Annotated in this window: 106 protein-coding genes, 1 pseudogene and 1 riboswitch (2 of these 108 cut by a window edge); of the genes and pseudogenes, 52 read left to right on the plus strand and 55 right to left on the minus strand. The window is 61.9% G+C overall.

Annotated features, from left to right (window positions below; all coding sequences use genetic code 11):
* Both proC and Q8X51_RS10275 read right to left on the minus strand, forming a co-directional pair.
* On the minus strand, positions 1-698 hold the 5' portion of the coding sequence (gene proC / locus Q8X51_RS10270; RefSeq protein WP_027606092.1) for a pyrroline-5-carboxylate reductase. 121 nt of this gene lie to the left of the window's left edge; only the first 698 of its 819 coding nucleotides appear in the window; the start codon lies at positions 696-698; its stop codon lies beyond the left edge, outside the window.
* A gap of 33 nt (positions 699-731) precedes the next feature.
* Positions 732-1,418, minus strand: coding sequence for a YggS family pyridoxal phosphate-dependent enzyme (locus tag Q8X51_RS10275; protein ID WP_065923850.1), 687 nt, complete (start codon positions 1,416-1,418; stop codon positions 732-734).
* Positions 1,419-1,475: 57 nt separating this feature from the next.
* On the opposite strand from Q8X51_RS10275, the gene Q8X51_RS10280 reads away from it, so the two are divergent.
* On the plus strand, positions 1,476-2,510 hold the full coding sequence (locus tag Q8X51_RS10280) for a type IV pilus twitching motility protein PilT (RefSeq protein WP_065923849.1): 1,035 nt from the start codon (positions 1,476-1,478) through the stop codon (positions 2,508-2,510).
* Positions 2,511-2,588: 78 nt separating this feature from the next.
* On the opposite strand, the gene Q8X51_RS10285 is transcribed toward Q8X51_RS10280, so the two are convergent.
* The gene (locus Q8X51_RS10285; protein WP_027606089.1) at positions 2,589-3,224 is read right to left on the minus strand and encodes a C40 family peptidase; all 636 of its coding nucleotides are present in this window, start codon (positions 3,222-3,224) and stop codon (positions 2,589-2,591) included.
* A gap of 250 nt (positions 3,225-3,474) precedes the next feature.
* On the opposite strand from Q8X51_RS10285, the gene Q8X51_RS10290 reads away from it, so the two are divergent.
* Positions 3,475-3,903, plus strand: coding sequence for an NINE protein (locus tag Q8X51_RS10290; RefSeq protein ID WP_027606088.1), 429 nt, complete (start codon positions 3,475-3,477; stop codon positions 3,901-3,903).
* A gap of 126 nt (positions 3,904-4,029) precedes the next feature.
* Here Q8X51_RS10290 and Q8X51_RS10295 read toward each other — a convergent pair whose 3' ends face one another.
* From Q8X51_RS10295 to gshB, 7 genes are all read right to left on the minus strand, one after another.
* Entirely contained in the window at positions 4,030-5,301 is a 1,272-nt protein-coding gene (locus Q8X51_RS10295; protein ID WP_407693679.1) for a dihydroorotase, read from the minus strand.
* Positions 5,298-6,302 (minus strand): aspartate carbamoyltransferase catalytic subunit, encoded by a 1,005-nt coding sequence (locus tag Q8X51_RS10300; protein ID WP_027606086.1) that lies wholly within the window; start codon positions 6,300-6,302, stop codon positions 5,298-5,300. Before Q8X51_RS10300 ends, Q8X51_RS10295 begins: the two co-directional genes overlap by 4 nt.
* A gap of 24 nt (positions 6,303-6,326) precedes the next feature.
* A complete protein-coding gene (gene pyrR / locus Q8X51_RS10305; protein WP_065923847.1) occupies positions 6,327-6,833 on the minus strand; it encodes a bifunctional pyr operon transcriptional regulator/uracil phosphoribosyltransferase PyrR in 507 nt (168 codons plus the stop codon).
* Positions 6,834-6,916: 83 nt separating this feature from the next.
* The gene (ruvX, locus tag Q8X51_RS10310; protein ID WP_005792259.1) at positions 6,917-7,354 is read right to left on the minus strand and encodes a Holliday junction resolvase RuvX; all 438 of its coding nucleotides are present in this window, start codon (positions 7,352-7,354) and stop codon (positions 6,917-6,919) included.
* Positions 7,354-7,923: a YqgE/AlgH family protein gene (locus tag Q8X51_RS10315; RefSeq protein WP_027606084.1), complete on the minus strand. Its 570-nt coding sequence runs from the start codon at positions 7,921-7,923 to the stop codon at positions 7,354-7,356. The genes ruvX and Q8X51_RS10315 overlap by 1 nt, the downstream gene beginning before the upstream one ends.
* Positions 7,924-8,011: 88 nt before the next feature.
* On the minus strand, positions 8,012-8,917 hold the full coding sequence (locus Q8X51_RS10320; RefSeq protein ID WP_065923846.1) for an energy transducer TonB: 906 nt from the start codon (positions 8,915-8,917) through the stop codon (positions 8,012-8,014).
* 77 nt (positions 8,918-8,994) lie between these two features.
* A complete protein-coding gene (gshB, locus tag Q8X51_RS10325) occupies positions 8,995-9,948 on the minus strand; it encodes a glutathione synthase (RefSeq protein WP_065923845.1) in 954 nt (317 codons plus the stop codon).
* A gap of 240 nt (positions 9,949-10,188) precedes the next feature.
* Between gshB and pilG the strand changes: the two genes are divergently transcribed.
* From pilG to Q8X51_RS10355, 6 genes are all read left to right on the plus strand, one after another.
* Positions 10,189-10,596: a twitching motility response regulator PilG gene (gene pilG, locus Q8X51_RS10330; RefSeq protein WP_027606081.1), complete on the plus strand. Its 408-nt coding sequence runs from the start codon at positions 10,189-10,191 to the stop codon at positions 10,594-10,596.
* 46 nt (positions 10,597-10,642) lie between these two features.
* Entirely contained in the window at positions 10,643-11,008 is a 366-nt protein-coding gene (gene pilH / locus Q8X51_RS10335) for a twitching motility response regulator PilH (protein WP_014720320.1), read from the plus strand.
* 12 nt (positions 11,009-11,020) lie between these two features.
* Positions 11,021-11,545, plus strand: a complete 525-nt coding sequence (locus Q8X51_RS10340; protein WP_065923844.1) for a chemotaxis protein CheW — start codon at positions 11,021-11,023, stop codon at positions 11,543-11,545.
* A complete protein-coding gene (locus Q8X51_RS10345) occupies positions 11,542-13,593 on the plus strand; it encodes a methyl-accepting chemotaxis protein (protein WP_065923843.1) in 2,052 nt (683 codons plus the stop codon). The genes Q8X51_RS10340 and Q8X51_RS10345 overlap by 4 nt, the downstream gene beginning before the upstream one ends.
* Positions 13,594-13,690: 97 nt before the next feature.
* Complete coding sequence (locus tag Q8X51_RS10350) at positions 13,691-19,510, plus strand: Hpt domain-containing protein (RefSeq protein ID WP_065946513.1); 5,820 nt, start codon at positions 13,691-13,693, stop codon at positions 19,508-19,510.
* The gene (locus Q8X51_RS10355) at positions 19,503-19,958 is read left to right on the plus strand and encodes a chemotaxis protein CheW (RefSeq protein ID WP_137212363.1); all 456 of its coding nucleotides are present in this window, start codon (positions 19,503-19,505) and stop codon (positions 19,956-19,958) included. The genes Q8X51_RS10350 and Q8X51_RS10355 overlap by 8 nt, the downstream gene beginning before the upstream one ends.
* Before the next feature lie 164 nt (positions 19,959-20,122).
* Here Q8X51_RS10355 and Q8X51_RS10360 read toward each other — a convergent pair whose 3' ends face one another.
* Complete coding sequence (locus Q8X51_RS10360; RefSeq protein ID WP_407693678.1) at positions 20,123-20,410, minus strand: HigA family addiction module antitoxin; 288 nt, start codon at positions 20,408-20,410, stop codon at positions 20,123-20,125.
* Between the two features lie 14 nt (positions 20,411-20,424).
* Positions 20,425-20,703 carry a type II toxin-antitoxin system RelE/ParE family toxin gene (locus Q8X51_RS10365; RefSeq protein WP_065923839.1) on the minus strand — a complete coding sequence of 93 codons (279 nt, stop codon included), beginning with the start codon at positions 20,701-20,703 and terminating at the stop codon, positions 20,425-20,427.
* 560 nt (positions 20,704-21,263) lie between these two features.
* Between Q8X51_RS10365 and Q8X51_RS10370 the strand changes: the two genes are divergently transcribed.
* The 10 genes from Q8X51_RS10370 (at position 21,264) to madM (ending at position 28,945) form a co-directional block, all read left to right on the plus strand.
* Entirely contained in the window at positions 21,264-21,524 is a 261-nt protein-coding gene (locus Q8X51_RS10370; RefSeq protein ID WP_065923838.1) for a DUF6124 family protein, read from the plus strand.
* A gap of 291 nt (positions 21,525-21,815) precedes the next feature.
* Positions 21,816-23,486, plus strand: coding sequence for a malonate decarboxylase subunit alpha (mdcA, locus tag Q8X51_RS10375; RefSeq protein WP_065946510.1), 1,671 nt, complete (start codon positions 21,816-21,818; stop codon positions 23,484-23,486).
* Positions 23,487-24,320, plus strand: coding sequence for a triphosphoribosyl-dephospho-CoA synthase (locus Q8X51_RS10380; RefSeq protein ID WP_065923836.1), 834 nt, complete (start codon positions 23,487-23,489; stop codon positions 24,318-24,320).
* Entirely contained in the window at positions 24,320-24,619 is a 300-nt protein-coding gene (locus tag Q8X51_RS10385; RefSeq protein ID WP_065923835.1) for a malonate decarboxylase subunit delta, read from the plus strand. Before Q8X51_RS10380 ends, Q8X51_RS10385 begins: the two co-directional genes overlap by 1 nt.
* A complete protein-coding gene (locus tag Q8X51_RS10390; protein ID WP_065923834.1) occupies positions 24,612-25,454 on the plus strand; it encodes a biotin-independent malonate decarboxylase subunit beta in 843 nt (280 codons plus the stop codon). Before Q8X51_RS10385 ends, Q8X51_RS10390 begins: the two co-directional genes overlap by 8 nt.
* Complete coding sequence (gene mdcE / locus Q8X51_RS10395; RefSeq protein WP_065946509.1) at positions 25,451-26,221, plus strand: biotin-independent malonate decarboxylase subunit gamma; 771 nt, start codon at positions 25,451-25,453, stop codon at positions 26,219-26,221. Before Q8X51_RS10390 ends, mdcE begins: the two co-directional genes overlap by 4 nt.
* Positions 26,215-26,811: a malonate decarboxylase holo-ACP synthase gene (locus Q8X51_RS10400; RefSeq protein ID WP_407693677.1), complete on the plus strand. Its 597-nt coding sequence runs from the start codon at positions 26,215-26,217 to the stop codon at positions 26,809-26,811. The genes mdcE and Q8X51_RS10400 overlap by 7 nt, the downstream gene beginning before the upstream one ends.
* The gene (gene mdcH, locus Q8X51_RS10405; RefSeq protein ID WP_407693676.1) at positions 26,808-27,707 is read left to right on the plus strand and encodes a malonate decarboxylase subunit epsilon; all 900 of its coding nucleotides are present in this window, start codon (positions 26,808-26,810) and stop codon (positions 27,705-27,707) included. Before Q8X51_RS10400 ends, mdcH begins: the two co-directional genes overlap by 4 nt.
* A 67-nt stretch (positions 27,708-27,774) precedes the next feature.
* On the plus strand, positions 27,775-28,179 hold the full coding sequence (gene madL / locus Q8X51_RS10410; RefSeq protein ID WP_027606068.1) for a malonate transporter subunit MadL: 405 nt from the start codon (positions 27,775-27,777) through the stop codon (positions 28,177-28,179).
* Position 28,180: 1 nt separating this feature from the next.
* Positions 28,181-28,945: a malonate transporter subunit MadM gene (madM, locus tag Q8X51_RS10415; RefSeq protein ID WP_027606067.1), complete on the plus strand. Its 765-nt coding sequence runs from the start codon at positions 28,181-28,183 to the stop codon at positions 28,943-28,945.
* A 19-nt stretch (positions 28,946-28,964) separates the two neighbouring features.
* Here the strand turns inward: madM and Q8X51_RS10420 are convergent, their stop codons facing one another.
* The gene (locus Q8X51_RS10420; RefSeq protein ID WP_065923829.1) at positions 28,965-29,885 is read right to left on the minus strand and encodes a LysR family transcriptional regulator; all 921 of its coding nucleotides are present in this window, start codon (positions 29,883-29,885) and stop codon (positions 28,965-28,967) included.
* A gap of 144 nt (positions 29,886-30,029) precedes the next feature.
* On the opposite strand from Q8X51_RS10420, the gene trhA reads away from it, so the two are divergent.
* The gene (gene trhA, locus Q8X51_RS10425; protein ID WP_027606065.1) at positions 30,030-30,647 is read left to right on the plus strand and encodes a PAQR family membrane homeostasis protein TrhA; all 618 of its coding nucleotides are present in this window, start codon (positions 30,030-30,032) and stop codon (positions 30,645-30,647) included.
* Here trhA and Q8X51_RS10430 read toward each other — a convergent pair.
* Positions 30,642-31,544, minus strand: a complete 903-nt coding sequence (locus Q8X51_RS10430) for a LysR family transcriptional regulator (protein ID WP_065947840.1) — start codon at positions 31,542-31,544, stop codon at positions 30,642-30,644. The genes trhA and Q8X51_RS10430 overlap by 6 nt on opposite strands.
* Positions 31,545-31,653: 109 nt before the next feature.
* Here Q8X51_RS10430 and Q8X51_RS10435 point away from each other — a divergent pair, with 109 nt between their 5' ends.
* The 3 genes from Q8X51_RS10435 to Q8X51_RS10445 are packed head-to-tail and all read left to right on the plus strand — an operon-like array spanning position 31,654 to position 34,190.
* Positions 31,654-32,901 carry a D-amino acid dehydrogenase gene (locus Q8X51_RS10435; protein WP_065947839.1) on the plus strand — a complete coding sequence of 416 codons (1,248 nt, stop codon included), beginning with the start codon at positions 31,654-31,656 and terminating at the stop codon, positions 32,899-32,901.
* 10 nt (positions 32,902-32,911) lie between these two features.
* Positions 32,912-33,262, plus strand: coding sequence for a RidA family protein (locus Q8X51_RS10440; RefSeq protein WP_065947838.1), 351 nt, complete (start codon positions 32,912-32,914; stop codon positions 33,260-33,262).
* Positions 33,263-33,287: 25 nt separating this feature from the next.
* The gene (locus Q8X51_RS10445) at positions 33,288-34,190 is read left to right on the plus strand and encodes a transporter substrate-binding domain-containing protein (RefSeq protein ID WP_065947837.1); all 903 of its coding nucleotides are present in this window, start codon (positions 33,288-33,290) and stop codon (positions 34,188-34,190) included.
* 44 nt (positions 34,191-34,234) lie between these two features.
* Here the strand turns inward: Q8X51_RS10445 and Q8X51_RS10450 are convergent, their stop codons facing one another.
* Both Q8X51_RS10450 and Q8X51_RS10455 read right to left on the minus strand, forming a co-directional pair.
* Positions 34,235-34,954 (minus strand): 16S rRNA (uracil(1498)-N(3))-methyltransferase, encoded by a 720-nt coding sequence (locus Q8X51_RS10450; protein ID WP_407693675.1) that lies wholly within the window; start codon positions 34,952-34,954, stop codon positions 34,235-34,237.
* Positions 34,955-34,991: 37 nt separating this feature from the next.
* The gene (locus Q8X51_RS10455) at positions 34,992-36,398 is read right to left on the minus strand and encodes an adenosylmethionine--8-amino-7-oxononanoate transaminase (RefSeq protein WP_065923823.1); all 1,407 of its coding nucleotides are present in this window, start codon (positions 36,396-36,398) and stop codon (positions 34,992-34,994) included.
* A 272-nt stretch (positions 36,399-36,670) separates the two neighbouring features.
* On the opposite strand from Q8X51_RS10455, the gene Q8X51_RS10460 reads away from it, so the two are divergent.
* Entirely contained in the window at positions 36,671-37,222 is a 552-nt protein-coding gene (locus Q8X51_RS10460; protein WP_065923822.1) for a cytochrome b, read from the plus strand.
* A 32-nt stretch (positions 37,223-37,254) separates the two neighbouring features.
* Positions 37,255-37,833, plus strand: coding sequence for a YceI family protein (locus tag Q8X51_RS10465; RefSeq protein ID WP_027606057.1), 579 nt, complete (start codon positions 37,255-37,257; stop codon positions 37,831-37,833).
* A gap of 312 nt (positions 37,834-38,145) precedes the next feature.
* On the opposite strand, the gene Q8X51_RS10470 is transcribed toward Q8X51_RS10465, so the two are convergent.
* The 5 genes from Q8X51_RS10470 to ahcY all read right to left on the minus strand — a co-directional run bounded on the left by Q8X51_RS10470 (position 38,146) and on the right by ahcY (position 44,709).
* Positions 38,146-40,038 carry a DEAD/DEAH box helicase gene (locus Q8X51_RS10470; protein WP_137212369.1) on the minus strand — a complete coding sequence of 631 codons (1,893 nt, stop codon included), beginning with the start codon at positions 40,036-40,038 and terminating at the stop codon, positions 38,146-38,148.
* Between the two features lie 221 nt (positions 40,039-40,259).
* Positions 40,260-41,051, minus strand: coding sequence for a substrate-binding periplasmic protein (locus Q8X51_RS10475; protein WP_323146191.1), 792 nt, complete (start codon positions 41,049-41,051; stop codon positions 40,260-40,262).
* A 63-nt stretch (positions 41,052-41,114) separates the two neighbouring features.
* Positions 41,115-42,197, minus strand: a complete 1,083-nt coding sequence (locus Q8X51_RS10480; RefSeq protein WP_330215113.1) for a hypothetical protein — start codon at positions 42,195-42,197, stop codon at positions 41,115-41,117.
* Positions 42,198-42,281: 84 nt separating this feature from the next.
* On the minus strand, positions 42,282-43,127 hold the full coding sequence (metF, locus tag Q8X51_RS10485; RefSeq protein WP_065925508.1) for a methylenetetrahydrofolate reductase [NAD(P)H]: 846 nt from the start codon (positions 43,125-43,127) through the stop codon (positions 42,282-42,284).
* Positions 43,128-43,299: 172 nt separating this feature from the next.
* Positions 43,300-44,709: an adenosylhomocysteinase gene (gene ahcY / locus Q8X51_RS10490; protein ID WP_053128057.1), complete on the minus strand. Its 1,410-nt coding sequence runs from the start codon at positions 44,707-44,709 to the stop codon at positions 43,300-43,302.
* Positions 44,710-44,730: 21 nt separating this feature from the next.
* A riboswitch (S-adenosyl-L-homocysteine riboswitch) is annotated at positions 44,731-44,837 on the minus strand.
* A 198-nt stretch (positions 44,838-45,035) separates the two neighbouring features.
* Between ahcY and Q8X51_RS10495 the strand changes: the two genes are divergently transcribed.
* Both Q8X51_RS10495 and Q8X51_RS10500 read left to right on the plus strand, forming a co-directional pair.
* Positions 45,036-45,440, plus strand: a complete 405-nt coding sequence (locus Q8X51_RS10495; RefSeq protein WP_065925501.1) for an acyl-CoA thioesterase — start codon at positions 45,036-45,038, stop codon at positions 45,438-45,440.
* Positions 45,441-45,516: 76 nt separating this feature from the next.
* Positions 45,517-46,407: a formate/nitrite transporter family protein gene (locus Q8X51_RS10500; protein ID WP_065925500.1), complete on the plus strand. Its 891-nt coding sequence runs from the start codon at positions 45,517-45,519 to the stop codon at positions 46,405-46,407.
* 55 nt (positions 46,408-46,462) lie between these two features.
* Here Q8X51_RS10500 and Q8X51_RS10505 read toward each other — a convergent pair whose 3' ends face one another.
* On the minus strand, positions 46,463-47,752 hold the full coding sequence (locus Q8X51_RS10505) for a cation:dicarboxylate symporter family transporter (protein ID WP_407693674.1): 1,290 nt from the start codon (positions 47,750-47,752) through the stop codon (positions 46,463-46,465).
* Positions 47,753-47,786: 34 nt separating this feature from the next.
* A complete protein-coding gene (locus Q8X51_RS10510) occupies positions 47,787-48,200 on the minus strand; it encodes a VOC family protein (RefSeq protein ID WP_407693673.1) in 414 nt (137 codons plus the stop codon).
* A 93-nt stretch (positions 48,201-48,293) separates the two neighbouring features.
* Here Q8X51_RS10510 and Q8X51_RS10515 point away from each other — a divergent pair, with 93 nt between their 5' ends.
* A complete protein-coding gene (locus Q8X51_RS10515; RefSeq protein ID WP_065925498.1) occupies positions 48,294-49,181 on the plus strand; it encodes a LysR family transcriptional regulator in 888 nt (295 codons plus the stop codon).
* Positions 49,182-49,201: 20 nt separating this feature from the next.
* On the opposite strand, the gene Q8X51_RS10520 is transcribed toward Q8X51_RS10515, so the two are convergent.
* Complete coding sequence (locus Q8X51_RS10520) at positions 49,202-50,437, minus strand: cation:proton antiporter (RefSeq protein ID WP_065925497.1); 1,236 nt, start codon at positions 50,435-50,437, stop codon at positions 49,202-49,204.
* A gap of 189 nt (positions 50,438-50,626) precedes the next feature.
* Between Q8X51_RS10520 and Q8X51_RS10525 the strand changes: the two genes are divergently transcribed.
* Positions 50,627-51,013, plus strand: coding sequence for an MAPEG family protein (locus Q8X51_RS10525; protein WP_065925496.1), 387 nt, complete (start codon positions 50,627-50,629; stop codon positions 51,011-51,013).
* Between the two features lie 128 nt (positions 51,014-51,141).
* On the opposite strand, the gene mltA is transcribed toward Q8X51_RS10525, so the two are convergent.
* Positions 51,142-52,338: a murein transglycosylase A gene (gene mltA, locus Q8X51_RS10530; protein ID WP_065925495.1), complete on the minus strand. Its 1,197-nt coding sequence runs from the start codon at positions 52,336-52,338 to the stop codon at positions 51,142-51,144.
* Between the two features lie 127 nt (positions 52,339-52,465).
* Between mltA and Q8X51_RS10535 the strand changes: the two genes are divergently transcribed.
* Positions 52,466-52,915, plus strand: a complete 450-nt coding sequence (locus Q8X51_RS10535; protein ID WP_065947513.1) for a c-type cytochrome — start codon at positions 52,466-52,468, stop codon at positions 52,913-52,915.
* Between the two features lie 6 nt (positions 52,916-52,921).
* On the opposite strand, the gene Q8X51_RS10540 is transcribed toward Q8X51_RS10535, so the two are convergent.
* From Q8X51_RS10540 to Q8X51_RS10560, 5 genes are all read right to left on the minus strand, one after another.
* On the minus strand, positions 52,922-53,317 hold the full coding sequence (locus tag Q8X51_RS10540) for a DUF1090 domain-containing protein (protein ID WP_065947512.1): 396 nt from the start codon (positions 53,315-53,317) through the stop codon (positions 52,922-52,924).
* A 66-nt stretch (positions 53,318-53,383) separates the two neighbouring features.
* Positions 53,384-55,045, minus strand: a complete 1,662-nt coding sequence (ligB, locus tag Q8X51_RS10545; protein ID WP_137212374.1) for an NAD-dependent DNA ligase LigB — start codon at positions 55,043-55,045, stop codon at positions 53,384-53,386.
* Positions 55,046-55,140: 95 nt separating this feature from the next.
* A complete protein-coding gene (locus Q8X51_RS10550; protein ID WP_065925491.1) occupies positions 55,141-55,491 on the minus strand; it encodes a hypothetical protein in 351 nt (116 codons plus the stop codon).
* Between the two features lie 213 nt (positions 55,492-55,704).
* Entirely contained in the window at positions 55,705-56,895 is a 1,191-nt protein-coding gene (metK, locus tag Q8X51_RS10555) for a methionine adenosyltransferase (protein ID WP_407693672.1), read from the minus strand.
* A 19-nt stretch (positions 56,896-56,914) separates the two neighbouring features.
* Entirely contained in the window at positions 56,915-57,910 is a 996-nt protein-coding gene (locus Q8X51_RS10560) for an ArsR/SmtB family transcription factor (protein ID WP_027606041.1), read from the minus strand.
* A gap of 272 nt (positions 57,911-58,182) precedes the next feature.
* Between Q8X51_RS10560 and tkt the strand changes: the two genes are divergently transcribed.
* The 6 genes from tkt to fba all read left to right on the plus strand — a co-directional run bounded on the left by tkt (position 58,183) and on the right by fba (position 64,528).
* Complete coding sequence (gene tkt / locus Q8X51_RS10565; RefSeq protein ID WP_407693671.1) at positions 58,183-60,180, plus strand: transketolase; 1,998 nt, start codon at positions 58,183-58,185, stop codon at positions 60,178-60,180.
* Positions 60,181-60,318: 138 nt separating this feature from the next.
* Positions 60,319-61,374, plus strand: a complete 1,056-nt coding sequence (gene epd / locus Q8X51_RS10570; RefSeq protein ID WP_065947508.1) for an erythrose-4-phosphate dehydrogenase — start codon at positions 60,319-60,321, stop codon at positions 61,372-61,374.
* 17 nt (positions 61,375-61,391) lie between these two features.
* Positions 61,392-62,555, plus strand: coding sequence for a phosphoglycerate kinase (locus Q8X51_RS10575; RefSeq protein WP_027606038.1), 1,164 nt, complete (start codon positions 61,392-61,394; stop codon positions 62,553-62,555).
* A 29-nt stretch (positions 62,556-62,584) separates the two neighbouring features.
* On the plus strand, positions 62,585-62,812 hold the full coding sequence (locus tag Q8X51_RS10580) for a hypothetical protein (RefSeq protein WP_027606037.1): 228 nt from the start codon (positions 62,585-62,587) through the stop codon (positions 62,810-62,812).
* Between the two features lie 60 nt (positions 62,813-62,872).
* A complete protein-coding gene (locus Q8X51_RS10585) occupies positions 62,873-63,205 on the plus strand; it encodes an MliC family protein (RefSeq protein ID WP_027606036.1) in 333 nt (110 codons plus the stop codon).
* 258 nt (positions 63,206-63,463) lie between these two features.
* Entirely contained in the window at positions 63,464-64,528 is a 1,065-nt protein-coding gene (fba, locus tag Q8X51_RS10590; protein ID WP_407693670.1) for a class II fructose-bisphosphate aldolase, read from the plus strand.
* 121 nt (positions 64,529-64,649) lie between these two features.
* On the opposite strand, the gene Q8X51_RS10595 is transcribed toward fba, so the two are convergent.
* Positions 64,650-64,922, minus strand: coding sequence for a hypothetical protein (locus tag Q8X51_RS10595; protein ID WP_407693669.1), 273 nt, complete (start codon positions 64,920-64,922; stop codon positions 64,650-64,652).
* A 243-nt stretch (positions 64,923-65,165) separates the two neighbouring features.
* Between Q8X51_RS10595 and Q8X51_RS10600 the strand changes: the two are divergent.
* A pseudogene (locus Q8X51_RS10600) lies at positions 65,166-65,284 on the plus strand (fructose-1,6-bisphosphate aldolase); the annotation flags it as partial.
* Positions 65,285-65,341: 57 nt separating this feature from the next.
* On the opposite strand, the gene Q8X51_RS10605 reads toward Q8X51_RS10600, so the two are convergent.
* A complete protein-coding gene (locus tag Q8X51_RS10605) occupies positions 65,342-65,635 on the minus strand; it encodes a fructose-bisphosphate aldolase (RefSeq protein ID WP_407693668.1) in 294 nt (97 codons plus the stop codon).
* A 656-nt stretch (positions 65,636-66,291) separates the two neighbouring features.
* On the minus strand, positions 66,292-66,957 hold the full coding sequence (locus Q8X51_RS10610) for a polysaccharide lyase family 7 protein (RefSeq protein ID WP_065925486.1): 666 nt from the start codon (positions 66,955-66,957) through the stop codon (positions 66,292-66,294).
* Between the two features lie 308 nt (positions 66,958-67,265).
* On the opposite strand from Q8X51_RS10610, the gene Q8X51_RS10615 reads away from it, so the two are divergent.
* Genes Q8X51_RS10615 through Q8X51_RS10625 form a run of 3 tightly spaced genes read left to right on the plus strand, consistent with a single transcriptional unit; the run spans position 67,266 to position 70,231 of the window.
* Positions 67,266-69,371, plus strand: coding sequence for a putative bifunctional diguanylate cyclase/phosphodiesterase (locus Q8X51_RS10615; protein ID WP_065925485.1), 2,106 nt, complete (start codon positions 67,266-67,268; stop codon positions 69,369-69,371).
* A gap of 43 nt (positions 69,372-69,414) precedes the next feature.
* Positions 69,415-69,915: a M48 metallopeptidase family protein gene (locus tag Q8X51_RS10620; protein WP_065925484.1), complete on the plus strand. Its 501-nt coding sequence runs from the start codon at positions 69,415-69,417 to the stop codon at positions 69,913-69,915.
* A 19-nt stretch (positions 69,916-69,934) separates the two neighbouring features.
* Positions 69,935-70,231 (plus strand): winged helix-turn-helix domain-containing protein, encoded by a 297-nt coding sequence (locus Q8X51_RS10625; protein ID WP_065925483.1) that lies wholly within the window; start codon positions 69,935-69,937, stop codon positions 70,229-70,231.
* 22 nt (positions 70,232-70,253) lie between these two features.
* On the opposite strand, the gene Q8X51_RS10630 is transcribed toward Q8X51_RS10625, so the two are convergent.
* Positions 70,254-70,706: a GNAT family N-acetyltransferase gene (locus Q8X51_RS10630; protein ID WP_065925482.1), complete on the minus strand. Its 453-nt coding sequence runs from the start codon at positions 70,704-70,706 to the stop codon at positions 70,254-70,256.
* A 201-nt stretch (positions 70,707-70,907) separates the two neighbouring features.
* Between Q8X51_RS10630 and Q8X51_RS10635 the strand changes: the two genes are divergently transcribed.
* Positions 70,908-71,645, plus strand: a complete 738-nt coding sequence (locus Q8X51_RS10635) for a substrate-binding periplasmic protein (protein ID WP_065947505.1) — start codon at positions 70,908-70,910, stop codon at positions 71,643-71,645.
* 26 nt (positions 71,646-71,671) lie between these two features.
* Here Q8X51_RS10635 and yccS read toward each other — a convergent pair whose 3' ends face one another.
* The 10 genes from yccS to betI form a co-directional block, all read right to left on the minus strand.
* Positions 71,672-73,855 carry a YccS family putative transporter gene (gene yccS, locus Q8X51_RS10640; RefSeq protein WP_065947504.1) on the minus strand — a complete coding sequence of 728 codons (2,184 nt, stop codon included), beginning with the start codon at positions 73,853-73,855 and terminating at the stop codon, positions 71,672-71,674.
* A gap of 219 nt (positions 73,856-74,074) precedes the next feature.
* The gene (locus tag Q8X51_RS10645; protein WP_407693667.1) at positions 74,075-75,253 is read right to left on the minus strand and encodes an NAD(P)/FAD-dependent oxidoreductase; all 1,179 of its coding nucleotides are present in this window, start codon (positions 75,251-75,253) and stop codon (positions 74,075-74,077) included.
* Positions 75,254-75,435: 182 nt separating this feature from the next.
* Positions 75,436-76,773: an ATP-dependent RNA helicase DbpA gene (gene dbpA, locus Q8X51_RS10650; RefSeq protein ID WP_235865629.1), complete on the minus strand. Its 1,338-nt coding sequence runs from the start codon at positions 76,771-76,773 to the stop codon at positions 75,436-75,438.
* Positions 76,774-76,903: 130 nt separating this feature from the next.
* The gene (gene mdtD, locus Q8X51_RS10655; RefSeq protein ID WP_065925478.1) at positions 76,904-78,331 is read right to left on the minus strand and encodes a multidrug transporter subunit MdtD; all 1,428 of its coding nucleotides are present in this window, start codon (positions 78,329-78,331) and stop codon (positions 76,904-76,906) included.
* 36 nt (positions 78,332-78,367) lie between these two features.
* Positions 78,368-79,258: an alpha/beta fold hydrolase gene (locus tag Q8X51_RS10660; RefSeq protein WP_027606025.1), complete on the minus strand. Its 891-nt coding sequence runs from the start codon at positions 79,256-79,258 to the stop codon at positions 78,368-78,370.
* A 220-nt stretch (positions 79,259-79,478) separates the two neighbouring features.
* Positions 79,479-80,795, minus strand: a complete 1,317-nt coding sequence (locus tag Q8X51_RS10665; protein ID WP_407693666.1) for a TldD/PmbA family protein — start codon at positions 80,793-80,795, stop codon at positions 79,479-79,481.
* Positions 80,795-82,237 carry a TldD/PmbA family protein gene (locus tag Q8X51_RS10670; protein ID WP_330215105.1) on the minus strand — a complete coding sequence of 481 codons (1,443 nt, stop codon included), beginning with the start codon at positions 82,235-82,237 and terminating at the stop codon, positions 80,795-80,797. The genes Q8X51_RS10665 and Q8X51_RS10670 overlap by 1 nt, the downstream gene beginning before the upstream one ends.
* Positions 82,238-82,442: 205 nt before the next feature.
* Positions 82,443-84,146, minus strand: coding sequence for a choline dehydrogenase (gene betA / locus Q8X51_RS10675; RefSeq protein ID WP_065925474.1), 1,704 nt, complete (start codon positions 84,144-84,146; stop codon positions 82,443-82,445).
* 163 nt (positions 84,147-84,309) lie between these two features.
* Positions 84,310-85,782 carry a betaine-aldehyde dehydrogenase gene (betB, locus tag Q8X51_RS10680; RefSeq protein WP_065925473.1) on the minus strand — a complete coding sequence of 491 codons (1,473 nt, stop codon included), beginning with the start codon at positions 85,780-85,782 and terminating at the stop codon, positions 84,310-84,312.
* Between the two features lie 110 nt (positions 85,783-85,892).
* Positions 85,893-86,486 carry a transcriptional regulator BetI gene (betI, locus tag Q8X51_RS10685; RefSeq protein ID WP_053128113.1) on the minus strand — a complete coding sequence of 198 codons (594 nt, stop codon included), beginning with the start codon at positions 86,484-86,486 and terminating at the stop codon, positions 85,893-85,895.
* A 390-nt stretch (positions 86,487-86,876) separates the two neighbouring features.
* Here betI and Q8X51_RS10690 point away from each other — a divergent pair, with 390 nt between their 5' ends.
* The gene (locus tag Q8X51_RS10690; protein WP_242001078.1) at positions 86,877-88,811 is read left to right on the plus strand and encodes a BCCT family transporter; all 1,935 of its coding nucleotides are present in this window, start codon (positions 86,877-86,879) and stop codon (positions 88,809-88,811) included.
* A 110-nt stretch (positions 88,812-88,921) separates the two neighbouring features.
* Here Q8X51_RS10690 and choV read toward each other — a convergent pair whose 3' ends face one another.
* The 3 genes from choV to Q8X51_RS10705 form a co-directional block, all read right to left on the minus strand.
* Complete coding sequence (gene choV, locus Q8X51_RS10695) at positions 88,922-90,100, minus strand: choline ABC transporter ATP-binding protein (protein WP_065925471.1); 1,179 nt, start codon at positions 90,098-90,100, stop codon at positions 88,922-88,924.
* On the minus strand, positions 90,097-90,942 hold the full coding sequence (gene choW / locus Q8X51_RS10700) for a choline ABC transporter permease subunit (RefSeq protein ID WP_065925470.1): 846 nt from the start codon (positions 90,940-90,942) through the stop codon (positions 90,097-90,099). The genes choV and choW overlap by 4 nt, the downstream gene beginning before the upstream one ends.
* Positions 90,943-91,011: 69 nt before the next feature.
* Positions 91,012-91,959 carry a choline ABC transporter substrate-binding protein gene (locus Q8X51_RS10705; protein WP_027606017.1) on the minus strand — a complete coding sequence of 316 codons (948 nt, stop codon included), beginning with the start codon at positions 91,957-91,959 and terminating at the stop codon, positions 91,012-91,014.
* A 415-nt stretch (positions 91,960-92,374) separates the two neighbouring features.
* Here Q8X51_RS10705 and Q8X51_RS10710 point away from each other — a divergent pair, with 415 nt between their 5' ends.
* Both Q8X51_RS10710 and Q8X51_RS10715 read left to right on the plus strand, forming a co-directional pair.
* The gene (locus Q8X51_RS10710; RefSeq protein ID WP_407693665.1) at positions 92,375-93,751 is read left to right on the plus strand and encodes an L-serine ammonia-lyase; all 1,377 of its coding nucleotides are present in this window, start codon (positions 92,375-92,377) and stop codon (positions 93,749-93,751) included.
* 451 nt (positions 93,752-94,202) lie between these two features.
* On the plus strand, positions 94,203-95,306 hold the full coding sequence (locus tag Q8X51_RS10715; protein WP_065925468.1) for a GlxA family transcriptional regulator: 1,104 nt from the start codon (positions 94,203-94,205) through the stop codon (positions 95,304-95,306).
* Positions 95,307-95,349: 43 nt separating this feature from the next.
* Here the strand turns inward: Q8X51_RS10715 and Q8X51_RS10720 are convergent, their stop codons facing one another.
* The 6 genes from Q8X51_RS10720 to Q8X51_RS10745 all read right to left on the minus strand — a co-directional run bounded on the left by Q8X51_RS10720 (position 95,350) and on the right by Q8X51_RS10745 (position 100,488).
* Entirely contained in the window at positions 95,350-95,613 is a 264-nt protein-coding gene (locus Q8X51_RS10720) for a hypothetical protein (RefSeq protein ID WP_065925467.1), read from the minus strand.
* 246 nt (positions 95,614-95,859) lie between these two features.
* Entirely contained in the window at positions 95,860-97,020 is a 1,161-nt protein-coding gene (locus tag Q8X51_RS10725) for a gamma-butyrobetaine dioxygenase (RefSeq protein ID WP_065925466.1), read from the minus strand.
* Positions 97,021-97,029: 9 nt separating this feature from the next.
* Entirely contained in the window at positions 97,030-97,506 is a 477-nt protein-coding gene (locus Q8X51_RS10730) for a thioesterase family protein (protein WP_065925465.1), read from the minus strand.
* Between the two features lie 13 nt (positions 97,507-97,519).
* Positions 97,520-98,485 carry an L-carnitine dehydrogenase gene (locus tag Q8X51_RS10735; protein ID WP_407693664.1) on the minus strand — a complete coding sequence of 322 codons (966 nt, stop codon included), beginning with the start codon at positions 98,483-98,485 and terminating at the stop codon, positions 97,520-97,522.
* 83 nt (positions 98,486-98,568) lie between these two features.
* Positions 98,569-99,456 carry a 3-keto-5-aminohexanoate cleavage protein gene (locus tag Q8X51_RS10740; RefSeq protein ID WP_065925463.1) on the minus strand — a complete coding sequence of 296 codons (888 nt, stop codon included), beginning with the start codon at positions 99,454-99,456 and terminating at the stop codon, positions 98,569-98,571.
* Positions 99,457-99,543: 87 nt separating this feature from the next.
* Positions 99,544-100,488 carry a choline ABC transporter substrate-binding protein gene (locus Q8X51_RS10745; protein WP_027606008.1) on the minus strand — a complete coding sequence of 315 codons (945 nt, stop codon included), beginning with the start codon at positions 100,486-100,488 and terminating at the stop codon, positions 99,544-99,546.
* A 193-nt stretch (positions 100,489-100,681) separates the two neighbouring features.
* On the opposite strand from Q8X51_RS10745, the gene Q8X51_RS10750 reads away from it, so the two are divergent.
* The 3 genes from Q8X51_RS10750 (at position 100,682) to Q8X51_RS10760 (ending at position 103,529) form a co-directional block, all read left to right on the plus strand.
* Complete coding sequence (locus Q8X51_RS10750) at positions 100,682-101,626, plus strand: GlxA family transcriptional regulator (RefSeq protein WP_027606007.1); 945 nt, start codon at positions 100,682-100,684, stop codon at positions 101,624-101,626.
* 68 nt (positions 101,627-101,694) lie between these two features.
* Positions 101,695-102,870 carry an AAA family ATPase gene (locus tag Q8X51_RS10755; RefSeq protein WP_407693663.1) on the plus strand — a complete coding sequence of 392 codons (1,176 nt, stop codon included), beginning with the start codon at positions 101,695-101,697 and terminating at the stop codon, positions 102,868-102,870.
* 230 nt (positions 102,871-103,100) lie between these two features.
* Positions 103,101-103,529 carry a hypothetical protein gene (locus Q8X51_RS10760; protein ID WP_065925461.1) on the plus strand — a complete coding sequence of 143 codons (429 nt, stop codon included), beginning with the start codon at positions 103,101-103,103 and terminating at the stop codon, positions 103,527-103,529.
* Positions 103,530-103,535: 6 nt separating this feature from the next.
* Here the strand turns inward: Q8X51_RS10760 and Q8X51_RS10765 are convergent, their stop codons facing one another.
* Together Q8X51_RS10765 and Q8X51_RS10770 are read right to left on the minus strand one after the other, a co-directional pair.
* Positions 103,536-103,952 (minus strand): DUF3010 family protein, encoded by a 417-nt coding sequence (locus Q8X51_RS10765; RefSeq protein ID WP_407693662.1) that lies wholly within the window; start codon positions 103,950-103,952, stop codon positions 103,536-103,538.
* Between the two features lie 41 nt (positions 103,953-103,993).
* A complete protein-coding gene (locus Q8X51_RS10770; protein WP_027606004.1) occupies positions 103,994-104,395 on the minus strand; it encodes a lysozyme inhibitor LprI family protein in 402 nt (133 codons plus the stop codon).
* Positions 104,396-104,616: 221 nt separating this feature from the next.
* Between Q8X51_RS10770 and Q8X51_RS10775 the strand changes: the two genes are divergently transcribed.
* The 6 genes from Q8X51_RS10775 to etfB form a co-directional block, all read left to right on the plus strand.
* The gene (locus Q8X51_RS10775) at positions 104,617-105,594 is read left to right on the plus strand and encodes a dipeptidase (protein WP_010207105.1); all 978 of its coding nucleotides are present in this window, start codon (positions 104,617-104,619) and stop codon (positions 105,592-105,594) included.
* Between the two features lie 52 nt (positions 105,595-105,646).
* Positions 105,647-106,177, plus strand: a complete 531-nt coding sequence (locus Q8X51_RS10780; protein WP_074847795.1) for a DUF5943 domain-containing protein — start codon at positions 105,647-105,649, stop codon at positions 106,175-106,177.
* Positions 106,178-106,192: 15 nt separating this feature from the next.
* A complete protein-coding gene (gene dgcA / locus Q8X51_RS10785) occupies positions 106,193-108,253 on the plus strand; it encodes a dimethylglycine demethylation protein DgcA (protein ID WP_407693661.1) in 2,061 nt (686 codons plus the stop codon).
* Between the two features lie 156 nt (positions 108,254-108,409).
* A complete protein-coding gene (gene dgcB, locus Q8X51_RS10790) occupies positions 108,410-110,353 on the plus strand; it encodes a dimethylglycine demethylation protein DgcB (RefSeq protein ID WP_407693660.1) in 1,944 nt (647 codons plus the stop codon).
* Positions 110,353-111,573 carry an electron transfer flavoprotein subunit alpha gene (gene etfA / locus Q8X51_RS10795; protein ID WP_407693659.1) on the plus strand — a complete coding sequence of 407 codons (1,221 nt, stop codon included), beginning with the start codon at positions 110,353-110,355 and terminating at the stop codon, positions 111,571-111,573. Before dgcB ends, etfA begins: the two co-directional genes overlap by 1 nt.
* 10 nt (positions 111,574-111,583) lie before the next feature.
* A protein-coding gene (gene etfB / locus Q8X51_RS10800) for an electron transfer flavoprotein subunit beta (RefSeq protein ID WP_065947490.1) crosses the window boundary here: on the plus strand, positions 111,584-112,068 show its 5' portion. The gene runs 286 nt beyond the window's last position; only the first 485 of its 771 coding nucleotides appear in the window; it begins with the start codon at positions 111,584-111,586; its stop codon lies beyond the right edge, outside the window.

Below are 112,068 nucleotides of genomic sequence, written 5' to 3' on the forward strand. Positions count from 1 at the left end.
CCGGGGGAGGTGACGCGACGGCGCAACTCGGCAGCGTCCACTTCACTGGAGACAGCCATTTTCGCGGCGCCCAGGGCGGTTTGCTCGGCCAGTTGCTCGGCGACTTGCTGTGGCAGGCCCAGTTTCACGCCGGCGGCGGTCATGGCCTCGATCAGCAGGAAGAAGTAAGCCGGGCCGCTGCCCGACACGGCGGTGACCGCGTCCAGTTGCTGCTCCTGTTCCAGCCACAGGGCGATGCCCACGGCGGACAGCAGTTCCTGGGCTTGGTCACGTTGCTCGGCGGTCACCTCGTGGGTGGCGTACAAACCGCTCACACCCTGGCGCAGCAGCGCCGGGGTGTTGGGCATGCAACGCACGATCGGTTGCGCGCCGAGCCAGTTGTTCATGCTGGCGCAGGTGATACCGGCGGCGATCGACACCACCAGTTGGTGTGGCTGAAGGCTTGGGCGCAGGCTTTCGCACACGGCCTTCATGGCCTGTGGCTTGACCGCCAGCACGATCACATCGACACCTTGGATGGCTTCGGCGTTATCGGCGAAGGTTTCGATACCGTGCTCGGCGCTGACGCGGGCACGGGTCTCGGCGCCCGGATCGCTGGCGCGGATCTGCGCCGCTTCCAGGCCTTTGGCCCGCAGGCCGCCGATCAGGCTGGCCGCCATGTTGCCGGCGCCGATAAAGGCAATACGCGTGTTGCTCATGACAGGTCCTTACTTAGATGGATGTCAGCCATTTCATGGCTGGCCGTAGTCGCGGGCGCCAAACAGGGCGGTACCGATCCGCACCCAGGTGGCGCCTTGGGCGATGGCCGACTCAAGGTCGTGGCTCATGCCCATGGAAAGTGTGTCGAGCGGCAGGTTCAGGTTGTTTTGCAGGTCGCGCACGCTGGAAAACGCGGCGTCTTGTTCGGCCCGATCGTCCGTCGGCTCGGGAATCGCCATCAAGCCCCGCAGCTTCAAGCGCGGCAGGGCGCTGATGGCGTTGGCCAGGGCCGGCAGGTCGGCGGGGGTGCAGCCGGACTTGCTGGCCTCGCCACTGACATTGACCTGGATGCAGATATTCAGCGCAGGCAGGTCCACCGGGCGTTGCTCGGACAGGCGTTGTGCAATTTTGAGACGGTCCACGGAATGCACCCAAGCGAAATTCTCGGCGATGGCGCGAGTCTTGTTCGATTGAATGGGGCCGATGAAGTGCCAACTCAAGGGCAGGTCGGTTAATTCGGCCTGCTTGCCCAGGGCCTCCTGCAGATAGTTTTCGCCAAAATCACGCATCCCGGCGGCATAGGCTTCACGCACGGCTTGGGCGGGTTTGGTCTTGCTCACGGCCAGCAGGTGGATGCTGTTTGCGTCACGTTGCACGGCGTCGGCTGCGGCGCGGATGCGCTGGCTAACCTGGCCGATGTTGTCTGCTATCGTCGACATTCAAGATGCGCCCGTGGATATGGAGTCCGCGGCATTCTACTGGAAATGGAAAGCCCTATGGATATCACTGAATTACTGCAGGCCGGCGTGCGTCGCGGCGCTTCCGACCTGCATCTGTCGGCCGGTATGGCGCCTATGCTGCGTATTGATGGTGAGGTCTGGCCGTTGGATTGGCCGGTGCTTTCACCCCCGCAAGTAGCGGATTTATTGAGCCCGTTGCTCAACCGCTACCAACAAAAGGATTTCGAAACATCTCTTGAAACGGATTTTGCCTTCGAGTTGCCGGGCGTGGCGCGGTTCCGGGCGAACGTATTCCAGCAGGATCGCGGCATGGGCGCGGTGTTTCGCACCATCCCGGCCGAGGTCCAGAGCCTGGAAAACCTCGGCCTGGGGGAAGTGTTCCAGCGTATCGCCCAGCTTGCGCGCGGCCTGGTGCTGGTGACGGGCCCCACCGGCTCCGGCAAGTCCACTACCCTGGCGGCGATGATCGATTACCTCAACCAGCATCGGCGCCAGCACATCCTCACGCTGGAAGACCCCATCGAGTTTATCCACACGCCGAAAACCGCCCTGATCAACCAGCGCCAGGTGCATCGAGATACCCATAGTTTCTCGCTGGCCTTGCGTTCGGCGCTGCGCGAAGACCCCGACGTGATCCTGGTGGGCGAACTGCGCGACCTGGAAACCATCCGCCTGGCCCTGACGGCGGCTGAGACCGGGCATCTGGTATTTGGCACCCTGCACACCACCTCGGCGGCAAAGACCGTGGACAGGCTGGTGGACGTGTTCCCGGCGGGGGAAAAGGCCATGGTCCGCTCGATGCTGTCGGAGTCGTTGCAGGCGGTGGTGTCCCAGGTGCTGGTCAAGAAGGTTGGCGGCGGGCGGGTGGCGGCCCATGAAATCATGCTGGGCACGCCGGCTATTCGTAACTTGATCCGCGAAGACAAGGTGGCGCAGATGGTCTCGGCGATTCAGACCGGCGGCGCGTTGGGCATGAAGACGTTGGATATGAGCTTGAAGGCGTTGGTCACGGAAGGCGTGATCAGCCGGGAAGAGGCGCGGGAGAAGGCGAGGGTGCCTGGGGATATCTGAGGGGTGTGGACGACACACATCAAATGTGGGAGGGGGCTTGCTCCCCTCCCACATGTACTACTGCATTCCAGCTTCAGATCAGCGTTGTACTACCCGCAAGGTATTCTGCTCTTTCGGCAGAACCCGCTTGGCAATCACGTAGTTCTTGTCCCAGAACGGCTTTTTCAGCGTGTCGATGCTGACCGACTTGCCACGGCGCGGTGCGTGGATGAAGCGGTCGTTGCCCAGGTAGATGGCTACGTGGTTCACCTGGCGGCTCTTCAGTTTGAAGAACAACAGGTCACCCGGTTTCAGGTCCTTGCGCTCAACCTTCTGCCCATGACCGGCGGCCATGGCGTTGGAGGTGCGCGGCAGATCCACGGCCGCTACGTCGTTAAACGCATATTTCACCAGGCCGCTGCAGTCGAACCCTTTACTTGGGCTGCTGCCGCCCCAACGATAAGGAGTACCGAGCACGTTTACGGCGCGGCTGAGGACGGTGCTGCTTTGCCTGGTGTTGACTGCCATCAGGCCTGGAACTGCTTTACCGTGGGCCTTGCTCAGTTGAGTCGGGCGGCTGACGGTCGGCTTTGCCGATTTGGCAGTGCTGGGCGCGCTGTGGACTTTAGGGGTGAAACCGTTGACGTTCGGAAGTCGTTGCTCACGATTGGTGGCGTGGGCGGCCAGTGGCATTAATAGGCAAATGGTTAGCCATGTCTTTAAAAATGGTCGCATTAGGCGTGGCTCTTATGGGTTTGCGCGCAACTTTATAACAGCTTTTTGTGTCGTTCTCAGGCCGTTTGTCGACTGAACCTTGGGGTCAAACTCAGGAAAAACGCGACGATTCGCCGCGATTGTCCTACACAAGTCAGGTGGCATAAGGCTTTCAGGGGAGGGAAGATACCATTTGCCGTACGTCGGGCGCCTGTAAAAAAGTCACAAAGAAAGTGAAAAAATTTATCTATCGAAGCAAAAGAGGTACTCCATGAACACCTATCAACAGGTTGGTCCGCAGCAAGACACCCACAGCAAGGTGATCGGTTACCTGCTCTGGATTTTCGGGTTTACCGGGGCCCATCGTTTCTATTACGGCAAACCGGTCACTGGAACGATCTGGTTTTTCACCCTCGGCTTGCTGGGGATCGGCTGGCTGATCGACCTGTTCCTGATTCCGGCCATGGACCGTGAAGCGGACCTGCGTTTTACCGCTGGGCCTATCGAATACAACGTGGCGTGGATTCTGTTGGCGTTTCTGGGGGTGTTCGGCGTGCACCGCATGTACCAGGGCAAATGGATCACCGGCCTGATCTACCTGCTGACCGGCGGCTTGTTCCTGGTGGGAGTGCTGTATGACTTCTGGACCTTGAATACCCAGGTTTCGATCCGCAATGCCGAGCGCAACGGCGGCCGCTAGATCATAAATAACCTGTAGGAGCGAGCTTGCTCGCGAAGAACGTTAACGATAACGCAGCGCTATCAGGTAGCCCGCATTGTCTATTCGTTCTTCGCGAGCAAGCTCGCTCCTACAGGTTTTAGTGGCTCAAGCCTGATAGCTGATGCGCCCGTCCACCAAGGTGTAGCGCACGCTCGTCGGCAGGCTATGGCCGATGAACGGGCAGTTTTCACCCTTGGACAGCCAGTGCTCGCCCGCAACCGTGGAGCCGGCCGGATCAAACAGCACTAGATCTGCCGCCGCCCCCACCGCCAGCTTGCCCGCCGGCAGGCGCAAGGCCTCGGCCGGGCCTGCGCTCAGGCGCGCCAGCAGTGTCGGCAGGTCCAGCAAACCGTCTTCCACCAACGTCATCGCCAGCGGCAGCAACAGCTCCACGCTGCTGATGCCCGGCTCCGTCGCGCCGAACGGCGCCAGCTTGGCATCGCGCTCATGGGGCTGGTGGTGGCTGGAAATCGCCGAGATCACCCCCGATTTCACTGCCGCACGCAAACCGTCACGATCGGCCAGTGTGCGCAGCGGCGGTTGCACGTGGTAAAGGCTGGAGAAGTCGATCAGCGCCTCATCCGTCAGCAGCAACTGATACAACGCCACGTCTGCCGTCACCGGCAGGCCACGGGCCTGGGCCTGGGCGATCAGGGCCACGCCCCGGGCGCTGGTCAGTTGGCTGAAGTGCGCACGCACGCCGCTTTGTTCCACCAGCAGCAGGTCACGGGCCAGGGCTACGGTTTCAGCGGTTTCCGGAATGCCCGGCAAGCCGAGGAAGCTGGCGACCGCACCTTCATGGGCCAGGCCGCCTTCGGCCAGGTCGCGGTCCTGGGAGTGGAAGATCACCGTCAAGTCGAAGGTGGCCGCGTATTCCAGGGCGCGGCACAGGGTGCGGGTGCTGCGGAAACTCTCCAGGCCGTTGCCGAACGCCACGCAACCGGCATCGCGCAGGGCGATCAGTTCGGCGAGTTGTTCGCCTTCCAGGCCTTTGCTCAGGGCGCCGATGGGGAACACTTTGCAATTGCCGGCCTCACGGGCACGGTCGAGGATCAGCTCGGTCACGGCCGACGTGTCGAGCACCGGCTTGGTGTGCGGTGGGCAGCACAGGCTGGTGACGCCACCGGCTGCGGCCGCGCGGGTCTCGCTGGTGATATTGCCTTTGCGGCTGAAGCCCGGCTCGCGCAGGGCGACGTTCAGGTCCACCAGGCCGGGCGCGGCCACCAGGCCTTTGGCATCGATGGTCTCGCTGGGGCTGAAAGCACCGGGCGCGGCGCCGATGGCGATGATCCGGCCGGCCTCCAGGTGCAGATCGGTAACCTGATCCAGGCCACTGGCCGGATCGATGACTCGGGCGCCGAGAATGCTGAGCTTCACTGGGCCTTCTCCTGCTCGAATTGACGTTGCGCGGTTTGTCCGCTCATGGCCATGGACAACACCGCCATGCGCACGGCGATGCCATACGTGACCTGGTTGAGAATCACCGACTGGCTGCCGTCGGCCACCGCCGACTCAATCTCCACGCCTCGGTTGATCGGCCCCGGGTGCATCACGATGGCGTCCGGCTTGGCGCCGGCCAGGCGTGCGGTGGTCAGGCCGAACAGGCGGTAGAACTCGCCTTCGCTCGGCAGCAGGCCACCCGACATGCGTTCGCGTTGCAGGCGCAGCATGATTACCACGTCCACATCCTTGAGGCCTTCGGTCATGTCGGTGTAGACCTTCACGCCGTATTGCTCGATGCCGATGGGCAAGAGGGTTTTCGGTGCGATCACGCGGATGTCCGGGCAACCCAGGGTTTTCAGGGCCAGCATGTTCGAGCGTGCCACCCGTGAGTGCAGGATGTCGCCGACGATGGCCACCGAGAGGTTTTCGAAGCTGCCCTTGTGCCGACGTATGGTGAGCATGTCGAGCATGCCCTGGGTCGGGTGGGCGTGACGGCCGTCGCCGCCGTTGATGATCGCCACCTGCGGGCACACGTGCTCGGCAATGAAGTGGGCGGCACCGGAGTCGCCGTGGCGCACCACGAACATGTCGGCGGCCATCGCTTCCAGGTTGCGCAGGGTGTCGAGCAGGGTCTCGCCCTTGCTCGCCGACGAGGTGGACACGTTCAGCGTGATCACGTCGGCCGACAGCCGTTGGGCCGCCAGTTCAAAGGTGGTCCGTGTACGGGTGGAGTTCTCGAAGAACACGTTGCAGATGGTCTTGCCGCGCAGCAACGGGACTTTCTTCACCGCCCGGCCGCCAACCTCGAGGAACGAGTCGGCGGTGTCGAGGATTTCGGTGAGCAGTTCGCGGGGCAAACCGTCGAGGGACAAGAAGTGTTGCAACTGGCCCTGAGCATTGAGCTGCAGCGGGCGCTTGGCATCTAGAGGCGTCATCGCGGGGACTCTTTACAAGGCGGTTTAAAGGGCAAGGTCTTGCAGTTCGAGTTCGAGCGGCGTGGGACCGGACAATTTTACTCGCTGGCTGGCCTCAAGGGACAGCGTGGCGCCAACCACGTCCGGGCTGATGGGCAGTTCGCCTGCGTCCAGGTCCAGCAGGCAGACCAGGGTGATGCTGGCCGGGCGCCCGTAATCGAACAATTCATTCATGGCGGCGCGGATGGTACGGCCGCTCATCAGCACATCGTCGATCAGCACCAGGTGCTGGCCTTCAATCTCGAACGGCAGGGCAGACGGGCGCACTTGCGGGTGCAGGCCGTTCTGGCTGAAGTCGTCGCGGTAGAAGGACACGTCCAGGGTACCCAAGGGTGAGTCGCTGCCCAGTTCGTCCAGCAACGCTTGGGCGACCCACACACCGCCGGTGCGAATACCGATAAAGCGCGGTTCGCTGATGCCACGGTGTTCCAGGTGCGTCTTGAGGCTAACCGCCATCTGGCGGATCAGTTCGGCGGGGTTTGGCAGGCTCATGGTGGCTCCTTCAAGGCCTTGCGCGGCGGAGGCGACGACAAGGTCCGGGCTCAAACGTAAGAAGACGCGGCAAGCCGCGTCAGTCAGGATTCAAATAAAGCAGTGTTTTCGTCCAGCCAGCCCTGTAACAACAAGGCGGCGGCGATGGCGTCCACCGGGTTATCGCGGTAGCTGCCTTTCTGGCCGCCACGGTCGCGGCGTTCGCCCTTGGCTTCAAAGGTGGTCAGGCGTTCATCGTGGGTATAGAAGGGCAGGTTGTAGCGGCCGTTAAGACGGCGGGCGAACTTTTCGGCGCGCAGGCACATGTCGCTGGGGGTGCCGTCCATGTTCAGGGGCAGGCCGACCACTACGGCATCGGGCTTCCACTCTTTGATCAGGGCTTCGACCTGGTTCCAGTCCGGTATGCCGTTCTGGGCCTTGAGGGTGCACAGCTCGCGGGCTTGGCCGGTGATGACCTGGCCGACCGCTACGCCGATCTGCTTGGTGCCGTAGTCAAAGCCGAGGATCAAACGCAAGGCCATCAGGCGTGCCCCGCCTGGCTGGTCAGCAGGCTGAGGTTGACCCGCAGCTTGGCCGCGGCGGCTTCCAGGCGCAGTTCGCTTGCGGTGTTGAACAGGATGTCGGCATCGAACGGGCAGGTCAGCCAGGCATTGCTGGCCAGTTCGGCTTCCAGCTGCCCGGCTTCCCAGCCGGCGTAACCCAGGGTGATCACACTTTGCTCAGGGCCCACGCCGTCGGCGATGGCGAACAGCACGTCCTGGGAGGTGGACAGCGAGACTCCGTCCAGGTCCACCGTGGCCTGGAACTTCGGCCCGGTGGGGTGCAGCACAAAGCCGCGATCGGTCTGCACCGGCCCGCCGATGTAGATCGGCACGCCCTGGCAACGGGCCGGCGGGTCGACCTCCGGACGCAGCTGTTCAAGGATATCGGCCAGGTTCAGCGCCTGCGGGCGGTTCACCACCAACCCCATGGCACCATTGGCCGTGTGCTCGACGATGTAGGTCAAGGTCTGCGCAAAGTTCGGGTCGGCCATATGGGGCATGGCGATCAGGAATTGGTGCTTGAGGTAGGTCGGGCTGACATTTTTCATGTCCGCTAGTGTGGCGTTGGAGGGGCGAACTGACAAGCTGGACGTGACCCGAATACAGTGCTGTCGGCTTTTCTGTAGGACGGCGCGTTCAGTTGCTGGAAAGGCGATCACCCTTGGCAAACTTCCAGGTGCGGATGATTTCCAGGCGGTCCACATCGTTCAAGTCCCCGGTAAACGGGGCAAAGGGCGCGGCCAGGCGCACGATGCGTTGGGCCGCCTGGTCCAGCAGCGGCTGACCGGACGACTCCAGCACCTGCACTTCATATAAGGTGCCGTCGCGGTTGATCGACACCAAAAGACGCAAATTGCCGTAGATCTGCTGGCGCCGTGCCTCTTCCGGGTAGTTGAGGTTACCGATGCGCTCGACCTTCTTACGCCACTCGTCCTTATACCAGGCGCCCTTGTCGCGCATGGTCGAGGCGGCGTTCAGGCGGTAAATGCGTGGGCGCTTGGCGTAAAGCTGTTGTTCATGGGCCAGTTCGGCTTCCAGGCTGGAGATTTCGTCGGACAGTGTCGAGCTGTCGAACGTCGGTGCCGGCTTCACGGGCTCGGGTTGCGGCTCGGTCTTGGTTTTCTCGCGCTGGACCGGGGCTTTTTGCGGCTTGGGTGCGACGGTGGTCACCGTGGGCTTGGGCGTGGCCTGTTTGACTTCAGGCTTGGGCGCCGGCGGCGGTGTGACCTTATTGACCTTGTTGTCCTGGAAGGGCGCCACTTCGGTGGTCTTGGGGATCGCCTTCTTGTCCAGGGTGCCACTGCCCTGCTGGTTGTCCTGGGCGATAAAGTCCGCCTTCTCGGGCTTCTTTTCGCTCTTGAACGTGGCGAGAGTGATTTCCAGGGTCTTGGTGATCTGCTTGGGCTCGACCATGGTGAAACCCACGCCGAGGATCAAGGCCAGGTGAATCAATGCCGCAAGAAACAGGGTAAATCCGAGCCGATCAGCCGGGCGCACGCCGCTGTGGGAGAGTTCGGAGGGCAGATCGGACGGGAGTGTCATGACAAGAAAACCAACATCGCGCGTTTCACAGGTCGGGCATGATAGCGCAATGTTGGTGTGTGTCCGGCTGTTCTATATCACTTGGCCTGCAGCTTGCGTTCGATGGCGGCCATCAACATTTCGCCGATGTTCGTGCCAAATGCGTTGTCGATCTCGCGAATGCAGGTCGGGCTGGTGACATTGATTTCGGTGAGGTTTTCCCCAATTACGTCAAGGCCTACAAACAGCAAACCCTTTTCCCGCAGGGTCGGGCCAACTTGGCTGGCGATCCAGCGGTCTTTGTCGGACAACGGCCGCGCTTCGCCTCGACCGCCTGCCGCCAGGTTGCCACGGGTCTCGCCTGCCGCCGGAATACGCGCCAGGCAGTAATCCACCGGCTCGCCGTCGATCATCAGGATGCGTTTGTCGCCGTCCTTGATCGCCGGCAGGTAGGCCTGGCCCATGATTTGCTGGGTGCCCAGGGCGGTCAGGGTTTCGAGGATCACCGACAGGTTCGGGTCGCCGGCGCGGTGACGGAAGATCGAGGTGCCACCCATGCCGTCCAGCGGCTTGAGGATCACATCGCCGTGCTTGGCGGCAAATTCACGCAGCACGTCGGCACGACGGCTGACCACGGTGGGCGGTGTGCACTGCGGGAACAACGTGGCGAACAGCTTTTCATTGCAGTCACGCAGGCTTTGCGGCTTGTTGACGATCAGCACGCCGGCACGTTCGGCCTGCTCCAGCAGGTAGGTGGAGTAGACGAACTCCATGTCGAACGGCGGGTCCTTGCGCATCAGGATCACGTCGAGGTCGCTCAGGGGGCTGTCGATTTCGTCCTGCAGTTCGAACCACTTCTCGGGGTTGGCAAACACCTGCAGCGGGCGCATGCGTGCACGGGCCTCGCCGTCGCCCTGGTAAAGGTCGCGCTGCTCCATATAGAACAGGCTCCAGCCGCGGGCCTGGGCGGCCAGGAGCATGGCCAGCGAGCTGTCCTTTTTATAGGAAATGCTGGCGATAGGGTCCATGACAATGCCGACGCGAACGCTCATGGGGGATTTCCTCTAGCAAAATTGGGGCACATAAAAGTGGCGTCAGAGTGGCGCTGCGGCTGTTGTGGGTCAAGGAAAAACCACCGGGCGGGTGCCTCGATAGATTGCTCCCCGAGACTGTGCTAAAAAGACTGCCACGGCGCAGCAGCCCTTGAATTCCAAGGCCTGCGGCGCTCATCCTGTGCAACATCAGGCAGTACACACCGAAAACCGATTCGCTGTGGCGATGGTAGAGCAGATATGGAACAGCATTCCAACGCCTTGAGAGTGATGGTGATCGACGATTCGAAAACGATCCGCCGCACCGCCGAGACGCTGTTGAAGAACGTGGGCTGCGATGTCATCACGGCCATCGACGGTTTCGATGCCCTGGCCCGGATTGTGGATCATCACCCGCACATTATCTTTGTCGACATCATGATGCCGCGCCTGGATGGCTATCAGACCTGCGCCCTGGTGAAGAACAACCCGGTGTTCAAGTCGATCCCGGTGATCATGCTGTCCTCCAAGGACGGTCTGTTCGACAAGGCCAAGGGGCGCATCGTGGGTGTCGATCAGTTTTTGACCAAGCCTTTCAGCAAGGAAGAACTGCTGAGTGCGATCAAGGCCTATGTGCCCGGGTTCGCCGCAGTGGAACAAGCACACTGACGCCGCCTCACAAGGGCCGGCGCCGACCAATGTAGTGGGGAAAACCATGGCACGTGTTCTGATCGTCGACGATTCGCCGACCGAAATGTACAAACTGACCGGCATGCTGGAAAAGCACGGCCACCAGGTCCTCAAGGCCGAGAACGGCGCCGACGGCGTGGCCCTGGCCCGCCAGGAAAAGCCTGACGCCGTGCTGATGGACATCGTGATGCCGGGCCTCAATGGCTTCCAGGCCACCCGCCAGCTGTCCAAGGAGCCGGAAACCAACGGCATCCCGATCATCATCATTACCACCAAGGATCAGGAGACCGACAAGATCTGGGGCGCACGCCAGGGTGCCAAGGATTACCTGACCAAGCCTGTGGACGAGGAAACCCTGATCGCCACCCTGAACAAGGTGCTGGCCGGCTGACGGCACGCCATCATGACCGAGTCGCAAACCGCCTTCGAGTTGTTGCTGGACATCGACCGCCGCTGCCGCCTGCTGGCCGCCGACCTGCCATCCCAGGAAACCCGCCTGCAACGCTGGAGCGGGATTGGCTTTCGCCTGGGGCAGCATTGGTATGTCGCGCCCATGGGCGAAGTCGCCGAAGTCCTGCATGAGCCGCGTTGCACTTTAATGCCCGGGGTCAAGGCCTGGGTCAGGGGTGTTGCTAACCTGCGCGGGCGTTTGCTGCCGGTGATGGACCTCGGCGGCTTCCTTGGCCTTGAGCTGTCCAAGGCGCGCAAGCAACGGCGGGTGCTGGTGGTGGAATACAACGATCTGTTTGTCGGGCTGTTGGTAGACGAGGTGGTGGGGATGCAGCATTTTGCACAAGACGCCTTGCTGGCGAGCCCCAGCCCCGGCGCGCCATTTATCCAGGGCCAATTCGACGGCGAGCCGCTGTGGCAGGTCTTCAGCCCCTTCGCCCTGGCCCAGGCCCCTGGCTTCATGGATGTCGCCGCATGACCACCGCTACTACGCCCAAACCCCAGGCCGGCTCGCGCAGCCGTTCACAGATCATCGTGCTGTTTATCGCGCTGATCGTATTCATCATGCTGCTGTTCGCCAACTTTGCTTACCTCAACACCCAGTCCACCTACGACAAGCAGTACATCGGCCACGCCGGTGAACTGCGCGTGCTGTCCCAACGCATCGCCAAGAACGCTACCGAGGCCGCCGCCGGCAAGGCCGCCGCATTCAAGCTGTTGGGCGACGCGCGCAACGATTTTGCCCAGCGCTGGGGTTACCTGAAAAAAGGCGACCCGGAAACCGGCCTGCCCGCTGCGCCCAGTGCGGTCCGCGCCGAAATGCGCGCGGTGCAGACGGACTGGGAAGCGCTGTTGAAAAACACCGACGCGATCCTCGCCAGCGAACAGACCGTGCTGTCCCTGCACCAAGTGGCCGCGACCCTCGCCGAAACCGTACCGCAATTGCAGATGGAGTCGGAAAAGGTCGTCGACATCCTGCTGCAACGCGGCGCGCCGGCCAGCCAGGTGGCCTTGGCCCAGCGCCAGTCGCTGCTGGCCGAGCGTATCCTGGGCGCGGTCAACACGGTGCTGGCCGGTGACGAAACCGCCGTCCAGGCCGCCGACACCTTTGGCCGCGACGCCAATCGCTTCGGGCAGGTGCTCAATGGCATGCTCAACGGCAACCCCGGGCTGCGCATCACTCAGGTAGAAGACCGCGATGCCCGCGCGCGGCTGGCGGAAATCGCCGAGTTGTTCGAGTTTGTCTCCGGCTCCGTGGATGAAATCCTCGAAACCTCGCCGCAGTTGTTCCAGGTCCGCGCCTCGGCGAGCAATATTTTCAACCTGTCGCAAACCCTGCTCGATGAAGCCTCGCACCTGGCCACCGGTTTTGAAAACCTCGCCAGCGGACGCAGCTTCGACACCATCGGCGGCTATGTGCTGGGCCTGTTGGCGCTGGCCTCGATCATCCTGATCGGACTGGTGATGGTGCGCGAAACCAACCGCCAACTGCACGAGACCGCCGAGAAGAACGAGCGCAACCAGAACGCGATCATGCGCCTGCTCGATGAAATCGAAGACCTGGCCGACGGCGACCTCACCGTGACCGCCTCGGTGACTGAAGACTTCACCGGCACCATCGCCGACTCCATCAACTATTCCGTGGACCAGCTGCGCGACCTGGTGGCCACCATCAACCTCACCGCCGGGCAAGTGGCGGGTGCCGTGCAAGAGACCCAGGCCACCGCCATGCACCTGGCCCAGGCCTCCGAGCATCAGGCCCAGCAGATCGCCGAAGCCTCCACCGCGATCAACCAGATGGCCCAGTCCATCGATCAGGTGTCGGCCAACGCCGCCGAATCATCGGCGGTGGCGGAACGTTCGGTGGAAATCGCCAACAAAGGCAACGAGGTGGTGCACAACACCATCCACGGCATGGACAACATTCGCGAACAGATCCAGGACACCGCAAAGCGCATCAAGCGCCTGGGCGAGTCGTCCCAGGAGATTGGCGACATCGTCAGCCTGATCGACGACATTGCCGACCAGACCAACATCCTCGCCCTCAACGCCGCGATCCAGGCGAGCATGGCCGGTGATGCCGGACGCGGCTTTGCGGTGGTGGCCGATGAAGTGCAGCGGCTGGCCGAACGTTCGTCGGCGGCCACCCGGCAGATTGAAACCCTGGTGCGCGCGATCCAGGCCGACACCAACGAAGCCGTCATCTCCATGGAACAGACCACCACCGAAGTGGTGCGCGGTGCACGGCTGGCCCAGGACGCCGGGGTGGCGCTGGAAGAGATCGAAGGCGTATCGAAAACCCTGGCCGCGCTGATCCAGAGCATCTCCAACGCAGCGCAGCAACAGACCTCATCGGCGGGACAGATCTCCCTGACCATGAACGTGATCCAGCAGATCACCACGCAGACGTCATCGGGCTCCACCGCTACCGCCGAAAGCATCGGCAACTTGGCGAAGATGGCCAGCCAGTTGCGCAGGTCGGTGTCGGGTTTCACCCTGCCAGCGGCCAAACAGGCTGATGATTGAAATGCAGTCAAAATGTGGGAGGGGCTTGCCACCTCCCACACTCGATCTCCATTGGCTTTGAGATCCAGGCAACCCACGAATTCTAAGCGGAGCAGTTATGGTTGATCGGCACGACTACGTGGCCCTCGAATGGGTCAAGGGCGACATTGCCGAAACCCTGAAACAGGCCCGTTCGGCGCTGGATGCATTTGTCGAGACCCACGACGATGGCGTGATCAGCCAGTGCCTGGACGCTATCCACCAGGTGCATGGTGCGCTGCAAATGGTCGAGTTCTACGGCGCGGCGCTGCTGGCCGAAGAGATCGAAGAACTGGCCCTGGCGCTCCAGGCCGGGCATGTCGGCCAGCGCGAGGAAAGTATCCGCCTGCTGCAACAGGCCCTGGGCCAACTGCCGTTGTACCTTGACCGGGTGCACAGCGCTCGCCGTGATTTACCGCTGGTGGTGCTGCCGCTGCTCAACGACCTGCGCAGTGCCCACGGCGAAAGCCTGCTGTCGGAAACCAGCTTGTTCAGCCCGCAACTGCTGTCGATTGCGCCGCTTCCCGATGACGCCCTGGCTCAACGCGCGCCGGCCGACCTCCAGGCGCAACTGCGCCAGTGGCATCAACTGTTGCAGCAAGCCCTCGCCGGGCTGCTGCGTGAAGACCACGGGCCGAGCAACCTGGAAGATATGGCGCGGGTGTTCGCGCGCCTTGAGGCGCTGTGCCAGGGCGCGCCGCTGTTGCCGCTGTGGCAAGTGGCGTCGGCGCTGGTCGAGGGCATGCTCACCGGCGTAGTCGCCAACAGCCCGGCGCTGCGCAGCCTGCTCAAGGCCAGCGACAAGCAGCTCAAGCGCCTGCTGGCACAGGGCATCGGCGGGATCAACCAACCCGCACCGGATGAACTGCTCAAGAGCCTGTTGTTTTACGTCGCCAAAGTCACCCGACCGACCCCGCGCATGCAGAGTCTGAAAGAGCGCTACAGCCTGGATGAGGCCTTGCCCGACAGCACGGTGGTGGACGCCGAACGCGCGCGCCTTGCCGGGCCGGATCGCAACGCCATGGGCTCGGTGCTCGGTGCGTTGTGTGAAGAGTTGGTCCGGGTCAAAGAGCGCCTCGACCTGTTCGTGCGCAGCGACCGCCAGCACACGAGCGACCTCGACGCGCTGCTGGCGCCCCTGCGACAGATTGCCGATACCCTCGCGGTGCTGGGGTTTGGCCAGCCGCGCAAAGTCATCATCGACCAGCTGGCCGTGGTATTGAGCCTGGCCCAGGGGCATCGCGAGCCCAACGATGCGGTGTTGATGGACGTCGCCGGCGCGCTGCTCTATGTGGAAGCCACGCTGGCGGGAATGGTCGGCACCGTCGAGCCGGAAGGCCATGAAGAGAGCCGCCTGCCCACCACCGACCTGACCCAGATCCACCAGTTGGTCATCCGCGAATCCTGCCAGTGCCTGCAGCAAGCCAAGGAGCTGGTGATCGACTGTATCGAAGCCGATTGGGACCGCCAGCGCCTGGAATCCCTGCCGGAACTGCTGAGCCAGGTGCGCGGCGCGCTGGCGATGATCCCCTTGCCCCGCGCGGCAAGCCTGATGCGCGGTTGCACCGATTATGTCGACGAACAGTTGATGGTCAACGACAACCCGCCGTCGGAGGTACAACTGGGGCATTTCGCTGACGTGATCAGCAGCCTGGAGTATTACCTCGAACGCATGCTCCAGGACCCGGACGCCGCCGGTGAACGGGTGTTGGAAATGGCCACCCAAAGCCTGGCTGCGCTGGGCTACCTGCCTGCCGAAAAACCCTGGCGCCAGGCGCTGGCAGCACCCGATGGCGCGCTATCGAGCGAGGTTGCGCCCAGCCAGTCGCAGTTCGACGCACTGGCCAACCCCACTTCGGGCCTCAATCCGCCGGCCTTGCAACGCCCCGGTAGCCTGCTGCCGCCGCCGGCCGATGAAGCGCCCATCGACGATGAACTGCGCGATGTCTTCCTCGAAGAAACCGAGGAAGTCCTTGAGGTGCTGCACCGTCACCTGCCCAACAGCGCGGACAAAACCGCCCAGGGCGAAATGCGCCGCGCTTTCCACACCCTGAAAGGCAGCGGCCGCATGGTACGCGCCCTGGTGCTGGCGGAGCTGGCCTGGGCCGTGGAAAACCTGCTGAACCGTGTGCTCGAGCGCAGTGTGGCCCTCGGCCCCGAGATCCAACAGGTGCTGGATGACGCCGTGGCCCTGCTGCCGGCATTGATCGCCGACTTCGCGACGGGCGAGCAACACCAGCGCGATGAGGTCGACGCCCTGGCCGCCCGCGCCCACGCCTGGGCCAACGGCGCAGGGTCAGGCGCCGAACCCCACGATCCGATGTTGCTGGAGATCTTCCGCAACGAAGCCCAGAGCCATCTGGACAGCCTCAACCACTTCCTGCAACAGGCCGCCGAGCATGTGCCGCTGCAAGTCAGCGATGAACTGCAACGGGCCCTGCACACCCTCAAGGGCAGCGCCTACATGGCTGGCGTGTTGCCCATCGCCGAGCTGGTGCGCCCACTGGATCACCTGACCCGCGAATACAAGGCCCATCGCCTGCCGCTGGACCTGGACGAAGTCGAGTTGCTGCTGGAAGCCGAAGGCCTGTTCCAGCGCGGGTTGCGTCAACTGGACCGCGATCCCCTGGTGCCGATCAAGGGCGCGGATGACTTGATCCGCCGTACCCAGGCCCTGCTCGACCATCAACTGGCCGCGCTGCTCGACGCCCCCAACACGGGGTTGCGGATCAAGCGCGACCCGCAACTGATTGCCAACTTCCTGGCCCAGGGCATGGACATTCTGCTCGACGCCGAAAGCCTGCTGCGCCGCTGGCAGCAACACCCCGGCGAACGCCAGGAACTCACCGCGCTGCTGGATGAATTGACCACGTTGGGGGAGGGCGCGCATGTTGCTGACCTGCACGCCATCGATGAACTCTGCGAAGCCTTGCTCGACCTCTACGGCGCCGTGGAAGAAAGCAGCCTGGCGGTCAGCGAGCGGTTTTTCCATGAGGCCGAACAGGCCCATGAGGCGCTGATCAGCATGCTCGATCAATTGGCCGCCGGCCAGGAAATCATCCCGGCTCCGGCACGTGTACACGCCCTGCGCGAACTGCTGGACGATGCGCTGGACCCTTCTGCCACCGGCCTGATCAAAAGCGACGGCAGCCGTACCCTGAGCATCTCCGAACTGGGCGCCGCCACCGCGCAACTGCAGGATGAAACGTGGATCGACGATGAACTCGTGGAGATCTTCCTCGAAGAAGCCGTGGATATCCTCGACAGTGCGGGGCAGTCGCTCAAGCGCTGGCTGCTGGAGCCGGACAGTGCCGCGCCGTTGTCGTCCCTGCAGCGCGACCTGCACACCCTCAAGGGCGGCGCGCGCATGGCCGACATCGGACCGGTGGCCGACCTTGCCCATGAATTGGAGTGCGTGTACGAAGGCCTGGTGGATCGGCGCTACAGCTACTCCAGCGAGCTGTCGCAGGTGCTGATGGCCAGCCATGAGCGACTGGCCTTGCAACTGGAGGAACTGCAGCACCATCAACCCTTGAGCGACAGCGCCGAACTGGTCGCCAGGTTGCGCGCGCTACGCCAGGGCGGCATGCCGGCTGCACAGGCCGCTCCACCTGCGGAAACGCCGGGCACCGACCCCGAGTTGCTGGACATCTTCCTCGAAGAAGCCGCCGACATTCTCGACAGCTCCGGCAGCGCCTTGCTGCGCTGGCAGGCCGAGCCGAACAATCGCCAGGAAGTCGAAACCCTGCTGCGCGACCTGCACACCCTCAAGGGCGGCGCGCGCATGGTCGAGATCGGGCCGATCGGTGACCTGGCCCATGAGCTGGAATTTCTCTACGAAGGGCTATCCGCCGGTTTGCTCGCGCCGTCCGCCGAACTGTTCGCGTTGCTGCAGGGCTGCCACGACCGCCTGGCGCAGATGATCGACGCCGTGGCGGATGGGCTGCCGGTGGGTTCGGTGGACAAGCTCATCGAACGTATCAAAAGCCTGGTGCACCCCAGCGATGAGCCCGTGACGCCCGTGGCGCTGCCCGCAGGCAAGGTCGAAGCGGTGGTTGATCCCGGCGCCGACATGGTGAAGATTTCCGCTGACCTGCTGGACGACCTGGTCAACCTGGCCGGCGAGACCTCGATCTTCCGTGGCCGTATCGAGCAGCAAGTCAACGACGCGCGCATTGCCCTGCATGAGGTGGAAACCACTATCGAACGCATGCGCGACCAACTGCGCCGCCTCGACACCGAAACCCAGGGGCGCATCCTCAGTCGTCAACAGGCCGAGGCCGAGCGCCTGGGCTATGAAGAATTCGACCCGCTGGAAATGGACCGTCATTCGCAGTTGCAGCAACTGTCCCGGGCGCTGTCGGAATCGGCCTCCGACCTGCTCGACCTCAAGGACACCCTCGACCGCCGCAACGAGGACGCCCATGGCCTGTTGCAGCAACAGGCGCGCATCAACACCGAGTTGCAGGAAGGCCTGATGCGCACGCGCATGGTGCCCTTCGAACGCATGCTGCCGCGCCTCAAACGCATCGTGCGCCAGGTGGCGGGCGAGTTGGGCAAGGACGTGGAATTCATCGTCGGCAATGCCGAGGGCGAGATGGACCGCAATGTGCTGGAGCGCATGGCGGCACCGCTGGAACACATGCTGCGCAACGCCGTCGACCATGGCCTGGAGTCCCGCGATGCGCGGCTGTTGGCCGGCAAGCCGGAGAAGGGCCGCATCACCCTGGACCTGACCCACGAAGGCGGCGATATCGTTTTCGACATGCGCGACGACGGTGCCGGCGTGCCCCTGGAAGCGGTGCGGCGCAAGGCGATCAAGCGCGGTTTGCTCGCCCCTCATCAAGAGATGAGCGACCGTGATGTGTTGCAGTTCATCCTGCAGCCGGGGTTCTCCACGGCGGAAAAGATCACGCAGATTTCCGGGCGCGGCGTGGGCATGGACGTGGTGCACGAAGAAGTGCGCCAGCTCGGCGGCTCGATGTTCATTGACTCGACACCGGGGGAGGGCGTGCACTTTCGCATCCGCCTGCCGTTTACCGTGTCGGTCAATCGGGCGTTGATGGTGCACTGCGCGGACGATCAATACGCGATCCCGCTCAACACCATCGAAGGGCTGGTGCGGGTGCTGCCCCATGAGCTGGCGGGGCACTACCAGCAGGATCCGCCGTGTTATGAATATGCCGGCCAACGCTACGAGCTGTTTTACCTGGGTGACCTGCTGCACACCGTCGGTCGCCCGAAATTACTGGGCCAGTATCAACCCGTGCCGGTGTTGCTGGTGCAGTGCAACGAGCGCCGTGTGGCGGTGCATGTGGACGCCATGGCCGGCACCCGGGAGATTGTGGTCAAGGGCCTGGGCCCGCAGTTTTCCGGGGTGCAGGGGTTATCCGGCGCGACCATCCTGGGGGATGGGCGCGTGGTGTTGATCATCGACCTGCTCGCGCACATCCGCGCCCGGCAACCGGCCTTGCCGGCCCAGGCGGTGGATGCTCCGTTGATCCTCAACGACCCGCTGAAAAAGCGCCCGCTGCTGGTGCTGGTGGTGGACGACTCGGTCACCGTGCGCAAAGTCACCAGCCGCCTGTTGGAGCGCAACGGCATGAACGTACTCACCGCCAAGGATGGCATCGACGCCCTTGCCGTGCTCGAGGAACATACCCCCGACCTGATGCTGCTCGACATCGAAATGCCGCGCATGGACGGCTTCGAAGTCGCCATCCAGGTGCGCAACGACCCCCGGCTGATGCGCCTGCCGATCATCATGATCACCTCCCGCACCGGCCAGAAACACCGCGACCGCGCCATGGCCATCGGCGTCAACGACTACCTGGGCAAGCCGTACCAGGAATCGGTGCTGCTCGAAAGCATCGCCTACTGGAGCAAATCCCGTGCTTGACCACCGTACCAGCCAACTCACCGGCCTGCTCCTGCCCCTGGCCGACCGCCACCTGATACTGCCCAACGTCGCCATCGCCGAGTTGATCGACTTCCAACGCGGCGAACCGGCCAGCGATGCGCCGCCGTGGTATTTGCGGCAAGTGACGTGGCGGGATCGGCAAATCCCGTTGATCAGCTTTGAAGCGGCGTGCGGCGAGGCCGGCGTGACCGGCGAACGCTCGCGGATCGTGGTGTTGAATGCACTGGGCGGCCGACCGACGTTGAAGTTTATTGCGCTGGTGATCCAGGGGATTCCACGGTCGTACAAGCTCGATAGCGAATTGAGCTACGTGGACGTGCCGCTGTGCCCGCTGGAACTGGCGGCGGTGCAGGTGGGGGAACAGGTGGCTAAGGTGCCGGATTTGATGGGGCTCGAGGCGTTGCTGGTGGAGTCCGGGTTGGCGTGAATCTAAGTCATGTGAGGATCCCCTGTGGGAGGGGCATCTGAATGTGATATTGCGTAGCAGCTGTCGAGCCCCGGCGAGGCTGCGCTTGCGGCCCGTCTGACACACCGCTGACGCAGCCTCGCCAGGGCTCGACAGCTGCTACGCAGGGAGACTTGCTCAAGCCCTCAATCAATCCGCGCAAACCGCTCAATTAACGGCTGCTCCCGATGCTCGGCCTGCCACAAGTCGTAGGCACTTTGCATCGATAGCCATAGTTGTGCAGTACTTACGCCGGCTCGCTCCAACCGGACGGCAAGGTCCGGGCTGACGGGAGCGTGGCCATGCAAAATCCTTGAAAAAGTCTCGCGGGCGAAGCCAAGGCGTCTGGCCATTTCGGTGATGGTAATACCGAGGGCCGGGACTACATCCTCAAGCAGAATTTCGCCTGGGTGAGGTGGGTTGTGCATACCCATATCGATACCTCCACTCAGTGGTAATCAAGATAATCGACCAGTTCGACCTGATCGTCGAACATTCGAAAAATGATGCGCCAGTTACCACTTATGCTGACGGACCAGTAGTCGATCAGGTCGCCCTTCAAACGGTGGAAGCGCCAGCCGGGCAGATCCAGTGCATCTGGGTGCTCGGCCTTGTCCAGAATGAGCAGCATGCGGCGCAAGCGCTTTGCATGATTTGCGTTGATGCCTCTGGTTGAACCGGTCTCATAGAACGCCCTGAGTCCTTTATGTTTCCAGCTGACGATCATGGCGCGATTGTGATGTGATACATCACGCTCTGCAATGGCCTTGCATCGGGATTAACGATCGGGTTCATGATGCCTGCCCGTAGCTATTCGGAGCGAAAAGGCTAGGGACAACGGTTCCGAGCAACAACCTGAAAAGTCTGTCAGATAATTCTCTTCTGAGTGTCGATGATCGTTCCCACGCTCCGCGTCACCCTATTGCAGGGCTTTGGCCTTGCGCTGGCTGGCGGCTGCGGCTGGGGCTTCGGATTTTTCCTGCAAGATTTTGGGTTATGCATGAACTTGTCGCGTGCAGTCAGCGCGCCTAGTCTTCGTCCCGTCATCGCAAAAAACGGTGACACGGACGTGCAAGTCCGGTTACATGTCGGCGCACCAACGCCCATAGCCATTCAACGGGCGTTTTTTATGCCTGCTGTATTTGTTATGGCGGCTGTGCGTGGGAGATCCTTCGGGGTCTGCCGGGGTCCGATATGCCCGGTCTTGCACACCTGCGCACAGCTGCCACCTTAATTCGCGTGCAAGCGGAAAAGGGCAGTCTCCATCACATATCGGAGTTGTAAATCATGGTTAAACCTACCCCCAATCCGCCCGCAAGCCTCTTCACCGTAAACCCCCACCAAAACACCGAAACCCTGCTGGTCAACGCCAGCGAAACCCTGTCCTCCCTCAACGCACTCACCTGCAACCTGGCCTTCGACCTGGACACTTCCCAGCGCGCCATCATGCTTGGGATCCAGCAAATGGCCGAGTTGGGGCAGTTGTTGGTGGATAGAGCTCTGGAGCAGGTCAGCCCTTCTGCGGAAGAGGTCCCAGCCAGGGACTGATCATTCCCTTTTTGGGACCGCTATCTAACAGGCACTACTGAGCAAATGTGGGAGGGGCGGTGCGACGATTCGACTTGCCCCCGATGGCTGAGTGTCAGTTGATACATCACTTAGCTGACCCACCGCCATCGGGGGCAAGCTCCCTCCCACATTTAGATCATCTCTTGGCTCGGGTCAGCATTTGCTGATGCTCCATTACTCCAACCGTAACGATCCGCCGCCCAGCTTGATTGATGGCCCCCTGAATCACTCCTAAGGTACAGCCCACGACAGCAAACCCGTGGAGCGACCATGACAACAACAATAAACCCCGACTCGCGCTGGACGCGGCGGCGCGACGAGAAGCAGCGGCGGCTGGGGCTGGTCAAAAAAATCGCAGACGGGGCCGTGTTGCCCAGTGACAGGATTGTCGAGGCGCTTGAGGCGCTGATCCTCCCCGGCGACCGCGTGGTGCTGGAAGGCAACAACCAGAAGCAGGCCGACTTCCTCTCGCGCTCCCTGGCCCAGACTGACCCGGCCAAACTCCACGATTTGCACATGATCATGCCCAGCGTCGGGCGGTCCGAGCACCTGGACCTGTTTGAAAAGGGCATTGCGCGCAAGCTGGACTTTTCCTTCGCCGGCACCCAATCCCTGCGCATCAGCCAACTGCTCGAAGACGGCCTGCTGGAAATCGGCGCGATCCACACCTACATCGAGCTCTATGCACGGCTGGTGGTGGACCTGATCCCCAACGTCGTACTGTCCGCCGGTTTCATGGCCGACCGTGCCGGCAATATCTACACCGGCGCCAGCACCGAAGACACCCCGGCTCTGATCGAACCCGCCGCGTTCAGCGATGGCATCGTGATCGTGCAGGTCAACCAGTTGGTGGATGACGTCAGCGACTTGCCCCGCGTCGACATCCCCGCCAGCTGGGTGGATTTTGTGGTGGTGGCCGACAAGCCGTTCTACATCGAGCCGCTGTTCACCCGCGACCCGCGCCATATCAAGCCGGTGCATGTGTTGATGGCGATGATGGCGATCCGCGGCATCTACGAAAAACACAATGTGCAGTCCCTCAACCACGGCATCGGCTTCAACACCGCCGCCATCGAATTGATCCTGCCCACCTACGGTGAATCCCTGGGCCTGAAGGGCAAGATCTGCCGCAACTGGACCCTCAACCCGCACCCCACGCTGATCCCCGCCATCGAAAGCGGCTGGGTGGAAAGCGTGCATTGCTTCGGCACCGAACTGGGCATGGAGAACTACATCGCCGCGCGCCCGGATGTGTTCTTCACCGGCCGCGACGGTTCGATGCGCTCCAACCGAATGTTCTGCCAGCTGGCCGGCCAATACGCGGTGGACCTGTTTATCGGCGCTACCCTGCAAGTCGACGGCGACGGCCATTCCAGCACCGTGACCCGTGGCCGCCTCGCCGGCTTTGGCGGGGCGCCGAACATGGGCCACGACCCGCGTGGCCGTCGTCACGGTACGCCGGCATGGCTGGACATGCGCCACGGCGACGCGCCGGAAGCGCTGCTGGAGCGCGGCAAAAAGCTTGTGGTGCAGATGGTCGAGACCTTCCAGGAAGGCGGCAAGCCCACCTTCGTCAACACCCTGGATGCGGTCGAAGTGGCGCGCAAAAGCGGCATGCCCCTGGCGCCGATCATGATCTACGGTGACGACGTCACCCACCTGCTCACCGAAGAAGGCATCGCCTACCTGTACAAGGCGCGGTCCCTGGAAGAGCGCCAGGCGATGATCGCCGCCGTCGCCGGGGTCACCGCCATCGGCATGCGCCACAACCCCAAGGACACCGCGCGCATGCGCCGCGAAGGCCTGATCGCCTTGCCCGAAGATTTGGGCATCCGCCGTACCGACGCCACCCGCGAGTTGTTGGCCGCCAAGAGCGTGGCCGACCTGGTGGAGTGGTCCGGTGGCCTGTACAACCCGCCCGCCAAATTCAGGAGCTGGTAAATGCGCGCCCTTAAACTGCACGAACTCAGCCTCGCGGATCGCCTGGCGGATATGGCCGTCGATGCGCTGATCGATGAAGCCGACCTGTCGCCCAAGCCCGCCCTGGTGGACCGTCGCGGCAACGGCGCCCACAGTGATTTGCACCTGGGGCTGATGCACGCCTCGGCGCTGTCGCTGTGGCCGATGTTCAAGGCAATGGCCGAGGCGGCGCTTGAACTCGGTGAAGTCGGCTTGCCCCTGCGCGAAGCCCTCGGCCGTATCGGGCGCGAAGGCGAACAGGCGATGCTCGTCACCACCCACGGCGTGAACACCCATCGCGGTGCGATCTGGGCCCTTGGCCTGCTGACCGCAGCGGCTGCCCTGGAACCGCGAGCCATAACGCTGAACGCCGCCAGACTGGCCCTGCTCAACGACCGTTACGCGCCCCAATCGATGAGCCACGGCGCCCAGGTCGCGCAACGCTACGGCGCACGTGGTGCCCGTGAAGAAGCGCAACTGGGCTTCCCCGCCGTGACCCAACGCGGTCTGCCGCAACTGCGCCAGAGCCGCCGCCAGAACGTCGGTGAACAGAACGCGCGTCTTGACGCCTTGCTCGCGATCATGACCGACCTGGCCGACACCTGCGTGCTCTATCGCGCCGGCCTGGAAGGCCTGCATGCCATGCAGCGCGGTGCCCAGGCCGTGCTCGACGCCGGCGGCAGCGCAAGCCTCGCCGGGCGCCGCCAACTGCATGAGCTGGACCATCAACTGCTGGCCCTGAATGCCTCCCCCGGTGGCGCCGCCGACCTGTTGGCCGCCTGCCTGTTTATCGACCGCCTCGACGGAGCGTTGTGATGGAAACCTTATCCTTTGAATTCCCCGCCGGGCAGCCGCCAACAGGCCGTGCGCTGGTGGGTTGCGTCGGCTCGGGCGACCTGGAAGTGCTGCTGGAGCCGGGCACGGCCGGCACGTTGACCATCCAGGTACAGACCTCGGTGAATGGCGCCGAACAACGCTGGCAGCACCTGTTCGAACGCATTTTCCAGGAGCAGACGCCACCCGCCCTGAACATTGATATCCACGATTTCGGCGCCACCCCAGGCGTGGTGCGTTTGCGCCTGGAACAGGGATTCGAGGAGATCGGCCATGACTGACTTGCTGGCTAAACACAGCTTCGTGGAACTGGGTGCGCGGCAGCGGGCCAAGGCCTTGTTGGATGCCGGCACCTTTCGCGAACTGATCGACCCGTTCCAGAGGGTCATGTCGCCCTGGCTCAGCCGCCAAGGGGTGGTGCCCCAGGCCGATGACGGCGTGGTGATCGCCAAGGGCAGCATCGGCGACTTGCCCGTAGTGATTGCGGCCATTGAAGGTAACTTCCAGGGCGGCAGCCTCGGTGAAGTGGGCGGCGCGAAAATCGCCGGCGCCCTGGAACTGGCCGCCGAAGACAACCGCAAGGGCATCCCGACCCGCGCCGTGCTGCTGCTGGAAACCGGCGGCGTGCGCTTGCAGGAAGCCAACCTCGGCCTGGCCGCGATTGCCGATATACACGCGGCGATTGTCGACCTGCGCCAGTACCAGCCGGTGATCGGCGTGGTGGCGGGCAGCGTTGGCTGTTTCGGTGGCATGTCCATCGCCGCCGGGCTGTGCAGCTACCTCGTCGTCACCCGCGAAGCGCGCCTGGGCCTGAATGGTCCGCAGGTGATCGAACAGGAAGCCGGGTTGGAAGAGTACGACTCCCGCGACCGTCCTTTTATCTGGAGCCTCACGGGCGGCGAACAGCGTTTCAACAGCGGCCTGGCCGACCGTTACGTGGCCGACGATGCGGCGCAGATCCAGCAGACGGTCAGCGCGTTGTTGCAGCAAGGCGTGCCCGCCCAACAACGCAGTCGCCAGGCTGATTATTACCTCACACGCTTGGCCGAGTTGGACGCCGTAGCGCAAATCGACCCGGCGACGGTGCGCGAGCTGTATCAGGGAGAACGCTCATGAGAGGCTTGCAGTGGTTCAACGCATTGAGCGCCGGCGCTCCAGTTGTAGACGATTTGCCGGCGTCGCTGAGGGTGGCCGACGGTGTATTGGGTGAGCAACAGGTGCGCTTTGTCGCCGTGGTGACCGACGCGCAAAACCGCTTCCCTCGGGCGCGCAATGGCGAAGTCGGCCTGCTCGAAGGCTGGGGCCTGGCCAAGGCCGTCGATGAGGCCATCGCCCGCGGCGACAAGCGGCCCATCATCGCCATCGTCGATGTGCCCAGCCAAGCCTATGGCCGTCGCGAAGAAGCCCTCGGCATCCACCAGGCCCTGGCCGCTGCGGCCGACAGCTATGCCCGCGCGCGCCTCGCCGGCCACCCGGTGATTGCGCTGCTGGTGGGCAAGGCCATGTCCGGTGCGTTCCTGGCCCATGGCTACCAGGCCAACCGCCTGATTGCCCTGCGCGACCCCGGCGTAATGGTGCACGCCATGGGCAAGGCCTCGGCCGCGCGGGTGACCCTGCGCAGCGTCGAAGAGCTGGAAGCCCTGGCCGCCAGTGTGCCGCCCATGGCCTATGACATCGACAGCTATGCCAGCCTCGGCTTGCTGTGGGAGACCTTGTCGGTCAGCCAGATTGAACAGCCCACGGCGGACGATGTAGCGCGGGTCAGTGATTGCCTGGTGAATGCGATCAAGGACATCGGCAGCGCCGATCTGCGCGGACGCCTCGGCGCGACTAATCGGGCAGCCTCCAGCCAGGTTCGCCAACTGCTGCGGGAACAATGGTGAACGCCCACGACTTGCTCTGGGGCATGACCCCGGCGCATGCGCCCGCCGGTGCTCCGACCTGGGTGCTGGAGGCGCTTGGCGCCGGCCATCCGGTGGTGGTGCGCCGCGCCATTGCCGCGCCGGGGTATGTGGCGGTCGGCGTGCGCGGGCGTTCGCGTGAGCAGCGGTTCGCCGCCGAGATGCCGCTGGCGGCGGTGCAGCGGCGCGTTGCACCGGAAGCCCTGCGCGACATGGTTTCGTCACGGGACTTACCCGCGCTGCACGCGCTTGCTCAATTGCGTTCGGTGCTGGTGCACGAGGCATGGGGCGTCAGCGGGAGCGCAGGCTTTGAATTGGCCACCGGCATCGAAGCACTGCATGCCCAGAGTGATCTGGATTTGATCCTGCGTACGCCCAAGCGCCTTGAACGCGCCGCTGCCGAGGACCTGCTGGCGAGCCTGGACACGACGGTGTGCCCTGTGGACCTGCAACTGCAAACCCCGTTTGGCGCCGTCGCCTTGCGCGAATGGGCCAGCGGCTCACGCCGTGTGCTGCTGAAAACCACCAGCGGCGCGCATCTTGTGCTCGACCCTTGGCAGGCCGTGGCATGAGCAGCCTGCTGGTGTTTCCAGGGCAGGGCGCTCAGCGACCAGGCATGCTGAAGTCGTTGCCCGAACCTGTGCTGGCAGAAGCCAGCGATGCCCTGGGCGAAGACGTGCGCGTGCTCGATTCCGCGCAAGCCCTGGCCAGTACCCGCGCTGTGCAACTGTGCCTGTTGATCGCCGGCGTCGCCCACGCCCGCCTGTTGGAGCGCACCCCGGATTACGTGGCGGGCCTGTCCATCGGCGCCTACCCGGCTGCGGTCATCGCCGGGGCCCTGGATTTTGCCGATGCGGTAAAGCTTGTGAGCCTGCGCGGCCAACTGATGCAAAACGCTTATCCACACGGCTACGGCATGACCGCGATCATCGGTGTGGAGTTATCCACCGTCGAAACACTCCTCGCCGACATCCACAGCCCTGAAACCCCGGTGTACCTGGCCAATATCAACGCCGATAACCAAAGCGTGATCGCCGGCAGCGACGAGGCCATGAAGCGTGTTGCCGCGCGCATCAAGGGCAACGGCATCGCCAAACGCCTGGCCGTCAGTGTGCCGTCCCATTGCGCGCTGCTGGAGCAATCGGCCCAGGCCCTGGCCCAGGCATTTGTCCCGCTCAAGGCGCCGCGCATCACCTACCTGAGCAGCACCCGCGCGCGGCCGATCCACAATCCCGAACACCTGCGCGACGACCTGGCCTTCAACATGTGCCGCGTCGTTGACTGGCGCGGCACCGTACAAAGCGCCTACGAGCGCGGTGTGCGCCTGCAAATCGAACTGCCCCCGGGCGCCGTGCTCACCGGCCTGTCACGCCGCGTGTTCGAACAAGGCACCGTGATCGCCTGCGAAGGCGCACGCCTGGATACCTTGCAGGCCCTGCTGGAAGAGGAGGAGCGCCGCCACCGATAAAGCACCACCCAAGGCTGTCGAAGCACAAAAACAACAATTTCGATCGAGCACTTCGAGGACAACAACAATGATTATTTACGGTGTGGCATTGCTGGCGATCTGCACGCTGGCAGGCGTGATCATGGGCGACATGCTCGGCGTGTTGCTGGGCGTCAAATCCAACGTGGGCGGGGTGGGTATCGCCATGATCCTGCTGATCTGCGCTCGCCTGTGGATGCAAAAACGCGGCGGCATGACCAAGGAGTGCGAGATGGGCGTGGGCTTTTGGGGCGCCATGTATATCCCCGTGGTGGTGGCGATGGCCGCGCAGCAGAACGTCGTAACCGCCCTGCACGGCGGCCCGGTCGCGGTGCTGGCGGCGATTGGTTCGGTGGTGGTCTGTGGTTGCACCATTGCGTTGATCAGCCGTACTCACAAGGGCGAGCCTCTGCCCGCCGAAGAGCCGCTGATCGTGCCTGCGGGAGGTCGCTGATATGTGGGATCTCATCGAAAAAGGCCTGGAACATAACGGCCTGATCACCGCGTTTGCGTTTGTTGGCGTGGTGATGTGGATTTCCGTGGTGCTGTCCAAGCGCCTGACGTTCGGGCGCATCCACGGCTCGGCGATTGCCATCGTCATCGGCCTGGTCCTGGCCTGGGTCGGCGGCACCCTTACCGGCGGGCAAAAAGGCTTGGCCGACCTGGCACTGTTCTCTGGTATTGGCCTGATGGGCGGCGCGATGCTGCGCGACTTCGCCATCGTTGCCACGGCGTTCGAGGTGCAGGCCACCGAGGCGCGCAAGGCCGGGATGATCGGTGTGATTGCGCTGCTGCTGGGCACGATCCTGCCGTTTATCGTCGGCGCCAGCATGGCCTGGGTGTTTGGCTATCGCGACGCGATCAGCATGACCACCATCGGCGCGGGTGCGGTGACCTACATCGTCGGCCCGGTGACCGGTGCGGCGATTGGCGCGACTTCGGATGTGATGGCACTGTCGATTGCGACCGGGTTGATCAAGGCGATCCTGGTGATGGTCGGCACCCCGGTGGCGGCGCGTTGGATGGGCTTGGACAATCCGCGTTCAGCGATGGTGTTCGGTGGCTTGGCCGGCACCGTGAGCGGCGTGACGGCAGGGCTGGCGGCGACGGATCGGCGCTTGGTGCCGTATGGCGCGTTGACGGCGACGTTCCATACCGGGCTTGGGTGTTTGCTGGGGCCTTCGTTGCTGTACTTCATTGTGCGTGGGTTGGTGGGCTGACCTTGAGGGTTGCGGAGTGTCAGGCTGTTCCCTGCCGATTGGCATACATCCGACACTCCGCCAACAACGCGAGTAAATTCGGATCACGCTCCTTGGCCTTCAGGAACACCACCCCGATATGCTGCTGCAACCGATACCTGGGTTGCAGCGGTATCAGCTTCACGCGGTTCTCGTACACCGCCGCGATCCTTCCTGGCAGCAACGCATAACCCACCCCCGAACTGACCATGCTCAGCAGTGTGAAGATGTCATTGACCTGCATCGCCACCTTCGGCTCGAACCCCGCCTGCTTGAATACCCGGTTGCCATCCTGGTGGGTGGCGAAGCCTTGGGTGAGGGTGATGAAGGTGGCGTCGCGGACGTCGGCCAGGTCGATTTCCTGGGCGCGGTCGAAGGGTGAGTCGGCGGGGGTGGCGAGGAAGATGTCGTCGCAGAACAGCTCGATCTGTTCGCAGTCGGGGTCGTTGGCGTGTTCGTCGAGGGAGATGAGGATTGCGTCGACTTCCATGTTCTTGAGCTTGTACAGCAGGTCGAAATTGGAGCCGAGGATCAGGTCGATATTGAGTTCGCTGCGCCTGATCTTCAGGCCCATGATCAATTGCGGCACGGTCTTGACCGTCAGCGAATACAGCGAGCCGAGCTTGAAGCGTTCGGCGGAGAAGCCGGCGGCTTCGCGGGTCAGGCGTACGCTGTCGACCACATCGGCGATGAGTTTCTGTGCGCGTTCTTCCAGCACGTAGGCGCTTTCCAGCGGGGTGAGGTTGCGGCCCTCGTGTTTGAACAGCGGGCAGCGCAAGGCATTTTCCAGCGAGTGGATGGCGCGGTGCACGCTGACATTGCTGGTTTGCAGCTCGGCGGCGGCGCGGGCCAGGTTGCCGGTGCGCATGAATGCCAGGAAGATTTCCAGTTTCTTGAGGGTGAATTCTTCGTCGATCAGCATGGCCGTGGGCTCTTGTTCGAATGCGTCCGATTGTGCCCGCAAAACCCGGCGGCGTCCTCGGAACGTCACAAGTCGCTTGCACTCTTATGCGCAAGGCTGGACGCTTGCCAGCCAGTTCCAGCGGCTACAGGAGGTCAGTGACAGATGTATCACGGGGAACGATTCAACGCCTGGAGCCATTTGCTCGGTGCAGTCGCGGCGTGTATTGGCGCCGTGTGGATGTTGGTGGTGGCGAGCCTGGATGGCAGCCCCTGGAAGATCGTCAGCGTGGCGATTTATGGCTTTACGCTGATGGTGCTGTACAGCGCGTCGACCGTGTACCACAGCGTGCAGGGGCGGCGAAAAGAGATCATGCAGAAGGTCGATCACTTTTCGATCTACTTGCTGATCGCCGGCAGCTACACGCCGTTTTGCCTGGTGACGTTGAGAGGCCCGTGGGGCTGGACGCTGTTCGGCATCGTGTGGGGGCTGGCGGTGATCGGCATCCTGCAGGAGATCAAGCCGCGTTCCGAGGCGCGCATCCTGTCCATCGTGATCTACGCGGTGATGGGCTGGATCGTGCTGGTGGCGGTCAAGCCGCTGATCGCCGCGCTGGGCACCGCCGGGTTTATCTGGCTGGCGGCGGGCGGGGTGCTGTACACCGTCGGCATCATCTTCTTTGCCCTGGAGGATCGCCTGCGGCATTCCCATGGGATCTGGCATTTGTTTGTGATCGGCGGCAGCCTGCTGCATTTCGTGGCGATCATGCACTACGTGTTATAGGCGCTCCAGCAGCTCCTGAGCCCGGTTGCCGAGGATCTGTAGCAGGTTGGCCAGCATATGCGGCGGTGGTTCATTGGCACGGGTCAAGGCGTAGAGGGTGATCGGCAGAGGCGGTGTAAGTGTGCGGATGCAGGTGGTCGCCGTCGATGCGCCGAGGGCGGTAAAGGGGTCGATGACCGTCAAGCCGGCGCCGGACTCCACCATCGCCCGTGCCAGGGAATAGGTTTGCACCGAGATCGTCACCCGAGGCGGCGGGTCGACGCTCTCCAGGTAGTTGTCGAGCTTCGCCGCCAGCGGGTCGGCGCTGGACAGGCCAATCAGCGGTGCTCCCGCCAGGTCTGCCAGGGGCAGGGCTTGATGCAGCTCAGCGTCCGGCCAGTAGTTTTTCGACGCCAGGGCCACCAACACACCGTTGGCCAGCACTTGTGTGGTCAACCCGGGATGGCCGGAGAAGCTGAGGGTCAGTGCCAGGTCGATCTCGCGCATCAACAGTTTTTGCACCAGCTCGCGGCTATGGTCGCTGGACAGTTCGCAGGCGATGTCCGGGTAGTCGCGCTTCCATTCCAGAATCGCCGGGGGCAGCAGCGACAGCGCCAATGCCGGGATTGCACCAATCCGCACACTTTGCCCCGGGGCGCGGCGCAGGCTCTTGGCCAGGCGCCGCACGCCTTGCAGGCTCGCGGTGACTTTTTCGACTTCGCTTTCCAGCGCCAGGGCTTCGGGCGTGGGCTGCAATTTGCCGCGTACCCGCAAAAACAGCGGGAAACCCAATTGTAACTCGGCATGTTGCAACACCTTGGTCACCGCCGGTTGGGAGACATGCAGCAACTGCGCGGCGGCGCTGATGGAGCCGGTCTGGCGGATGGCCTGGAAGATTTCGATATGACGCAAGCGCATGGCAGGTCCATAACCTTTGTTTATAGGTGCCCCATCTTTATTCATTGTCGGCGGCCTGTCACCTGCACCTACCCTGGGGCTTTCTTGGATCAAGGGCTGGGGGTGTTGAATGGCCAGGCAGGTTTGCATCATTGGTGGAGGCGTTATCGGCCTGGCGAGTGCCTACGCGTTGGTACGTGCAGGTCATGAAGTGACGGTGATCGACGCGCGTGACACCGTGGGCAGCGAAACCAGCTTCGCCAATGGCGGGCAATTGTCCTACCGCTACGTCGCACCGCTGGCGGATGCGGGAGTGCCGCTACAGGCGATTGGCTGGTTGCTGCGCGGTGACTCGCCACTGAAGCTGCGCCCACGCCTGGATCCCCGACAATGGCGCTGGATGGCCGCGTTCATCGGCGCCTGCCGTGGCTCGGTGAACAAGCGCAACGCCGCGCACTTGCTGCGCCTGGCGAGCCTGAGCCAAAACACCTTGCAGCAATGGCGCGTCGACGATCGCCTGGACACGTTCAACTGGCGGCGTAACGGCAAGCTGGTGACCTTTCGCAATGCCGACACCTTTGAGCGTGCGCGCAGCAAGGTCACCGATATCCTGCAACAACAGGTGCTGTCGGCGCTGGATTGTGCGCGGCTGGAGCCGGCGCTGGCGCAGGTGGCGGGTGAGTTTGTCGGTGGTATCTATACGCCCAATGAAGAAGTGGCGGACTGTCATGCCTTCTGCCAACAGCTGGCGGCACGCCTTGAAGCGTCGGGGCGCTGCACCTTTCTGCTGGGGCGCAAGGTCACTAGGATTCGCCATGCCGACGGCGCGGTACAGGCCATCGAGCTGGGCGGCGAAGTGATGCCGGTGGAACACCTGGTGCTGGCGGCCGGTCATCGCGCCGCCGAGTTGGCATTGCCCGGCGTGTCACTGCCACTGTATCCACTCAAGGGCTATAGCCTCAGCGTACCGATTGGCGCACAGCACCAGGCGCCGAATGTGAGCATCACCGACTACGACCGCAAGATGGTCTACGCGCGTATCGGCGAACAGCTGCGGGTGGCGGCCATGGTGGATATCGTCGGCTTTGACGCCAGCCTTGAGCCCAAGCGCCTGGCGCTGATGAAACGCCAGGCGGTCGAGACATTTCCTACCGCTGGCGACTATGCCAATGCTGTGGAATGGGCCGGTATGCGTCCCGCCACCCCGACCGGTGTGCCGCTGATTGGCCCCAGCGTGTATCGCAACCTGTGGCTGAACCTGGGCCACGGCGCCCTCGGCTTTACCCTGGCGTGCGGCAGCGGCCAATTGCTGGCCGAGCTGATCGGCCACCACCTACCTTCCATAGATATGCAGGGCCTGGCGCCCCGCGCCGCGTGAGGATTGACCCATGACCATCAACCGAATCAGCAGCAACGACCGACTGTCCGGCGCCGTCACGTTCAAGGATCTGGTATTCCTTTCGGGCCAGGTGCCCGGCGAAGGCCTGGATGTGGCGACGCAGACCCGCGAAGTGCTGGCCAGGATCGATGCGCTGCTGGCCCAGGCCGGCAGTGACAAGGATCATTTGCTCAATGCGACCATTTACTTGAAAGACATCGGCAGCGGTTTCGCGCCGATGAATGATGTATGGGCCGCCTGGCTATCGCCCGGGATGGCGCCGACGCGCACCACCCTGCAGGCGGAGCTGGCGAGGCCGAGCGTGCTGGTGGAAATCAGCGTGATTGCGGTACGAAAATAACGTCAAAGACCAACGGAGAATAACAATGAAAAAAATCCTGTTGACCGGCTGCACCCTGGGCCTTTTGCTGGGAGTACACGCCCATGCCAACCAGGCGCCGCTGGACGGTACGCTGGGCAAGATCGCCAGTACCAAGTCCATCACCCTGGGTTATCGCGATGCGTCGGTGCCGTTTTCCTACGTGGGGGATCACAGCGGCAAGCCGATGGGCTATTCGGTGGACCTGGCCAGTAAGATCGTCGAGCGTATCCAGCAGAAAACCGGGGTGGCCGACCTTAAGGTGAAGTACAACCTGGTGACCTCTCAAACGCGGATTCCGCTGGTGCAGAACGGCACCGTCGACCTGGAATGCGGCTCCACTGGAGTCACGGCCGAGCGGCAGAAGCAGGTGGCATTTTCCTACGGGTTTATTTACGTGAAAGGCCAGTTGTTGACGGCTAAGGACAGCGGCATCAAGGGCTTCGCCGACCTGGGGGGCAAGAACGTGGTGACTACCGCCGGCACCACCAACGAGCGTTTTCTAAAGAGCTACAACGCCGAGCACAAGAGCAATATGTTCGTGATCAGCGCCAAGGACCACGGCGAGGCGTTCAAGATGCTCGAGACGGGCCGAGCGGCCGCGTTCTATATGGACGATGCATTGCTCTACGGCGAACGTGCCAAGGCCAAGGACCCACACAACTGGGTGGTGGTGGGCGAGGAGCAGTCGCGGGAGATCTACAGCTGCATGGTGCGCAAGGATGATCCGCAGTTTCTCGCGGTGGTCAACGAGACCCTCGGCGACCTGTACCGTTCGGGGGAGATCAACGGGATTTACCAGCGCTGGTTTGAACAGCCGATTCCGCCCAAGGGCTTGAACCTGGAATTCCCGATGACCAGTGAGTTGAAGGCGATCATTGCCAAGCCGATCAGCGATCCGGTGGAGTAAGAAGGGGTAACCCCATCCAAATGTGGGAGGGTTTGCAAAGTGGGTTAGAAGTCGCCCCACAGCTGCTGGGCTACCGCCAATGCCACCACCGGCGCAGTCTCGGTGCGCAACACACGCGGGCCGAGGCGGGCGGCGTGGAAGCCGGCGCCTTGGGCCACTTCGACTTCCCCATCCGTCAATCCACCCTCGGGCCCGATCAGGAACGCCAGGCTCGCAGGTTTGGCATGGCTGACCAGCGGCTCGGCCACCGGGTGCAGCACCAGTTTCAGGTCCGCCTCGACCTGCTTCAACCAGTCCGCCAGCAGCAACGGCGGGTGAATCACCGGTACCGTCGAACGCCCGCACTGCTCGCACGCGCTGATCGCCACCTGGCGCCAGTGCAGCAGGCGTTTGTCGGCGCGTTCGTCCTTCAGGCGCACTTCGCAGCGGTCGCTGAAGATCGGCGTGATGGCGTTGACGCCCAGCTCGGTGGCTTTCTGGATCGCCCAGTCCATGCGTTCGCCCCGGGACAGGCCCTGGCCGAGGTGGATGTGCAGCGGCGATTCGGCCTGGCCGGCGAAGCTTTCGGTCAGTTGCACAGTGACGCGTTTTTTCCCGACTTCCAGCAGGCTGCCCAGGAACTCCTGGCCGGAGCCGTCGAACAATTGCACGGCGTCACCTTCGCCCATGCGCAGCACGCGGCTGATGTAGTGCGCCTGGGCTTCGGGCAGTTCGTGATCGCCGAGGCTCAGCGGGGGGTCGGTGAAAAAGCGGGACAGTCTCATTTTGGTTCTCTGGAAAAAGGTGTAGGTGTGCCGGCAATCAACCCGGATCGCGGAAACCAGGGTGGAAATCCTTCGGCACCGCCACGCTGACTTTGCTGTTGGTGGCGATGTCGATGCCTTCGCTGGCGACTTCGGCGAGGAAGTCGATCTGCTCCGGTGTAATCACATAGGGCGGCAGGAAATACACCACGCTGCCCAACGGCCGCAACAACGCGCCGCGTTCCAGGGCGTGTTCGAACACCTTGAGACCACGGCGCTCCTGCCACGGGTAAGCGGTCTTGGTGGCCTTGTCCTGGACCATCTCGATGGCCAGCACCATGCCGGTCTGGCGTACTTCCGAGACATGCGGATGGTCGACCAGGTGCGCCGTTGCCGTGGCCATGCGCCGCGCCAGGGCCTTGTTGTTTTCGATGACGTTGTCTTCTTCGAAAATATCCAGGGTTGCCAGGGCCGCCGCACATGCCAGCGGGTTGCCGGTGTAGCTGTGGGAGTGCAGGAAGGCGCGCAGGGTCGGGTAGTCGTCGTAGAACGCGTCATAGACGTCATCGGTGGTGACCACGGCGGCCAACGGCAGGTAGCCGCCCGTCAGGGCCTTGGACAAGCACAGGAAGTCCGGGCGGATGCCGGCCTGTTCACAGGCGAACAGGGTCCCGGTGCGGCCGAAACCCACGGCGATTTCATCGTGGATCAGGTGCACGCCATAGCGGTCGCAGGCCTCGCGCAGCAGCTTGAGGTACACCGGGTGGTACATGCGCATGCCGCCGGCGCCCTGGATCAGCGGTTCGACGATCACGGCGGCGACGCTGTCGTGGTGCTCGGCCAGGGTCTGTTCCATGGCCAGGAACATCGTGCGCGAGTGTTCTTCCCAGCTCATGCCCTCGGGGCGCAGGTAACAATCCGGGCTCGGCACCTTGATAGTGTCCAGCAGCAGCGCCTTGTAGGTCTCGGTAAACAGCGGCACGTCGCCCACCGACATCGCGGCGATGGTTTCGCCGTGGTAGCTGTTGGTCAGTGTGACAAAGCGTTTTTTGTTTGGCAGGCCACGGTTGAGCCAATAGTGAAAGCTCATCTTCAGCGCGACTTCAATGCACGACGAACCGTTATCGGCATAGAAGCAGCGGGTCAGGCCCTCAGGGGTCATCTTGACCAGGCGCTCGGACAGCTCGATCACCGGCTGGTGGCTGAAACCGGCGAGGATCACGTGTTCCAGCTGGTCGACCTGGTCCTTGATGCGCTGGTTGATGCGCGGGTTGGCGTGGCCGAACACGTTGACCCACCAGGAGCTGACGGCGTCGAGGTAGCGCTTGCCTTCGAAGTCTTCCAGCCAGACGCCTTCACCGCGTTTGATCGGGATCAGCGGCAGTTGCTGGTGGTCTTTCATCTGGGTGCAGGGATGCCACAGCACCGCGAGGTCGCGTTGCATCCACTGGTTGTTCAAGCCCATCGGTGATCTCCTCGAAGCGGTCCTGCGAGCGGCGCAGGTGAAACAATCGCGCAAGCCTATGCAATGGTGGCCCCGGTCACAAGCCATTGTGGGGAATTCGGAGTAAACGTAGGACGGACTGTCACGTTTCTTAGGAATAGTCCTTAATCCTTGGTTAACTTATTGTGCATACGCTCTAGATCGTATTTCTCGATATTTCAAAGCAAAATTTTCCGCTTTAATTCGATAGGTAAATCGCTAGTCTTGGGCGCAGCTCTTACGGGATTAAGTACATGCAGCTACGTAACTCACCGGCCCGTTATGGCTGGGTCAGTATGGTTTTGCACTGGGGCGTGGCCCTGGTGGTGTTCGGCCTCTTCGCCCTGGGCTTGTGGATGGTGGGCCTGGACTACTACAGCGCCTGGCGCAAGGAAGCACCGGACCTGCACAAGAGCATCGGCATCACGCTGTTCGCCATCATGCTGGTGCGTATTGTCTGGCGCCTGATCAGCCCACCGCCTCCGCCGCTGGCCAGTTACAGTCGCTTGACCCGTATCGGTGCCGCGTTCGGCCACGCGTTCCTTTATCTCGGGCTGTTTGCCGTGATGATCGCCGGTTACCTGATTTCCACCGCAGACGGTGTCGGTATCCCGGTGTTTGGCCTGTTTGAAATTCCTGCCGTGGTTTCCGGTCTACCGGACCAGGCAGACACCGCTGGCGTGGTGCACCTGTACCTCGCCTGGGTGTTGGTAGTCTTCGCCGGCTTGCACGGCGTGGCTGCGTTGAAACACCACTTTATCGATCGTGATGCGACCCTCTCGCGAATGCTGGGGCGCAAAGCCTGATGTTCAACCTCGACTCACAAGGAATAGAAAGCATGTTGAAAAAGACCCTCGCCGCTCTGGCAATCGGTACAGCGCTGCTGTCTGCAGGTCAGGTGATGGCTGCCGACTACAAGATCGACAAGGAAGGCCAGCACGCCTTCATCGACTGGAAAATCAGCCACCTGGGCTACAGCTACATCCACGGTACCTTCAAGGACTGGGATGGTACGTTCAGCTGGGATGCCGCCAAGCCTGAAGCCAGCAAAATCGCGGTCGACGTGAAAACCGCCAGCCTGTGGTCCAACCACGCCGAACGTGACAAGCACATCGCCAGCAAGGACTTCCTGGATGTCGGCAAGTTCGCCGATGCCAAGTTTGTCTCCACTGCGGTTAAATCCACCGGCGAGAAAACCGCTGATGTGACCGGCGACCTGACCTTCCACGGCGTGACCAAGCCTGTGACCTTCAAGGCCACGTTCAACGGTGAAGGCAAGGATCCATGGGGCGGCGAACGTGCCGGCTTCAACGCCAAGACCACGCTGAACCTGAACGACTTCGGCATCAAGGGCCCAGGCCCGACTTCCCAGACTGTCGACCTGGACATCTCGCTGGAAGGCGTCAAGCAGAAGTAATTTCTGTCCGCACACAAAAAACCGGATCTCAGCATCCGGTTTTTTTGTGCCTGCGTTTATTTCCTGTAGTGAGCGAGCTTGCTCGCGCTGGGCTGCGCAGCAGCCCCCAACACCTGTCACCGTGTTCTGCCAGATCTGATTAGGGCCGCTTCGCGCCCCAGCGCGAGCAAGCTCGCTCACCACAGCAAGCTCGCTCACCACAGCAAGCTCGCTCACCACAACCAGCTCGCTCATATCAGGGAACGCGTGGGGAGGAGATAAAAAACGCCCCGCATCTTTCGATGCGGGGCATTTTTCATGGCGCTTTGAAACTCAGCGGTTGCGGGTCAGCAATGCCGGTTTTTCACCACGAGGACGGCCTGGCAGTTGATCCAACTGCTCGGGTGTCGGGAAGCGGTCGGCTTTCGACTCCTTGTGGATGATCTTCGGCGCCGGGCCACCGCGCGGGTTCTGCACGGCGGGCTCGGACAAACGTGGCTGGTCGTCACGGGCCGGGCGGCGGTTGTTGCTGCGCGAATCTTCGCGACGCGCCTGGCCGTCACGCGGTGCACCGTTACGCGGGCCGCTGCGCTTGGCCGGCGGGGTGCCGGTCGTGCCGCCGCTGCTGTTGCGCGGGCCGTTCTGACGTCCGCCCTGGGGCTGGCCACCACGTGGCGCGCCTGTCCCGGCAGCTGCGCCCGGCGCCGGAGCACCTGGACGACGGCCACGGCCTTGGGCCGGTTTGGCCTGGGGCACGTAGTCAACGCGGTTACCGAAGTTATCCACGTCGTCGTCGAGGAATTCGTCCGGGGCGCGGTCGGCTGCGGCACGTGGGGGCTGGCTCGGCTGGCGCTGTTCGCGGGCCGGGGTGCCTTCACGGGGCTTCTGCTCACGGGCCGGGCGTTCGCCACGGCCGTTGGTTGGCGCTTTTTCCTTGCCGCCCTTGTCCTTGCCCTTGTCGCGACGACCACCGCCACCACCGCCGCCGTTCGGGCCATCGCCCTTCGGACCGCGTGGGTTGCGTGGGTTACGCACGTCCGGACGTTCGCGCACTTCAGGCTTTTCGGCCTCAACGGCGCTGGCATCGAAGCCCATCAGGTCGCCATCGGCGATTTTCTGCTTGGTCATGCGTTCGATGCTTTTCAGCAGTTTCTCTTCGTCCGGGGCAACCAGGGAAATGGCTTCACCCGAACGCCCGGCACGGCCGGTACGGCCGATACGGTGCACGTAGTCCTCGTCGACGTTTGGCAGCTCGAAGTTGACCACGTGTGGCAACTGGTCGATGTCCAGGCCGCGGGCGGCGATATCGGTGGCGACCAGGATGCGCACTTCACCGGCCTTGAAGTCGGCCAGGGCCTTGGTGCGGGCGTTCTGGCTCTTGTTGCCGTGGATGGCGACGGCGGTGAGGCCGTGCTTGTCCAGGTACTCGGCCAGGCGGTTGGCGCCGTGTTTGGTGCGGGTGAACACCAGCACCTGTTCCCAGGCGCCGGCGGTGATCAGGTGCGCCAGCAATGAACGCTTGTGGCTGGCGGCCAGGCGGAATACGCGTTGCTCGATACGCTCGACCGTGGTGTTCGGCGGCGTGACTTCGATGCGTTCCGGGTTGTGCAGCAGCTTGCCGGCCAGGGCGGTGATGTCGTTGGAGAACGTTGCCGAGAACAGCAGGTTCTGACGTTTGGCCGGCAGGCGGGCGAGGACCTTCTTCACGTCATGGACAAAGCCCATGTCGAGCATGCGGTCGGCTTCGTCCAGCACGAGGATTTCCACGTGGGACAAATCAACGCTGCCTTGGCCGCACAGGTCGAGCAAACGACCGGGGCACGCCACCAGCACGTCAACACCACGGGACATGGCCTGAACCTGTGGGTTCATGCCGACGCCGCCGAAGATGCAGGCGCTGACGAACTTCAGGTCGCGGGCATACAGCTTGAAGCTGTCGTGCACCTGGGCGGCGAGTTCGCGGGTAGGGGTCAGGACCAGTACGCGCGGTTGGCGCGGGCCGTGACGCTGGGATTTGTCCGGATGACCGTTGGGGAACAACCGCTCCAGAATCGGGAGGGCGAAGCCGCCGGTTTTACCCGTACCTGTCTGAGCCGCAACCATCAGGTCGCGACCTTGCAACACGGCGGGAATAGCCCGCTGTTGCACCGGAGTAGGCTCGGTATAGCCCGCTGCCTCGATGGCGCGGACTAAAGCCTCGGAGAGACCGAGGGAAGCAAAGGACATGAGTAATCCTGTTTTAGTTAGGGCTTGGCCCAGAGGGATAATCTTGCCGGGCGCGAATGGCGCTTAGGGGAGCGCAATCCCGTCCGGTCCTGCTGCGTCTGGCGGGCACTCCACCGGCTCGCGCGGGCTGAAAGCTGCGCAGTAGCGGGGTTGGGTGCCTTTTTCAGGACCTCAGCGGCCGGGCGTAAGCCTGGCGGAAAGGCCGGAGTATAACAGAGCAATCACTGTGCGCCGCTTTCCTGCTGCTCAACGGTGTGTCCGGACGCTGTTTTGGCTTGGGTTCCACCATATTTGGCGCTTAAGGCGGCGTAGGCCGGCTCCTGTTTGAAACGCTTGAGTTCGGCGGCAAAGCGTTGCACCAGCAGGTCCATCCCCGCGCCACGGCGTACGGCGAGGTACTGCTGCTGGCGGCTGACCACGACGGGGGCCTGGCTGACCTTGCCTTCCAGGCCCAGGGCCTTGATCACATGCTGGCCGACCCGGCGGTCGGTGATCAGCAGGTCGATGCGTCCCAACAGCAATTTACCGAAGTTGGCCTCGTGGCTGGGGGCCGGCTCGCGGCTGAACCGGGTGGAGTCGCTGAATGGCGCGCCGTACAGATAGCCTGGCGACGTGCCGACAGTGAGGCCGTCCAGCTCGTCGAGGCCTTGGACCGGGTGAGGGCGTTCGTTGGCGTAGAACATCACGAATTCCACTTCCGACAACGGTTCGCTGGGGTACAGCAGCAGTGCGTCGCGTTCGTGGCTGTGGAAAATATCCAGTGCGCCATCGGCATGGCCCTGATCGAGCATGGCCAGGCAGCGCTTCCAGGGCAGGAACTGCCATTGCACATCGACCCCCAGGCGCTGGAACACGATCACCGTGGTTTCGTAGTCCAGCCCGCGCATGGCGCCGTGTTCCTCATACACGTAAGGCGCCCAGGGCTCGGTGACAATGCGCAATTTCTCGCCATAAGCGGCCAGGCTCAAGCAAGTAAAAAGCGCAACGGTCAACAGCTTCAGAATGACGGGCATGCCCCGAGGTTACGACGCCCGTGCGCTAAAGAGAAGCGCTGGCACACCCATCTGCGGGCGACGCTATTTTGTCGGTGAGGTCATCAGGTGTTCATAGATGGCTGCACGTCGCTCGCCCAGAATCAGGCGCACCACTGGGTTGGCGAACCAATGTTCGAGCTGGTGCGCATCGACCGGGCTTTTTTGCCGCTCTTCCTGATTCTGCAGGGCCTTTTCCCACCAAATCGGGCCACAGGCCTGGTCGAATTCATTTTCGTGCTCGTAGCAGCCGTAGAGGATTTCGCGGATGAACTGCTGCTTGCGTTTGGGCAAGGCCAGGGTGATCAGCTTGTACATCAAGCGTTGCAGTCGGGGCGGGCGGGGCAGGTGGGCAGACACATTGCGGGTGTCGGCCAGGGCTTTGGCGCAGATAGGGTCTGCGGCGTGCTTGGTGACCCACGCCTTGACCTTGGCCCGGAACAACTGCTTGCGGCTCCAGTAGTGGTGGATCAGGTCGGGGCACTGGCGCACATTGAGCGTACGGTAAGCGGCCACCGACAGGCAGAACTCTTCCAGGGTGTAGGCACCGTGGGCCATCGGGAACAGCTCGTCCATCAACTCGATCGAGCGATCAAGGATGTGCGCATCTTGCCGGGTCAGGCCCATGACGCCGGAGTTGAGCAGCCACATGTCGTCGTCGGCCAGGCCTTTGTCTGCAAGGTGCCTGGCCAGGGTTTCATACAGCACGCTTTCGCGGTTGTCGCCGTACTTGGCGTGGAAGGCATTGCACAGCACGGTGTCGGGCGCGACACGTTCGAACAGCGCCATGGGCGAGTCGTGAAAAAAGGTGTCGGTGTCGATCAACAGCGCCCGTTCCGCTGTTTCCAACACCTGGCGCAACAGCACGTGCTTGGTGCGGAAATGGTAGCCGTGGGGCTCGCTCCAGCGTTTGCGCGTGGCCTCGTCCAGGGTGTGAACCTGTACCGGCAAGCCGCGATAGGGGGCCGGATTGTCGCTGAACACCTGGATGTCCAATGGCATGTCCTGGGGGCCGCCCAGGTGGGCCAGGGCACTGGCGATGCTGAATACGGCTTCCTGATGATAGGTCTCGGCGCCGAATACCAGGTACACCAGTTGCGGGCGGGGAGTCGGGGACGCTGTATTCATGTACTGCAGGCTTCCTTTCCAGGGGGTATGTAGACGAAAAAAGCCCCCGTGATAACGAGGGCTGGGGACAGTAATTAAACCGGCCTAGCGTGGCAGTTTAAGGTTGTTCCAGATCGCGAGGCTTGGTTCAGCCTGGTTCAGGGTATAGAAGTGCAGGCCTGGCGCGCCACCTTGCAACAATTCTTCACACATATTGCTGATCACCTGTTCGCCGAACGCCTGGATGCTCTTGACGTCGTCGCCATAGGCTTCCAGTTGCTTGCGCACCCAACGTGGGATTTCAGCACCGCAGGCGTCGGAGAAGCGCGCCAGCTTGCTGTAGTTGGTGATCGGCATGATGCCCGGCACGATCGGGATGTTCACGCCCATGGCGCGTACACGCTCGACGAAGTAGAAATAGCTGTCGGCGTTGAAGAAGTACTGGGTGATCGCACTATTGGCGCCGGCGTTGGCCTTGCGCACGAAGTTCTGCAGATCGTCTTCGAAATTACGCGCCTGGGGGTGCATCTCCGGGTAAGCCGCCACTTCGATATGGAAGTGATCGCCGCTTTCTTCGCGAATGAAGCTCACCAGGTCATTGGCGTAGCGCAGCTCACCGCTGGCCATGCCCATGCCGGACGGCAAGTCGCCACGCAGGGCAACGATGCGCTTGATGCCGGCGGCCTTGTATTGGGTCAGCAGGCCGCGCAGGTCGGCCTTGCTGTCGCCCACGCAGGACAAATGCGGAGCGGCGGGAATTTTGACTTCGCTTTCAAGCTGCAACACGGTGTTGATCGTACGATCACGCGTCGAACCGCCGGCGCCGTAGGTGCAGGAGAAGAAGTCGGGGTTGTAGCTGGCCAACTGCTTGGCAGTCGCCATCAGTTTTTCATGCCCAGCATCGGTCTTGGTGGGGAAGAACTCGAAGCTGTAGCGACGGTCTTGGGACATGGTCATACCCTTTGAAACTCAGAAGCCGACTGTGCAACCCATCTGCACTGTAGGAGCGAGCTTGCTCGCGAAGAACGTCAACGATAACGCGTAGAAACAGGATGTACGCGGTGTCCTTGAGTTTTTCGCGAGCAAGCTCGCTCCCACAGGTAGAGCAGGTTGGGCTGATTACTTAGTAGCGGTAAGCGTGCGGCTTGAACGGACCTTCGACGGTCACGCCGATGTAGTCGGCCTGGGTCTTGGTCAGCTGAGTTACCACGCCACCGAAGCCGCGGACCATTTCCAGGGCCACTTCTTCGTCGAGTTTCTTCGGCAGTACTTCCACGGTCAGGCGCTCGGCTTTCTGGGCTGGCGACAGGTCGGCGTATTTCTGGCCGAACAGGAAGATCTGGGCCAGTACCTGGTTGGCGAACGAGCCGTCCATGATGCGGCTTGGGTGGCCGGTGGCGTTGCCCAGGTTAACCAGGCGGCCTTCGGCCAGCAGGATCAGGTAGTCGTCGTTCTGTGGGTCGAAAGCGCCAGCGCCGGTACGGTGAACCTTGTGTACCTGCGGCTTCACTTCTTCCCACGCCCAGTTCTTGCGCATGAAAGCGGTGTCGATCTCGTTGTCGAAGTGACCGATGTTGCACACCACGGCGCGCTTCTTCAGGGCCTTGAGCATGTTGGCATCGCAGACGTTGACGTTACCGGTGGTGGTCACGATCAGGTCGATCTTGCCCAGCAGGGCCTTGTCGATGCTTGCTTCGGTGCCGTCATTGACGCCATCGATGAACGGCGAAACCACTTCGAAACCGTCCATGCAGGCTTGCATGGCGCAGATCGGGTCGACTTCGGAGACTTTGACGATCATGCCTTCCTGGCGCAGGGATTGGGACGAACCCTTGCCCACGTCGCCGTAGCCGATCACCAGGGCTTGCTTGCCCGACAGCAGGTGGTCGGTGCCGCGCTTGATGGCATCGTTCAGGCTGTGACGGCAGCCGTACTTGTTGTCGTTCTTGCTCTTGGTCACCGAGTCGTTGACGTTGATGGCCGGGATTTTCAGCTCGCCCTTGGCCAGCATGTCCAGCAGGCGGTGTACGCCGGTGGTGGTTTCTTCGGTCACGCCGTGGACGCGGTCGAGGATCTGCGGGTACTTCTTGTGCAGCAGCTCGGTCAGGTCGCCGCCGTCGTCGAGGATCATGTTGGCATCCCAAGGCGCGCCATCTTTAAGGATGGTTTGCTCCAGGCACCACTCGTACTCTTCTTCGGTCTCGCCTTTCCAGGCGAATACCGGGATACCGGCAGCGGCGATGGCGGCAGCGGCCTGGTCTTGCGTCGAGAAGATGTTGCAGGACGACCAACGCACTTCGGCACCCAGGGCAACCAGGGTTTCGATCAGCACGGCAGTCTGGATGGTCATGTGGATGCAGCCGAGGATCTTCGCGCCTTTGAGCGGTTGCTCGGCGGCGTACTTGCGACGCAGGCCCATCAAGGCTGGCATTTCGGATTCGGCGATAAAGGTTTCGCGACGGCCCCAGGCGGCGAGGGACATGTCGGCGACTTTGTAGTCGTTGAAATCTGCAGGCGTAATTACAGCGCTCATGAAGAGCCTCCATTCGTAGTGTGCGAATGGGCGCCGTTGTGCGTTTAGTATCAGGCCAGGGCAACCAGGCCGGACAACGCCCCATCCGAGCCTGACAGGTTGAACCTGCTGCAGCGCCCCTCGGACAGGTGGCGGGAGAAACGGTATCAACTGAAGATGACCGTTTTGAAGCGGGGCGATTATAGCCGTGTACGCGGCACTTCCCAAGCCTTTCTGTCGGCCATATGAAGATCGCACATGGGGTTGATAGGCAATGGCGCATAGAGCTTGGGGGCGGGCTCTGCCATGATGTTGCCCATCATTCGGCAAGACGCTTTGGAGTGACCATGAACTTCCACACCCGCAAATGGGTAAAACCTGAAGACCTCAACCCCAACGGCACCCTGTTCGGTGGCAGCCTGCTGCGCTGGATCGACGAAGAAGCGGCCATCTATGCCATCGTCCAACTGGGCAACCAGCGCGTGGTGACCAAGTACATCTCCGAAATCAACTTTGTCAGCGCCTCGCGCCAGGGCGACATCATCGAACTCGGGATCACTGCTACCGAGTTTGGCCGCACCTCCATCACCCTGACCTGTGAAGTGCGCAACAAGATCACCCGCAAAAGCATCCTCACCGTGGAAAAAATGGTCTTCGTCAACCTTGGCGAGGACGGTTTGCCCGCACCTCATGGGCGCACCGAGATCAAGTACGTCAAGGACCAGTTCCAGGAAGATGGCATCCGCGAGTAAACCTGCGCCGGGCCAGTGAACGCTCTTGATCAACCATAGGTCGTACCTGAACATCGCCCCCCGTTCAGGTACCACCATGGCCACGCAAGAAGACGGCAAGACCCCGAACCTGTCCCAGGAAGAGCAGCAGGACGTCGACAAGAACCAGCCGCCCCGCGCGGCGGTGCTGCATGAAATTATCCGCACCCAGGGCGATCAGGAGTTGGAGCGCAGCGTCGCCGCCTTGTGGTGGTCGGCATTGGCAGCCGGCCTGACCATGGGCCTGTCATTGATGGCCATGGGGCTGCTCAATTCACGCCTTCCGGACGGAGAGGCCTTCAAGGTGATCGCCAGCTTCGGCTACTGCGCAGGCTTTCTCGCGGTGATCCTGGCGCGCCAGCAACTGTTCACCGAAAACACCCTGACCGCCGTGCTGCCGGTGATGAGCAAGCCAACCCTGGCAAATGCCGGGCGCCTGTTGCGGCTGTGGTCGGTGGTGCTGGTGGGCAACCTCTGCGGCACGCTGTTGGTGGCGTATGTGATGCTGCATCTGCCGATCTTCGACACCAAGACCGACCTGGCCTTCCTCGAAATCGGGCGCAAGATCATGGAAAACGACGCCAGCCAGATGTTCGCCAAGGGCATCGTCTCCGGCTGGATGATCGCCACCATGGTGTGGATGATCCCGTCGATGGAAAGCGCCAAGATGTGGATCATCATTCTGATCACCTACCTGATGGCCCTGGGGGATTTCACCCATATCGTGGTGGGTTCGGCGGAAGTGTCGTACCTGGTGTTTGCCGGCGAGTTGCCGTGGAAGGATTTCTGGCTGGTGTTTGCCGGCCCCACACTGGCCGGCAATATCATCGGTGGCAGCTTTATCTTTGCGTTGATCAGTCATGCGCAGATTCGCAGCGAAAGCAAGGCACCTTCTGCTACTCACTCCGGCGCACGGGAGCAGCTTTCCCAGAGTAAGAAAAAGGCCTGATCTCGCCCCGCAAAGACTCAAACGGGTTCTTTGCGAGGCACCTGGACCAGGACTTTCAGACTTTGAGCGACGCGCTGGCAGACTCGGTGGCAATTGTGCGGTCAGGTGCATTCAGCCGACCCTCCCACCGGGCAATAACCAATGGCGCCAGCGCGTTGCCCAGCACATTCAATGCTGTGACCGGCATATCCATCAGGCGATACACGCCTGCAATGATCGCCACTCCTTCCACGGGCAGACCCGCGGCGGTCAAGGTCGCGGTAAGGATGATAAACATGAAGCCCGGTACGCCCGCCGCGCCCTTTGATGTCAACACCATGATCAATACCAGCATTCCCTGATCAGCCAGGCTCAAGTCAATGCCATACGCCTGGGCGATGAACAACGTGCCCAACGCAGCAAAAAGCGAAGCGCCATCCAGGTTGAACGAGTAGCCCAGCGGGATAACCATGCTGGTAATAGGGCGCGGGGCGCCGTAGCGCTCCATTTTTTCGATCAATTGAGGCATGACTGTTGCTGACGCAGCGCTGCTATAGGCCAGCAATAATTCACTGCGTATCTCCCGCACCAAGTGGAAAAAGCCGACCCCCGCCAATCGTGCAACTGCTCCCAATACGCACAATGCAAATAACAGCACTGCGACATAAGTCGTGCCGATCAGTTTGGCCAGCGGCAGCAAGGCACTGAGGCCAAAGCTGGCGACGGTGACTGCGATCAGCCCGAAAATGCCGATTGGTGAGTAATGCATGACCAGATGGGTGACTTTGAACATGGTGTCGGAGATGGCCTGCATCACACCGATCAGGGGGGGCTTGCGCTGCTCGGGCAGCATAGACAAGGCGCAGCCGAACAGGATGGCGAAAAACAGCACGGAGAGCAGCTTGCCCTGCGACATGGCCAAGACGATGTTATCCGGCACAATCGCCAATAGCGTTTGCCCCAGATTCTGCGTTTTGCCGTAGGCGGCCAGTTCTGTTACTGGCGTCTGCAACGTACTGCCAAATTCGGCACCTGAGCCGGGCTCGACGACGTTTCCAACGATCAGACCAAAGACGATTGCAACACTGGTGATCGTGAAGAAGTAAACGAAGGTCTTCACGCCGACGCGTCCCAAGGCGGCAGGATTTCCCATGCCGGCAATGCCGACTGTCATGCAAGCGAAGACCAGAGGCACGACGATCATCTTCATCAGCTTGATAAACAAGTCGCCTGCCGGTTGCAGCAGATTGTCGATGAACCAGATCTTGTGTTCGGGAAACTGGTTGAGAAGGATGCCGACGATTATCCCGGCGGCCAGACCGATCATGATACGGGTGACAAGGCTGGATGGTTTTTTGGTGGTCATGTGGGTGCCCCTTATTGTTGTAGATATCAGGGATTTATTGAGCGAACAGCCCGGCGAAGTCCTTGAACCCTTTCACCTCGATGGGGTTGCCGCTGGGGTCAAGGAAAAACATCGTGCGTTGCTCGCCTGGCTCGCCAGCGAAGCGGATCACGGGCGGAATCTCGAAACATGTGCCCAGGTGGGCAAGCCGTTCGGCAAGCGTCAACCATTCCTCAAGCGGTAACACCACGCCGAGATGCGGCATCAGGACATGATGCTCACCGACCAGCCCGGTATGCGTGGTGGGAAACGGCGTCCCCAGGTGCAGTGAAAGCTGGTTCCCGAAAAAATCGAAGTCGATCCAGGTCTCGCTGCTACGGCCTTCCGTGCAGCCCAAAACATCTCGATAAAAAATGCGCGCCTGATTTAGGTCGTAAACATGATATGCAGCGTGGAAAGGTCTGTTCATGGGAGGGATCTCTGTGTGGGAGAGCCCTCAAATTAAACAGGCCGTGTACCCGGGTAAAACGGGTTCGCCTTGGTCTGAGCGAAAGGAAAACTTATGGATGTTCGATTCCTGAGAAGTCTGGTCGCCGTCATTGAAGCCGGCTCCATTGCAGCGGCCGCGCGACGTGAAAACCGTACCGCAGCGGCGATCAGCCAGCGGGTCAAGGCGCTTGAGCGGACGCTGGGGTGCACGCTGCTTATGCGCACTGCGCATGCCGCGTGGCCCTCGGACCAATGCCTATTGTTGTTACCAAAAATTCAAGCAGTCATTGAGCAGGCGCGCGAGTTGCAGGAGGACCTGAGCCAGGATGGCTTGTCGGGAGAGATCAAGATCGGTGCCATTTCGACGGCATTGACCGGCGTCTTGCCGGGGGCGATAGAGCGACTGGCGTTGTCGGCACCTGGGCTGAGGCTGAAGATCACACCGGGAGACTCCAGAAGCCTCTATGAGAGATTGCTGGCCCAGGAGCTGGACGCGGCGATTCTTGTCAGGCCACCCTTTCAGCCACCCAAGGCTTTGGCGACGACCTTGTTGCGGGCTGAACCTCTGATTCTGATTGCCCCCGCTGAGTGGGGCACGCAAACGTTAGAAGCATTGCTGCGCGAGCGATCATTCATTCGCTACGACGCTCGCTCGTGGGGTGGGCAGATTGCCCAGCGTTTCCTCGATGAACAGTCCTTTGATCCGCAGGTGTTGTGTGAGCTGGATGCCTTGGAAACCATCGTCATGTTGGTCGCCCAAGGCATGGGTGTATCACTGGTACCGCAGTGGGCAGGGATGTCTCGCAATGGCCTGTGTGTCTTGCCGGTCGACGACGCGCCGCGCTATGCGCGGGATCTGGTCGTCATGCATAGCTCGACGCCGCGCCGCCCACTGGCGATGCGGCACTTGCTTGAACACCTGTGCAATTGCAGTGCACCCGTAGGCAAACGTGTGGTGTAGCGAGGTAAATCCTCACCGCTTCACTGAGGCTCGGCTACGCGCTTTACGACTCGGCCAATGGTCAAGCCCTGCACCAGGATCGACGACAGCACCACGATGTAGGTGATGCTCAGCAGCAGATCGCGCTCCGGGCCCAGCGGCAGGGCCAGCGCTAGAGCCACCGAGACCCCGCCGCGCAGGCCGCCCCAGGTCAGGATACGGATGGTGCCGCGCGGCACCGTACGCCAGCGGCGCAGCAACAGGATCGCCGGCGCCACGGTCAGCAGGCGCGACAGCAGGATCGCCACCGCCAGCAAACCGGCCGCGAACACGTGCAGCCAGTTGAACGGCAACAGCAGCAGCTCCATGCCGATCAGCGCAAACAGCAGCGCGTTGAGCATGTCGTCCAGCAATTCCCAGAAGCCGTCCAGGTAGCGCCGGGTCATGTCGTTCATCGCCAGCTTGCGTCCCAGGTTGCCGATGATCAGCCCGGCCACCACCATCGCGATCGGTGCGGAGACGTGCAGTTCGGTGGCCATCGCCGAGCCGCCGATGACCAGGGCGAGGGTCAGCATCACTTCGATCTGGTGCTGTTCGATGCTCTTGATCATCAGGTACACCAGATAGCCGATCAGCCCGCCGAAGACCACGCCGCCAATTGCCTCATGGGCGAACAGCAAGGCCGTGGCGCCCACGGTAGGCGTCTCGCCCAACTGCGCGATGCCCAGCAATACGGTAAACACCACCACCGCCGTGCCGTCGTTGAACAGGCTCTCGCCCACAATCGTGGTCTTCAGCGGTTTCGACGCATTGGCGGTTCGCAGCACGCCCAGTACCGCAATGGGGTCGGTGGGCGAGATCAGTGCGCCGAACAACAGGCAGTACAGGAAGCTCACGTGCCAGCCAAACAGGGCGAAGATGTAATACGCCAGGCTGCCGATCACCACGGTGGCGATCAACACACCGAAGGTTGCCAGCAGGCCGATGGGCCAGCGGTAGCTGCGCAGGTCGTTCAAGTTGACGTGCAAGGCGCCGGCGAACAGCAGGAACGACAGCATCCAGTTCATCAGCAGGTCGCCGAAGTCGATCTGGCCGATCAATTGCTGGATGCGCTCCTCAAGGCCTGGGTAGCCGAGCAGGCTCAGGCCTTGCAGGATCAGGGAGAACAGCAGGGCCGTGACCATCACGCCGATGGTGGGCGGCAGGCCGATAAAGCGGAAGTTCACATAGGTGAGCAGGGTAGTGAGGCAAATGAAGGCGGCGACAAGTTCAAGCATCCGGGGTCCTTGGAAGGTGGGGGGTTGTTAGTGGGGGATGGACCGCAGTGGCGGCGTGAGGTTGCAAGGTCTTGGGTGAAAGTGCGGTAGAACCTTTCGGTAGCGCGCGGCTCATAGCGGTTAGGTGCGATATTGAGTTTTTAGTGCTAGAACTCTAATCGCTGCATAAAACGACAAAAGGACTGAGTGATGACGGCTGCTTTCTGGTGTGTGTTGATCGCGATTTTTCTGCCTTACCTGTGCACGGGCGTGGCCAAGTTCAGTGGCGGCAAGTTCGGGCCGCGGCAGAACCACGACCCGCGTGCTTTCCTGGATACCCTTGAAGGGTTTGCCAAGCGCGCCCACAGTGCGCAGCTCAACAGCTTTGAAGTGACGCCCGCGTTTGCCGCCGCGGTGATTATCGCCCACCTGGCCGGCACGGCCGAACTGGTGACCATCAATGTGCTGGCCGTGCTGTTTATCACCAGCCGCCTGCTCTACATCATTTGCTACCTCGCCGACTGGGCGATACTGCGCTCGCTGGTGTGGGCGGTGGGCATGGTGTTGATTGCGAGCTTCTTCTTCGTGTCGATCTGAACCGGTTTCTGTAGGAGCGAGCTTGCTCGCGAAGAACGAACAGACGACGCGGGCTGCCAGAAGGCGCTGCGTTATCGTTGACGTTTTTCGCGAGCAAGCTCGCTCCTACGGTGTGTTTTCGGCGAGTGTCAGGTTCCGGTGGGTACATCCGGCACCTGCGGCAACGCCGCGCCCTTGGGCCATAGCATCCAGATCTGCCCTTGCTGCTTCATATTTCCCGCCAGCTCTCCGGCAGCGTCACCCGTGCCCCAGAACAAATCCGCGCGCACTTCTCCGGTGATTGCACCGCCGGTGTCCTGCGCGGCGACGGGGCGTGCCAATGGCGAGCCGTCGGGCTTGGTAGTCGACAGCCACAACAGGCTGCCCAACGGAATCACCTTGCGATCCACCGCTACGCTGTAGCCAGCGGTCAACGGCACATTCAGCGAACCGCGCGGGCCTTCATTACTGTCGGGGCGAGCGCTGAAGAAGACGTAGCTGGGGTTGCTCGCCAGCAGTTCCGGGATGCGCTCCGGGTGCGCCTTGGCCCAAGCGCTGATGGCGCCCATGGTCACGTCTTCTTTCTTCAACTCGCCTTGCTCCACCAGCCAACGGCCGATAGGGCGATAGGGGTAGCCGTTCTGGTCGCCGTAACCGACGCGCAGCTGGCGCCCGTCCTTGAGTTGAATGCGCCCCGAGCCCTGGATCTGCAGGAATTGCAGGTCCATCGGGTTGGTCAGCCAGGCAATCGGCTTGGCGGTGGAGCCTTGGCCGTTGATGGCGCTGGCATCGTCATAGGGTTTGAGCACGCGGCCTTCGAGGCGGCCGCGCAGGCGCTTGCCCTTGAGCTCCGGGTAGATGCTTTCCAGATTGACGATGATCAGGTCATCCGGCACGCCATACACGGGTACGTGAGCGGCGGCGGTCTTGGTCAGGCTGCCGGGGTAGACCGGTTCGTAGTAGCCGGTGATCAAGCCGTTGGGGGTGTTGTCAGCCGAACGCAGGCCGAACACATCCAGGCGCTCCTTGAGAAAACCGCGCACCGCCACGGCATCGGCTGGCACGGGACCCGCTGCTGCGCAGGTGGCCCCCCATATAGGGTCGGCCTTGAGGCGTTGGCAGGCGCTGCGCCAGGATTCGAAGCCGGCCAGCAGGTCGCTGTCGGACACGGCGGGCAACGCCTCCCAGGGAGCGCTTACATAGGTGGCGACGGCGTGGGGCTTGGCAGCTTCTTCTTTAGCCGTGTCTTTACCGCTGTCCTTGCCCGCGTCACAGCCTGCCAGCAGTGCAATCATCGGCAGAGCCCATGCCAGACGGCGGCTCCAGTGTTTCAATGTGAGATTCATACAAACGGTTCCTGAAGCGATTGCCCGCGCCGTAGCGCCTGTGGGCAACCCTTATTATTAATAGGGCTATTGGTCTTTACGGGCAGGGCGAGGATACTGGCCGCCGTTTCCCGTGACCTGAGCCACCATGACTTTTAAAAAAATGACGCTTGTGTTGTTGGCTTGCCTGGCACTGTCCGCCTGCGGCGGCGTCGATCCGAATTCGCCCCTGGGCCAGCGCAAGGCGATCTTCAAGCAAATGCTCAAGACCGCTGAAGACCTGGGTGGCATGTTGCGCGGGCGCATTGCCTTCGATGGCGCGAAATTCGCCGAAGGCGCGGTCAAGCTCGATGCGCTGTCCCATGAACCGTGGAAACACTTTCCGAGTGTGCGCGAAGAGGATCACACCAGCGCCAAGGACGATGTGTGGCAAAAACAGGCACAGTTCCAGCAACTGGCCCGCGACCTGGAAGCGGCCACCGGTGAGTTGGTGAGCGCCAGCCAGGTGCAGCCCTACAAGGCCAGCAACCTTACGCCTGCCGTACAGAAAGTCGAAGATGCCTGCAGTGCCTGCCATAAACAATTTCGCGACCACTGACCGGTTTTACTGGTCGAGTTCTTCCACGGCGTCCTGCAGTTCCTTGCGTGACTCGGCGAGCTTGTCCTTGCGCTTGTTGATCTTGTCCGCGTCGCCTTTTTTCATCGCCTTGTCGAGGTCGGCCTGACGGCGGCTGACGTCGTGCTTGGCGTCGAGTACCTTGTTTTCGCGCTCCTTCCTCAAGGCGGCATCCGTGCAGTTGGCGGTGACTTCGCTCAGGGCTTTTTCCAGGCCGGCTTGCTGGTCGCTGTTGCCGTGGGCCTTGGCTTGTTCGATCTGGGTGCTGATGGCCTGGCGCTTGGCGGCGCAGCCGGTGAGTGGGGTGGCTTCTTCGGCGGCCAGCAGTGGCGTAGTCATGAAGCTTGCGACGGTCAGCAGGGCAAAAGGGGCGAGGAATTTCATGTGGAGCTCCGGGGTCGCAAATAGCAGGGTGAATTCTGCTGTGATTTAAAGGTGGCTGGGTCGGGTTCAAAACCCGTCTATTCCGGCCACACGTAATGTTTCAGCCAATGTCTGTACGTGTGGGTCGCGAAAAAAAGCGCTCAGTTGCGCTGCGCGACCCGGGCCGATGCCATCGATGGCCAGCCAGGCCTGTGTGTCTCTGGCGACCAGCGTCTGCCAGTTGCCCTCCAGGTTGCCGCGTGCCGCAGGCGGTACACCCAAGGCCTTGAGCCATTGTGCGAAGGGGCGTTGCCGAGCGCTGTGAAGGCTGTCGAGCAGCCGCGTGCGGCTGCGCTCACCGAAGCCATCAATGTTAGCAAGCTCTGCCGCATCCAGGGTTAACCAATCGAGAAAGCCTGCGATTAGACCGGCCTGGATCAATATGTTCCACGTCTCATGGCCTATGTGTGGCAATGCCAGGCCCTGGTTGCCGCTCAGCCAGGTAAGGCGTGCGAGCAGCTGTTCTTCGCAGCCGGGGTCCAGTTGCCAGCAACTCAAGGCGTGAAAGTCCCGAGGGTCGGGCACTGGCAGGTCGACCCTGGTGGTATTGCGCAGGATCACCTGGTCCAGCCGAGGGATCACTTGGCCCGCCAGGCTGATGGACACGTGGTCGCCCGGGCGAATATCCAGGGCCTGCCAGCGCTTCAAGGAGCCGGCGCTGACCCGGCTGATCCGGCGGTCGTCCAGGCGCACCGGCTCCAGTTCCAGAATGGGGGTGATGCGTCCGGTGCGGCCGATCTTGAATTGCACCTGGCGTACCAGGGCCAGGGCTTTGGAGGCGGGGTACTTCCAGGCGACCGCCCAATAAGGCGCACTGGCCTGCCAGCGTTCAGCGGGTGCGCGCTGCGCCTGGTGCAGCACCACGCCGTCGCTGGCAAAGGGCAGGGGGTGGTTGTACCAATAGGTGCGCCAATGTGCTGCTTCGATGATGTCCTGGACGGGCTGGCTGTAGCGCTGGCTGTCGGTGAAACCCCAGCGAGCCAGGGTGGCCAGGCGTTCGGTAAAGGCTGCGGGGCCATTCGGCCAGGCCCAGACAAACAGGCCGATGCCGGCGGCGTCGGTGTCGCTCAACTGCCGACGGTTCATCAGCCCGGCCACCCTGCTGCGCGCGTTGAGCCCGCCGCGTGCCGATTGCACATGCTCGTCGAGGCGCCAATAAAGTTCGCCTTGCAGCACCAGGTCGATGGGTTCCGGCAGTTGCTGGACAATGCCGGGGATCTTGCGCGCGGAGGCCGACCAGTCCTGGCCCAGCTTGCCATCGCCACGGCTGATCACCTGTTTCAACCGCCCCTGGCGGTACACCAGGGTCACTGCAACGCCGTCCACCTTGGGTTGGATCCATACATCCTGGCGCGTGCCCAGCCAGGCGCCCACGGCTTGCTCATCCAGGCGCTTTTCGAGGCCGGTATGGGCGACCGGGTGCGGCAAGGTGCCCCGTGAACTGGCCAGCGGATCATCAGGCGCCGTGGGGGTGGGCACGCATTGGCGCCAGTGGGCCAGACGCTGGCGGGCCTGGTCGTAGAGTTCATCACTGACGGGGGATTGGCCGAGGCGGTGGTAACTGTCGTCCCACAGGCGGATTTGTTCGGCCAGGGTGTCGACCTGGGTCCCGGCCTCATCGGGGCAGTTTTCAGTCCAGGCCGAAAAGGGTAGAGCGCTGAGGAGCAGAGCAATCAGTAAACGCATCATGAGCATCCTTGCTCGGAAGGGGCGCCCAGCCTAAATGATCCGTTCACCCACAAAAAAGCCCCGACGCTGCGGGGCTTTTTACCGGGTGTTTCGGCTTACTTGAACAGGCCGCCCAGCGCTTTCACGGCATCAGGCTTATCAGCCTTGGCTTCCTGGGTTTGCTGCTTGGCATCGGCTTTGGCCTGGGCTTCGGAGAGTTTGTCACAACCTTTGTTGATCTGGTCTTGCGCTGCTTTGAAGGCCTTCACTTTCAAGCTGTCTTTGCTGGCTTCGGCCGCATCGATCTTGGTTTGCAGGTCTGCGGATTGCTTTTGGCAGTCGCCGGAATTGCCGACACCCAGCTGGGAGCCCAGGGCGCCGCTCAATGCGCTCAGGTCGGCGGCGTGGGCCGGCAGGGCGAACAGGCTGATCAGAAGGGCGGCAGGGGCGAGCGTGGAGATGCGCATGAAAAACCTCAATGTTCGATTGCCTGCGCACTTATGAGTCCCGGGCGGGTGCAGGGCAATATCCAAAATAAGGTGAAGGCCCGAGAGGGCGCGGATTCTAGAGGGCCATTATTGTGCCTGCAAGCTTTGGATCCAAAAAATGTGAAGGCGGTCCCGCAGGCAAGAAAAAGCCCCGCCGGGCAAACCCGGCGAGGCTTTATGTACCGTGGGCGATTACAGGCCGGCGGCAGTGCGCAGGTCGTTGGCGCGGTCGGTTTTTTCCCAGGTAAAGGTGGTGAAGGTGTCGTCCCCGACGGTCTTCTGCGCTGGGGTACGACCGAAGTGGCCGTAGGCTGCGGTTTCCTGGTACATCGGGTGCAGCAGGTCGAGCATGGTGGTGATCGCGTAAGGGCGCAGGTCGAAGATCTCGCGCACCAGCTTGATGATCTTGTCATCGCTGATCTTGCCGGTGCCGAAGGTATTCAGCGAGATCGACGTAGGCTGGGCCACGCCGATGGCGTAGGACACCTGAATCTCGCAACGCTCGGCGAGGCCGGCAGCAACGATGTTCTTGGCCACGTAGCGACCGGCGTAGGCGGCCGAACGGTCAACCTTAGATGGGTCTTTACCGGAGAAAGCGCCACCGCCGTGACGAGCCATGCCGCCGTAGCTGTCGACGATGATCTTGCGACCGGTCAGGCCGCAGTCACCTACCGGGCCGCCAATGATGAACTGGCCGGTCGGGTTGATGTGGAACTGGGTGTCCTTGCTCAGCAGTTCGGCCGGCAGCACGTGCTTGACGATCAGCTCCATCACGCCTTCGCGCAGGTCAGCGTAGGAAACGTCCGGGTTGTGCTGGGTCGACAGTACGACGGCGTCAATGCCGACCACCTTGCCGCCTTCGTAGCGGCAGGTCACCTGGGACTTGGCGTCCGGGCGCAGCCAAGGCAGCACGCCGGATTTACGCGCTTCGGCCTGGCGTTGCACGAGCTGGTGCGAGAAGGTGATCGGGGCTGGCATCAGCACCTTGGTTTCGTTGCTGGCGTAGCCGAACATCAGGCCCTGGTCGCCGGCGCCCTGGTCTTCCGGCTTGGCACGGTCGACGCCCTGGTTGATGTCGGGCGACTGCTTGCCGATGATGTTCATCACGCCGCAGGTCGCACCGTCGAAACCGACGTCGGAGCTGTTGTAGCCGATGTCGGTGATCACGTCACGAACGATCTGCTCCAGGTCAACCCAGGCGGTAGTGGTCACTTCGCCGGCGATGATCGCTACACCGGTTTTCACCAGGGTCTCGCACGCCACACGGGCGAACTTGTCTTCAGCGATGATGGCATCCAGCACCGCATCAGAAATCTGGTCGGCGATTTTGTCCGGATGCCCTTCAGACACGGACTCGGAGGTGAAAAGGGAGTATTCGCTCATCTCGATGTTTTCCTGATATTTACCGATGGTGAGTGTCGCCAGTCGGTCGCTGAAAGTGGCGGACCTGGATCTGGAAACCATTACGTAAACCTACATAGAGGCTTTCCCCGGGAACGAGTCCCGCAGCGGTGGCCCAACGGGCCAGATCGTCCTGTTCAAAACCCAACCAGAGATCACCGCAGGCCTCCCTGGCCCAATTCTGGTTGTGGCTGCATAAATCCGTAACCAACAGGCTACCGCCGGGGTGCAGCAACCCGGCCATTTGCTTTAAAGCGTCGGCGGGGGCGGCGAAATGGTGCAAGACCATGTTCAGCACCACGCAATCGGCCTTGATCGTTGTGCTGCTCAGGGCATCAGCCAACTGCAGGCTGACATTGCCCAACGCCTCGCGCTCACAGAGCTGGCGTGCCAGTTCGAGCATCGCCGGGCTGTTGTCCAGCGCCGTGACCTGCCGAAAGCGGCGTGCCAGTTCCGGCAGGAAGCCGCCATCTCCAGGCCCGACTTCCAGCGCCGTCGCTTCTTCACTGAAGCTCAGCTTGTCCAGCAGCGCCAGTACGCTGTCGCGGTATTGGGCCAGGCCTGCGATCAAGTCCTGCTGGGCGCGAAATTTCTCGGCAACCCGTGCGAAAAAGTCCTGGCTCGCGGCGGCACGTTGCCCGTGGACCTGGCCGATGCGTGACTGCACGTCATGGGGCAGGCTCAGGCTGTCCACTTCCTCAAGCAGGGCCGCGTGCAACTTGCCGCCGAGCAGGTCGGCGTGGGGCAGGGCGCGGCGGTAGAAAATCGCATTGCCTTCGCGGCGGGTGGCGACCAGGTCGGCCTGGGCCAGCACCTTCAGGTGGTGGCTCATGCCCGACTGGCCGATGGCGAAGATCTGTGCCAGTTCCAGTACGCCGAATGAGTCGTTGGTCAGTGCGCGCAATACGTTCAGACGCAATGGGTCGCCAGCGGCCTTGCACAAGGCTGCCAGCTCTTCGCCGTCGTCAGGACGCAGGGTGGGCACGGGTAGGTTCATAAGGCCAGCAGTCTAGTGACGGGTGAGTATCCCCGCAAGGTCAATATCAAAAAGTTTTGATATTGATCGATAAGTGGCGGTTATAAGCAGCCGCTATAACCTTTAGACGAAGCGGTTAAAGGTTTCTGCAAGCGATTGCTGCCCAAAGCACAGGAAAAACACCTGCAAGTGACTATCTGTCATTGCCCGCAGGCGGTGGCTGAGGGAAAATGCCGATCCTTTTTTCCGTTTCTTTTAATCATTCACTCTTCAAAATCCTCAGGAGAACAGCGATGCCCAGCCGTCGTGAGCGTGCCAACGCCATTCGTGCCCTCAGCATGGATGCCGTGCAAAAAGCCAACAGCGGCCATCCCGGTGCCCCGATGGGCATGGCGGATATCGCCGAGGTACTTTGGCGTGATTACCTGAAGCACAACCCGAGCAACCCGTCGTTCGCCGACCGTGACCGCTTCGTACTGTCCAACGGCCACGGCTCGATGCTGATCTACTCGCTGCTGCACCTGACCGGCTACGACGTCACCATCGATGACCTCAAGAGCTTCCGCCAGCTGCACAGCCGCACCCCGGGTCACCCGGAATTCGGCTACACCCCGGGCGTCGAGACCACCACCGGTCCCCTGGGCCAAGGCCTGGCCAACGCCGTGGGCTTCGCGCTGGCCGAAAAAGTCCTGGGCGCGCAGTTCAACCGCCCTGGCCACGACATCGTCGATCACCACACCTATGTGTTCCTGGGTGATGGCTGCATGATGGAAGGCATTTCCCACGAAGTCGCGTCCCTGGCCGGTACCCTGGGCCTGGGCAAGCTGATCGCCTTCTACGATGACAACGGTATCTCCATCGACGGCGAAGTCGAAGGCTGGTTCACCGATGACACCCCCAAGCGTTTCGAAGCCTACAACTGGCAGGTAATCCGCAATGTCGACGGCCACGATCCGGAAGAGATCAAGACCGCCATCGACACCGCCCGCAAGAGCGCGCAGCCGACCCTGATCTGCTGCAAGACCACCATCGGCTTCGGCTCGCCGAACAAGCAAGGCAAGGAAGATTGCCACGGTGCCCCATTGGGTGACGCGGAAATCGCCCTGACTCGCGCCGCGCTGAAGTGGAACCACGGCCCGTTCGAAATCCCGGCCGACATCTACGCCGAATGGGATGCCAAGGAGAAAGGCCTGGCCACCGAAGCCGAGTGGGACCAGCGTTTCGCCGCCTACTCCGCCGAATTCCCGGAATTGGCCAACGAGCTGGTGCGTCGCCTGGCCGGTGACCTGCCTGCCGATTTCTCGGAAAAAGCCTCGGCCTACATTGCTGAAGTCGCGGCCAAGGGCGAGACCATCGCCAGCCGTAAAGCCAGCCAGAACACCCTGAACGCCTTTGGCCCGCTGCTGCCTGAGTTCCTCGGCGGTTCGGCCGACCTGGCCGGTTCCAACCTGACCCTGTGGAAAGGCTGCAAAGGTGTCTCGGCCGAAGACGCCAGCGGCAACTACATGTACTACGGCGTGCGCGAATTCGGCATGAGCGCCATCATGAACGGCGTGTCCCTGCACGGCGGCCTGGTGCCTTACGGCGCGACCTTCCTGATGTTCATGGAGTACGCGCGCAATGCCGTACGTATGGCCGCGCTGATGAGGAAACGCGTGATCCATGTGTACACCCACGACTCCATCGGCCTCGGCGAAGACGGCCCGACGCACCAGCCGGTCGAGCAACTGACCAGCCTGCGCACCACGCCGAACCTGGATTGCTGGCGCCCAGCCGACGCGGTGGAATCCGCGGTGGCCTGGAAGCACGCGATCGAGCGCAAGGACGGCCCTTCGGCGCTGATCTTCTCCCGTCAGAACCTGCAACACCAGGTGCGTACCGACGCGCAGATCGCCGACATCAGCCGTGGCGGCTACGTGCTCAAGGACTGCATCGGCGAGCCCGAGCTGATCCTGATCTCCACCGGTTCCGAAGTGGGCCTGACCGTTCAGGCGTACGACAAGCTAACTGCCCAAGGCCGTAACGTGCGCGTTGTGTCCATGCCGTGCACCAGCGTGTTCGAAGCCCAGGACGCCGGCTACAAGCAATCGGTCCTGCCGTTGCAGGTCAGCGCGCGTATCGCCATCGAAGCGGCTCACGCCGACTACTGGTACAAGTACGTGGGCCTGGAAGGCCGCGTGATCGGCATGACCACCTACGGTGAGTCGGCGCCGGCGCCAGCGTTGTTCGAAGAGTTCGGTTTCACCCTGGAAAATATCCTGGGTCAGGCTGAAGAGCTGCTGGAAGACTAAGTCAGTCTGCGTTGTCTGTACTGGCGCTATCGCGGGCAAGCCCGCTCCCACATTTGGATCTCGGTCTGATGTGGGAGCGGGCTTGCCCGCGATGGCGATACTGCATTCAACACCGAACTAACCTTGATCGAGAACCCCATGCCCCAAACGCGTCCCTACAAAGTTGCACTCAACGGCTACGGCCGCATTGGTCGTTGCGTCTTGCGTGCTCTGTTCGAGCGAGGGGCGGCAGCCGGGTTTGAAATTGTCGCGATCAACGACCTGGCCGACATGGCCAGCATCGAATACCTGACACGCTTTGACTCCACCCACGGCCGCTTTCCCGGCGAAGTGCGGGTCGAAGGCGATTGTCTGCATATCAACGGCGACTGCGTGAAAGTGTTGCGCAGCGCCACCCCCGAGGGCATCGACTGGGCGGCGCTGGGCGTCGACCTGGTGTTGGAATGCTCCGGTGCCTATCACACCCGTGCCGATGGCCAGCGTTTCCTCGACGCCGGTGCTCCGCGTGTGCTGTTTTCCCAGCCGATGGCCAGCGAGGCGGATGTCGACGCCACCATCGTCTTCGGCATCAACCAGGATTGCCTGACCGGCAATGAGCTGCTGGTGTCCAATGCCTCCTGCACCACCAACTGCAGCGTGCCGCTGTTGCGCCTGCTGGATCAGGCGATCGGCCTGGACTACGTGTCGATCACCACCATCCACTCGGCGATGAACGACCAGCCGGTGATCGACGCCTATCACCATGAAGACTTGCGCCGCACGCGCTCGGCGTTCCAGTCGGTGATTCCGGTGTCCACAGGCCTTGCCCGCGGCATTGAACGCCTGCTGCCGGAACTTGCCGGGCGAATCCAGGCCAAAGCCGTACGGGTGCCGACGGTGAACGTGTCCTGCCTGGACATCACCATGCAAACCGTCAGCGACACGGATGCGACGGAGGTCAACCGGATCCTGCGCGACGCCGCCACCAGCGGCCCGCTCAAAGGCTTGCTGGCCTACACCGAGTTGCCCCACGCCAGTTGTGATTTCAACCATGACCCGCATTCGGCGATTGTCGATGCCAGCCAGACCCGCGTTTCCGGTCCGAGGCTGGTGAACATCCTGGCCTGGTTCGACAACGAATGGGGCTTTGCCAACCGAATGCTCGACGTTGCGGAACATTATCTGCATATCGCCTCTAAACAACCTCAACAGTAATTCAGGAACTGCCACCCATGACCGTGTTGAAGATGACCGACCTCGATCTGCAAGGTAAGCGCGTACTGATTCGCGAAGACCTCAACGTCCCCGTCAAGGACGGTGTTGTCACCAGCGATGCGCGAATCCTGGCCTCGCTGCCGACCATCAAGCTGGCCCTGGAAAAAGGCGCGGCCGTGATGGTCTGCTCCCACCTGGGTCGCCCGACCGAAGGTGAGTTCTCCGCCGAAAACAGCCTCAAGCCGGTAGCCGACTACCTGAGCAAGGCCCTGGGCCGTGACGTGCCGTTGGTGGCTGACTACCTGGGCGGCGTCGACGTTAAGCCTGGCGACATCGTGCTGTTCGAAAACGTGCGCTTCAACAAAGGCGAGAAAAAGAACAGCGACGAACTGGCCCAGCAATACGCCGCCCTGTGCGACGTGTTCGTGATGGACGCTTTTGGTACCGCCCACCGTGCCGAGGGTTCGACCCACGGCGTGGCCAAGTTCGCCAAGGTGGCGGCTGCCGGCCCATTGCTGGCGGCTGAACTGGAGGCACTGGGCAAGGCCCTGGGCGCTCCGGCCCAACCGATGGCTGCCATCGTTGCCGGCTCCAAGGTGTCCACCAAGTTGGACGTGCTCAACAGCCTGAGCCAGATCTGCAACCAGTTGATCGTTGGTGGCGGCATTGCCAATACCTTCCTGGCGGCAGCAGGCCACCCGGTGGGCAAGTCCCTGTATGAGCCGGACCTGCTCGACACCGCCCGCGCCATCGCCGCCAAGGTCAGCGTGCCGTTGCCGGTGGACGTGGTGGTTGCCAAGGAGTTCGCTGAAACCGCCGAAGCCACCGTCAAGCTCATCGCCGACGTGGCCGCCGACGACATGATCCTGGACATCGGCCCGCAAACTGCAGCCAACTTTGCAGAACTGCTGAAAGCCTCCCAGACCATCCTGTGGAACGGTCCGGTCGGCGTGTTCGAGTTCGACCAGTTCGGCAACGGCACCAAAGTGCTGGCCAAGGCCATCGCAGACAGCTCGGCATTCTCCATCGCCGGCGGCGGCGACACCCTGGCGGCCATCGATAAATATGGCGTTGCCGACCAGATCTCCTACATTTCTACCGGTGGCGGTGCATTCCTCGAATTCGTCGAAGGCAAAGTCCTGCCCGCCGTGGAAGTGCTGGAAACCCGAGCCAAAGGCTAAGGCTCGTGATCCGGAAAAGGAGTATTCCCATGATCAAGTCGTTGGCAATGGTGATCGCAGCGGGCCTGTTGGCCGGCTGCGGCAGCACGCCAAGCGCAGCGCCGGCGGCAGGCAAACCTGCCACGGAGCAGAAAAAAAGCTGCTATCAGGCTGACTGGCAAGCCGAGACCATGCCGGTAATCAACAAGCGCATCGGCAACGAACGGCTGGAGAAATACGACTCCGCGCCCAACGGTCAGGAACAGGGTTGCCCTTGACGGGTCTGATCAACTAACCGACGGCATCGGCGGCCTTTGGCCCCGCTGCGAGGATTGGCAATGAAAGGCGTTTTCGCCCTGGCAGCCCTGGCCCTACTGGCCGGTTGCAGCAGCATGAACATGTTCAACAAGGCAGAGCCGGAAGGTAAGTGGACCACCTGGACCTGCGACAGCAAGGCCGAGGTCAACTGGCGCTTCGCCAACCAGGCCCGCAGTGAGGTGGATGTACGCCTCGGCGGCTCCGACCAGGTTTATCGCCTCAAACAGGATGTGGCGGCTTCGGGCGTGCTGTACAGCAACGACCAGTTGGCGTTTCACACAAAAGGTGAGGAAGGCCTGGTTTACTGGGTTGCCACCGACGATTTGATCGGGCGTGGCTGCAAGGCCCAGTAAATAGAACGCGGTCTCAACATCGATGAGACCAAAATGTGGGAGGGGCGGTGCGACGATTCGACTTGCCCCCGATAGCGGTGGATCAGCCAACAGAGTCATCACTGACAGGCTGTCATCGGGGGCAAGCCCCCCTCCCACATCAGCAATAACGATTCAGCACGCCAGGCATGCAAAGCCTGACCTGCAATAACTTGAATAGCAGCCGCCGCTACGGCAGGCTTGCACGATTAACGACCCTCGACCGGGAGAGACAACACAATGGCACTTATCAGCATGCGTCAAATGCTGGACCACGCAGCCGAGTTCGGCTACGGCGTCCCAGCCTTTAACGTCAACAACCTTGAGCAGATGCGCGCCATCATGGAAGCCGCTGACAAGACCGACTCCCCAGTGATCGTCCAGGCTTCGGCCGGTGCGCGCAAATACGCCGGTGCCCCGTTCCTGCGTCACCTGATCCTCGCCGCGATCGAGGAATTCCCACACATCCCGGTGTGCATGCACCAGGACCACGGCACCAGCCCTGACGTGTGCCAGCGCTCCATCCAGCTGGGCTTCAGCTCGGTGATGATGGACGGCTCCCTCGGCGAAGACGGCAAGACCCCAACCGACTACGAGTACAACGTACGCGTAACCCAACAAACCGTAGCCATGGCCCACGCCTGCGGCGTCTCGGTTGAAGGCGAACTGGGTTGCCTGGGTTCCCTGGAAACCGGCATGGCCGGCGAAGAAGACGGCATCGGCGCTGAAGGTGTGCTGCATCACAGCCAGATGCTGACAGACCCGGAAGAAGCCGCCGACTTCGTCAAGAAGACCCAAGTGGACGCCCTGGCGATCGCTATCGGCACCAGCCACGGCGCCTACAAGTTCACCAAGCCACCGACTGGCGACGTACTGGCCATCGACCGCATCAAGGAAATCCACAAGCGCATCCCTAACACCCACCTGGTGATGCACGGTTCTTCCTCGGTACCGCAAGAATGGCTGGCGATCATCAACCAGTACGGCGGCGACATCAAAGAAACCTACGGCGTACCGGTTGAAGAAATCGTCGAAGGCATCAAGTACGGCGTGCGCAAGGTCAACATCGACACCGACCTGCGCCTGGCGTCCACCGGCGCGATGCGTCGCCTGATGGCCACCAACCCGAGTGAGTTCGACCCACGTAAATTCTTCGGCGCCACCGTTACCGCGATGCGTGATGTGTGTATCGCTCGCTACGAAGCCTTCGGCACCGCCGGCAACGCTTCGAAGATCAAGCCGATCTCGTTGGAAGCGATGTACCAGCGTTACCTGAAAGGTGAGTTGAACGCTAAGGTGAACTGAGCCAGAGATGTTTAAAAAACCCGCAGAGATGCGGGTTTTTTATAATGCGTTAAATATGAATATAAGGCTCTTTGTTCAAGGCTTTTGCTGTTAGAGAGATTTCTCGTGTTGGTATTTTTGATTAGTTGATTACAAAATCAACAGCGTTTGACCAGTCCTGGTTATTCCCAACGGTACCGTTTTCCAGATCCCGAACGACGACTTTGTAGTTTCCAGGCGCCAGTGGGCGAGTTGTGACGGTGAATGCGCCATTTGCGTATGCCTGGGTTTGTCCAAGCTCAGTGCCGACATGGGCAATGGCGGCATAAACTCGAGCGTTTGGAACGGATGTGTAACCTGTAAGTGTTGCTGTATTGCCAATGATAGATATTGAGTCAATTCTGTTGTTAGCCATTTCTTTAGTCCTTTTTGATTAGGTCTAGTGGTGCTGGAAATGTCGTGGGTTTTAGTTTTATAACCCGTGTTGTGCAGGGTTAAAGTTAATGGCGTTTACCTTTTTTTGCACCTGTTAGAGTTAACAGTTCGTTATAGTTTTTTGATTGGCTTCGATGGAAAAACTAGAATAAAAGGTGTGCGCTAAAGGGGGCGGATGTATTCAATCGGACTACGAATACAACGTGGGTGTCACCCAGCAAGCATGCGTGAGGTGTGTATCGCGCGTTATGAAGCGTTTGGTACTGCCGGTTCAAGCCGGTCTCGTTGGAAGCGATACACCAGCGGTATTTGAAAGGTGAGTTGAACGCCAAGGTGAACTGAGCCTTCAGCGTTTGAAAAGAAGCCCGCAGTGATGCGGGCTTTGTGGCTGGTACTTGATCAGGTTGCAGGTGTTGAATCGAAACCTCGATGTTCAATCACCCGAAACACATCGCTTACGTCCTGCACGAGGATACGTGCGGTATTGGCCACGTTATTCAAGTCACATTCGGCGAAGTCCGGCAGGCTGGAGCAGGCCATCAGGTTGAGGTGCTCAAGGGCGGCGTTGAGGCGTTCGCGCAGGCAGGCGTGGAGGTCGAGCAGTGGGGCGTCGCTGTCTATCAGGAGCACGGGGTTTTCGGTGGCGGTTTCGGTGCAAGGGTAAAAGCGGCGCGGCGGGAGTTGGTTCTTCATGGCAAATCCTTAACTCAAATAGAAGAAAGCCACCGTTTGCTGCGAAACAAATTTGGGTGGCAGCTGTGCGCGGGTTCGCAGACCGAGGAGTTAAGACCCGGCAGACCCGAAGGTCTCCCACGCACAGCCGCCATAACAAAGACGGCCGTCGGCAAGGATACCGGGACTGTTTTGACGGGTACGGTTTTAACTCTGTAGGGCTGCGAAACCCTATCGCCGTTCAATGCCGGCGACGGGGCGAACTATAAGCGGCGATTTAGCTTGTCGCAACGGTCGTGTAGGACGAGCGCAGCGTCTTCAGACAAAGCAGATCAACTGCGGGAGCAGGGCTTGCCAGCGATAGCCATGCATATCTGCACATCTTTGGTGAAAATATTACCTGAGCCCACGAGGCTCTTGTGGTGAGCGGGCTTGTCCCGCGCTGGGCTGCGCAGCAGCCCCAATAAGGTCACCGCAGAGTGCCAGAATCACTCAAGGTGAAGGTTTTGGGGCTGCTTCGCAGCCCAGCGCGGGGCAAGCCCGCTCACCACAGAGTTATGTGTCAGCACTTTAAGTGCCTATGCCGCTATCGCGAGCAAACCCGATTCCCACAGGGATGGTGGCGTGTTTAATACGGTCGCTTCACCGAGGAATCGTCCTTGGCGCCACCGGACACTTCACTCGTGATCAATATCCAACTTCGCAAACGTCACCTTCGCGCCTTCCTTGCTGTCCCCGCTGTTGTCCTGCACATAAGCGCCTGCCTTGAAGTACAGCGGCTTGGCGGCCCACGCTGCACCGATGCGTTCATTCCACTCGCTGTCGGCGGCGTACACGCTGAGCAGCCCGGCTTTGTTGAGGTTGATTACGTAGGTGAAGCTTTTCTCCAGCGGCACATTGGACGCGACGATGATCACGCGGCTTTCATCTTCGTCCGGGCGCATGCGCACCTTGGCGACGATGTTGCCGGTCTGGGTCTTTTCCTTGAACTGGTATTCGAGCTTGATCAGCGGTTTCTGGCTGTCATAGGCGTGGATCTGGCCGATGACGATCTTGCCGCTGGAGGGCACCTGGTTGACCGCCAGGGTGGCGCGCAGGAAGTTGTCGGCTTCGGGGTAGGTCCAATTGCGCAGGCGGCCGTCGGCGTAGGTTTCGCGCAGTTCGCTGCGCGGGTACACGGCGTTTTCGGTGCGGGTGCCGGTGACGGGGGTCCAGAATTGCACGTTGCTGCCTTCGGCCTGGAAGTATTGGTCGTTGAAGCCGCTGAGCAGCCTGGGCGTGTCGATCGTCGCGGGGGGCGAGCCGACCGGAATGCTCAGGTTCCAAGTGGAGAGGTCGATCATGGCATTGGCCTTTTACAGGGGGTGAAGGCTTTGGCCCGGGGGCCTGACAGGTTCTTTATAGGCGGTGGCCGGCCAGTTGTTAAACGTTTGCTGGCAATTTATTGGCGCCAAGGGAATGCCAAAAAGCCATGTTTCCCATGAACCGTGGGCTGTAGAGGTTGACCGTTAGTCGGCTGACTGAACTTTGGCGCAATGATGGCGTCCACGTCACTTCTGATTTTCAGGATCCGGGGCTAGAGTGAGGCCTCAATGTTTGTCCGGGTTTTCTCTCAGAAGTGACCGGAGTAGACCCAAGGAAGAGACCTAGCATGGAATGCGCTCCACCTCATGGCGATGGCAGTTCGGTTCTTCTGGTGGTCGATGACTATCCGGAAAATCTGATCAGCATGCGTGCGCTTCTGCAACGTGATGATTGGGTGGTGATCACCGCCGCGTCCGGGGTGGAAGCCCTCGAGTTGCTGCTGCAGCATGAGGTCGACCTGGTGCTGCTGGATGTGATGATGCCCGGCATGGACGGTTTCGAAGTCGCTCGCTTGATGCGCGGCAGCCAGCGCACGCGCATGACCCCGATCATTTTTCTGAGTGCCAACGCCCAATCCCCCGCCGCCGTGCTGGAAGGCTACGCCAGCGGCGCCATCGACTACCTGTTCAAGCCCTTCGACCCGCACATCCTCAAGCCCAAGGTCCAGGCGTTGCTGGAGCATCAGCGCAACCGCCGGGCCTTGCAGCGCCTGAGCCATGACCTGGAGTCCGCCCGGGCGTTCAATGCCTCGGTATTGGATAACGCCGCCGAGGGCATCCTGGTGGTGAGTGAAGAGGGCGTGATCGAATACGCCAACCCGGCGATTTCGCGCCTGCTCAATGCCACGATCCAGGAACTGCAAGGCCAGGACTTCCTGAGTTTCCTGCAAAAGCCCCATGTGCCCACTTGGCCGGATTCGCAAATGTACGCCGACTACCGCCGCGGTGAAACCTGGCGCCTGCACGATGCGCTCCTGCGCACCAGCCGTGGCCAGCAAGTGCCTGTGGCGTTGTCCTGCGCGCCGCTGCCCGCAGAGCAGAAGGCCATGGTGGTGACGGTGCTGGATATGTCCGAAGTGCGCCACCTGCACCAGCAGCTGGAATTCCAGGCCGTGACGGATCCGCTGACCGGGCTGTTGAACCGGCGTGGTTTCTACCAGGCGGTGGAAAACACCTTATCCCGCAGTGAGCGGACAGAGCAGTCCCTGGTGTTGCTGTACCTGGACCTCGACGGTTTCAAGCGGGTCAACGACTCCCTGGGCCATGATGCCGGCGACCGTGTATTGCGCTGGGTCTCGGAGCAATTGCAGGGCTGTCTGCGCTCCTACGACATTATTGGCCGCATGGGCGGCGATGAATTCACGGCGCTGCTGGAGCTGGAGTTCCCGGAGCAGGCGGCAAAGATCTCGGAAAAGCTGATCGAGCGAGTGTCGGTGTGCCAGCAGGTCGACGGTTTGGATGTCATGCTCGGCGTCAGCATCGGCATTGCCACCTTCCCGGATTGCGGCGCGGATTTGAGTGGTTTGCTGCGCGCGGCCGACATCGCCATGTACGAAGCCAAGCGCGCCGGCCGCCAGCAATATCGCTATTACGACCAGGAAATGAACGGTCGCGCCCGCTCGCGGCTGATGCTGGAAGACAGCGTGCGTACGGCGATTCAAAACAAGGATTTCACCCTGGTCTATCAGCCCCAGGTTTCGCTGGTGGATGGGCGTTTGCGCGGCGTTGAGGTGTTGTTGCGCTGGCGGCACCCCAGCGTCGGCGATGTGCCGCCGGGGCTGTTTTTACCGTTGCTGGAAGAGGCGCGGCTGATCAGTCAACTGAGCACGTGGATCTATCAGCAGATCGCCGCCCAGCGCCAGGCGTGGCAAGCCGCGTTCGACGATGAATTGGTGTTGAGCGTGAGCCTGAGCAGCAGCCAGTTCAATATGCCGAACCTGGTGAACCAACTGCAGCAGATGCTCGAGCGCTATGGGCTGGAGGGGTACCAGTTGGAGGTGGAAATCAGCGAGGACTGCCTGATGAGTAACCTGGAAGAGGCCGCCAAGCAGCTCAAGTTGCTGCGCCGTATCGGGGTGCGTATCGCCCTGGATGACTTCGGTTCGGGCCAGTGTTCCCTGGCGCATTTGCGCGACCTGGCCTTCGATACACTCAAGCTTGATCCGCAATTGGTTGCGCGGCTGCCGGGCTCGGTGCGGGACGCGGCGATGGCGCGCAGCATTATCGAGCTGTGCAGGCATTTTGAGGTGGTCGTGGTGGCCGAGGGCGTGGAAACCCAGGAGCAGGCCCAGTGGCTCAAGGCCCAGGGTTGCCCGTTTATCCAGGGGCCGTGGGCGGCGCAGCCCCTGATGGCTGAAGAGGTGGTCGACTGGTCACGCGCCCGCGTGCGCTGAATTCGCTACACTGGCGCCCATCCGAATCCTGTTGCAGACCCCAATGACCGCGCTGAAATACCTCCAGGCCTACCCCGCTGCCCTCCAGGAGCAAGTGCGCCAACTGATCGCCAAGGACCAGTTGGGCGCCTACCTGGAGCAGCGTTACCCCGATCGCCATGGGGTGCAGAGCGACAAAGCCCTGTACGCCTATGCCCAGGCCTTGAAGCAGGAACACCTGCGCAACGCGCCGGCCATCGACAAAGTGCTGTTCGATAACCGCCTGGACCTGACCCACCGCGCCCTGGGCCTGCACACCACGATTTCGCGGGTGCAGGGCGGTAATCTCAAAGCCAAGAAAGAGATCCGCATTGCCTCGCTGTTCAAAGAGGCCGCGCCGCAATTCCTGCGCATGATCGTGGTTCATGAGCTGGCGCACTTCAAGGAATCGGACCACAACAAAGCGTTCTACAAACTCTGCGACTACATGATGCCCGGCTACCACCAGGTGGAATTCGACCTGCGGGTATACCTCACGTATCGCGACCTGCAGGGCAAGCCCTGACCGCACAAGGCGACCAACCATGGATGTGAGCAAGACCAAAAGCAGCTTCTACCGCCGGCTGTACGTGGCGTACCTGATCGACAGTGGGCTGGCCAGCAGCGTCCCGGCGCTGACCGATGTCACCGGCATGCCCCGGCGCACCGCGCAGGACACGATTGCGGCGCTGGCGGACCTGGATATTGTGTGTGAGTTCGAGCAGGAGGATGGGGCCCGCAACCATGCCGGGCATTATCGGATTCGCGATTGGGGCGCGATTGATCGGGGGTGGATCGAGGTGAATCTCAGCCAGATCAAGCGGGTTCTGGGTTACCCCTGAGTTCAGCGGTGGCTGGGCGGCCTCAAGCGCGCCGCATCCCGATATGCGGAATGTCATCCTCCAGGTATTCCTCACCCGCCACCACAAACCCATACCGCCCGTAATACCCCTGCAGATGGGCCTGGGCTGACAGGAAGATCGGCATCTCAGGCCAGATCTCGTCAATCTGCCTGAGGGTTTCTTCCATCATCTGGTGCCCCAGCCCGGTGCCCCGTGCAACCGGCGCCACGATTACACGGCCGATCACCACGTCGCCGCCCTGGGACTCCGGGTCCAGCAGGCGCAGGTAGGCCACCAGCTCGTCGTCTTTCCACGCCATCAGGTGGTGGGTATCGCCCGCCAGGTCTTGCCCGTCGATATCCTGGTAGACGCACTTCTGCTCCACAACGAAGACCTCGCCGCGCAAACGCAAAATGGCGTACAGCTGCTCCTTGCCCAGGTCGGTGTGATGTTTACAGACCCAATCGACTGTCATGGTGTGTTCTCACTTGAATGTCTGTTCTGGATAGTAAGCGCGACGGACGACTCTGTCTAAATCGACTATTTTTTGTGAATGAAATCAATTTGCCATCATTGAGTGCTCTCGACGTCCGTTTCTTTGTGTAATCTGAGCTAATGTTAGAACCTCAGGCCCTGCCTGAGCCAAGGCCACCGCCCGCCGCCAAGGATTTTGAGCATGCCGCGATTGTCTCGTGCCGTTGCTTTGATTGGAGTGTTGTTGCTGGCGACACCTGTGTTCGCACAGCGTCTGCGCCTGGTCGCGGATGCCTGGCCACCGTTTACCGATGCCACCTTGATCAACGGTGGCCTGGCCACCGATATAGTCACCACGGCCCTGGCCCGTGCGGGCTATGCCAGCGACTTTCAACAGGTGCCCTGGGCGCGAGCGCTGATGGGGGTGGGCGATGGGCGCTATGACGTGCTGGTCAACGCCTGGTACGACGAGGCCCGTACACAATTGGGGCAGTTTTCCGGCGAATACCTGCTCAATCGCGTGCGTTTCATCAAGCGCCGTGACGATCCCATCGAGTTTCAGAACCTGGAGCAGTTGCACGACTATCCCATTGCCGTGGTGCGCGGTTATGCCTATTCGGCGGCGTTCGATGGGGATGGGCAGTTGCAGAAAGTGCCGGTGCATAACTTCGCCATGGCGGTACGCATGCTGGCGGCGCAGCGGGTGCGGTTGACCGTGGAGGATGAGTATGTGGCGCGCTATTACCTGTCGCGCGAGTCGGCGCGGGTGCGCAATGCGGTGGAGTTTCTGCCCACGCCACTGAGCGAAAACAGCCTGCATATCCTGGTCAGCCTGAAGAACCCCGAGCATGCGCAGATTGTGGCGAGCTTTGACCGCGAGATTGCCAGGATGAAGGCGGATGGCAGTTATGAGCGGTTGATGAAGGCCCATGGCATGTAGTGCCTGTGCGGGCCCCCGATAGCGACCTAAGCCGCGCTGGTGTCCTTGATCAAATGCGCCGCCAAGGTGCGCAACGGCCCCAATTGCCGACATATCAACGCCAACTGCGTCTGCACCAACCGCTGCCCTTCATCAATCTCATCCGGCATCTGCTCCAGGTCCGCCGCCAAGGCCTCCTCGGCATCGCTCTGAATCGCAATCGGCTGCTTGTTCGCCAGCCCGGTGGCGATTTCGTCAATGCTCGCCGCCAGGCTATTGCCGGCGCCATCGATCAAGTGCGCGCGCACCTCGGCCGGCAGTTGGGTTTCGCGGTGTGCCCCGAGCCCCGACAGGTAGCTGAGCAAGGTGTGCGACAGCACCAGGAAGCGGAAGCCCACATCCGCTTCCTTACGGAAATGCCCAGGCTCCATCAGCATATTCGCCAGGGTGGTGGACAGCGCCGCATCGGCGTTGTGGGCATTGCGCCGGGCCAGGCGGTAGGCCAGGTCGTCGCTCTTGCCAGCGGCGTATTGCTGCATGATCTGGCGCAGGTAGATGCTGTTGCAGGTCAGGGTGTTGGCCAGCACTTTGTTCAGGCGCCGGCCTTGCCAGTCCGGGAGGAACAGGAACACCGCCAGGCCCGCGATCAGGCTGCCAAGCAGGGTATCGAACAGGCGTGGCAGGAACAGTCCGTAGCCATCGCCCACCTGGTTGAAGCAGAACAGCACCATCAGGGTGATCGCCGCCGTGGCCAGGGTGTAGCGGGTGGTGCGGTTGATAAAGAACACCAGGCCTGCGGCGATGGCGAACATCGATTGCACCAAGGGGCTGGGGAACAGGTCGAACAGCGCCCACGCCACGGTGAGGCCGATGGCGGTGCCGATGATTCGCTGGCCGAGCTTGCGCCGCGTGGCACCATAGTTCGGTTGGCAAACAAACAGCGTGGTGAGGATGATCCAATAACCCTGGGAGGCGTGGATCGCATGCAGCATGCCGTAGCCGACGGTCAGCGCCAGGGACAGGCGCAGTGCATGGCGGAACAGCAGCGATGTCGGCGTGAGTTGGGTGCGCAGGCGCGTCCACATTTCCTTCAGGTTACGCGGGGCGCGGTCCAGCAGGTTGCTGTCGGTGGCGTCGGCCAGGGCGTCGGGGTTGCTGGCGTCGCCGAGCAGGCGGTCGAGGGTGGACAGGTTGGCCGCCAGGGCGCGCAAGGAACGCAGCAGGCCGCGCCAGGCCGGGTTGCTCTGGATGCGCAGGTGTTCCAGGGAGGCATTCAGGTCGCTGAGGGCTTCGGCGAAGCTGTCGTCATAGATGAACGGCTGGCGCAGCTGGATCGACTCGGCCAGGGCCTGGCAGGCCTTGCCTTGCTGACGCAGCAGGCGTTGGCAGCGGAACAGTACATCGCTGTGGAAAAACGCATCGGCCAGGGCGTTGTAAGGATAGTGGGACGAGCTGGCGCGTTCGTGGATGTCCTGGGCCAGGAAGTACAGCTTGAGGTAGCGACTGACCTTCGACCCCGGCCGGCCATTGCCGACACGGTGCAGGATGATTTCCTTCGCCGCATTCAGCGCCGCCACCACCCGGCCGTTTTGCTGGGCCAGTTCCAGGCGGCGGGCTTCCACGTCCAGTTGGCGAATCGGTTCGAACAACGATGATTTGAGCTTCAGGTAACGCCCCAGCTCGCGGAACAACCGCGCCAGGCTCTGCTGCACCGGCTGGTTGGAGAACAGCGCCTGCCACAGCACCGATAACGCGCCGTACCAGGCGGCGCCGGCCACCAGCAGCAACGGCTCGTGCCAGAAATCACTGACGGCGCCGCCGCGCTGGTCCACGCCGATCATGGTGTAGACCGACAGGATCAAGGTGGCCGAAGCAATCGCGCCATAGCGTTCGCCCAAGGCGCCGAGCATGGTCAGGCAGAACGTGGCCAGGGCCAGGGAGATGGCGAAAATCCAGGGGTAGGGGAACAGCAGCTCCACCGACAGCGCGGCGATGCTGAAACACACCAGCGTCACCGCCAGGGCGTTGAGGCGGCCTTGCCAGCTGTCGTCGGTCTCGGCCAGGGCGCTGGCGATAATCCCCAGGAACAGCGGGATCAGCAGGGCCATTTCATCCTGATACCAGCACAGCGCCATGCTGCCGGTGAGGGCGATAAACACCCGGATGCTGTAGCTGAATTTATCCAGCGCCCACAGGCGCCGCATGGACTGCTTGAACGAGGTCGATGACATGAAGTCTGGAGTCTTCCGGGACGATGCCGCTAAATTGAGCCATCAGTGACGCCACGGCAAGGGTGGTGATCACATCTGGCAGCAAATTATTCCCAGGCATACCGTAAATCAAATGTGGGAGGGGGCTTGCTCCCGATTGCAGTGTGTCAGTCAGAACATCTATCACTGATACACCGCTATCGGGAGCAAGCCCCCTCCCACATTTTTTACTGCGTCGTGTCAAACAAACTGCGCGGCAGCGTAACCGGAAGCCCAGGCCCACTGGAAGTTAAACCCGCCCAGATGCCCGGTCACATCCAGCACTTCCCCAATAAAGTACAGGCCCGGGCTTTTCAGCGATTCCATGGTCTTGGACGAGACTTCCCGCGTATCCACCCCGCCCAAGGTCACCTCGGCCGTGCGGTAGCCCTCGGTGCCCGCCGGCACCAGTTGCCAGCTCGAGAGTTTTTGCGAGATATCGGCCACTTCAGCGTGGGTGTACTGCTTCATCGGCTTGGACGCGAACCAGGTGTCCGCCAGCAGGTTGGCCATCTTCTTGGTGAAGATTTCACCCAGCAGGGTTTTCAGCTCGCTGTTGGGGCGCTCCACCTGCTGCTGTTGCAGCCAGGTGTGGGCGTCGTGGTCGGGCAGCAGGTTGATCTCCAGCGTGTCGCCGGACTCCCAGTAGGAGGAAATCTGCAGAATCGCCGGGCCGCTGAGGCCGCGATGGGTAAACAGGAGGTTCTCGCGAAAGCTCTGGCCGTTGCAGCTGACCAGGCAATCCACCGAGGTCCCGGACAGCTCGCCACACAAGTCCTTGAGCTGGTCGGTGATGGTGAACGGCACCAGCCCGGCGCGGGTCGGCAGCAGTTCGTGGCCGAACTGCCTGGCGACTTGATAGCCAAAACCGCTGGCGCCCAGGGTCGGGATCGACAGGCCGCCGGTGGCGATCACCAGGGATTCGCAGCGCAGTTCACCCAGGGTGGTCTGCAACTGGTAGCCGCTGTCGACCTTGGCGATTTCTTCAATCGAGGTGTCCAGGTGCAGGCTCACGCCGGTCTGGATGCACTCGTCCAGCAGCATGCCGAGGATGTCACTGGATTTGTTATCGCAGAACAGCTGGCCGAGTTTCTTCTCGTGGTAGGGCACACCGTGCTTGGCCACCAGCCCGATAAAGTCCCACTGGGTATAGCGGGCCAGGGCGGACTTGCAGAAGTGCGCGTTGTGCGAGAGGAAGTTGGCCGGCTCGGTGTACATATTGGTGAAATTGCAGCGGCCGCCGCCTGACATCAGGATCTTCTTGCCGGCCTTGTTCGCATGGTCGAGCAGCATCACCTTGCGCCCACGCCCGGCGGCGGTCAGTGCGCACATCAAGCCTGCGGCGCCGGCGCCAATGATCACAACTTCGGTCGAGCGCACAGCAATGTCCTCACAAAAATAGGGGGCTGAAATGCAATCAAAACTGGGGGAGGGGGCTTGCGCCCCGATTCAATGGGGCTGCTTCGCAGCCCAGCGCGCGGCAAGCCCGCTCACCACAGCAAGCCCGCTCACCACAGCAAGCGCCCTTCCACATTGGATCTCCATATAGGTCGGAGACCGTGTTACAGGATCCGAACGCGCAACGAACGGCCTTTGATCTTGCCGTCGTTCAAGCGCTGCAACGCCTGCTTGGCGATGCCGCGTTCCACGGCCACGAAGGCCTGGAAGTCGAAGATCGCGATCTTGCCGACCTGGGCACCCGGGATGCCGGCTTCGCCGGTCAATGCGCCGAGGATGTCGCCCGGGCGCACCTTGTCTTTGCGCCCGGCGGCGATGCACAGGGTGCTCATCACCGGCAGCAGCGGACCACCGCTTTGCGGCTTGAGGTTGTCGAGTTGGTCCCAGTTCAGCGGCGACTTCTGCAGTTGCTCGATGGCCTGGGCGCGATGCGCTTCGGACGGCGCCACCAGGCTGATGGCGATGCCGGTCTCACCGGCACGACCGGTACGGCCTACGCGGTGGATGTGGATTTCCGAGTCGCGGGCCAGTTCGACGTTGATGACCATGTCCAGCGCGTCGATGTCCAGGCCGCGGGCGGCGACGTCGGTGGCCACCAGGACCGAGGTACTGCGGTTGGCGAACATCGCCAATACCTGGTCACGGTCGCGCTGTTCCAGGTCGCCATGCAGGCCGACGGCGGAAATGCCCTTGGCCGTCAGGTGATCGACGGTTTCCTGCACTTGCTGCTTGGTGAAGCAGAACGCCACGCAGGAGGCCGGGCGGAAATGCGCCAGTACCTTGGTCACGGCGTCCATGCGTTCTTCCGGGGAGATCTCGTAGAAACGCTGCTCGATCTGGTCGTCGGAGTGGAACGCTTCGGCTTTCACTTGCTGCGGCGCGCGCATGAATTTCGACGCCAGTTGCTTGATGCTCACCGGGTAGGTGGCCGAGAACAGCAGGGTCTGGCGGCGCGGCGGGGTCTTGCTGATGATGTCTTCGATGGCGTCGTAGAAGCCCATGTCGAGCATGCGGTCGGCTTCGTCGAGGATCAGGGTGTTCAAGCCGTCCAGCACCAGCGAACCCTTGCGCAGGTGTTGCTGGATACGGCCCGGGGTGCCGACGATCACGTGGGCGCCGTGCTCCAGGGAGGCGATCTGCGGGCCGAGGGACACGCCGCCGCACAGGGTCAGGACCTTGATGTTGTCTTCGGCGCGGGCCAGGCGGCGGATTTCCTTGGCGACCTGGTCGGCCAGCTCACGGGTCGGGCACATCACCAGGGCCTGGCAGCCGAAGTAGCGCGGGTTGATCGGGTTCAGCAGGCCAATGCCGAACGCCGCGGTCTTGCCGCTGCCGGTCTTGGCCTGGGCAATCAGGTCCAGCCCCTTGAGGATCACCGGCAAGCTTTGCGCCTGGATCTGCGTCATCTCGACATAACCCAGCGAGTCGAGGTTAGCCAGCATGGCGGCGGACAGGGGCAAAGTATTAAAAGCGGTGGCGATGGTAGTCACGGGACTGGCTCTGCAAAACAAAATGTCGCGCAGTGTACCAGCCCTGTGGGAATTTCCCCGCAAGTTCTAGACGAGACGCTGGTTAATGCTCGATATGCTGTTCCGGGCTGGCCGCCCGTTTACCGTCTTTGGGCGACAATTGCAGGAAGATCGCCGCCGCCAGCATCGCCATGATGCCCACGGTGAGGAAGGTCAGCTGGAAGGCGCCGAGCACGCTTTCCACGCCATCGTTGCCGGACTCGGCAGTAAAGCCGCCAAGCAACGCACCGGCGCATGCTACCCCAAGGCTCAGGGACAATTGCGCCACCACTGACAGCAAGCTGTTGCCGCTGCTGGCCTGGGCGTCGTCAAGGTCGATGAGGGTGACGGTGTTCATCGCGGTAAATTGCAGCGAGTTGATCGCCCCCAGCACCGCCAGCATGGCCAGCAGCAGCGGGTAGGGCGTCTGTTCGCTGACCAGGCCCATGCTCGCCAGCATGATGCCCAGGGCCAGGGTGTTGCCGGTCAGCACCACGCGATAACCCAGGCGCTCGATCAACGGGCGCGCCACCGACTTGGCGAACATCGCCGCCGCCGCCAGGGGCAGCATGCTCATGCCGGCCTGGGACGGCGAATACCCCAGGGCCACTTGCAGCAGCAACGGCACCAGGAACGGCAAGGCACCGCTGCCCAGGCGCGCGAACAGGTTGCCGAGGATGCCCACCGCAAACGTGCGGGTCTTGAACAGCGCCGGTGAAAACAACGGGTTATCGATATGCCCGGCGCGCAGCCAGTACGCCGCCAGGCACGCCAACCCGCCGAACAGCAGCAGCATCACCCGCAGGTGGGGCAGATGCAGCTCGCCCAGACCTTCCATGGCAATGGTGATCAGCACCATCGCCGCGCCGAACAGCAGGAAACCGAGGCCATCGAAGCGCGTGCGCTCGCTGCCGCGCAGGTCGGGGATGAATTTCCACACGGCGTAGCAACCGATCATGCCCACCGGCAGGTTGATCAGGAAGATCCAGTGCCAGGTCAGGTATTGCACCATCCAGCCGCCCATGGTCGGGCCGAGCAAGGGCCCGAGCAGGCCGGGGATAGTAATGAAACCCATGATTCGCACCAGCTCGGAGCGGGGGTAGGCGCGTAGCACCACGAGCCGCCCGACCGGCAGCATCAGCGCACCGCCGAGGCCCTGGATGACCCGCGCGCCCACCAGCATGGTCAGGCTGCTGGACAGGGCGCACAGCAAGGAGCCGATGCTGAACAGCATGATCGCACCGAAGAAAATCTTCTTGGTGCCGAAGCGGTCGGCGATCCAGCCCGAGGCCGGGATCAGCAAGGCGACGGTGAGCATGTAGGCGATCACCACCCCTTGCATGCGCAGCGGGTTTTCCGCCAGGTCCCGGGCCATGGCCGGCAGTGCCGTGTTGAGAATCGTCCCATCCAGCGATTGCATGAAGAAGGCAATCGCGACCACCCAGGGGAGCCAGCGGGCGGTCTTGGCATCGAGAGGGGCACGATCTGGCATGGGGTACCTTTTTGTTAGCCGGCTATGTGTCGGCGATTATGCGCCATTCGTCGCTCCTTTTCCCACTGGCGGTTCGTCTAAGTCCGACAAGTTCGCGTGCTCTCCCACCAGGAAATCCAACAACGCCCGGTGCACCGCCAAAGCGGCCTCGCGGGACTCCAGGTCGAGTAAATGCCCAGTGTGTTCGGCCACCGCAAAGCTGCTGTGGCCCACGTACTGTTTGAACAGTCGGGCCTCGGCGGCGGGGGTGTATTCGTCCAGCGCACCATTGAGAAAGTGCACCGGGGTTTCGATCTGCCGCAGCGCCGGCAGGTAGTTGCCATCACCCAATGCCAGCACCTGGTGGATATGAAAGCGCGCCTGGCGGTACTCGGTGGTGGCCATGTTTGACAGGTGCCGATGGTTGTTGCGCTTGAGGCGTGGCGACAGGTATTTGCCGACGGTCTCGTTCAGCAGGTGGCCGACGGCGGATTTGTCATCGGCCTCGATCAGCACCCGCACGCGCTCCACATAGTCGAGCATGGCCTGGTTGAGGTTGGGCGCCAGGGCCATCACCACCGAGCTTTCGATCGACGGCGGGTTGTGCGCCAGGGTCAGCAGCGTGGAGATGCCGCCCCAGGAGGCCGAGACCAGATGGTTGACCTGGAAGCGTTCGACCAGGGCGCGCAGGATTTGCACCTCGTCATCCTTGGTCACCAGGTCGAGGTCGGTGTTGTGTTCGCGGGAATAGCCCGAGAAGGGCAGGTCGAACAACAACACATTGAAATGCTCGGCCAGGCATTTGCTGGTACGGGCGAATGAGCGTGTGGTGGACAGTGCGCCATTGACCATCAGAATGGTCTTCTTTTCCGAATCGTTTCCCAGTTGCTCAACATGAACGTTGTAGTGCTTGAACAGCTTTTCTATGACAAAACTTCCATGGTTCATGTCAACGCTCCAGCTTGCCCTTCCCGGGCAAGGTCGTGCTCTCGTGGGTGGGGTGGCGGGGTGCCACTAACCGTTATAACGAGGTTTTTCGCAGGCGACAACAGGCTGCCCGTGCAGACTGGGAGGAAGAGAATTTACGGTAGGAAGGGATGAAACCGGGATGTCTGAAATCAGCACAGGACAAGGTGGGAGAGGGCAAGCCCGCTCCCACAGGGGGGATCTACAGGGTCAGGGTCAGGCGTTTAACCAGGGCACCCGGCAACAGGTTGGACGCGGTATTGCGCTGGCTATAAGTGCTGGCCGACAGCAGCAGTTCCCGCTCGGCGGTCAGCGCTTCCAGTTGCGAACCGAGCAACTGGTAGACGCTGTCATCAAAACGCATGGTGCTGACCGGCGCCTTGATCTCGCCGTCTTCCACCCAGAACGTGGCGAAGCGCGTCATGCCGGTCAGGCGTGCGGCGGGCAGGTCGGAGTAGTTCAGGTACCACAGGTTGCTGATGTAGAGCCCGGTGCCCAGTTGCTTGAGGATCTCGGCCTGGGCCAGGTTGCCTGCCGCGATCTGCAAGGCGCTCGGTGACTCATCGCCGCTGGCGCCGTTGGCGCTGAGGCCATATTCGGCAGCGCTGCGCGAGTTCACCAGTTGGCCGTCGGCCTGGCCGGCATTGATCAGCGTGACGTCACTGCGCGGGTAGCCTTCGCTGGAGAACGCCTGGCTCAGGGAGTCGGTGATGTGTTCTTTCACCGTCACCAGCGGGCTCAAGGACTGCTCGCCGGCATACAGCCGTTGCAACGAGCTGCCTTTGCTGGCGATGGCCTGGGCGGAAAAACCACCCCAGGTGATGATGCTGATGATTTCTTCCAGCGCCGCCGGCGCGAGGTAGGCGCGGTATTGTCCGGGCGCCAACGGGTGCAGCGGGCGGCCGAGGAATTCCAGCTGTTCACGCGCCAGTTGGAGGCGCCGGGCGAACTCGGCGCTGTCCCAGGCGTCGCCGGCGTAGCTGGCTTTTACCGCCTCGCCATTGGCGTGGAACAGGCTGAAATCGAAGTTGAAGCTATTGGCCTGATGCCAGCCAAACGCACCGTCCGAACTGGCGAAGCCCCGGCTGATCGGGCCGGCGGCATAGAAGCCGACCAGGTCGAGGCCATCGGCGGCCTGGCTGATTTCTTCCAGTACCTGGGCCAGGTCGGGCAGGGGGCGGGCCTGTTCGTTGTGGCTTTGCCAGGCGTTGTGGTTGAGCAGCAGGTACGGGTCATGGGGCAGCAGCGGCAGGGTTTCGCGCAATTGGCGCAGGCCGTCGGCGAGGCGCTGGCGATCCAGCTCGGGCTCGCCGGCCAGGGTGATGCCGAGGTCGGCATGGCGGCCATCGCTGATCAGCTTGAGGTTGAGGCTGGCCTGCTGCACGTGCCCGGCCTGACGCACCTTGGCGTGGTTGAAGCGCACGAACTCGGACGATTCTGCCGCGTAGCCCAGGTGGAATTGTTCCTTGTCGGTGATGGCCTGCTTGAGCCACTGCACCAATGCCTTGAAGGTGTTCATCAGGCATCTCCTCCAAATACGTCAACGTTGCTGAACACACAGGCCGGCGACGCATGGCCGACGCGGATCACCTGGTTGGGCTCGCCCTTGCCGCAGTTCGGCGTGCCCAGCACCTTGAAGGTGCTGGCGTCGCCCACGGCGCTGAGGTTGCGCCAGAACTGCGCGGAAATCGCCCGGTAGTTGGGGTTCTTTACCACGCCCTTGAGCTCGCCGTTTTCAATCAACTGGCCCCACTCGCAGCCGAACTGGAACTTGTTGCGTGCATCGTCGATGGACCACGAACGGTTGGTCGACATCAGGATGCCGCTTTCGATGCCGCCAATCAGTTGCGCCAGGCTCTTATCGCCGGCTTCGATATTCAGGTTGGCCATGCGGTCGATCGGCGGGCGGTTCCAGCTGCTGGCGCGGCTGTTGGCCACGCCGCCCATGCCCGAGCGGAACTGCGACAACGCCCCACCCAGGGGCTTGAGCAGCAGCCCTTCGCGGATCAGGAATTGCTTGCTGGCGGCGGTGCCGTCGTCGTCATGGCCGTAGCTGGCCAGTTGCTCGGGAATGTCCGGGTCGAACGTCACGTTCAACAGCTTGGAACCGTATTGCAGCTGGCCGAAGTCGCTGGCCTTCACAAAACTGGTGCCAGCGTAATTGCGCTCGTCGCCGAGGATGCGGTCGAGTTCCAGTGGGTGGCCGATGGACTCGTGGATCTGCAGGATCATCTGGTCGGGCATCAGCAGCAGGTCGCGCGGGCCCTGGGGCGTGTTTGGCGCCAGCAGCAGTTGCAGGGCTTCGTCGGCAATGCGCGGCGCGGCGCCCACCAGGCCGAAGCGGCTGATCACGTCAAACCCGCCTTGCTGGCCGAAGTTGCTGCCGCCGAGGGTGCGCGACTGGCTGTCGTTGCCGTCGTAGGCGGTGACGTTGACGCCGGGGAACACAAACCGCTGGGCCTGGCGCAGTTCGGCGCCGGCACTGTTGAGGTAGATCTGCTCGACGTGGGTCAGGCCGAGGCTGACTTCCCAGTTCACCAGGCGCTCGTCCTGGGGCACTGCAGAGGACTCATCGCCGAGCAGTTGGTAGCAGTCGCTCAAGGACGGGAAGGCGTGCTCGAGGTGCGGCGACAGGTAGTCGGCGACGTCGCTGGACACCGGTTGGTCGCGCAGGTCGAGCAGGGCGTGAGGTTTTATCAGGCGGGCTTGCTGTTCGGCGCGCTCGAGGGCGGCTTGCAGGCCAGGCAGGGAAATATCGTGGGTCGCGGCGTAGGTTTCCACACCGTTCAAACGCACGGTGAGCATGGCGCCTTCGTCGTGGTTCAGGTGCGGCGGTTCGGCGACGTTCTTGCGCACCGACAGGTACTGGCCGGACTCGCGCACGTAACGCAGGGAGAAAAATTCGGCGGTGGTGCGCAGGGCACTGAAGTGCTGCTTGAGTGTGGCGTGGTGGTCGAACATGGGGCCTTCCTTGTGGGCGGCTCAGCGCGGGCAGGCACACAGAGTAGGCCTGGGCTGGGGAGCGATCAAGGAGAGGTGATTCTTTGTGGCAAGTGCCCCTGTGGCGAGCGGGCTTGCCCCGCATTGGCTGCGCAGCGGCCCCAAAAATATTGGGAGCGCTGCGCACTCCAGCGCGGGGCAAGCCCGCTCACCACAGGGTTTAGCGTTATTGCGCCAATGGCCCCACTTCACGCAACGGCTTGCCACGCACCGGCGCGTCGCCGGCCACGTAGTAGTCGGCAGTGCTGCGCGGCAGCGGCTGGCGGCCACGGATCTTGTCGGCGATTTTCTCGGCGATCATGATCGTCGGCGCGTTCAGGTTGCCGGTGGTGATGATCGGCATGATCGACGCATCGACTACGCGCAGGCCCTGCATGCCATGCACGCGGCCTTCGCCATCGACCACGGCCATCTCGTCGTCGCCCATCTTGCATGAGCAGGACGGGTGGAACGCGGTTTCGGCGTGCTCGCGGATGAACTTGTCCAACTGCTCATCGGTTTGCACCTCGATACCCGGGCTGATTTCGCGGCCACGGTACGGGTCCAGTGCCGGCTGCTGCATGATTTCGCGGGTCAGGCGGATGCCGTCGCGGAATTCCTGCCAGTCCTGCTCGGTGGCCATGTAGTTGAAGAGGATGCTCGGGTAGTCCCGTGGGTTCTTCGACTTCAGTTGCACGCGACCACGGCTCGGCGAGCGCATGGAGCCCATGTGCGCCTGGAAACCGTGCTCTTTCACACCGTTGCTGCCGTTGTAGTTAATCGCGACCGGCAGGAAGTGGTACTGGATGTTCGGCCATTCGAATTCTTCACGGGTACGGATGAAACCGCCCGCTTCGAACTGGTTGCTGGCGCCGATGCCGGTGCCGTTGAACAGCCACTCGGCACCGATGGCCGGCTGGTTGTACCAGAGCAGCGACGGGTACAGCGACACCGGCTGGGTGCACGCATATTGCAGGTACAGCTCAAGGTGGTCCTGCAGGTTTTCGCCGACGCCAGGCAGGTCGTGGACCACCGGGATGTCGAGGCTTTCCAGCAGCTTGGCCGGGCCGACGCCGGAGCGTTGCAGCAGTTGCGGCGAAGCGATTGCGCCGCTGCACACCAGCACTTCTTTACGCGCACGGGCTTCAACGCGCTCTTCGGCGGCACCGATCAGGTAACGCACGCCAACGGCACGCTTGCCTTCGAACAACACCTTGTCGGTGAGGGCGTGGGTGACGATGGTCAGAGTCGAACGCTTCTTGGCCGTGTCCAGGTAACCGCGCGCGGTGCTGGCGCGACGGCCGTTAGGCGTGACGGTGCGGTCCATCGGGCCGAAGCCTTCCTGCTGGTAGCCGTTCAAGTCCTCGGTGCGCGGGTAACCGGCCTGCACGCCCGCTTCAACCATGGCGTGGAACAGCGGGTTGTTGCCGGCTTTAGGTGTGGTCACGCTGACCGGGCCATCGCCGCCGTGCCAGTCGTTGGGGCCGATGTCGCGGGTTTCGGCCTTGCGGAAATACGGCAGGCAGTCGAGGTAGCTCCAGTCTTCCAGGCCCGGCAGCTTCGACCAGTTGTCGTAGTCCATGGCGTTGCCACGGATGTAGCACATGCCGTTGATCAGCGAAGAGCCACCCAGGCCCTTGCCGCGTCCGCATTCCATCCGGCGGCCGTCCATGTGTGGCTCCGGATCGGTCTCGTACGCCCAGTTGTAGCGGCGGCCTTGCAGCGGGAAGGCCAGGGCGGCGGGCATCTGGGTGCGGAAATCGAGGCGGTAGTCGGGGCCGCCGGCTTCCAGCAGCAGGACGGTGACGCCTTCGTCTTCGGTCAGGCGGGTCGCCAGGGTGTTACCGGCGGAGCCGGCACCCACAATGATGTAGTCGTATTCTTGGGACATAAATGCACCCTCTTAAAAGTTTGGCCGCCCGTAGCAGCTGCCGAGGAACGAGGCTGCGTTGGGCTGCGTAGCAGACCCCAAGATCGCTACGCAGCCTCGCTTGCGCTCGTCAGCTGCTACGGCGGACCTTGGGATCGATACGCGCTGAGTTGAGTGGGGTTGCTTAGAACACCGAGGCGTAGTCGCCCAGCTCAACCTGTACCGATTTGATGCGGGTGAAGTTGTTCAGCGAGCTGATGCCGTTTTCACGGCCCACACCGGATTGCTTGTAGCCACCCACCGGCATTTTCGCGTCGGATTCGCCCCAGGCGTTGATCCAGCAGATGCCCGCTTCCAGCTGGTGAATCACGCGGTGGGCGCGGTTCAGGTCCTTGGTCACAAGGCCCGCAGCCAGGCCGAAGTCGGTGTCGTTGGCGCGGCGGATCACTTCTTCTTCGGTTTCGTAGGTGAGGATGCTCATCACCGGGCCGAAGATTTCTTCACGGACGATGGTCATCTCGTCGGTGCAGTCGGTGAACACGGTCGGGGCCACAAAGGCGCCTTTGGCCAGGTCGCCGTCGGTCAGGCGGTCGCCGCCGCACAGCACGCGGGCGCCTTCTTCCTTGCCTTTGGCGATGTAGCCCAGCACGCTTTCCATGTGGGCGAAGCTGACCAGCGGACCGAAGTTGGTGTTGGCGTCCTGGGGGTCGCCAACGCGGATGCGCGCAACACGCTCAACGATCTTGGCTTCGAATGCCTCTTGCAGGTGCTTGGGCACGAACACGCGGGTGCCGTTGGTGCAGACCTGGCCGGAGCTGTAGAAGTTGGCCATCATCGCGATGTCGGCCGCACGATCCAGGTCGGCGTCTTCGAACACAATCAGCGGCGACTTGCCGCCCAGTTCCATGGTCACTTCCTTGAGCGACGAGCTCGAAGCGCTGGCCATGACTTTCTTGCCGGTGTCGGTGCCGCCGGTGAACGAGACTTTCTCGATGCGCGGGTGCTCGGTCAGCCAGGTGCCGACTTCACGGCCGCTGCCGGTCAAGACGTTGAACACGCCTGCTGGAACGCCGGCTTCGGTGTAGATCTCGGCCAGTTTCAGGGTGGTCAGCGAGGTGACTTCGCTTGGCTTGAAGATCATCGCGTTACCGGCGGCCAGGGCCGGTGCGGATTTCCACAGGGCGATCTGGATCGGGTAGTTCCAGGCGCCGATACCGGCGACCACGCCCAGGGGCTCGCGGCGGGTGTAGACGAACGAGGTGTCGCGCAGAGGGATCTGCTCGCCTTCGATGGCCGGTACCAGGCCTGCGTAGTATTCCAGCACGTCGGCGCCGGTGACGATGTCGACGTACTGGGTTTCGGAGAAGGCTTTACCGGTGTCCAGGGTTTCCAGGGCGGCCAGTTCGTCGTTGCGCTCGCGCAGGATGTCGACGGCACGACGCAGGATGCGCGAACGCTCCATGGCGGTCATGGCGGCCCAGATTTTCTGGCCTTTTTCCGCGCTGACCACGGCACGTTCAACGTCGTCGAACGTTGCGCGTTGCACTTGGGCGAGAACTTCACCGTTAGCCGGGTTGATGGCGTCGAAGGTGGCATCGCTGCCAGCGTCGCTGTAGCCGCCGTCAATGTAGAGTTTTTGCAGGTCGAAACGGGCCATAAAGTCCTCGCAAGTGCATAAGTGGTTGGCGTTACCCGCCGCAAAGTGGGCCATGAGGGTGTGGCAACACTGGGCGGCGGACGTTCAGGGGTTGAGCGTTTATAAGGGCTCTAACTCACCTGCTTGGCCAATTGGAAATCCATGTATTCGTAAGCGATCCGTTGCGCCTGCGCCGTGTCGAAAGCGTCTCCCGACAGGGCACCGCGCAACCACAAACCGTCGATCAGGGCCGCCAGGCCTCTGGCTGCTTTGCGTGCGTGCGGCAGCGGCAGCACTCGGCGGAACTGGCAGCACAGGTTGGAATACAGACGTTGATCGTTGATCCGCTGCAACCTGTGCAATGACGGGTGATGCATGCTGGTGGCCCAGAAGGCCAGCCAGGTTTTCATTGCCGGGCCATTGACCTGGCTGGCGTCGAAGTTGCCCTCGATGATCACCCGAAGGTGCGCCCGTGGGCTGTCGTCCTTCAGCGCAAGCCTGCGTTCGTGGACGTTCTCGATCAGCACGTTCATCAGGTAGCGCATCGTCGCGGCGATCAGGCCGTTCTTGTCCTGAAAGTAGTGACTGATGATGCCGTTCGAGACCCCGGCCAAACGGGCGATCAGCGCAATGCTGGCATCTCCCATTCCGACCTGGTCGATGGCCGTCAATGTGGCTTCGATCAACTGTTGGCGGCGTATGGGTTGCATACCGACCTTGGGCATGTAGCACCTCTCCTTAGGCCTGCCGACGGGCGATGAACGTTCGTCGACTTGAAGGCCAGTCTATTTTGTTTTGATTGAACGTTCAATCAACAAAGAATAAGCTCTGCGACAAATGGTCGCTGCCTACAGGTATTTCCTACGTGAAGGCCGCGACATCCGGCACCTGCAAAAACCTTTGAAACAGGCGGTATCAAGGCCTGCCCACTGCCTGGTGGGGCTCAAGGATTTTCGGGGTGTCTTTATAACACCCGTCCGTCGACTGCCGAAAAATCGATAGGCCGGGATAACCGTTGCCTTGTGTTTCTCTCTCGCACTGCCTGGAGCATCTGCGCCATGAGTTCTGCCTCTCTTATAAAGACCCCGCCGGAAAAGGTCCGGGTCAACGGTTGGGTGTTCTACACCTCCACCGCGCTGATTCTGTTGTTGACCGCCATTCTGATCATCGCCCCGCAGGAGGCCGGGCGCATGCTCGGCGTAGCCCAGGCCTGGCTTTCCAAAAGCTTCGGCTGGTACTACATGGTGGTCATCGCCGCTTACCTGGTATTTGTGGTCGGCCTGGCGTTTTCGTCCTACGGCAAGTTGAAACTGGGCAGCAAGGACGACACCCCGGACTTCAGCTACGGCGCCTGGGCCGGCATGTTGTTCTCGTCGGGTATCGGCATCTCGCTGCTGTACTTCGGCGCCTCCGAGCCGCTGGATCACTACTTCAACCCGCCCGAAGGCGCCGCTGCCAGCAATGGCGCGGCACGCCAGGCGTTGCAGTTGACCTTCCTGCACTGGGGCCTGCATGGCTGGGCGATCTATGCGCTGGTCGGCCTGGCGGTGGCGTACTTCGCCTACCGGCATAACCAGCCGCTGGCTTTGCGTTCGGCGCTGTACCCGCTGGTGGGTGAGCGTTGGGTGAAGGGCGCGGCCGGTCACGCGGTGGATGGTTTCGGCATGTTCGTGACCCTGTTGGGCCTGGTGACCAACCTGGGCATCGGTTCGATGCAGGTGTCGTCCGGCCTGGAAAACCTGTTCGGCATGGCGCACAGCAACACCAACCTGCTGATCGTGATCATCGTGATGAGCACCGTGGCGACCATCGCCGCCGTGTCGGGCGTGGAGAACGGCATCCGCCGCCTGTCCAACCTCAATATCGTGCTGTTCAGCGGCTTGCTGATCTTCGTGCTGCTGTTCGGCCCGACCCTGCACCTGCTCAACGGCCTGGTGCAGAACACCGGCGACTACCTCAACGGCATCGTGCTGAAAACCTTCGACCTCTATGTGTACGAAGGCGACGGTGACAAGACCGAACGCTGGATGGGCCTGTGGACCCTGTTCTACTGGGCCTGGTGGATTTCCTGGGCACCGTTCGTGGGCATGTTCATCGCGCGGATTTCCCGTGGCCGCACGGTGCGTGAACTGGTGGCCGGCGTGTTGCTGATTCCCCTGGGCTTTACCCTGGCGTGGCTGTCGATCTTCGGTAACTCGGCGCTGGACCTGGTGTTGAACCATGGTGCGGTGGAGTTGGGCAAGACGGCGCTGGAACAACCGTCCATGGCCATCTACCAACTGCTGGAGCATTACCCGGCGTCGAAAATCGTCATCGGCGTGTCGATCTTCGTGGGCTTTGTGCTGTTCCTGACCCCGGCGGATTCCGGTGCGGTGATGATGGCCAACCTTTCCTGCAAAGGCGGCAATGTGGATGAAGATGCGCCGCACTGGCTGCGCATCTTCTGGTCGGCGGTGATCACCCTGGTGACCATCGGCCTGCTGTTTGCCGGCAACTTCGAAGCCATGCAAACCATGGTGGTGCTGGCGGGGCTGCCGTTCTCGGTGGTGCTGATTTTCTTTATGTTCGGTTTGCACAAGGCGATGCGCCAGGACGTGGCGATCGAACAGGAGCAGGCGCAACTGGCTGAACGCGGGCGTCGCGGCTTCAGCGAGCGCTTGACGGCACTCGACCTGCAACCGAGCCAGGGCACTGTGCAGCGCTTTATGGACAAGCACGTCACGCCGGCGCTGGAAGAGGCGGCGGTCGCGTTGCGTGAGCAAGGGTTGGAAGTGCAGACGCTGTTGGGCAAGTCCAAGCGCTGCATCGGTGTGCGCATCGAGATGGAAGAGGGCAACCCCTTCGTTTATGAAGTGAGCCTGGATGCTTACTCGTCGGCACCGAGCGACCTGCCCGAAGAAGAACGCACCCGCTATTACCGGGCCGAGGTGTACCTGCACAACGGGCCTCAGGAATACGACCTGATGGGCTTCGCCCAGGAACAGATCACCCGGGACGTGCTCGATCAGTTTGAAAGCCATCGGCAGCTCCTTGGCCGTGTCTATAGCTGATGCGTTGAAAGCCCGGTGGTGTCACTGACATCACTGGGGCAAAAAATGTGGGGGGCAAGCCCCCTCCCACATGTTTGACCCGGTTTCTGCACTGGCGTTTGCGGTGTTGGCTAGCCCAGGTTTTTGCCCAGCAGGGCGTGGTAGAGCTCACTGTCGCCAAGGATCCCCACCACCTGGTTGTTGTCATGCAACACCAGCTTGTTCCCCGTCTGGTAACGAATCTGCAGCGCATCACGCATGCCGATATTCGAATCCACCAGGGTCGGTACCCGGCCCAAACCTTCCACCGGTTGCCCCGGCGCCCAGTTCTGCAGGTTCATCACCATGCCATTCTGGCGGGCGCCCTGGATGGTGTTGCCTTCGGACAGGTCCAGCCACGAATCGCCGCCCGGGTCGAGGCACACCGAACCGTTGACGCGTTTGCAGTTGTCCAGTGTGCGCATCAGGCTGCGGCCGCACAGTACGTTCAGCGGGTTGGTGTGGGCGACGAAGGTGCGTACGTAGTCGTCCGCCGGGTTCAGCACGATCTCTTCCGGCACGCTGTACTGGATGATCTTGCCGTCTTTCATGATCGCGATGCGGCTGCCCAGCTTGAGCGCCTCGTCGAGGTCGTGGCTGACGAACACGATGGTCTTGCTCAGCTTGCTTTGCAGTTCCAGCAACTCGTCCTGCAGGCCCTGGCGGATCAGCGGGTCGAGGGCGGAGAAGGGCTCGTCCATCAGCAGGATGTCGGCATCCATCGCCAACGCGCGGGCCAGGCCGACGCGTTGTTGCATGCCGCCGGACAGCTCATCGGGCTTCTTGTTGCGCCACTGGGTCAGGCCCACCAGCTCGAGTTTCTCGTCCACCAGCTTGCGCCGTTCTTTTTCCGGGCGGCCCTGCATTTCCAGACCAAAGCTGATGTTCTCGCGCACCGTCAGCCAGGGCATCAGGGCGAACTTCTGGAACACCATGGCGATGCGCTTGGTGCGCATCATTTTCAGCTCGGCGGGGCTGCAGGAGGCGATGTCGATCTGGCGACCTTCATGCTCGACGAACAGTTGGCCACGGCTGACGGTGTTGAGGCCGTTGATGCAGCGCAGCAGGCTCGACTTGCCGGAGCCCGACAGGCCCATCAGCACGCAGATCTCGCCTTTTTCCACATCCAGGCTGGCTTTTTCAACGCCGACAATCTGCCCGGTTTTTTTCAGGATCTCGTTACGGCTCATGCCCTGGTCCAGCAGCTTGAGCGCTTCGCGTGGGTCTTTGGAGAAGATCACGTCGACATTGTCGAATCGGATAATGCTCATGCATCACCCCCTACTTTGGCGTCGGGTTGTTTGCAGATGCGGTCGAGCATGATGGCCAGCAGCACAATCGCCAGGCCGGCTTCAAAGCCCAGGGCGATATCGGCGGTGTTCAGCGCGTTGACCACCGGCTTACCGAGGCCGTCGGCGCCCACCAGGGCCGCGATCACCACCATCGACAACGACAGCATGATGCATTGGGTAATACCGGCAGCGATGCTCGGCATGGCGTGGGGCAGTTCAATGCGCGAGAGCAACTGACGGCGCGAGCAGCCAAAGGCCTTGCCGGCGTCCATCAACTCTTGCGGTACATCACGGATACCCAGGTAGGTCAGGCGGATCGGCGCGGCAATCGCGAACACCACCGTGGAAATCAGCCCGGGCACCACACCCAGCCCGAAGAGGGTCAGGGTAGGGATGAGGTAGACGAAGGTCGGCACGGTCTGCATCAGATCGAGCACCGGCCGCATCATGGTGTAAAACAGCGGTTTGTGCGCGGCAACAATGCCCAGCGGCACACCGATGACCACGCAGACCAGGGTGGCGAACAGCACCTGCGCGAGGGTCTCCATGGTTTCCTGCCAGTACCCCAGGTTGAGGATCAGCAGGAAAGAGACGATGACAAAAACAGTCAGTCCCCATTTACGTTGAATAAAGTGAGCCAGCAGCGCAATCAGACCGATCAATGCCAGCGGATTGAACCAGGTCAGCGCGAACGTCACGCCGTGGATCATCGTTTCCAGTGTCGATGCGATTGCGTCGAAGTAGTTGGCGCCGTGTTGGGTCAACCATTCGACGAAGGCAGCGATGTACTGGCCTAGTGGGATTTTCTGTTCAGTCAGCATGGTAGTGAATGTCCACATGCGAAGAGGGAAAACATCCCGGGGCAGCGCACCGCCCCGGGGTCAGCGGGATTACTTGGCGAGATACGCTTTGACGGCCTCCAGGCCTGGTTTGCCATCGACGGTATTGACTCCGGCGAGCCAGGTGTCGAGGACTTGCGGGTTCTTTTTCAGCCAGGCCTTGGCGGCGGCATCGGGCTTCATCTTGTCGTCCAGGACGTTACCCATCAGGGTGCTTTCCATGTTCAAGGTGAACACCAGGTTCTTCAGCAACTGACCGACGTTGCTGCATTCCTCGGTGTAGCCCTTGCGGGTGTTGGTATAGATGGTGGCCTGGCCGTAGTTGGGGCCGAACGAATCGTCACCCCCGGTCAGGTACTTCATCTTGAAGCGGGTGTTCATCGGGTGCGGTTCCCAGCCGAGGAACACGATGGCCTGGTCACGCTTGGTGGCGCGCTCAACCTGGGAAAGCATCCCGGCTTCGCTGGATTCGACCACTTTGAAGCCGGCGGTCTTGAGGCCGAAGGCGTCTTTGTCGATCAGCGTCTGGATGGTGCGGTTGCCGTCGTTACCCGGCTCGATGCCGTAGATCTTTCCGCCCAGCTCATCCTTGAATTTGGCGATATCGGCGAAGTCTTTCAGGCCCTTGTTGTACAGCGCCTCGGGTACCGCCAGGGTGTACTTGGCGTTTTCCAGGTTGGCGCGCACGGTTTCCACGGTGCCGGCATCACGGTACTGCTTGATGTCGTTTTCCATGGTCGGCATCCAGTTGCCGAGGAACACGTCCATGTTCTTGCCGTCGGCCAGGGACTTGTAGGTCACAGGAACGGAAATCATCGTGGTCTTGGTCTTGTAGCCCAGGCCCTTGAGGATTTCGCTGGTGGTCGCGGTCGTGACGGTGATGTCGGTCCAGCCGACATCGGAGAAGTTGACGGTCTTGCACTGTTCCGGTTCTGCGGCGTGCGCCATGACTGGCAGACTCAGCATGGCGGCCAACAACAACGAGGGTGAACCTTTCATCTGGGTAGACTCCTGTGTTTTTTCTGGCGGCATTCGCCGCGCTTTATAAGTGTTGCGGTTGGAGCGTGCGGCAACAGCTCTGCCACGGTGCCTTGCAAACGAGTCGAGACTGATCATGTACCAGTGAAAATCTGACGCCTACAGGGGGCGTCGTATCCAGTACAGGGAGGGTCGTATCCAGTGTCGGTGACGTCGCTTACAGGTTTTTCCCAAGGTAAAACCACTGTTTTTGCCCATCTGCACCGCTAAAAACGGCTGAAACAGGCGATCGCACGGGAGCGACGCTGGTGAGCATGGGTGCGTCGGTGTGAGACGCCGTGAGCGACAGCAAAAGCTTGATGATGCCGCCATCTGGGCGATCTGAGCGTAGCACCTCGTTCAAGCCTGGCCGTGCTTATCGAGGAGTTCTACCGTAATGGCTATCAGTGTTTTCGACCTGTTCAAGATCGGCATCGGGCCTTCCAGTTCTCACACCGTCGGCCCCATGCGCGCCGCGGCGTTGTTCGTCCAGGGGTTACGTGAACGTGAACTGTTGGAACAAGTCAGGCGTGTCGAAGTTCAGCTGTACGGTTCGCTGTCCGCCACCGGCATCGGCCACGGCAGCGACACCGCCACCATCATGGGCCTGATGGGCGAGTGGCCGGACGCGATCGATCCGTCGCAGATCGGCCTGCGCATCCACACCCTGCGCGAAACCGACACATTGCTGCTCGATGGGCGTTTGCCCGTGCCGTTCGTGTGGCCCCGGGACATGCGCCTGCTCGACGAAAACCTGCCGTTCCACCCCAACGCCATGACCCTGGTGGTGTACGGCGATGAAGGCGAGCTGCACCGCGACACCTACTACTCGGTGGGCGGTGGTTTTGTGGTGGATGAAGCCCAGGCGCAGAGCGGTGTGGCGGACATGGACCGCACCGAGTTGCCCTATGATTTCTCCAGCGCGGTGGAGTTGCTGCAGCTGTGCAAGACCCATAACCTGCGCGTTGCCGAGTTGATGCTGGCCAATGAAAAAGTCTGGCGCTCCGAAGACGAAATCCGCAGTGGCCTGATGAAGCTCTGGCGCGCCATGCAGGCGTGCGTGGAGGAGGGCCTCAAGCACGAAGGCATCCTGCCCGGCGGCCTCAATGTGCGCCGTCGTGCCGCCAAGTTGCACCGCAGTCTGCAGGAGTTGAACAAGCCGAATGTGATCGGCTCGACCTTGAGTGCGATGGAGTGGGTCAACCTGTTCGCCCTGGCGGTGAATGAAGAAAACGCCGCCGGTGGGCGCATGGTCACGGCGCCCACCAACGGTGCGGCGGGGATCATTCCGGCGGTGCTGCACTACTTCATGAAGTTCAGCGACGAAGTCACCGAAGCCAACGTGGTCGACTACCTGCTCAGTGCAGCGGCGGTGGGGATCCTGTGCAAGAAGAACGCCTCGATCTCCGGGGCCGAAGTCGGTTGCCAGGGTGAAGTGGGTTCGGCCTGCGCCATGGCCGCTGCCGGGCTGGCAGAGATCCTCGGCGCAACCCCGGAGCAACTGTGCAACGCCGCCGAAATCGGCCTGGAGCACAACCTCGGCCTGACCTGCGACCCGGTGGGCGGGCTGGTGCAAGTGCCGTGCATCGAGCGCAATGCGATTGCCGCGGTGAAGGCGATCAACGCGGCGCAGATGGCCCTGCGCGGTGATGGCCAGCACTTTATCTCCCTGGACCGCGTGATCCGCACTATGCGCGATACCGGGGCGGATATGCATGACAAGTACAAGGAGACGTCCCGGGGCGGGTTGGCGGTCAGCGCGGTGGAGTGCTGATGAGCTTGTTGTGATGAGTGGGGCCTTTGTGGTGAGCGGGGCAAGCCCGCTCACCACAAGTGAACACACAGACCCCACAGCGCCACCTTTTAGCGCGTCGCAAACAGATAAGTAGCTTCCAAACGATTTCCCCCTCGACCACCCGTCACCTGTGCGTGCGGTGACAGACTTTTCCTACGCGCTGAAAGCGCCTTCCCACAAGTGATACCGAACTGCTCACACACCTTGAGCAGGGCCGCTCCGACGTCTATTTCAGCCATATCCCGTACTCCTCGCGCGGGCTTATTTAGACGCGTCATCAGGTCGTTTTCAGGATTTGTTGAATAGCCATTCAAATTTAGGCATGGCATTTGCTCTACCAATTCAAAGCCTCTCGCCTTGCCGGATGAAGAGCGCAATAACAAGAGCCTCGCCTGAGGCCATCACCTGCTTTGTGTGAGGAGATACCGCCATGACGTCGTTCAACTCCGGGGCCCAACCCCAGAACCGTGCGCCTCAATCCATCGGCTTTTTGCTGCTGGACAATTTCACGCTGATTTCCCTGGCCTCGGCCGTGGAACCGCTGCGCATGGCCAACCAGCTGTCCGGCCGCGAGCTGTATCGCTGGACAACCCTGAGTGTCGACGGCAACCAGGTATGGGCCAGCGACGGTCTGCAAATCACCCCCGATGCCTCCATGCACAAAGCCCCGGCCCTGGACACTGTGATTGTGTGCGGCGGCGTGGGTATCCAGCGTACCGTGACCCGTGAGCATGTGTCGTGGCTGCAAAGCCAGGCGCGCCAGTCCCGTCGCCTTGGCGCAGTGTGCACCGGCAGCTGGGCCCTGGCCTGTGCCGGTCTGCTCGACGGTTTTGATTGCAGCGTGCACTGGGAATGCCTGGCGTCGATGCAGGAAGCCTTCCCGCGTGTGTCGATGAGCACCCGTTTGTTCACCCTCGACCGCAACCGCTTCACCAGTTCGGGCGGCACCGCGCCGTTGGACATGATGCTGCACCTGATCAGCCGCGACCATGGCCGTGAACTGTCGGCGGCGATCTCCGAGATGTTCGTGTACGAGCGCATCCGCAACGAACAGGATCACCAGCGTGTGCCGCTCAAGCACATGCTTGGCACCAACCAGCCGAAGCTGCAGGAAATCGTCGCGCTGATGGAAGCCAACCTCGAAGAGCCGATCGACCTCGACGAACTGGCGGTGTACGTCGCCGTGTCGCGTCGCCAGCTGGAGCGGCTGTTCCAGAAATACCTGCACTGCTCGCCGTCGCGCTATTACCTCAAGCTGCGCCTGATTCGCGCGCGGCAGTTGCTCAAGCAAACGCCGATGTCGATCATCGAAGTGGCCTCGGTGTGCGGGTTTGTCTCCACGCCGCACTTCTCCAAGTGCTACCGCGAATACTTCGGCATTCCGCCACGGGATGAGCGCGTAGGCTCCAACACCACCCAGCAGGTGGCGATGATGCCGATTCCGCAGGCGCTGGTGTTGTCACCGCTGTCGGGACCGATGGCGGCGTTGAGCCAGGCGCGCAATGAGTCGACTTTCGCGAGTGTACGGCTCTAAACCGAGTTGACTGCATCGGGGGCTTGCCCCCGATAGCGGTCTGTCAGGCGCCGGAGTTCTGCTTGAACTGCATCAGCGCCGGCAACAGTTGCTTATCGATCGCCTGGCGCACCGCCGGCAAAATCGTCGCACTGCCGGTGTACATCTGCTCAACCATACCCTTGAGCGCCTTGGCCCGTGCTTCGCTCAAACCGCGTACGGCACATTCGCAGGCCTGCTCGGCAGTAGAGCCGCTGGAGACTTCGAAACCCAGCGAGCGCAGTTGGCTCAGCAGGTCATCCTGGTCAATCAAATCCGCATGCATCATGACGTTTATCCTGGTGAAGGGAGCGGGGATCGACTTGGATTCTGGTAGGCCCCCGGCCGGTCGGCAAGGGCAGAATGCACGAATGGCTCAGATGGCTATGAGCGTGTCGTTTTCGGGCCATTTACCCACTGAAGTAATAGGCACACTGTCCATCAGCAAGCAGCTTGAAGGTTTGGTCACCCTCGGGATGCACGGCTCACACAAGGCACTCTGCCCCGATCCAGTCACGGCTGGACCGGGGCTTTTTTAGCGCTGCAGCACCAGGATTCGTGAAAGCAGTTCATCCCGGTCGATATAGCAACCCTGAAAGTGCCGCGCCCCGGAAGTGGGATCAAACGCATTGCGCGCATGCAACGTGCGGCGGTTATCGAAGCACCACAGCTCGCCCGGGTTCAGGCGCTTGACCAGCCGAAAGCGCGCCTCGCGCGTCATCGCGATAAAGCGTCGATAAGCCTGATACAGCAACGGCATCTGCGCCACCGACGTCTCGAACGGCCCACGCAAAAAGTTGGCCATGCGAATCTCTGCCACATCCCCCAGTGCGTCCAATGCGATGATCGGCGCGAGGCGACGATAGTCGCTGTGGCGGTCTTTGTTGCGAAACTCCACGGGTATTTCACACAAGGCACGAAACGCTTCGGGATCTTCCTCGCGCAGGGCATTGGCGATGGCAAACCCATCGACAAAAATACTTTCGCCCCCGTCGGCATCGTTGACCAGGCAATGCAGGAATTGCAGCCCCGGTTGCAGCTCCCGGGTCGGCAAATCACTGTGCAAGGGCAGGTTGAAAGCGGTGTAGGCATTGCTGTCGGCATCGGCCTTGGATTGCACGTTGAACAGCACGCCGAAATTGCTCTCGCGGATAAATGAAATACGCTGGGCAACACGCGCCAGGGAGCCGGGTTCGGTGGGTACGCCGCGCATTTGCGTCAGGCCCGCGTCACGCAAGGCCAGCAGCCATTGCAGCAGCGCCGCAGGGTCTTGCATGACCGCCGCGTAGTCGAATATAGGCAGTTCGAAGGTGTTGTCCCAGAGCCGCGATTTTGGTTTCGCCGCCCGGCGTTCGGCGCGGGATTCATCGTCGTAGGCATGGGCCCGCAGCCAGCCGGGATCGTACCGGCTGCGATGACCGCCGTGCCATTCCACGCTGAGGAAGCCCTGGTCGATACGAACGCTGATGGCGCTGAGGTTTTCATCCACATCGACAATTTCCAGCACTTGCTCGCGGGTCACGCTGTACACGCATTGCGTGCACGGGCAGTTGTCCCGCAGCCACTGATGGTGAAACGGGCTGACCCGGCCATCGGCCCATGTCACGCGAACCTGATCGTCCAGCACCTGTGCATCGGCGAGGTCGAAGCGTTTCGGGTAAATACGGAAATCGGCAACAGCGGCGGCGGTTTGCATGATGGCTCCTTATTTTTTCGGGGGCAGTCCAATCACCCGGCCGAGGAGGGCGGGCCTTGGCAGGTCGGCTTGCTCAGCGCTGATCGCAATGAGTTTCTCCAATGTCGCCTCGGCAAACGGGGCCGAATGCGGACCCGCCAGGTCGACGTGCAGCAGCATCTGTTCGTTGCCGGCCAATGCTTTCTCATCGCCCACTAAATGCAGGCTGTGATAAAGGTGCAGGCGCTTGGCGTCGTGGGCGATCAGTTGCGTGTGCACCTCCACTTCGGCACCGAGTTTCACTTCGTGCAGGTAGTTCAGGTGCAGTTCCAGGGTGAACAGCGAATGGCCGCTGGCTTCGCGGTTTTCACTGTCCAGGCCGAGGGTGTCCATCAGCGCGTCGGTGGCGTAGCTGAAGATCAGCAGGTAGAACGCGTCGCGCAGGTGGCCGTTGTAGTCCACCCAGTCGGCAAGGACTGGGGTGGTGTAGGTGGTCAGTGCAGGCATGGTGAGGGTTCCGTTATTCGGCGAAGGTCATGCCGTGCTTGGCTTTGGTGGTTTTCACCGCTTCCAGCACCGCCAGCAGGCAATCATCACGATAGCGTTCCAGCGCCGAAATGCTGTGTTTGCCCAGTTGCTCGCTGGTGCCATCGACCACATCGTCGATCAACTTGTCGGTCAGCTCCGGAGCCGGCAGGTAGGTCCACGGCAATTGCAACGCAGGGCCGAACTGCGCCATGAAGTGGCGCATGCCCGCATCGCCACCCGCCAGGGTGTAGGTGAGGAATGTGCCCATGAACGACCAGCGCAGGCCGGCGCCAAAGCGGATGGCATCGTCGATCTCGCCGGTGGTGGCCACGCCGTCATTCACCAGGTGCAACGCCTCGCGCCACAGCGCTTCGAGCAAGCGGTCGGCGATAAACCCGGGGACCTCCTTACGCACATGCAGCGGGCGCATGCCGAGGGATTCATACACCTTGATCGCGGCCTGGATCGCTTCCGGCGCGGTGTGCTTGCCGCCGACCACTTCCACCAGCGGCAGCAGATAGACCGGGTTGAACGGATGGCCGACCACACAGCGTTCCGGGTAGGTCGAGCCCTCGTAGAACTCACTCGGCAACAACCCTGAGGTACTCGAACCGATCAGTGCATTGGGCTTGGCCGCGGCGCTGATCCTGCTGTGCAATTCCAACTTCAGTTCCAGGCGTTCCGGGGCGCTTTCCTGGATGAAGTCGGCGTCTTTCACACATTCTTCGATGGTGGCCACAAAGCGCAGGCGGTCTTGCGCTGCGCCGGGTGCCAGGCCCTGTTTTTCCAGGGCGCCCCAGGCATTGGCGACGCGTTTGCGCAACGCCGCTTCGGCACCCGGTGCGGGGTCCCAGGCGACCACGTCGAGGCCGTGGGCCAGGGCACGGGACACCCAGCCGCTGCCGATGACACCGCTGCCTAGGGCGGCGAAGGTTTTGATCTCAGTGATAAAGCGCATGGCGACGATCCTGAAGTATTCACACATTCTGTTTTGGGAACCGGCTCAAACTGTGGGAGGGAGCAAGCCCCCTCCCACATTTTTTAGCCGCGCTTGGTCAGGCCCATCTTGATGCGGCCTTCCGCCGGGGTCATGACCCGTGCGCCCAGGCGGCTGAGAATTTCACTGGCGCGTTCCACCAGTTGGCCATTGGTGGCGAGTACGCCCTTGTCCAGCCACAGGTTGTCTTCCAGGCCGACCCGTACGTTGCCGCCCAGCAGCACCGCTTGCGCGGCCATGGGCATTTGCATGCGGCCGATCCCGAACCCGGCCCACACCGCGTCGGCGGGGAGGTTGTCGACCATGGCCTTCATGGTGGTGGTGTCGGCCGGCGCGCCCCATGGAATGCCCAGGCACAGTTGGAACAGCGGGTTGTCGAGCAGGCCTTCCTTGATCATCTGCTTGGCGAACCACAGGTGGCCGGTGTCGAAGATTTCCAGCTCGGCCTTCACGCCCAGTTCCTGGATGCGCTTGGCGCCCGCACGCAACTGCGCCGGGGTGGAGACGTAAATCGTGTCGCCGTCACCGAAGTTCAGGGTGCCGCAGTCCAGGGTGCAGATTTCCGGCAGCAGCTCTTCCACATGGGCCAGGCGGGTCAGCGGGCCGACCAGGTCGGTATTGGGACCGAATTCCATCGGGTGCTCGCCGCCGCCGATCTCGAGGTCGCCGCCCATGCCGGCGGTGAGGTTGACGATGATGTCGATGTCAGCCTCGCGGATGCGCTCCATCACTTCGCGATACAGGGCAACGTCGCGGCTGAACTTGCCGGTCTCGGGGTCGCGCACATGGCAGTGCACCACGGTGGCGCCCGCCTTGGCGGCTTCCACCGCAGCGGCGGCGATTTGCTTGGGGGTGACCGGCACGTGTGGGCTTCTGGCGGTCGTGTCGCCAGCACCGGTGAGTGCGCAGGTGATGATGACGTCGTGGTTCATGGGGCGGTTCCTTACGGGCGTGTGATTTCAAGGCGTACGGTGCCGTTCGCAGCCAGGAGCGGCTGCGACACGGTGGTTCAAGTCAGGTTATTTGCTGGTGAGTTGCAGGTTGGCTGCAGCCGGTTTGCCATCGAAGGTGGTCACGCCTTCCAGCCAGCGCGCCTGGTCCTGGGGATGATCCTTGAGCCACTGCCTGGCGGACTCGAGGGCGTCCTTGTGATCCAGCAACGGCTGCATCATCCGGCTCTCGTCGGCGGCGGTGAAGGTCAGGTTGGTCAGCAGCTTGTGCACGTTGGGGCACTGTTCGGCGTAGGTCGGCGCGGTGACCGTCCACACGCTGGCCATGCCTTCGTTCGGGCCCAGGGCGTCATCGCTGCCGGTGAGGTAGGTCATCGCGATATTGACGTTCATCGGGTGCGGCGCCCAGCCGAAGAACACCACGGCTTCCTTGCGGCGTACCGCACGGTCCACGGCGGCAAGCATGCCGGCCTCGCTGGATTCCACCAGTTGGAATTTGCCCAGGCCGAACTGGTTCTTGGCGATCATCGCCTTGATCTGGGTGTTGGCCCCCGAACCCGGCTCGATGCCGTAGATCTTGCCGCCCAGCTCCTTCTCGAATTTGGCGATGTCGGCAAAGGTCTTCAGGCCTTTGTCCGCCAAGTAAGTCGGCACCGCGAGGGTCGCGCGGGCGTCTTCCAGGCTGGGTTTGTCGAGGACTTTGATTTGCTTGGCGTCGACGAACGGCGTGATGGTCTGGGTCATCAGCGGGTTCCAGTAGCCGAGGAACAGATCCAGGCGTTGGTCACGGATGCCGGCGAAGATGATTTGCTGGGAGGCGCTGGTTTGTTTGGTCTTGTAGCCGAGGCCGTCGAGCAACACTTGGGTCATGGCACTGGTGGCGATGACGTCGGTCCAGTTCACCACGCCCATGCGCACGTTCTGGCAGGATGCCGCGTCGGCAGCCCATACGTTCGTGCTCAAGATGGCGCTGGCGCTGAGTGCAAGCACGCAGCGGCGAATCAGTCGGTTCATGGTGGATCCCTCGGCAGGTCGTTATTGTGGGGGCCGGCGTCTTTGTGCGCCGTGAGGCCAAGTTACGTAGCTTTGGAGGCGACAAAACGCACGGCGGCGACCAGCTCTTGCACAGCAGCGACCTGCCCCCTTGAATCCACCCGAGAACGGGAGTATCACAGTGCCACGCTGCCCGTCCTACGAGAGCGCCACCATGTCCCAGGATTTCTACTTTCTGCTGATGCCGGGGTTCTCGGCCATCGGCTTTATTTCTGCACTGGAGCCTTTGCGCGTGGCCAACCGCTTTCGTGGCGAGTTGTACCGCTGGCATGTGCTGAGCGCCGATGGCGGCGCGGTGCTGGCGAGCAATGGCATGTCGGTCAACGCCGACGCCGCGCTGGAACCGCTGAAAAAGGGCGCGACGCTGTTGGTGGTGGCCGGCTTCGAACCGCTGCAGTTCGCCACGCCGGCGCTGGAGCACTGGCTGCGTCGCCTGGACCATGACGGCGTGACCCTCGGCGCCATCGACACCGGCGCCTGCGTGCTCGCCGAAGCCGGCCTGCTCGACGGCCACCGCCTGACCCTGCACTGGGAAGCCATCGATGCCTTCAAGGAGTCGTACCCGCACCTGAGCGTGACCCAGGAACTGTTCGAAATCGACCGTCGCCGCATCACCTGCGCCGGCGGCACCGCCTCCATCGACCTGATGCTCGACCTGATCGCCCAGGCCCACGGCGCCGACCTGGCGATCCAGGTCTCCGAACAGTTCGTACTCGGCCGCATCCGCCCGCGCAAGGACCACCAGCGCATGCAGATCGCCACGCGCTACGGCATCAACAACAAAAAGCTGGTGCAAGTGATCGGCGAGATGGAGCAGCACACCGAACCGCCCCTGAGCACCTTGGCGTTGGCCGACGCGATCAAAGTTACCCGGCGCCAGTTGGAGCGTCTGTTTCGCCTGCATTTGAACGATACCCCGAGCAACTTCTACCTTGGCCTGCGCCTGGAAAAAGCCCGGCAGCTGCTGCGCCAGAGCGATATGAGCGTGCTGGAGGTGAGCATTGCCTGCGGGTTCGAGTCGCCGTCGTATTTCACCCGGAGTTATCGGGCGAGGTTTGCCAAGTGTCCGAGGGAGGATCGGCGACGGGAGGTGGTTTGACGGGCAATTATAGTGAATTATACTCATCACTATAATTTATAGTTGTTTTAATAATTGAGTATAAATCCATGTCCAAACACAGCGGCTTCGTGTTCCGTCGCCCCGCCCTGGCAAGCAGTATTGCCGATGGCCTGGTGGGCGCCGGTATTCAGGATTTCACCTCTGGCCTGTTTCTCGCGGCGCCCCGTCGCACCGGCAAAAGCACTTTCCTGCGCGAAGACCTGATTCCGGAATGTCAGCTCCGGGGCTGGCTGGCGGTGTATGTGGATCTCTGGGCTGACAAGGAGAAAGATCCTGCGGAGTTGATTGCCAGTGCTATTGCGGCTGCCCTGGTTCCCTATGAAAAGGGCATTCGCAAACTGGCCAAGAATATTGGCATCGAGAAACTGAGCTTTCTGCGGACGCTCTCCTGGGACTTTACCAAGCCACAATTGCCTGTCGGTGCGACGCTGACCCAAGCCTTGGAACTGCTCCACAGTGCTGCAGAAAAACCCGTTGTGCTGGTGATTGACGAAGCGCAGCACGCCTTGACCACCGAGTCGGGTATCAATGCGATGTTCGCGTTGAAGGCTGCCCGGGATCAGCTCAACCAGGGCCGTGACGAAGAGGGCAGCGGCTTGCGCCTGGTGTTTACCGGCTCCAATCGCGACAAACTCGCCCATTTGGTATTGGGTAAAAGCCAGCCTTTCTTCGGTTCCAGCATCACGCCGTTTCCGCTGCTGGGTAAAGAGTTCACCCAAGCCTACACCGTGCACCTCAACGCGCACCTGGCCGAGACCAACCAGTTCAACGCGGCTGATATTGATGAAGCATTTGAGCTGGTAGGCCGGCGTCCCGAGATGTTGCGCACGATCATCGGTGAAGTCGCGTTGGAACTGGGCGAGGCGAGCAATCTGGGCCAATTGCTGCACAGTCGCGCTGAACTGCTGCGCGCGGGTGTATGGACCGAGTTCGAAAGCGCCTGGAACGCCCTGACCATCCCGCAGCGCGCCGTGCTGGAGGTGATGGTGGAGCGTTCCCAGAACAACAAACCCTTCGCGCCCTTCACCGACAGCACCCTCACGGCTGTCAGCCAGGCGCTGGAAGCCATGGGCAGTGACGTGGTGCCGGGCACCCAGACCGTCCAGGCCTGCATCGATGCCTTGCGCGACAAGGAGTTGGTGTGGAAGTCGGGCCGCGGTGGTTATGCCCTGGAAGACAAGTCGTTCGGGGATTGGCTCAAGGTGCGCAAGGCACGCCAGTGATTTCCTCAGCCGTACTGCAGATGGCGCGTGGCAGGGAAATGTGTGGGGTAGTCGATGTGGGAAATATCTTTTTCTATGTTGCTGGCTATGTCTTGCGCAAGTGCGCTGTTACCGTCCAGTGGCCGCTGATTAAGCTGCTAGTTGGGCCGTATATAAATAAGAACGCTTGTACTTGATCAGCTCGGCATCCGCACTTGTATCCCCATTACTTGATCGATAAGAGGTCCCGTATGCTCAAAAGAATTGTTGCCGTCATCGCGTTCGCGTCCGCTCCCGCCTGGGCAGCCAAAACCCCGGCGCCCTTCACCGGGACCGATTACAGCGGGCGTTATGAGTGTACTGGCAAGGACCGTCATATTGGTGACTTCACCGGTGTTGTCGATATGAAAATCAACACCAGCCAAAGTACCGGCAAGTACGGTGCCTACACGTTCACCCTGACCCTGGAAGATAAATCCCGTTATGACGGGTTTGCCGCTGCCACCGCAGATACGCTGGCGGTTTATTTCGCCCATACCGATCCCGCCTTGAAAGACTACGGCGTCGGTATTGCGCAACTTGTTCCAACGCCGGAGGGCAAAGTGTCCTTCGTCAAATATTATTACGGACCTGAATACGAAGGCGGCGGCCACGGGGTCGAACACTGCGTCAGAAGTTAACGTGCGTTACTTCTTCATCAGGCTCGAACAGGCAGCCTTATAAGCTTCATGCTGATACTTGTTCAGCGTCGCCGGCAGATCAAAGTTGTGCTTCTTGTTCTGCGCATTGATGGTCTGCGGCGACAGCAGCGTCACCTCAACCCCCTCCAGCAACTGAAACACCCCTTCGATCTTGAAGGTTGTCGGGCCCCCGGCGAATTCACCTTTCTTGCTGCGTTTCTTGATGGCGATGCGCTGGATGGCGTTTTCCTGCACGAACGCCCTCACCTGGCCGGCGAAGGCTTTGACGTTAACGGCTTCATCGTCGTCATCAAGGGCGATTTTCTTGATGGCCAGGGCGACATGGCTCAGCGTCTGGTTGTCCAGGGAGGCGAGGGCGATGATGGCTTCGCTGCCTTTGATTTCGATGCCGCAGATAGTCATGAATGGCCTTGGTTCAAAGAGAAAGTGGCGGCGATTGTCGCTTATTCCTGCCCAATCGACTCCAAAAACTCCGACCGCTCATCACTCATCCGCGCCAGGCAATCATTCTGTGCAATCGCATAGGCCTTGGTGCCAGTCACCGCTGGAAAGGTGTCCACCGCACAATCGGCATCACGCAGTTTTTCCCATTTCTGCTGGGCATCCTTCAGACGAGCGGTAATGTCGGCGAGTTTGGTCTTGTCGCTGCCATAGGTGGAATGCATGCGTTCCAGCAGGCCTTGATAATTATCCTTGAGCAATTGCTCGGCAGTGGTTTTGTTGTAAGTGGCGCATTCCAGGGTTTGCTTGTCGTTTTCGATGCCATCGCACGGCGTGCTGTCGGTGTCTTCGGCCGCGTGGACGCCGGTTGCGATGAGTGCCAAAGCCAGGAAAATCGATTTCATTGCGCCGTCTCATATCAGGTGATGCGGGAATTCTGGCTCAAGCGTAAGACAAATAACAGCCGCCAGTCAGACCACTCATAACAGCCTTTGTCGTGGATTGACGCTTTCGGCAATTCCCCTGTCGTTTTTGCACCCGGCTCGGTCGGCCCCTGGGCATATGCTGGCCCCAAAGCGCCGGCAGACGATTCGGCGCATGAATCGCCAAAATAAGGGGACGCCTGATGAGCCCAGCCGAATTGCACGCCGACAGCATCGTTATCGACGGGCTGATCATTGCCAAGTGGAACCGCGACCTGTTCGAGGACATGCGCAAAGGCGGCCTGACCGCCGCGAATTGCACCGTGTCGGTATGGGAAGGGTTCCAGGCCACGATCAACAACATCGTCGCCAGCCAGACCCTGATCCGCGAGAACAGCGACCTGGTGATTCCGGTGAAAACCACCGCCGACATCCGCAAGGCCAAGGAACAGGGCAAGACCGGCATCATCTTCGGCTTCCAGAACGCCCACGCGTTTGAAGACCAGCTCGGCTATGTGGAGATCTTCAAGCAGCTCGGCGTCGGTGTGGTGCAGATGTGCTACAACACCCAGAACCTGGTCGGCACCGGTTGCTACGAGCGCGACGGCGGCCTGTCGGGCTTCGGGCGCGAGATCGTCGCCGAGATGAACCGCGTCGGCATCATGTGCGACCTGTCCCACGTCGGCTCCAAGACCAGTGAAGAAGTCATCCTCGAATCGAAAAAACCGGTGTGCTACTCCCACTGCCTGCCGTCCGGCCTTAAAGAGCACCCGCGCAACAAGTCCGATGAAGAACTGAAGTTCATCGCTGACCACGGCGGCTTTGTCGGCGTGACCATGTTCGCGCCGTTCCTGGCCAAGGGCATCGATTCGACCATCGATGACTACGCCGAAGCCATCGAATACACCATGAATATCGTCGGCGAAGACGCCATCGGTATCGGCACCGACTTCACCCAGGGCCATGGCCAGGATTTCTTTGAAATGCTGACCCATGACAAGGGCTACGCCCGCCGCCTGACCAGCTTCGGCAAGATCATCAACCCGCTGGGCATCCGCACCGTCGGCGAGTTCCCCAACCTGACAGAGACCCTGCTCAAGCGCGGCCACCCCGAGCGTGTGGTGCGCAAGATCATGGGCGAGAACTGGGTCAACGTCTTGAAGGACGTTTGGGGCGAATAAGCCAAGCACCCACGGGCAACATCACAACGAATTTTTCTGGAGTTAAGTTTCCATGGCCAAGATCGCCCCGCAATTGCCTATTGAAGTCGACAGCGAAACCGGTGTCTGGACGTCCGACGCCCTGCCGATGCTGTACGTGCCGCGCCATTTCTTCGTCAACAACCACATGGGCATCGAAGAGGTGCTGGGCGCCGACGCCTATGCCGAAATCCTCTACAAGGCCGGCTACAAGTCCGCCTGGCACTGGTGTGAAAAAGAAGCCGAATGCCACGGCCTGGAAGGCGTCGCGGTGTTCGAGCACTACATGAAGCGCTTGTCGCAACGCGGCTGGGGCCTGTTCAAGATCCAGGACATCGATCTGGATAAAGGCACCGCCAGCGTCAAGCTCGAACACTCGGCATTCGTCTATGTGTACGGCAAGGTCGGGCGCAAAGTCGACTACATGTTCACCGGCTGGTTTGCCGGTGCCATGGACCAGATTCTGCAAGCCCGTGGCAGCCAGATCCGCACCGTGGCCGAACAAGTCTACGGAGGCTCCGAAGAGGGCTTTGACTCCGGCTTGTTCACCGTCAAGCCGTTGTAAGCCGAGGACCGTGCCATGGCTTTCGAAGCAATGTTCCAGCCGATCCAGATCGGCAAACTGACCATCCGCAACCGCGTGCTCAGTACCGCCCACGCCGAGGTGTATGCCACCGACGGCGGCATGACCACCGACCGCTATGTGAAGTACTACGAAGAAAAAGCCAAGGGCGGTATCGGCCTGGCGATCTGCGGCGGTTCCTCGGTGGTCGCCATCGACAGCCCCCAGGAATGGTGGAGCTCGGTGAACCTGTCCACCGACCGCATCATCCCGCACTTCCAGAACCTGGCGGATGCCATGCACAAGCATGGCGCCAAGATCATGATCCAGATTACCCACATGGGCCGTCGCTCGCGTTGGGATGGCTTTAACTGGCCGACCCTGATGTCGCCGTCCGGCGTGCGTGAGCCGGTGCACCGTGCCACCTGCAAGACCATCGAGCCGGAAGAAATCTGGCGCGTGATCGGCAACTATGCCAGCGCCGCCAAGCGCGCCAAGGCTGGTGGCCTGGACGGTGTGGAACTGTCCGCCGTGCACCAGCACATGATCGACCAGTTCTGGAGCCCACGGGTCAACAAGCGTACCGACGAGTGGGGCGGCACCTTCGAAGGCCGCATGAAATTCGGCCTGGAAGTGTTGAAAGCCGTGCGTGCCGAAGTCGGTGACGACTTCTGCGTGGGCATGCGCCTGTGCGGTGACGAGTTCCACCCGGACGGCCTGTCCCACGAGGACATGAAACAGATCGCCAAGTACTACGACGACACCGGCATGCTCGATTTCATCGGCGTCGTCGGCTCGGGTTGCGACACCCACAACACCCTGGCCAACGTGATCCCCAACATGAGCTATCCGCCGGAGCCGTTCCTGCACCTGGCGGCCGGTATCAAGGAAGTGGTCAAGGTTCCGGTGCTGCACGCACAGAACATCAAGGACCCGAACCAGGCCACGCGCATCCTCGAAGGCGGCTATGTGGACATGGTCGGCATGACCCGTGCGCATATCGCCGACCCGCACCTGATCGCCAAGATCAAGATGGGCCAGATCGACCAGATCAAACAGTGCGTCGGCGCCAACTATTGCATCGACCGCCAGTACCAGGGCCTGGACGTGCTGTGCATCCAGAATGCCGCGACCTCCCGTGAATACATGGGCGTGCCGCATATCATCGAGAAGTCCACCGGGCCGAAACGCAAGGTGGTGGTGGTCGGTGCCGGCCCTGCCGGGATGGAAGCCGCGCGGGTGGCCGCCGAACGTGGCCACGACGTGACCCTGTTCGAGAAGAAAGAATTTATCGGCGGGCAAATCACCACCGCCTCCAAGGCGCCGCAACGCGACCAGATCGCCGGTATCACCCGCTGGTTCCAGCTGGAGCTGGCACGCTTGAAAGTCGAGCTGCGCCTGGGCGTGGCCGCCGATGCCGAGACCATCCTGGACCTGCGTCCGGACGTGGTGGTGCTGGCGGTCGGCGGGCATCCGTTTATCGAACAGAACGAACACTGGGGCGCTGCCGAAGGCCTGGTGGTGAGCAGCTGGGACGTGCTCGACGGCAAGGTCGCACCGGGCAAGAACGTGCTGGTGTACGACACCATTTGCGAATTCACCGGCATGTCGGTGGCGGACTTCCTGGCCGACAAAGGCTGCCAGGTGGAAATCGTCACCGACGACATCAAGCCGGGCGTGGCGATTGGCGGTACGTCGTTCCCCACCTACTACCGCAGCATGTACCCCAAGGAAGTGATCATGACCGGCGACATGATGCTGGAAAAGGTCTACCGCGAAGGCGACAAGCTGGTGGCGGTGCTGGAGAACGAATACACCGGCGCCAAAGAAGAGCGGGTAGTGGACCAGGTGGTGGTCGAGAACGGCGTGCGTCCGGACGAAGCGATCTACTACGGGCTCAAGGAAGGTTCGCGCAACAAGGGCCAGATCGACGTCGAAGCCCTGTTCGCGATCAAGCCGCAGCCGTGCTTGAGCGAGGCGGGCGAGGGGTACTTGCTGTTCCGCATCGGTGACTGTGTGGCGCAGCGAAATACCCATGCCGCCATCTATGACGCCCTGCGCCTGTGCAAAGACTTTTGATGAGGTGAACGCGGTCAAATGTGGGAGGGGGCTTGCTCCCGATAGCGGTGGTTCAGCGACAACTGTACCAACTGACAGTCCGCCATCGGGAGCAAGCCCCCTCCCACATTCGGGCCAGTTTCACAGTAGACCTGTGCGGTCTGTGGGAGCTTCACCATGTTGAACACCTTGCTGCCTATTCTCTTATTTACCGCCCTGGGCCTTGCCGTCCTTGGCGTCCTGCGCCGGGTGAACATGTGGCGTCGTGGGCGTGCCTCCAAGGTCGACCTGCTGGGCGGTCTGTTGGCCATGCCCAAGCGCTACATGGTCGACCTGCACCACGTGGTCGCCCGCGACAAATACATCGCCAACACCCACGTCGCCACTGCCCTGGGCTTTGTGCTGTCGGCGCTGCTGGCGATCCTGGTGCACGGCTTCGGCCTGCATAACCGTATCCTCGGCTACGCCTTGCTGCTGGCGTCGGTGTTGATGTTTTTCGGCGCCACCTTCGTTTACCTGCGGCGGCGCAATCCGCCGTCGCGCCTGTCGAAAGGCCCGTGGATGCGCCTGCCGAAAAGCCTGATGGCGTTCTCGGTGAGTTTCTTCCTGGTGACGCTGCCAGTGGCGGGGATCCTGCCCGCCGACTTCGGCGGCTGGCTGCTGGCCGCGCTGCTGAGCGTGGGGGTGCTGTGGGGCGTGTCCGAAATGTTCTTCGGCATGACCTGGGGCGGCCCGATGAAGCACGCCTTCGCCGGTGCCCTGCACCTGGCCTGGCACCGTCGCGCCGAACGCTTTGACGGTGGTCGTTCCACGGGTTTGAAACCCCTGGACCTGAGCGACAAAAGCGCGCCCCTGGGCGTGGAAAAACCCAAGGATTTCACCTGGAACCAACTGCTCGGCTTCGACGCCTGCGTGCAGTGCGGCAAGTGCGAAGCAGCGTGCCCGGCTTTCGCTGCCGGCCAGCCGCTGAACCCGAAAAAACTCATCCAGGACATGGTGGTTGGCCTGGCCGGCGGCACCGATGCCAAGTTCGCCGGCAGCCCTTATCCGGGTAAAGCCATTGGCGAACACAGCGGCAACCCGCACCAGCCGATCGTCAACGGCCTGGTGGACGCCGAGACCCTGTGGTCGTGCACCACCTGCCGTGCCTGTGTGGAAGAGTGCCCGATGATGATCGAGCACGTGGACGCCATCGTCGACATGCGCCGCCACCTCACCCTGGAAAAAGGCGCCACGCCGAACAAGGGCGCCGAAGTCCTGGAAAACCTGATCGCCACCGACAACCCCGGCGGTTTCGCACCGGGCGGTCGCCTCAACTGGGCGGCGGATTTGAACCTGCCGTTGCTCAGCGACAAAGGCAGCGTTGACGTGCTGTTCTGGGTCGGCGACGGCGCCTTCGACATGCGCAACCAACGCACCCTGCGGGCGTTCGTCAAAGTGCTCAAGGCGGCCAAGGTCGACTTCGCCGTGCTCGGCCTGGAAGAGCGCGACAGCGGCGACGTCGCGCGGCGCCTGGGCGATGAAGCGACCTTCCAGATGCTCGCCACGCGCAATATCCAGACGTTGGCCAAGTACAGCTTCAAGCGCATCGTCACCTGCGACCCCCACAGCTTCCATGTGCTGAAAAACGAGTACGGCGCCTTCAACGGCAACTACCGCGTACAGCACCACAGCACCTTTATGGCCGAGCTGATCGGCGAGGGCGCGCTGAACCTGGGCCAGCACAAAGGCAACAGCGTGACCTACCACGACCCGTGCTACCTGGGCCGCTACAACGGCGAATACGAGGCGCCGCGCCAAGTGCTGCGGGCGCTGGGCATCGAGGTCAAGGAGATGCAACGCTCGGGTTTCCGCTCGCGCTGCTGCGGCGGTGGCGGCGGCGCGCCGATCACCGATATTCCCGGCAAGCAACGTATCCCCGATATGCGCATGGAAGACATCCGCGAGACCGGTGCCGAACTGGTGGCGGTGGGGTGCCCGCAGTGCACGGCGATGCTCGAAGGTGTGGTTGAACCGCGACCGTTGATCAAGGACATCGCCGAGCTGGTGGCCGATGCTTTGCTGGAAGACGTCGCACCGGCCAAAGCTCCCAACAAGCGTGAACCTGCGGAGGTGCACTGATGAGCGACATTATCCGCCGCGACCCACGGGCCGAATGGATCGCCCGCAACCGCCTGCACCCGCTGCATGCGGCGATGCAGCCGGTGCAACACAGCTGGATGGGGCCTAACGGCATCATCCGCAAGAACGTGCATGGCGTCGGTTTTATCGGCCCCAACGGCATCAAGCGCATCGACCGCAGCGGTGCCCAGCAGGGCGGTGCGGCCAAGCGTACGGCGGCGATTGAAGTGCAGTTGCCGCTGCATCAGGTGCCTGCGCCTGCGTTCTACATCAACGTAGTGCCGGACATGGTCGGTGGCCGCTTGAGCAGCCACGACCGCGACCTGCTCGGCCTGGCGCGGCAACTCGCCGGCAACGACGGCGCGGTGCTGGCAGTGGTGTTTGGCGAACACAAGGAAAGCGCGTTTGCCACGGCCGGTGTCGATCGCCTGCTGGTGCTCGACGGCCACGAATTCGACGGTTATTCACCGGAGCAACGTGTCCAGGGCCTGCGGGCTGTGGATAACCAGTTCAACCCGCGCCACTGGTTGTTGCCCGACAGCCGCAGTGGTGGCGGCGAGTTGGGTCGGCGTTTTGCCGCCAGCCTCAAGGAACGCCCGGCCACTCGCGTCTGGCAGATCAAGGGCGATGAGTGCATCGGTCGCGCCGGTGCGGGCCGGGAAGACTTGGCGCGGCCGCTGCCACGCCTGATTCTGGCTGCCGCCGAATGTGCCGATCCGGTCAGCGACACACGCCATGAAGTGCTGCCTGTGGAGTTATCCACAGGCCTGGCACGCAGCCTGCCGCGTATCGAGGATCTTGGCGCGGTGGCGGTGGACCCGGCGGCGATTCCCATGGCCGAGGCCGAGTTTATTTTCTCCGGCGGCAACGGCGTGAAGGACTGGGCGCTGTTCCACCAGACCGCCGCGGCTTTGGGGGCCACCGAAGGCGCCTCGCGGGTGGCGGTGGACGATGGATTCATGGCCCGTGATCGCCAGGTCGGCGCCAGCGGTACCTGGGTGACGGCGCGGGTGTATGTGGCCGTGGGGATTTCCGGGGCGATCCAGCACCTGCAAGGCATTGGCGCCTGCGACAAGGTGGTGGCGATCAACCTCGACCCGGGCTGCGACATGATCAAGCGTGCCGACCTGTCGGTGATCGGCGAAAGCGCCGCGATTCTGCAAGCCTTGATCGCTGCGGTCGAGGCCTACCGCAACGGCGCCAAGCGCGATGCGGCTTGAGGACATGACCATGACCACGAATGTAATCAGCCTGGTGTCCATCGGCGCCCACCCCACCTCCGGCCGGCCACGCCGCGCCGAACAGGATGCGCGCGCCGTCGAACTGGGTCTGCAGATGGCTGGGGATAAGTTGCAGGTGCTGCACGCCGGCAACATCGCCGAACCGACCCTGCGCAGCTACCTGGGCATGGGCCTGCCACAGTTGCACGTGCTGGAACAACCGGAGGGCAGCGATGCGTTGCCGGTGCTCGGCGAGTACCTGCGCGACGCCGGTGCCCAGGTGGTGCTTGCCGGCAGCCAGGCCGAAACCGGTGAAGGCTCGGGCATGTTGCCGTTCCTGTTGGCCGAGCAATTGGGCTGGCCGCTGATTGTCGGGCTGGCCGAGGTGGAGTCCATCGACGGCGGTGTGGCCCATGTGCTGCAAGCCTTGCCCCGTGGGCAGCGCAGGCGCTTGAAGGTGCGCCTGCCGTTTCTGGCGACGGTGGATAACGCCGC

It is taken from the genome of Pseudomonas sp. Yb2C2 (assembly GCF_052112325.1).
Taxonomy (GTDB): Bacteria; Pseudomonadota; Gammaproteobacteria; order Pseudomonadales; family Pseudomonadaceae; genus Aquipseudomonas; species Aquipseudomonas marginalis.

Bases quoted from the DNA above. Each gene is read 5' to 3' on its own strand.
- Q8X51_RS10275 (WP_065923850.1), bottom strand. From the start codon at position 1,418: ATGTCGACGATAGCAGACAACATCGGCCAGGTTAGCCAGCGCATCCGC.
- Q8X51_RS10280 (WP_065923849.1), top strand. From the start codon at position 1,476: ATGGATATCACTGAATTACTGCAGGCCGGCGTGCGTCGCGGCGCTTCC.
- Q8X51_RS10285 (WP_027606089.1), bottom strand. From the start codon at position 3,224: ATGCGACCATTTTTAAAGACATGGCTAACCATTTGCCTATTAATGCCA.
- Q8X51_RS10290 (WP_027606088.1), top strand. From the start codon at position 3,475: ATGAACACCTATCAACAGGTTGGTCCGCAGCAAGACACCCACAGCAAG.
- Q8X51_RS10300 (WP_027606086.1), bottom strand. From the start codon at position 6,302: ATGACGCCTCTAGATGCCAAGCGCCCGCTGCAGCTCAATGCTCAGGGC.
- pyrR (WP_065923847.1), bottom strand. From the start codon at position 6,833: ATGAGCCTGCCAAACCCCGCCGAACTGATCCGCCAGATGGCGGTTAGC.
- ruvX (WP_005792259.1), bottom strand. From the start codon at position 7,354: ATGGCCTTGCGTTTGATCCTCGGCTTTGACTACGGCACCAAGCAGATC.
- Q8X51_RS10315 (WP_027606084.1), bottom strand. From the start codon at position 7,923: ATGAAAAATGTCAGCCCGACCTACCTCAAGCACCAATTCCTGATCGCC.
- Q8X51_RS10320 (WP_065923846.1), bottom strand. From the start codon at position 8,917: ATGACACTCCCGTCCGATCTGCCCTCCGAACTCTCCCACAGCGGCGTG.
- gshB (WP_065923845.1), bottom strand. From the start codon at position 9,948: ATGAGCGTTCGCGTCGGCATTGTCATGGACCCTATCGCCAGCATTTCC.
- pilG (WP_027606081.1), top strand. From the start codon at position 10,189: ATGGAACAGCATTCCAACGCCTTGAGAGTGATGGTGATCGACGATTCG.
- pilH (WP_014720320.1), top strand. From the start codon at position 10,643: ATGGCACGTGTTCTGATCGTCGACGATTCGCCGACCGAAATGTACAAA.
- Q8X51_RS10340 (WP_065923844.1), top strand. From the start codon at position 11,021: ATGACCGAGTCGCAAACCGCCTTCGAGTTGTTGCTGGACATCGACCGC.
- Q8X51_RS10345 (WP_065923843.1), top strand. From the start codon at position 11,542: ATGACCACCGCTACTACGCCCAAACCCCAGGCCGGCTCGCGCAGCCGT.
- Q8X51_RS10350 (WP_065946513.1), top strand. From the start codon at position 13,691: ATGGTTGATCGGCACGACTACGTGGCCCTCGAATGGGTCAAGGGCGAC.
- Q8X51_RS10360 (WP_407693678.1), bottom strand. From the start codon at position 20,410: ATGGGTATGCACAACCCACCTCACCCAGGCGAAATTCTGCTTGAGGAT.
- Q8X51_RS10365 (WP_065923839.1), bottom strand. From the start codon at position 20,703: ATGATCGTCAGCTGGAAACATAAAGGACTCAGGGCGTTCTATGAGACC.
- Q8X51_RS10370 (WP_065923838.1), top strand. From the start codon at position 21,264: ATGGTTAAACCTACCCCCAATCCGCCCGCAAGCCTCTTCACCGTAAAC.
- mdcA (WP_065946510.1), top strand. From the start codon at position 21,816: ATGACAACAACAATAAACCCCGACTCGCGCTGGACGCGGCGGCGCGAC.
- Q8X51_RS10380 (WP_065923836.1), top strand. From the start codon at position 23,487: ATGCGCGCCCTTAAACTGCACGAACTCAGCCTCGCGGATCGCCTGGCG.
- Q8X51_RS10385 (WP_065923835.1), top strand. From the start codon at position 24,320: ATGGAAACCTTATCCTTTGAATTCCCCGCCGGGCAGCCGCCAACAGGC.
- Q8X51_RS10390 (WP_065923834.1), top strand. From the start codon at position 24,612: ATGACTGACTTGCTGGCTAAACACAGCTTCGTGGAACTGGGTGCGCGG.
- mdcE (WP_065946509.1), top strand. From the start codon at position 25,451: ATGAGAGGCTTGCAGTGGTTCAACGCATTGAGCGCCGGCGCTCCAGTT.
- Q8X51_RS10400 (WP_407693677.1), top strand. From the start codon at position 26,215: ATGGTGAACGCCCACGACTTGCTCTGGGGCATGACCCCGGCGCATGCG.
- mdcH (WP_407693676.1), top strand. From the start codon at position 26,808: ATGAGCAGCCTGCTGGTGTTTCCAGGGCAGGGCGCTCAGCGACCAGGC.
- madL (WP_027606068.1), top strand. From the start codon at position 27,775: ATGATTATTTACGGTGTGGCATTGCTGGCGATCTGCACGCTGGCAGGC.
- madM (WP_027606067.1), top strand. From the start codon at position 28,181: ATGTGGGATCTCATCGAAAAAGGCCTGGAACATAACGGCCTGATCACC.
- Q8X51_RS10420 (WP_065923829.1), bottom strand. From the start codon at position 29,885: ATGCTGATCGACGAAGAATTCACCCTCAAGAAACTGGAAATCTTCCTG.
- trhA (WP_027606065.1), top strand. From the start codon at position 30,030: ATGTATCACGGGGAACGATTCAACGCCTGGAGCCATTTGCTCGGTGCA.
- Q8X51_RS10430 (WP_065947840.1), bottom strand. From the start codon at position 31,544: ATGCGCTTGCGTCATATCGAAATCTTCCAGGCCATCCGCCAGACCGGC.
- Q8X51_RS10435 (WP_065947839.1), top strand. From the start codon at position 31,654: ATGGCCAGGCAGGTTTGCATCATTGGTGGAGGCGTTATCGGCCTGGCG.
- Q8X51_RS10440 (WP_065947838.1), top strand. From the start codon at position 32,912: ATGACCATCAACCGAATCAGCAGCAACGACCGACTGTCCGGCGCCGTC.
- Q8X51_RS10445 (WP_065947837.1), top strand. From the start codon at position 33,288: ATGAAAAAAATCCTGTTGACCGGCTGCACCCTGGGCCTTTTGCTGGGA.
- Q8X51_RS10450 (WP_407693675.1), bottom strand. From the start codon at position 34,954: ATGAGACTGTCCCGCTTTTTCACCGACCCCCCGCTGAGCCTCGGCGAT.
- Q8X51_RS10455 (WP_065923823.1), bottom strand. From the start codon at position 36,398: ATGGGCTTGAACAACCAGTGGATGCAACGCGACCTCGCGGTGCTGTGG.
- Q8X51_RS10460 (WP_065923822.1), top strand. From the start codon at position 36,671: ATGCAGCTACGTAACTCACCGGCCCGTTATGGCTGGGTCAGTATGGTT.
- Q8X51_RS10465 (WP_027606057.1), top strand. From the start codon at position 37,255: ATGTTGAAAAAGACCCTCGCCGCTCTGGCAATCGGTACAGCGCTGCTG.
- Q8X51_RS10470 (WP_137212369.1), bottom strand. From the start codon at position 40,038: ATGTCCTTTGCTTCCCTCGGTCTCTCCGAGGCTTTAGTCCGCGCCATC.
- Q8X51_RS10475 (WP_323146191.1), bottom strand. From the start codon at position 41,051: ATGCCCGTCATTCTGAAGCTGTTGACCGTTGCGCTTTTTACTTGCTTG.
- Q8X51_RS10480 (WP_330215113.1), bottom strand. From the start codon at position 42,197: ATGAATACAGCGTCCCCGACTCCCCGCCCGCAACTGGTGTACCTGGTA.
- metF (WP_065925508.1), bottom strand. From the start codon at position 43,127: ATGTCCCAAGACCGTCGCTACAGCTTCGAGTTCTTCCCCACCAAGACC.
- ahcY (WP_053128057.1), bottom strand. From the start codon at position 44,709: ATGAGCGCTGTAATTACGCCTGCAGATTTCAACGACTACAAAGTCGCC.
- Q8X51_RS10495 (WP_065925501.1), top strand. From the start codon at position 45,036: ATGAACTTCCACACCCGCAAATGGGTAAAACCTGAAGACCTCAACCCC.
- Q8X51_RS10500 (WP_065925500.1), top strand. From the start codon at position 45,517: ATGGCCACGCAAGAAGACGGCAAGACCCCGAACCTGTCCCAGGAAGAG.
- Q8X51_RS10505 (WP_407693674.1), bottom strand. From the start codon at position 47,752: ATGACCACCAAAAAACCATCCAGCCTTGTCACCCGTATCATGATCGGT.
- Q8X51_RS10510 (WP_407693673.1), bottom strand. From the start codon at position 48,200: ATGAACAGACCTTTCCACGCTGCATATCATGTTTACGACCTAAATCAG.
- Q8X51_RS10515 (WP_065925498.1), top strand. From the start codon at position 48,294: ATGGATGTTCGATTCCTGAGAAGTCTGGTCGCCGTCATTGAAGCCGGC.
- Q8X51_RS10520 (WP_065925497.1), bottom strand. From the start codon at position 50,437: ATGCTTGAACTTGTCGCCGCCTTCATTTGCCTCACTACCCTGCTCACC.
- Q8X51_RS10525 (WP_065925496.1), top strand. From the start codon at position 50,627: ATGACGGCTGCTTTCTGGTGTGTGTTGATCGCGATTTTTCTGCCTTAC.
- mltA (WP_065925495.1), bottom strand. From the start codon at position 52,338: ATGAATCTCACATTGAAACACTGGAGCCGCCGTCTGGCATGGGCTCTG.
- Q8X51_RS10535 (WP_065947513.1), top strand. From the start codon at position 52,466: ATGACTTTTAAAAAAATGACGCTTGTGTTGTTGGCTTGCCTGGCACTG.
- Q8X51_RS10540 (WP_065947512.1), bottom strand. From the start codon at position 53,317: ATGAAATTCCTCGCCCCTTTTGCCCTGCTGACCGTCGCAAGCTTCATG.
- ligB (WP_137212374.1), bottom strand. From the start codon at position 55,045: ATGATGCGTTTACTGATTGCTCTGCTCCTCAGCGCTCTACCCTTTTCG.
- Q8X51_RS10550 (WP_065925491.1), bottom strand. From the start codon at position 55,491: ATGCGCATCTCCACGCTCGCCCCTGCCGCCCTTCTGATCAGCCTGTTC.
- metK (WP_407693672.1), bottom strand. From the start codon at position 56,895: ATGAGCGAATACTCCCTTTTCACCTCCGAGTCCGTGTCTGAAGGGCAT.
- Q8X51_RS10560 (WP_027606041.1), bottom strand. From the start codon at position 57,910: ATGAACCTACCCGTGCCCACCCTGCGTCCTGACGACGGCGAAGAGCTG.
- tkt (WP_407693671.1), top strand. From the start codon at position 58,183: ATGCCCAGCCGTCGTGAGCGTGCCAACGCCATTCGTGCCCTCAGCATG.
- epd (WP_065947508.1), top strand. From the start codon at position 60,319: ATGCCCCAAACGCGTCCCTACAAAGTTGCACTCAACGGCTACGGCCGC.
- Q8X51_RS10575 (WP_027606038.1), top strand. From the start codon at position 61,392: ATGACCGTGTTGAAGATGACCGACCTCGATCTGCAAGGTAAGCGCGTA.
- Q8X51_RS10580 (WP_027606037.1), top strand. From the start codon at position 62,585: ATGATCAAGTCGTTGGCAATGGTGATCGCAGCGGGCCTGTTGGCCGGC.
- Q8X51_RS10585 (WP_027606036.1), top strand. From the start codon at position 62,873: ATGAAAGGCGTTTTCGCCCTGGCAGCCCTGGCCCTACTGGCCGGTTGC.
- fba (WP_407693670.1), top strand. From the start codon at position 63,464: ATGGCACTTATCAGCATGCGTCAAATGCTGGACCACGCAGCCGAGTTC.
- Q8X51_RS10595 (WP_407693669.1), bottom strand. From the start codon at position 64,922: ATGGCTAACAACAGAATTGACTCAATATCTATCATTGGCAATACAGCA.
- Q8X51_RS10605 (WP_407693668.1), bottom strand. From the start codon at position 65,635: ATGAAGAACCAACTCCCGCCGCGCCGCTTTTACCCTTGCACCGAAACC.
- Q8X51_RS10610 (WP_065925486.1), bottom strand. From the start codon at position 66,957: ATGATCGACCTCTCCACTTGGAACCTGAGCATTCCGGTCGGCTCGCCC.
- Q8X51_RS10615 (WP_065925485.1), top strand. From the start codon at position 67,266: ATGGAATGCGCTCCACCTCATGGCGATGGCAGTTCGGTTCTTCTGGTG.
- Q8X51_RS10620 (WP_065925484.1), top strand. From the start codon at position 69,415: ATGACCGCGCTGAAATACCTCCAGGCCTACCCCGCTGCCCTCCAGGAG.
- Q8X51_RS10625 (WP_065925483.1), top strand. From the start codon at position 69,935: ATGGATGTGAGCAAGACCAAAAGCAGCTTCTACCGCCGGCTGTACGTG.
- Q8X51_RS10630 (WP_065925482.1), bottom strand. From the start codon at position 70,706: ATGACAGTCGATTGGGTCTGTAAACATCACACCGACCTGGGCAAGGAG.
- Q8X51_RS10635 (WP_065947505.1), top strand. From the start codon at position 70,908: ATGCCGCGATTGTCTCGTGCCGTTGCTTTGATTGGAGTGTTGTTGCTG.
- yccS (WP_065947504.1), bottom strand. From the start codon at position 73,855: ATGTCATCGACCTCGTTCAAGCAGTCCATGCGGCGCCTGTGGGCGCTG.
- dbpA (WP_235865629.1), bottom strand. From the start codon at position 76,773: ATGCTGGCTAACCTCGACTCGCTGGGTTATGTCGAGATGACGCAGATC.
- mdtD (WP_065925478.1), bottom strand. From the start codon at position 78,331: ATGCCAGATCGTGCCCCTCTCGATGCCAAGACCGCCCGCTGGCTCCCC.
- Q8X51_RS10660 (WP_027606025.1), bottom strand. From the start codon at position 79,258: ATGAACCATGGAAGTTTTGTCATAGAAAAGCTGTTCAAGCACTACAAC.
- Q8X51_RS10665 (WP_407693666.1), bottom strand. From the start codon at position 80,795: ATGAACACCTTCAAGGCATTGGTGCAGTGGCTCAAGCAGGCCATCACC.
- Q8X51_RS10670 (WP_330215105.1), bottom strand. From the start codon at position 82,237: ATGTTCGACCACCACGCCACACTCAAGCAGCACTTCAGTGCCCTGCGC.
- betA (WP_065925474.1), bottom strand. From the start codon at position 84,146: ATGTCCCAAGAATACGACTACATCATTGTGGGTGCCGGCTCCGCCGGT.
- betB (WP_065925473.1), bottom strand. From the start codon at position 85,782: ATGGCCCGTTTCGACCTGCAAAAACTCTACATTGACGGCGGCTACAGC.
- betI (WP_053128113.1), bottom strand. From the start codon at position 86,486: ATGCCCAAGGTCGGTATGCAACCCATACGCCGCCAACAGTTGATCGAA.
- choV (WP_065925471.1), bottom strand. From the start codon at position 90,100: ATGAGCATTATCCGATTCGACAATGTCGACGTGATCTTCTCCAAAGAC.
- choW (WP_065925470.1), bottom strand. From the start codon at position 90,942: ATGCTGACTGAACAGAAAATCCCACTAGGCCAGTACATCGCTGCCTTC.
- Q8X51_RS10705 (WP_027606017.1), bottom strand. From the start codon at position 91,959: ATGAAAGGTTCACCCTCGTTGTTGTTGGCCGCCATGCTGAGTCTGCCA.
- Q8X51_RS10710 (WP_407693665.1), top strand. From the start codon at position 92,375: ATGGCTATCAGTGTTTTCGACCTGTTCAAGATCGGCATCGGGCCTTCC.
- Q8X51_RS10715 (WP_065925468.1), top strand. From the start codon at position 94,203: ATGACGTCGTTCAACTCCGGGGCCCAACCCCAGAACCGTGCGCCTCAA.
- Q8X51_RS10720 (WP_065925467.1), bottom strand. From the start codon at position 95,613: ATGATGCATGCGGATTTGATTGACCAGGATGACCTGCTGAGCCAACTG.
- Q8X51_RS10725 (WP_065925466.1), bottom strand. From the start codon at position 97,020: ATGCAAACCGCCGCCGCTGTTGCCGATTTCCGTATTTACCCGAAACGC.
- Q8X51_RS10730 (WP_065925465.1), bottom strand. From the start codon at position 97,506: ATGCCTGCACTGACCACCTACACCACCCCAGTCCTTGCCGACTGGGTG.
- Q8X51_RS10735 (WP_407693664.1), bottom strand. From the start codon at position 98,485: ATGCGCTTTATCACTGAGATCAAAACCTTCGCCGCCCTAGGCAGCGGT.
- Q8X51_RS10740 (WP_065925463.1), bottom strand. From the start codon at position 99,456: ATGAACCACGACGTCATCATCACCTGCGCACTCACCGGTGCTGGCGAC.
- Q8X51_RS10745 (WP_027606008.1), bottom strand. From the start codon at position 100,488: ATGAACCGACTGATTCGCCGCTGCGTGCTTGCACTCAGCGCCAGCGCC.
- Q8X51_RS10750 (WP_027606007.1), top strand. From the start codon at position 100,682: ATGTCCCAGGATTTCTACTTTCTGCTGATGCCGGGGTTCTCGGCCATC.
- Q8X51_RS10755 (WP_407693663.1), top strand. From the start codon at position 101,695: ATGTCCAAACACAGCGGCTTCGTGTTCCGTCGCCCCGCCCTGGCAAGC.
- Q8X51_RS10760 (WP_065925461.1), top strand. From the start codon at position 103,101: ATGCTCAAAAGAATTGTTGCCGTCATCGCGTTCGCGTCCGCTCCCGCC.
- Q8X51_RS10765 (WP_407693662.1), bottom strand. From the start codon at position 103,952: ATGACTATCTGCGGCATCGAAATCAAAGGCAGCGAAGCCATCATCGCC.
- Q8X51_RS10770 (WP_027606004.1), bottom strand. From the start codon at position 104,395: ATGAAATCGATTTTCCTGGCTTTGGCACTCATCGCAACCGGCGTCCAC.
- Q8X51_RS10775 (WP_010207105.1), top strand. From the start codon at position 104,617: ATGAGCCCAGCCGAATTGCACGCCGACAGCATCGTTATCGACGGGCTG.
- Q8X51_RS10780 (WP_074847795.1), top strand. From the start codon at position 105,647: ATGGCCAAGATCGCCCCGCAATTGCCTATTGAAGTCGACAGCGAAACC.
- dgcA (WP_407693661.1), top strand. From the start codon at position 106,193: ATGGCTTTCGAAGCAATGTTCCAGCCGATCCAGATCGGCAAACTGACC.
- dgcB (WP_407693660.1), top strand. From the start codon at position 108,410: ATGTTGAACACCTTGCTGCCTATTCTCTTATTTACCGCCCTGGGCCTT.
- etfA (WP_407693659.1), top strand. From the start codon at position 110,353: ATGAGCGACATTATCCGCCGCGACCCACGGGCCGAATGGATCGCCCGC.